General features: G+C 39.1%; 157 protein-coding genes and 1 other RNA gene (2 of these 158 running past the window's edge). 129 read left to right on the top strand and 29 right to left on the bottom strand.

The window, feature by feature from the left end; genetic code table 11:
* Positions 1-674: the 3' portion of a hypothetical protein gene (locus M0R80_02385; GenBank protein MCK9458476.1), read on the top strand. Its footprint begins 103 nt before the window's first position; 674 of the gene's 777 nt are visible here — the last part of the coding sequence; the start codon falls outside the window, past its left edge; it ends in the stop codon at positions 672-674.
* 2 nt (positions 675-676) lie between these two features.
* Entirely contained in the window at positions 677-1228 is a 552-nt protein-coding gene (locus tag M0R80_02380) for a hypothetical protein (protein MCK9458475.1), read from the top strand.
* Between the two features lie 175 nt (positions 1229-1403).
* Here the strand turns inward: M0R80_02380 and M0R80_02375 are convergent, their stop codons facing one another.
* A complete protein-coding gene (locus M0R80_02375; protein ID MCK9458474.1) occupies positions 1404-2078 on the bottom strand; it encodes a hypothetical protein in 675 nt (224 codons plus the stop codon).
* 551 nt (positions 2079-2629) lie between these two features.
* Here M0R80_02375 and M0R80_02370 point away from each other — a divergent pair.
* The 15 genes from M0R80_02370 (at position 2630) to M0R80_02300 (ending at position 15387) form a co-directional block, all read left to right on the top strand.
* Entirely contained in the window at positions 2630-4279 is a 1650-nt protein-coding gene (locus M0R80_02370) for a hypothetical protein (GenBank protein MCK9458473.1), read from the top strand.
* 33 nt (positions 4280-4312) lie between these two features.
* The gene (locus tag M0R80_02365; protein ID MCK9458472.1) at positions 4313-5611 is read left to right on the top strand and encodes a DNA polymerase; all 1299 of its coding nucleotides are present in this window, start codon (positions 4313-4315) and stop codon (positions 5609-5611) included.
* Positions 5608-5919 (top strand): hypothetical protein, encoded by a 312-nt coding sequence (locus M0R80_02360; GenBank protein ID MCK9458471.1) that lies wholly within the window; start codon positions 5608-5610, stop codon positions 5917-5919. Before M0R80_02365 ends, M0R80_02360 begins: the two co-directional genes overlap by 4 nt.
* A gap of 7 nt (positions 5920-5926) precedes the next feature.
* Complete coding sequence (locus tag M0R80_02355) at positions 5927-6358, top strand: hypothetical protein (GenBank protein ID MCK9458470.1); 432 nt, start codon at positions 5927-5929, stop codon at positions 6356-6358.
* 202 nt (positions 6359-6560) lie between these two features.
* On the top strand, positions 6561-7118 hold the full coding sequence (locus M0R80_02350; protein ID MCK9458469.1) for a hypothetical protein: 558 nt from the start codon (positions 6561-6563) through the stop codon (positions 7116-7118).
* The gene (locus M0R80_02345; protein MCK9458468.1) at positions 7118-7528 is read left to right on the top strand and encodes a hypothetical protein; all 411 of its coding nucleotides are present in this window, start codon (positions 7118-7120) and stop codon (positions 7526-7528) included. Before M0R80_02350 ends, M0R80_02345 begins: the two co-directional genes overlap by 1 nt.
* 174 nt (positions 7529-7702) lie before the next feature.
* On the top strand, positions 7703-9283 hold the full coding sequence (locus M0R80_02340; protein ID MCK9458467.1) for a hypothetical protein: 1581 nt from the start codon (positions 7703-7705) through the stop codon (positions 9281-9283).
* On the top strand, positions 9280-10161 hold the full coding sequence (locus M0R80_02335) for a hypothetical protein (GenBank protein MCK9458466.1): 882 nt from the start codon (positions 9280-9282) through the stop codon (positions 10159-10161). Before M0R80_02340 ends, M0R80_02335 begins: the two co-directional genes overlap by 4 nt.
* Before the next feature lie 2 nt (positions 10162-10163).
* A complete protein-coding gene (locus tag M0R80_02330) occupies positions 10164-10658 on the top strand; it encodes a hypothetical protein (GenBank protein ID MCK9458465.1) in 495 nt (164 codons plus the stop codon).
* Positions 10655-10858, top strand: a complete 204-nt coding sequence (locus tag M0R80_02325; GenBank protein ID MCK9458464.1) for a hypothetical protein — start codon at positions 10655-10657, stop codon at positions 10856-10858. The genes M0R80_02330 and M0R80_02325 overlap by 4 nt, the downstream gene beginning before the upstream one ends.
* Positions 10859-11174: 316 nt before the next feature.
* Complete coding sequence (locus M0R80_02320) at positions 11175-11771, top strand: hypothetical protein (protein MCK9458463.1); 597 nt, start codon at positions 11175-11177, stop codon at positions 11769-11771.
* A 1-nt stretch (position 11772) separates the two neighbouring features.
* Positions 11773-12573, top strand: coding sequence for a hypothetical protein (locus tag M0R80_02315; protein ID MCK9458462.1), 801 nt, complete (start codon positions 11773-11775; stop codon positions 12571-12573).
* The gene (locus tag M0R80_02310; GenBank protein ID MCK9458461.1) at positions 12573-13049 is read left to right on the top strand and encodes a hypothetical protein; all 477 of its coding nucleotides are present in this window, start codon (positions 12573-12575) and stop codon (positions 13047-13049) included. The genes M0R80_02315 and M0R80_02310 overlap by 1 nt, the downstream gene beginning before the upstream one ends.
* 133 nt (positions 13050-13182) lie before the next feature.
* A complete protein-coding gene (locus tag M0R80_02305; GenBank protein ID MCK9458460.1) occupies positions 13183-14091 on the top strand; it encodes a hypothetical protein in 909 nt (302 codons plus the stop codon).
* Between the two features lie 99 nt (positions 14092-14190).
* On the top strand, positions 14191-15387 hold the full coding sequence (locus tag M0R80_02300; GenBank protein MCK9458459.1) for a DNA recombination/repair protein RecA: 1197 nt from the start codon (positions 14191-14193) through the stop codon (positions 15385-15387).
* Between the two features lie 33 nt (positions 15388-15420).
* Here M0R80_02300 and M0R80_02295 read toward each other — a convergent pair whose 3' ends face one another.
* Together M0R80_02295 and M0R80_02290 are read right to left on the bottom strand one after the other, a co-directional pair.
* The gene (locus M0R80_02295) at positions 15421-15894 is read right to left on the bottom strand and encodes a hypothetical protein (GenBank protein ID MCK9458458.1); all 474 of its coding nucleotides are present in this window, start codon (positions 15892-15894) and stop codon (positions 15421-15423) included.
* A gap of 32 nt (positions 15895-15926) precedes the next feature.
* Complete coding sequence (locus M0R80_02290) at positions 15927-16703, bottom strand: hypothetical protein (GenBank protein MCK9458457.1); 777 nt, start codon at positions 16701-16703, stop codon at positions 15927-15929.
* 95 nt (positions 16704-16798) lie between these two features.
* Here M0R80_02290 and M0R80_02285 point away from each other — a divergent pair, with 95 nt between their 5' ends.
* From M0R80_02285 to M0R80_02270, 4 genes are all read left to right on the top strand, one after another.
* Positions 16799-17713 (top strand): amidoligase family protein, encoded by a 915-nt coding sequence (locus M0R80_02285; protein MCK9458456.1) that lies wholly within the window; start codon positions 16799-16801, stop codon positions 17711-17713.
* A 3-nt stretch (positions 17714-17716) separates the two neighbouring features.
* Positions 17717-18166, top strand: coding sequence for a hypothetical protein (locus tag M0R80_02280; GenBank protein ID MCK9458455.1), 450 nt, complete (start codon positions 17717-17719; stop codon positions 18164-18166).
* Between the two features lie 4 nt (positions 18167-18170).
* Positions 18171-18338 carry a hypothetical protein gene (locus M0R80_02275; GenBank protein ID MCK9458454.1) on the top strand — a complete coding sequence of 56 codons (168 nt, stop codon included), beginning with the start codon at positions 18171-18173 and terminating at the stop codon, positions 18336-18338.
* A gap of 61 nt (positions 18339-18399) precedes the next feature.
* Positions 18400-18678: a hypothetical protein gene (locus M0R80_02270; protein MCK9458453.1), complete on the top strand. Its 279-nt coding sequence runs from the start codon at positions 18400-18402 to the stop codon at positions 18676-18678.
* On the opposite strand, the gene M0R80_02265 is transcribed toward M0R80_02270, so the two are convergent.
* Positions 18657-18941 (bottom strand): hypothetical protein, encoded by a 285-nt coding sequence (locus M0R80_02265; protein MCK9458452.1) that lies wholly within the window; start codon positions 18939-18941, stop codon positions 18657-18659. The genes M0R80_02270 and M0R80_02265 overlap by 22 nt on opposite strands.
* 11 nt (positions 18942-18952) lie before the next feature.
* Here M0R80_02265 and M0R80_02260 point away from each other — a divergent pair, with 11 nt between their 5' ends.
* The 3 genes from M0R80_02260 (at position 18953) to M0R80_02250 (ending at position 20559) form a co-directional block, all read left to right on the top strand.
* Positions 18953-19210 (top strand): hypothetical protein, encoded by a 258-nt coding sequence (locus tag M0R80_02260; protein ID MCK9458451.1) that lies wholly within the window; start codon positions 18953-18955, stop codon positions 19208-19210.
* A gap of 113 nt (positions 19211-19323) precedes the next feature.
* A complete protein-coding gene (locus M0R80_02255; GenBank protein MCK9458450.1) occupies positions 19324-19491 on the top strand; it encodes a hypothetical protein in 168 nt (55 codons plus the stop codon).
* Between the two features lie 3 nt (positions 19492-19494).
* Complete coding sequence (locus tag M0R80_02250) at positions 19495-20559, top strand: AAA family ATPase (GenBank protein ID MCK9458449.1); 1065 nt, start codon at positions 19495-19497, stop codon at positions 20557-20559.
* Positions 20560-20624: 65 nt separating this feature from the next.
* On the opposite strand, the gene M0R80_02245 is transcribed toward M0R80_02250, so the two are convergent.
* On the bottom strand, positions 20625-20981 hold the full coding sequence (locus tag M0R80_02245; GenBank protein MCK9458448.1) for a DUF192 domain-containing protein: 357 nt from the start codon (positions 20979-20981) through the stop codon (positions 20625-20627).
* A 68-nt stretch (positions 20982-21049) separates the two neighbouring features.
* On the opposite strand from M0R80_02245, the gene M0R80_02240 reads away from it, so the two are divergent.
* Together M0R80_02240 and M0R80_02235 are read left to right on the top strand one after the other, a co-directional pair.
* Complete coding sequence (locus M0R80_02240; protein ID MCK9458447.1) at positions 21050-23104, top strand: DEAD/DEAH box helicase; 2055 nt, start codon at positions 21050-21052, stop codon at positions 23102-23104.
* Positions 23101-23352 (top strand): hypothetical protein, encoded by a 252-nt coding sequence (locus tag M0R80_02235; GenBank protein MCK9458446.1) that lies wholly within the window; start codon positions 23101-23103, stop codon positions 23350-23352. The genes M0R80_02240 and M0R80_02235 overlap by 4 nt, the downstream gene beginning before the upstream one ends.
* On the opposite strand, the gene M0R80_02230 is transcribed toward M0R80_02235, so the two are convergent.
* From M0R80_02230 to M0R80_02215, 4 genes are read right to left on the bottom strand one after another with little or no spacing between them, the layout of a single operon-like run.
* Positions 23318-23734, bottom strand: a complete 417-nt coding sequence (locus M0R80_02230; GenBank protein ID MCK9458445.1) for a hypothetical protein — start codon at positions 23732-23734, stop codon at positions 23318-23320. The genes M0R80_02235 and M0R80_02230 overlap by 35 nt on opposite strands.
* The gene (locus tag M0R80_02225) at positions 23731-24084 is read right to left on the bottom strand and encodes a hypothetical protein (protein ID MCK9458444.1); all 354 of its coding nucleotides are present in this window, start codon (positions 24082-24084) and stop codon (positions 23731-23733) included. The genes M0R80_02230 and M0R80_02225 overlap by 4 nt, the downstream gene beginning before the upstream one ends.
* Positions 24085-24099: 15 nt before the next feature.
* Positions 24100-24738, bottom strand: coding sequence for a hypothetical protein (locus M0R80_02220; GenBank protein MCK9458443.1), 639 nt, complete (start codon positions 24736-24738; stop codon positions 24100-24102).
* Positions 24722-25057, bottom strand: a complete 336-nt coding sequence (locus tag M0R80_02215) for a hypothetical protein (protein MCK9458442.1) — start codon at positions 25055-25057, stop codon at positions 24722-24724. Before M0R80_02215 ends, M0R80_02220 begins: the two co-directional genes overlap by 17 nt.
* A gap of 57 nt (positions 25058-25114) precedes the next feature.
* Here M0R80_02215 and M0R80_02210 point away from each other — a divergent pair, with 57 nt between their 5' ends.
* The 6 genes from M0R80_02210 (at position 25115) to M0R80_02185 (ending at position 27939) form a co-directional block, all read left to right on the top strand.
* Positions 25115-25501 carry a DUF5664 domain-containing protein gene (locus M0R80_02210; GenBank protein MCK9458441.1) on the top strand — a complete coding sequence of 129 codons (387 nt, stop codon included), beginning with the start codon at positions 25115-25117 and terminating at the stop codon, positions 25499-25501.
* Between the two features lie 61 nt (positions 25502-25562).
* On the top strand, positions 25563-26168 hold the full coding sequence (locus M0R80_02205) for an endonuclease VII domain-containing protein (GenBank protein ID MCK9458440.1): 606 nt from the start codon (positions 25563-25565) through the stop codon (positions 26166-26168).
* A 9-nt stretch (positions 26169-26177) separates the two neighbouring features.
* The gene (locus M0R80_02200) at positions 26178-26711 is read left to right on the top strand and encodes a hypothetical protein (protein MCK9458439.1); all 534 of its coding nucleotides are present in this window, start codon (positions 26178-26180) and stop codon (positions 26709-26711) included.
* A gap of 29 nt (positions 26712-26740) precedes the next feature.
* A complete protein-coding gene (locus M0R80_02195; GenBank protein ID MCK9458438.1) occupies positions 26741-27019 on the top strand; it encodes a hypothetical protein in 279 nt (92 codons plus the stop codon).
* The gene (locus tag M0R80_02190; GenBank protein ID MCK9458437.1) at positions 27016-27285 is read left to right on the top strand and encodes an HPr family phosphocarrier protein; all 270 of its coding nucleotides are present in this window, start codon (positions 27016-27018) and stop codon (positions 27283-27285) included. The genes M0R80_02195 and M0R80_02190 overlap by 4 nt, the downstream gene beginning before the upstream one ends.
* Before the next feature lie 3 nt (positions 27286-27288).
* Entirely contained in the window at positions 27289-27939 is a 651-nt protein-coding gene (locus M0R80_02185; protein MCK9458436.1) for a TIGR02452 family protein, read from the top strand.
* Here the strand turns inward: M0R80_02185 and M0R80_02180 are convergent.
* Positions 27921-28565, bottom strand: coding sequence for a hypothetical protein (locus M0R80_02180; protein MCK9458435.1), 645 nt, complete (start codon positions 28563-28565; stop codon positions 27921-27923). The two genes, M0R80_02185 and M0R80_02180, sit on opposite strands and share 19 nt — an antisense overlap.
* 31 nt (positions 28566-28596) lie before the next feature.
* On the opposite strand from M0R80_02180, the gene M0R80_02175 reads away from it, so the two are divergent.
* Together M0R80_02175 and M0R80_02170 are read left to right on the top strand one after the other, a co-directional pair.
* A complete protein-coding gene (locus M0R80_02175) occupies positions 28597-29802 on the top strand; it encodes a CCA tRNA nucleotidyltransferase (GenBank protein ID MCK9458434.1) in 1206 nt (401 codons plus the stop codon).
* A complete protein-coding gene (locus M0R80_02170; GenBank protein MCK9458433.1) occupies positions 29787-30101 on the top strand; it encodes a hypothetical protein in 315 nt (104 codons plus the stop codon). Before M0R80_02175 ends, M0R80_02170 begins: the two co-directional genes overlap by 16 nt.
* On the opposite strand, the gene M0R80_02165 is transcribed toward M0R80_02170, so the two are convergent.
* The 4 genes from M0R80_02165 to M0R80_02150 all read right to left on the bottom strand — a co-directional run bounded on the left by M0R80_02165 (position 30098) and on the right by M0R80_02150 (position 32765).
* Positions 30098-30676, bottom strand: coding sequence for a hypothetical protein (locus M0R80_02165; protein MCK9458432.1), 579 nt, complete (start codon positions 30674-30676; stop codon positions 30098-30100). The genes M0R80_02170 and M0R80_02165 overlap by 4 nt on opposite strands.
* Positions 30673-31329 (bottom strand): TnsA endonuclease N-terminal domain-containing protein, encoded by a 657-nt coding sequence (locus M0R80_02160; GenBank protein MCK9458431.1) that lies wholly within the window; start codon positions 31327-31329, stop codon positions 30673-30675. Before M0R80_02160 ends, M0R80_02165 begins: the two co-directional genes overlap by 4 nt.
* A gap of 195 nt (positions 31330-31524) precedes the next feature.
* Positions 31525-32331 (bottom strand): hypothetical protein, encoded by an 807-nt coding sequence (locus M0R80_02155; GenBank protein MCK9458430.1) that lies wholly within the window; start codon positions 32329-32331, stop codon positions 31525-31527.
* On the bottom strand, positions 32328-32765 hold the full coding sequence (locus M0R80_02150) for a hypothetical protein (protein ID MCK9458429.1): 438 nt from the start codon (positions 32763-32765) through the stop codon (positions 32328-32330). The genes M0R80_02155 and M0R80_02150 overlap by 4 nt, the downstream gene beginning before the upstream one ends.
* Positions 32766-32907: 142 nt before the next feature.
* Here M0R80_02150 and M0R80_02145 point away from each other — a divergent pair, with 142 nt between their 5' ends.
* From M0R80_02145 to M0R80_02115, 7 genes are all read left to right on the top strand, one after another.
* A complete protein-coding gene (locus tag M0R80_02145; protein MCK9458428.1) occupies positions 32908-33327 on the top strand; it encodes a hypothetical protein in 420 nt (139 codons plus the stop codon).
* A 36-nt stretch (positions 33328-33363) separates the two neighbouring features.
* Positions 33364-33657 carry a hypothetical protein gene (locus M0R80_02140; GenBank protein MCK9458427.1) on the top strand — a complete coding sequence of 98 codons (294 nt, stop codon included), beginning with the start codon at positions 33364-33366 and terminating at the stop codon, positions 33655-33657.
* 396 nt (positions 33658-34053) lie between these two features.
* Complete coding sequence (locus M0R80_02135; GenBank protein ID MCK9458426.1) at positions 34054-34242, top strand: hypothetical protein; 189 nt, start codon at positions 34054-34056, stop codon at positions 34240-34242.
* Between the two features lie 266 nt (positions 34243-34508).
* Entirely contained in the window at positions 34509-35924 is a 1416-nt protein-coding gene (locus M0R80_02130; GenBank protein ID MCK9458425.1) for a hypothetical protein, read from the top strand.
* Positions 35921-36124: a hypothetical protein gene (locus tag M0R80_02125; GenBank protein MCK9458424.1), complete on the top strand. Its 204-nt coding sequence runs from the start codon at positions 35921-35923 to the stop codon at positions 36122-36124. Before M0R80_02130 ends, M0R80_02125 begins: the two co-directional genes overlap by 4 nt.
* On the top strand, positions 36109-36483 hold the full coding sequence (locus M0R80_02120; GenBank protein MCK9458423.1) for a hydrolase: 375 nt from the start codon (positions 36109-36111) through the stop codon (positions 36481-36483). The genes M0R80_02125 and M0R80_02120 overlap by 16 nt, the downstream gene beginning before the upstream one ends.
* A gap of 10 nt (positions 36484-36493) precedes the next feature.
* Complete coding sequence (locus M0R80_02115; protein ID MCK9458422.1) at positions 36494-37252, top strand: site-specific DNA-methyltransferase; 759 nt, start codon at positions 36494-36496, stop codon at positions 37250-37252.
* Between the two features lie 534 nt (positions 37253-37786).
* Here the strand turns inward: M0R80_02115 and M0R80_02110 are convergent.
* Both M0R80_02110 and M0R80_02105 read right to left on the bottom strand, forming a co-directional pair.
* Positions 37787-38536, bottom strand: coding sequence for a hypothetical protein (locus tag M0R80_02110; protein MCK9458421.1), 750 nt, complete (start codon positions 38534-38536; stop codon positions 37787-37789).
* Position 38537: 1 nt separating this feature from the next.
* Entirely contained in the window at positions 38538-38765 is a 228-nt protein-coding gene (locus M0R80_02105; GenBank protein MCK9458420.1) for a hypothetical protein, read from the bottom strand.
* A 49-nt stretch (positions 38766-38814) separates the two neighbouring features.
* Here M0R80_02105 and M0R80_02100 point away from each other — a divergent pair, with 49 nt between their 5' ends.
* Both M0R80_02100 and thyA read left to right on the top strand, forming a co-directional pair.
* Complete coding sequence (locus M0R80_02100; GenBank protein ID MCK9458419.1) at positions 38815-39003, top strand: hypothetical protein; 189 nt, start codon at positions 38815-38817, stop codon at positions 39001-39003.
* The gene (thyA, locus tag M0R80_02095) at positions 38978-39871 is read left to right on the top strand and encodes a thymidylate synthase (protein MCK9458418.1); all 894 of its coding nucleotides are present in this window, start codon (positions 38978-38980) and stop codon (positions 39869-39871) included. Before M0R80_02100 ends, thyA begins: the two co-directional genes overlap by 26 nt.
* Here the strand turns inward: thyA and M0R80_02090 are convergent.
* The gene (locus M0R80_02090) at positions 39868-40536 is read right to left on the bottom strand and encodes a hypothetical protein (protein MCK9458417.1); all 669 of its coding nucleotides are present in this window, start codon (positions 40534-40536) and stop codon (positions 39868-39870) included. The two genes, thyA and M0R80_02090, sit on opposite strands and share 4 nt — an antisense overlap.
* 35 nt (positions 40537-40571) lie before the next feature.
* On the opposite strand from M0R80_02090, the gene M0R80_02085 reads away from it, so the two are divergent.
* Positions 40572-41111, top strand: a complete 540-nt coding sequence (locus M0R80_02085; protein ID MCK9458416.1) for a deaminase — start codon at positions 40572-40574, stop codon at positions 41109-41111.
* Here the strand turns inward: M0R80_02085 and M0R80_02080 are convergent.
* Both M0R80_02080 and M0R80_02075 read right to left on the bottom strand, forming a co-directional pair.
* Complete coding sequence (locus tag M0R80_02080; GenBank protein ID MCK9458415.1) at positions 41086-41820, bottom strand: NUMOD3 domain-containing DNA-binding protein; 735 nt, start codon at positions 41818-41820, stop codon at positions 41086-41088. The genes M0R80_02085 and M0R80_02080 overlap by 26 nt on opposite strands.
* A complete protein-coding gene (locus M0R80_02075) occupies positions 41817-41966 on the bottom strand; it encodes a hypothetical protein (GenBank protein MCK9458414.1) in 150 nt (49 codons plus the stop codon). The genes M0R80_02080 and M0R80_02075 overlap by 4 nt, the downstream gene beginning before the upstream one ends.
* Positions 41967-42347: 381 nt before the next feature.
* Between M0R80_02075 and M0R80_02070 the strand changes: the two genes are divergently transcribed.
* The 42 genes from M0R80_02070 to M0R80_01865 all read left to right on the top strand — a co-directional run bounded on the left by M0R80_02070 (position 42348) and on the right by M0R80_01865 (position 68175).
* A complete protein-coding gene (locus M0R80_02070) occupies positions 42348-43100 on the top strand; it encodes a hypothetical protein (protein ID MCK9458413.1) in 753 nt (250 codons plus the stop codon).
* Between the two features lie 2 nt (positions 43101-43102).
* Entirely contained in the window at positions 43103-44122 is a 1020-nt protein-coding gene (locus tag M0R80_02065; protein MCK9458412.1) for a DNA adenine methylase, read from the top strand.
* A 67-nt stretch (positions 44123-44189) separates the two neighbouring features.
* Positions 44190-44501, top strand: coding sequence for a hypothetical protein (locus M0R80_02060; protein ID MCK9458411.1), 312 nt, complete (start codon positions 44190-44192; stop codon positions 44499-44501).
* Between the two features lie 103 nt (positions 44502-44604).
* Positions 44605-45381, top strand: coding sequence for a site-specific DNA-methyltransferase (locus M0R80_02055; GenBank protein ID MCK9458410.1), 777 nt, complete (start codon positions 44605-44607; stop codon positions 45379-45381).
* Entirely contained in the window at positions 45378-45947 is a 570-nt protein-coding gene (locus M0R80_02050) for a dihydrofolate reductase (protein ID MCK9458409.1), read from the top strand. Before M0R80_02055 ends, M0R80_02050 begins: the two co-directional genes overlap by 4 nt.
* Positions 45926-46111 (top strand): hypothetical protein, encoded by a 186-nt coding sequence (locus tag M0R80_02045; protein ID MCK9458408.1) that lies wholly within the window; start codon positions 45926-45928, stop codon positions 46109-46111. The genes M0R80_02050 and M0R80_02045 overlap by 22 nt, the downstream gene beginning before the upstream one ends.
* Positions 46108-46761 carry a hypothetical protein gene (locus tag M0R80_02040; protein MCK9458407.1) on the top strand — a complete coding sequence of 218 codons (654 nt, stop codon included), beginning with the start codon at positions 46108-46110 and terminating at the stop codon, positions 46759-46761. The genes M0R80_02045 and M0R80_02040 overlap by 4 nt, the downstream gene beginning before the upstream one ends.
* Positions 46748-47002, top strand: coding sequence for a hypothetical protein (locus M0R80_02035; protein ID MCK9458406.1), 255 nt, complete (start codon positions 46748-46750; stop codon positions 47000-47002). The genes M0R80_02040 and M0R80_02035 overlap by 14 nt, the downstream gene beginning before the upstream one ends.
* A complete protein-coding gene (locus M0R80_02030; GenBank protein ID MCK9458405.1) occupies positions 46999-47964 on the top strand; it encodes an IMP dehydrogenase in 966 nt (321 codons plus the stop codon). The genes M0R80_02035 and M0R80_02030 overlap by 4 nt, the downstream gene beginning before the upstream one ends.
* Positions 47961-48437, top strand: coding sequence for an ATP-binding protein (locus M0R80_02025; protein MCK9458404.1), 477 nt, complete (start codon positions 47961-47963; stop codon positions 48435-48437). The genes M0R80_02030 and M0R80_02025 overlap by 4 nt, the downstream gene beginning before the upstream one ends.
* A 112-nt stretch (positions 48438-48549) precedes the next feature.
* Complete coding sequence (locus M0R80_02020) at positions 48550-48957, top strand: hypothetical protein (protein MCK9458403.1); 408 nt, start codon at positions 48550-48552, stop codon at positions 48955-48957.
* 21 nt (positions 48958-48978) lie between these two features.
* A complete protein-coding gene (locus tag M0R80_02015; protein ID MCK9458402.1) occupies positions 48979-49503 on the top strand; it encodes a hypothetical protein in 525 nt (174 codons plus the stop codon).
* 2 nt (positions 49504-49505) lie between these two features.
* Entirely contained in the window at positions 49506-49964 is a 459-nt protein-coding gene (locus tag M0R80_02010) for a nucleoside 2-deoxyribosyltransferase (GenBank protein ID MCK9458401.1), read from the top strand.
* 150 nt (positions 49965-50114) lie between these two features.
* On the top strand, positions 50115-51518 hold the full coding sequence (locus M0R80_02005; protein ID MCK9458400.1) for a PfkB family carbohydrate kinase: 1404 nt from the start codon (positions 50115-50117) through the stop codon (positions 51516-51518).
* 7 nt (positions 51519-51525) lie between these two features.
* The gene (locus M0R80_02000) at positions 51526-51768 is read left to right on the top strand and encodes a hypothetical protein (protein MCK9458399.1); all 243 of its coding nucleotides are present in this window, start codon (positions 51526-51528) and stop codon (positions 51766-51768) included.
* Entirely contained in the window at positions 51765-52073 is a 309-nt protein-coding gene (locus M0R80_01995) for a hypothetical protein (protein ID MCK9458398.1), read from the top strand. Before M0R80_02000 ends, M0R80_01995 begins: the two co-directional genes overlap by 4 nt.
* A 208-nt stretch (positions 52074-52281) precedes the next feature.
* Complete coding sequence (locus M0R80_01990; GenBank protein ID MCK9458397.1) at positions 52282-52806, top strand: hypothetical protein; 525 nt, start codon at positions 52282-52284, stop codon at positions 52804-52806.
* Positions 52803-53072, top strand: coding sequence for a hypothetical protein (locus M0R80_01985; protein ID MCK9458396.1), 270 nt, complete (start codon positions 52803-52805; stop codon positions 53070-53072). Before M0R80_01990 ends, M0R80_01985 begins: the two co-directional genes overlap by 4 nt.
* Positions 53073-53101: 29 nt before the next feature.
* Complete coding sequence (locus M0R80_01980) at positions 53102-53449, top strand: zinc ribbon domain-containing protein (GenBank protein MCK9458395.1); 348 nt, start codon at positions 53102-53104, stop codon at positions 53447-53449.
* Between the two features lie 3 nt (positions 53450-53452).
* Positions 53453-54466: a M28 family peptidase gene (locus M0R80_01975; GenBank protein MCK9458394.1), complete on the top strand. Its 1014-nt coding sequence runs from the start codon at positions 53453-53455 to the stop codon at positions 54464-54466.
* A gap of 145 nt (positions 54467-54611) precedes the next feature.
* Entirely contained in the window at positions 54612-56687 is a 2076-nt protein-coding gene (locus tag M0R80_01970) for a serine protein kinase (protein MCK9458393.1), read from the top strand.
* Entirely contained in the window at positions 56677-56916 is a 240-nt protein-coding gene (locus M0R80_01965) for a hypothetical protein (GenBank protein ID MCK9458392.1), read from the top strand. The genes M0R80_01970 and M0R80_01965 overlap by 11 nt, the downstream gene beginning before the upstream one ends.
* A complete protein-coding gene (locus M0R80_01960) occupies positions 56906-57409 on the top strand; it encodes a hypothetical protein (GenBank protein MCK9458391.1) in 504 nt (167 codons plus the stop codon). Before M0R80_01965 ends, M0R80_01960 begins: the two co-directional genes overlap by 11 nt.
* A gap of 181 nt (positions 57410-57590) precedes the next feature.
* The gene (locus M0R80_01955) at positions 57591-58307 is read left to right on the top strand and encodes a glutamate--tRNA ligase family protein (protein MCK9458390.1); all 717 of its coding nucleotides are present in this window, start codon (positions 57591-57593) and stop codon (positions 58305-58307) included.
* The gene (locus tag M0R80_01950; protein MCK9458389.1) at positions 58307-59341 is read left to right on the top strand and encodes a beta-galactosidase; all 1035 of its coding nucleotides are present in this window, start codon (positions 58307-58309) and stop codon (positions 59339-59341) included. Before M0R80_01955 ends, M0R80_01950 begins: the two co-directional genes overlap by 1 nt.
* Before the next feature lie 46 nt (positions 59342-59387).
* The gene (locus M0R80_01945) at positions 59388-60656 is read left to right on the top strand and encodes a DUF444 family protein (GenBank protein MCK9458388.1); all 1269 of its coding nucleotides are present in this window, start codon (positions 59388-59390) and stop codon (positions 60654-60656) included.
* Positions 60657-60668: 12 nt separating this feature from the next.
* Positions 60669-62267, top strand: a complete 1599-nt coding sequence (locus M0R80_01940; GenBank protein MCK9458387.1) for a SpoVR family protein — start codon at positions 60669-60671, stop codon at positions 62265-62267.
* A gap of 12 nt (positions 62268-62279) precedes the next feature.
* On the top strand, positions 62280-62702 hold the full coding sequence (locus M0R80_01935) for a hypothetical protein (GenBank protein MCK9458386.1): 423 nt from the start codon (positions 62280-62282) through the stop codon (positions 62700-62702).
* Positions 62699-62911, top strand: coding sequence for a hypothetical protein (locus M0R80_01930; GenBank protein MCK9458385.1), 213 nt, complete (start codon positions 62699-62701; stop codon positions 62909-62911). Before M0R80_01935 ends, M0R80_01930 begins: the two co-directional genes overlap by 4 nt.
* A 14-nt stretch (positions 62912-62925) precedes the next feature.
* Positions 62926-63135, top strand: a complete 210-nt coding sequence (locus tag M0R80_01925; protein MCK9458384.1) for a hypothetical protein — start codon at positions 62926-62928, stop codon at positions 63133-63135.
* Positions 63135-63332 carry a hypothetical protein gene (locus M0R80_01920; GenBank protein ID MCK9458383.1) on the top strand — a complete coding sequence of 66 codons (198 nt, stop codon included), beginning with the start codon at positions 63135-63137 and terminating at the stop codon, positions 63330-63332. Before M0R80_01925 ends, M0R80_01920 begins: the two co-directional genes overlap by 1 nt.
* A 301-nt stretch (positions 63333-63633) precedes the next feature.
* On the top strand, positions 63634-63816 hold the full coding sequence (locus M0R80_01915) for a hypothetical protein (GenBank protein ID MCK9458382.1): 183 nt from the start codon (positions 63634-63636) through the stop codon (positions 63814-63816).
* Entirely contained in the window at positions 63813-65150 is a 1338-nt protein-coding gene (locus M0R80_01910) for a PHP domain-containing protein (protein MCK9458381.1), read from the top strand. The genes M0R80_01915 and M0R80_01910 overlap by 4 nt, the downstream gene beginning before the upstream one ends.
* Positions 65151-65166: 16 nt before the next feature.
* Entirely contained in the window at positions 65167-65502 is a 336-nt protein-coding gene (locus M0R80_01905; protein ID MCK9458380.1) for a hypothetical protein, read from the top strand.
* Positions 65499-65741 (top strand): hypothetical protein, encoded by a 243-nt coding sequence (locus tag M0R80_01900; GenBank protein MCK9458379.1) that lies wholly within the window; start codon positions 65499-65501, stop codon positions 65739-65741. Before M0R80_01905 ends, M0R80_01900 begins: the two co-directional genes overlap by 4 nt.
* A gap of 49 nt (positions 65742-65790) precedes the next feature.
* Positions 65791-66087: a hypothetical protein gene (locus M0R80_01895; protein MCK9458378.1), complete on the top strand. Its 297-nt coding sequence runs from the start codon at positions 65791-65793 to the stop codon at positions 66085-66087.
* Positions 66088-66090: 3 nt separating this feature from the next.
* A complete protein-coding gene (locus M0R80_01890; protein MCK9458377.1) occupies positions 66091-66390 on the top strand; it encodes a hypothetical protein in 300 nt (99 codons plus the stop codon).
* Positions 66387-66890, top strand: coding sequence for a hypothetical protein (locus M0R80_01885; protein MCK9458376.1), 504 nt, complete (start codon positions 66387-66389; stop codon positions 66888-66890). Before M0R80_01890 ends, M0R80_01885 begins: the two co-directional genes overlap by 4 nt.
* Complete coding sequence (locus M0R80_01880; protein ID MCK9458375.1) at positions 66887-67138, top strand: hypothetical protein; 252 nt, start codon at positions 66887-66889, stop codon at positions 67136-67138. Before M0R80_01885 ends, M0R80_01880 begins: the two co-directional genes overlap by 4 nt.
* Positions 67122-67430 (top strand): hypothetical protein, encoded by a 309-nt coding sequence (locus tag M0R80_01875; protein ID MCK9458374.1) that lies wholly within the window; start codon positions 67122-67124, stop codon positions 67428-67430. Before M0R80_01880 ends, M0R80_01875 begins: the two co-directional genes overlap by 17 nt.
* Positions 67427-68011 carry a hypothetical protein gene (locus M0R80_01870; protein ID MCK9458373.1) on the top strand — a complete coding sequence of 195 codons (585 nt, stop codon included), beginning with the start codon at positions 67427-67429 and terminating at the stop codon, positions 68009-68011. Before M0R80_01875 ends, M0R80_01870 begins: the two co-directional genes overlap by 4 nt.
* Positions 68011-68175 carry a hypothetical protein gene (locus tag M0R80_01865; GenBank protein ID MCK9458372.1) on the top strand — a complete coding sequence of 55 codons (165 nt, stop codon included), beginning with the start codon at positions 68011-68013 and terminating at the stop codon, positions 68173-68175. Before M0R80_01870 ends, M0R80_01865 begins: the two co-directional genes overlap by 1 nt.
* Here the strand turns inward: M0R80_01865 and M0R80_01860 are convergent.
* From M0R80_01860 to M0R80_01850, 3 genes are read right to left on the bottom strand one after another with little or no spacing between them, the layout of a single operon-like run.
* Positions 68172-68630: a hypothetical protein gene (locus M0R80_01860; protein MCK9458371.1), complete on the bottom strand. Its 459-nt coding sequence runs from the start codon at positions 68628-68630 to the stop codon at positions 68172-68174. The two genes, M0R80_01865 and M0R80_01860, sit on opposite strands and share 4 nt — an antisense overlap.
* On the bottom strand, positions 68631-69857 hold the full coding sequence (locus M0R80_01855; protein MCK9458370.1) for a hypothetical protein: 1227 nt from the start codon (positions 69855-69857) through the stop codon (positions 68631-68633).
* A 1-nt stretch (position 69858) separates the two neighbouring features.
* On the bottom strand, positions 69859-70017 hold the full coding sequence (locus tag M0R80_01850; protein ID MCK9458369.1) for a PspC domain-containing protein: 159 nt from the start codon (positions 70015-70017) through the stop codon (positions 69859-69861).
* Positions 70018-70107: 90 nt separating this feature from the next.
* Between M0R80_01850 and M0R80_01845 the strand changes: the two genes are divergently transcribed.
* Together M0R80_01845 and M0R80_01840 are read left to right on the top strand one after the other, a co-directional pair.
* Positions 70108-70929 carry a hypothetical protein gene (locus tag M0R80_01845; GenBank protein MCK9458368.1) on the top strand — a complete coding sequence of 274 codons (822 nt, stop codon included), beginning with the start codon at positions 70108-70110 and terminating at the stop codon, positions 70927-70929.
* Between the two features lie 9 nt (positions 70930-70938).
* On the top strand, positions 70939-71142 hold the full coding sequence (locus tag M0R80_01840) for a hypothetical protein (protein MCK9458367.1): 204 nt from the start codon (positions 70939-70941) through the stop codon (positions 71140-71142).
* Here the strand turns inward: M0R80_01840 and M0R80_01835 are convergent.
* On the bottom strand, positions 71139-71402 hold the full coding sequence (locus M0R80_01835; protein MCK9458366.1) for an HNH endonuclease: 264 nt from the start codon (positions 71400-71402) through the stop codon (positions 71139-71141). The genes M0R80_01840 and M0R80_01835 overlap by 4 nt on opposite strands.
* Positions 71403-71434: 32 nt before the next feature.
* On the opposite strand from M0R80_01835, the gene M0R80_01830 reads away from it, so the two are divergent.
* From M0R80_01830 to M0R80_01805, 6 genes are all read left to right on the top strand, one after another.
* A complete protein-coding gene (locus M0R80_01830) occupies positions 71435-71818 on the top strand; it encodes a hypothetical protein (protein MCK9458365.1) in 384 nt (127 codons plus the stop codon).
* Positions 71819-71968: 150 nt separating this feature from the next.
* Positions 71969-72315, top strand: a transfer-messenger RNA (tmRNA) gene (gene ssrA / locus M0R80_01825).
* Positions 72316-72418: 103 nt separating this feature from the next.
* Positions 72419-72919 carry a hypothetical protein gene (locus M0R80_01820; GenBank protein ID MCK9458364.1) on the top strand — a complete coding sequence of 167 codons (501 nt, stop codon included), beginning with the start codon at positions 72419-72421 and terminating at the stop codon, positions 72917-72919.
* Between the two features lie 2 nt (positions 72920-72921).
* Complete coding sequence (locus M0R80_01815; GenBank protein ID MCK9458363.1) at positions 72922-73350, top strand: hypothetical protein; 429 nt, start codon at positions 72922-72924, stop codon at positions 73348-73350.
* Positions 73351-73455: 105 nt separating this feature from the next.
* Positions 73456-73695 (top strand): hypothetical protein, encoded by a 240-nt coding sequence (locus tag M0R80_01810; GenBank protein MCK9458362.1) that lies wholly within the window; start codon positions 73456-73458, stop codon positions 73693-73695.
* 47 nt (positions 73696-73742) lie between these two features.
* On the top strand, positions 73743-75035 hold the full coding sequence (locus M0R80_01805) for an SPFH domain-containing protein (protein ID MCK9458361.1): 1293 nt from the start codon (positions 73743-73745) through the stop codon (positions 75033-75035).
* A 60-nt stretch (positions 75036-75095) separates the two neighbouring features.
* Here the strand turns inward: M0R80_01805 and M0R80_01800 are convergent, their stop codons facing one another.
* Positions 75096-75455: a hypothetical protein gene (locus M0R80_01800; protein ID MCK9458360.1), complete on the bottom strand. Its 360-nt coding sequence runs from the start codon at positions 75453-75455 to the stop codon at positions 75096-75098.
* A 92-nt stretch (positions 75456-75547) separates the two neighbouring features.
* Between M0R80_01800 and M0R80_01795 the strand changes: the two genes are divergently transcribed.
* Genes M0R80_01795 through M0R80_01750 form a run of 10 tightly spaced genes read left to right on the top strand, consistent with a single transcriptional unit; the run spans position 75548 to position 83315 of the window.
* Positions 75548-76558, top strand: coding sequence for an ATP-binding protein (locus M0R80_01795; GenBank protein MCK9458359.1), 1011 nt, complete (start codon positions 75548-75550; stop codon positions 76556-76558).
* A complete protein-coding gene (locus tag M0R80_01790; protein MCK9458358.1) occupies positions 76558-77085 on the top strand; it encodes a hypothetical protein in 528 nt (175 codons plus the stop codon). Before M0R80_01795 ends, M0R80_01790 begins: the two co-directional genes overlap by 1 nt.
* Complete coding sequence (locus M0R80_01785; GenBank protein ID MCK9458357.1) at positions 77079-77552, top strand: putative molybdenum carrier protein; 474 nt, start codon at positions 77079-77081, stop codon at positions 77550-77552. The genes M0R80_01790 and M0R80_01785 overlap by 7 nt, the downstream gene beginning before the upstream one ends.
* Entirely contained in the window at positions 77549-78277 is a 729-nt protein-coding gene (locus M0R80_01780; GenBank protein MCK9458356.1) for a hypothetical protein, read from the top strand. The genes M0R80_01785 and M0R80_01780 overlap by 4 nt, the downstream gene beginning before the upstream one ends.
* Positions 78244-79314 (top strand): radical SAM protein, encoded by a 1071-nt coding sequence (locus M0R80_01775; GenBank protein ID MCK9458355.1) that lies wholly within the window; start codon positions 78244-78246, stop codon positions 79312-79314. The genes M0R80_01780 and M0R80_01775 overlap by 34 nt, the downstream gene beginning before the upstream one ends.
* Before the next feature lie 3 nt (positions 79315-79317).
* On the top strand, positions 79318-80130 hold the full coding sequence (locus M0R80_01770; protein ID MCK9458354.1) for a glycosyltransferase family 2 protein: 813 nt from the start codon (positions 79318-79320) through the stop codon (positions 80128-80130).
* A 1-nt stretch (position 80131) separates the two neighbouring features.
* Positions 80132-80926, top strand: a complete 795-nt coding sequence (locus M0R80_01765) for a hypothetical protein (GenBank protein MCK9458353.1) — start codon at positions 80132-80134, stop codon at positions 80924-80926.
* Positions 80927-80936: 10 nt separating this feature from the next.
* A complete protein-coding gene (locus M0R80_01760) occupies positions 80937-82004 on the top strand; it encodes a class I SAM-dependent methyltransferase (GenBank protein MCK9458352.1) in 1068 nt (355 codons plus the stop codon).
* Positions 81997-82665 (top strand): hypothetical protein, encoded by a 669-nt coding sequence (locus M0R80_01755; protein ID MCK9458351.1) that lies wholly within the window; start codon positions 81997-81999, stop codon positions 82663-82665. The genes M0R80_01760 and M0R80_01755 overlap by 8 nt, the downstream gene beginning before the upstream one ends.
* 2 nt (positions 82666-82667) lie before the next feature.
* Entirely contained in the window at positions 82668-83315 is a 648-nt protein-coding gene (locus M0R80_01750; protein ID MCK9458350.1) for a hypothetical protein, read from the top strand.
* Here M0R80_01750 and M0R80_01745 read toward each other — a convergent pair.
* Entirely contained in the window at positions 83302-84390 is a 1089-nt protein-coding gene (locus M0R80_01745; protein ID MCK9458349.1) for a hypothetical protein, read from the bottom strand. The two genes, M0R80_01750 and M0R80_01745, sit on opposite strands and share 14 nt — an antisense overlap.
* 182 nt (positions 84391-84572) lie before the next feature.
* Positions 84573-85715, bottom strand: coding sequence for a 4Fe-4S cluster-binding domain-containing protein (locus M0R80_01740; protein ID MCK9458348.1), 1143 nt, complete (start codon positions 85713-85715; stop codon positions 84573-84575).
* A gap of 63 nt (positions 85716-85778) precedes the next feature.
* On the opposite strand from M0R80_01740, the gene M0R80_01735 reads away from it, so the two are divergent.
* The gene (locus M0R80_01735) at positions 85779-88397 is read left to right on the top strand and encodes a hypothetical protein (protein ID MCK9458347.1); all 2619 of its coding nucleotides are present in this window, start codon (positions 85779-85781) and stop codon (positions 88395-88397) included.
* Between the two features lie 245 nt (positions 88398-88642).
* Positions 88643-89974, top strand: a complete 1332-nt coding sequence (locus M0R80_01730; protein MCK9458346.1) for a radical SAM protein — start codon at positions 88643-88645, stop codon at positions 89972-89974.
* On the opposite strand, the gene M0R80_01725 is transcribed toward M0R80_01730, so the two are convergent.
* Positions 89936-91039 carry a hypothetical protein gene (locus tag M0R80_01725; GenBank protein MCK9458345.1) on the bottom strand — a complete coding sequence of 368 codons (1104 nt, stop codon included), beginning with the start codon at positions 91037-91039 and terminating at the stop codon, positions 89936-89938. The two genes, M0R80_01730 and M0R80_01725, sit on opposite strands and share 39 nt — an antisense overlap.
* A 49-nt stretch (positions 91040-91088) precedes the next feature.
* On the opposite strand from M0R80_01725, the gene M0R80_01720 reads away from it, so the two are divergent.
* From M0R80_01720 to M0R80_01625, 20 genes are all read left to right on the top strand, one after another.
* Positions 91089-91493 carry a hypothetical protein gene (locus M0R80_01720; protein ID MCK9458344.1) on the top strand — a complete coding sequence of 135 codons (405 nt, stop codon included), beginning with the start codon at positions 91089-91091 and terminating at the stop codon, positions 91491-91493.
* 41 nt (positions 91494-91534) lie between these two features.
* Complete coding sequence (locus M0R80_01715) at positions 91535-92161, top strand: hypothetical protein (GenBank protein ID MCK9458343.1); 627 nt, start codon at positions 91535-91537, stop codon at positions 92159-92161.
* A gap of 2 nt (positions 92162-92163) precedes the next feature.
* Complete coding sequence (locus M0R80_01710) at positions 92164-93477, top strand: G8 domain-containing protein (GenBank protein ID MCK9458342.1); 1314 nt, start codon at positions 92164-92166, stop codon at positions 93475-93477.
* A gap of 236 nt (positions 93478-93713) precedes the next feature.
* The gene (locus tag M0R80_01705) at positions 93714-94859 is read left to right on the top strand and encodes a hypothetical protein (protein ID MCK9458341.1); all 1146 of its coding nucleotides are present in this window, start codon (positions 93714-93716) and stop codon (positions 94857-94859) included.
* A complete protein-coding gene (locus M0R80_01700) occupies positions 94856-96019 on the top strand; it encodes a hypothetical protein (protein ID MCK9458340.1) in 1164 nt (387 codons plus the stop codon). The genes M0R80_01705 and M0R80_01700 overlap by 4 nt, the downstream gene beginning before the upstream one ends.
* Positions 96010-96234: a 30S ribosomal protein S21 gene (rpsU, locus tag M0R80_01695; protein ID MCK9458339.1), complete on the top strand. Its 225-nt coding sequence runs from the start codon at positions 96010-96012 to the stop codon at positions 96232-96234. The genes M0R80_01700 and rpsU overlap by 10 nt, the downstream gene beginning before the upstream one ends.
* A 10-nt stretch (positions 96235-96244) precedes the next feature.
* A complete protein-coding gene (locus M0R80_01690; protein MCK9458338.1) occupies positions 96245-96505 on the top strand; it encodes a ribbon-helix-helix protein, CopG family in 261 nt (86 codons plus the stop codon).
* Entirely contained in the window at positions 96454-96987 is a 534-nt protein-coding gene (locus M0R80_01685; GenBank protein ID MCK9458337.1) for a peptide deformylase, read from the top strand. The genes M0R80_01690 and M0R80_01685 overlap by 52 nt, the downstream gene beginning before the upstream one ends.
* A gap of 10 nt (positions 96988-96997) precedes the next feature.
* The gene (locus tag M0R80_01680) at positions 96998-97276 is read left to right on the top strand and encodes a hypothetical protein (protein ID MCK9458336.1); all 279 of its coding nucleotides are present in this window, start codon (positions 96998-97000) and stop codon (positions 97274-97276) included.
* Between the two features lie 65 nt (positions 97277-97341).
* Positions 97342-97719, top strand: coding sequence for a hypothetical protein (locus M0R80_01675; GenBank protein MCK9458335.1), 378 nt, complete (start codon positions 97342-97344; stop codon positions 97717-97719).
* Between the two features lie 340 nt (positions 97720-98059).
* Complete coding sequence (locus M0R80_01670; protein ID MCK9458334.1) at positions 98060-98368, top strand: hypothetical protein; 309 nt, start codon at positions 98060-98062, stop codon at positions 98366-98368.
* Entirely contained in the window at positions 98365-98829 is a 465-nt protein-coding gene (locus M0R80_01665; protein ID MCK9458333.1) for a hypothetical protein, read from the top strand. Before M0R80_01670 ends, M0R80_01665 begins: the two co-directional genes overlap by 4 nt.
* Positions 98826-99344 (top strand): deaminase, encoded by a 519-nt coding sequence (locus M0R80_01660; protein MCK9458332.1) that lies wholly within the window; start codon positions 98826-98828, stop codon positions 99342-99344. Before M0R80_01665 ends, M0R80_01660 begins: the two co-directional genes overlap by 4 nt.
* 25 nt (positions 99345-99369) lie before the next feature.
* A complete protein-coding gene (locus M0R80_01655; GenBank protein ID MCK9458331.1) occupies positions 99370-100158 on the top strand; it encodes a hypothetical protein in 789 nt (262 codons plus the stop codon).
* Positions 100159-100168: 10 nt separating this feature from the next.
* On the top strand, positions 100169-101731 hold the full coding sequence (locus M0R80_01650; GenBank protein ID MCK9458330.1) for a thiamine pyrophosphate-binding protein: 1563 nt from the start codon (positions 100169-100171) through the stop codon (positions 101729-101731).
* A gap of 3 nt (positions 101732-101734) precedes the next feature.
* Positions 101735-102256 (top strand): translation initiation factor IF-3, encoded by a 522-nt coding sequence (gene infC, locus M0R80_01645; protein ID MCK9458329.1) that lies wholly within the window; start codon positions 101735-101737, stop codon positions 102254-102256.
* Between the two features lies 1 nt (position 102257).
* Positions 102258-103196, top strand: a complete 939-nt coding sequence (locus M0R80_01640) for a hypothetical protein (GenBank protein MCK9458328.1) — start codon at positions 102258-102260, stop codon at positions 103194-103196.
* Positions 103165-103485 (top strand): hypothetical protein, encoded by a 321-nt coding sequence (locus M0R80_01635; protein MCK9458327.1) that lies wholly within the window; start codon positions 103165-103167, stop codon positions 103483-103485. The genes M0R80_01640 and M0R80_01635 overlap by 32 nt, the downstream gene beginning before the upstream one ends.
* Positions 103486-103498: 13 nt before the next feature.
* Entirely contained in the window at positions 103499-103819 is a 321-nt protein-coding gene (locus tag M0R80_01630) for a hypothetical protein (protein ID MCK9458326.1), read from the top strand.
* A gap of 8 nt (positions 103820-103827) precedes the next feature.
* The gene (locus M0R80_01625) at positions 103828-104829 is read left to right on the top strand and encodes a DnaJ domain-containing protein (protein ID MCK9458325.1); all 1002 of its coding nucleotides are present in this window, start codon (positions 103828-103830) and stop codon (positions 104827-104829) included.
* Here the strand turns inward: M0R80_01625 and M0R80_01620 are convergent.
* Complete coding sequence (locus M0R80_01620) at positions 104804-105277, bottom strand: hypothetical protein (protein MCK9458324.1); 474 nt, start codon at positions 105275-105277, stop codon at positions 104804-104806. The genes M0R80_01625 and M0R80_01620 overlap by 26 nt on opposite strands.
* Before the next feature lie 42 nt (positions 105278-105319).
* On the opposite strand from M0R80_01620, the gene M0R80_01615 reads away from it, so the two are divergent.
* Both M0R80_01615 and dut read left to right on the top strand, forming a co-directional pair.
* The gene (locus tag M0R80_01615) at positions 105320-105802 is read left to right on the top strand and encodes a hypothetical protein (protein ID MCK9458323.1); all 483 of its coding nucleotides are present in this window, start codon (positions 105320-105322) and stop codon (positions 105800-105802) included.
* Positions 105705-106265, top strand: coding sequence for a dUTP diphosphatase (gene dut / locus M0R80_01610; GenBank protein MCK9458322.1), 561 nt, complete (start codon positions 105705-105707; stop codon positions 106263-106265). The genes M0R80_01615 and dut overlap by 98 nt, the downstream gene beginning before the upstream one ends.
* A 184-nt stretch (positions 106266-106449) precedes the next feature.
* On the opposite strand, the gene M0R80_01605 is transcribed toward dut, so the two are convergent.
* Positions 106450-106680: a hypothetical protein gene (locus M0R80_01605; GenBank protein MCK9458321.1), complete on the bottom strand. Its 231-nt coding sequence runs from the start codon at positions 106678-106680 to the stop codon at positions 106450-106452.
* A 50-nt stretch (positions 106681-106730) separates the two neighbouring features.
* Here M0R80_01605 and M0R80_01600 point away from each other — a divergent pair, with 50 nt between their 5' ends.
* Positions 106731-106954, top strand: the beginning of a protein-coding gene (locus M0R80_01600; GenBank protein MCK9458320.1) for a glycosyltransferase. Its footprint extends 514 nt past the window's final position; only the first 224 of its 738 coding nucleotides appear in the window; it begins with the start codon at positions 106731-106733; the stop codon falls past the right edge of the window.

The following is a 106954-nucleotide window of genomic DNA, read 5'->3' as shown; positions in this document are numbered from 1 at the left end:
AAGAATTTAGTCTTACTCGATTGATGACCAGTCTTGGACAATATCCTTTGGGAGTCAAAGAACCCAATATCAGATTTATCAATGAAATTCAATGGGGACAAGACCCAGGAGCCATAAGGGTAAGAATTGGAAACAAGCTTTGTGTTATGGTCGAAAGGCTCAATATAGACTTACAAGGCATGAAACGATGGGGTTGTAAAAGGTTTTATCAAATTCCTCAAGATGGCTCAGGCGGTCAAGAAGAATCAGTATCTCAAGAAATTATGGAAGTTATCAAACAAGTTGATATGGAACCACTTGATTCAGCCAATCATGACTATAAAGATTTAGAAGAATTAGCAGCCTCTATGAGTAATATGTTAAAAAAGACATCCAATTCATTGTTTATTTTCGAAGGAACTAGAAAAAATGATGAAGATGAATATATCATCCGTTTTTCAGTTCGAGGAATGGGACAAGGGTGGAGACAACAAAGACGCATAGAAGAAAATCATACAAGGCTAAATTATAACAAAGATCACGGCGTCATTAAATTAAGTAATTTTAATATTTATTCTCCGCAAAAAGGGCGTGAATGGCAACAATCACAACAGGATTTAGAGTTATATTTCTTCCCAAGCCAGCCGATGGAGGAAGTTGTTGAATGCATTTCTAACTGGATGTATTGGTATTAAAAATGAATTTCAAAGAATGGATAATTTCTGAAAGTGCTCTGTCCCGAGCAGAAGAACTATACTTAAATTTTATCGATGGCGATATAGAGTTTTCTAAATTAGGTCCAGTTGCAGTCAGAGCAATAGAAAGATGGTATGAAAAACATCAATATAGTTTTGATTATGATGAATTTAAATCTAAAGTATTAAAAAGACTTAAAAAAGCGGAAGATGACAGTATAGAAGAAGTATTGTCTCTTATTGGTGCTCAATTAGAAAGAAGCAGAATAAGAGGGGGAATTAGACTGAGTGATGAAGAGGGCTTTAAGCCAGAAAAGCCGGAAGAACCAGTCGAAGTACCAAAGCCAATAGAAAAACCAGCACCAATCGTTGTGCCACCAAAACCAATAGAAATACCACCAAAACCAATAGAAATACCACCAAAACCAATAGAAATACCACCAAAACCAATAGAAATACCAGCACCCGAGCCAATTGGAACATTAAGATTCAAGCCTTGGCAAAAAAAGTTTGCTTTATGGCCAGACGAACCGCCTCAAAGAAAATTATTCTAAAATTTCTCTGGACTGGTAAATGGTTTTAGACGACACCTTAAACCATCTACTACATTCAATGCATTTAGTGGGGCCTTTATCAACAATCTCTAAATCATATTCTTTATCACAATGTGGGCATATAGGGCGGGCAAAACCCGCCACGGTTTCTGGGAGGATTATGTTTATCATATGTCTAAAATATAGTGTAGAATAATGATTTTATTTCATCAGAAATTTTATAAATGCTCAAATCTCTTTCAAACACTTGATTGATCGACTGTCCAGATAAGCACTCAATCACCAAAGGGTGTAGCAATATGTAATAAGGCGATATTTTACTGGTGGTTATCCATTCTTGCAATTTTTTTTCTTCCAACCATTGTTGTACTTGCTCTTTTGAAGGATCGCCCAAAAATTTCTTGGTTTTTAATAAATCCCTTTGAATATTTTCTATTTGCGGAGTTAGTTTCAAATCCTCTGTATTGGTGGTTAATAGCCTCATATTTTTTTCATATTTACTTTTCCACCAAGTCCAACGTATCCATGCTTTTGGTCCAACCAAAATACAGGGCTCCAGCAGAGCGTGAACTTCGCCATTCCCCATTTTTGCCATTAATTGAAGTTGTGCCAGGATGTAAAATCGATACTCCTTGGGCTGTAAAAGACCTTGCGTTTGTCGGACCAGTGTGTAACAATATTTAAACAATAGTGACTTACGAGGATCACCTTTTATTCGCAATTTTACAAAATGTTCATTGGGAAATTCCTTTTGGGAAACTTCCTCCCATAACAATGCTACCCGAAATGCCAATGCTTCGAGTTTTGTCATCTTGTATTTTAACACAGCTTCTAGACGGGAGTTGTTCATGGCAGTATTATATACCATTCATAAAAAACATGAAATAGAAAAATCTAGTTGACTCCTGAAAAGCGATAAACTATATTATAACCAATTCACGGTCACCCCGTGAAAGAACTACAATTTAAACAGAAAAATATTTGTGGACCTAAACGTAAATCTCTACCGGGCAACGGGGCGGTATTGATCCGTCCTTGCATTCCTACAGAAATTGGGATGCATGTTAAATGGCTGGGTATTTACGTCTATACCAGAAGTGGTATACGATAGGCAGGTCAAAAGTCTGCCTATTGCCGGTCACGCTTGCCCCTAAGCTTATGAATAGGGGCGGGGAAAACGTGAAAAGCGAGAGAACCGTTAAAGGCAGCCTGAACCCATAAGGCTTTACCCCTGAAAAGGGGTGCCAAAGGTGACTCTGTTACGTTTAGCCACAAGTATAAAAACTTTTAGGGTCTAGTAAGTTACTTAAGTACTTATTTCCCCCTAAAGGGAAAGCCATAATATATAATAAAACAAATAAACAACAATAAAAATGAAAGGCTTTTTGGCTACATATGTTTGTGAACTTTTTTGATTTTAATTTATTGTTGTTGAATGAGGCTCAAAGAAAAAGACCTTGGCCTTCTTTCCTCTTGTTGAAATGGGGACAAATCCAAAACGATGAGAATGGGGATTACTACATCGATTTTCAACAAGCTGGTGGTGCGATTGATGAACTGGCCAAAATTAAAATAAAAACCCCTATCGAACGTCCAGATGGTCGATTTCAGGTGGAAAGAATAGATCAACAAAGAGGCCGGGTTTATATTGGGAAAATGGTATTAGGACAACAAATTAAAGCCCACTATGGTATTTGGCAACTTAAGTTTGGGAATGTGAAGCAAGACAACATCGAGGGTTATTATTATGATTGGGCAGATGACCCTGGTTCTATCAACAATTTAGAAGATGTCCAAATAGGCGACAAGGTAGGCGATCATGCTTTAAATATGACACCCTATTGGAAAGTTACCTACGTTGACCACGATAAATCCAGAATTTATGTAGACCCCATTAAACCCAATCCTCTCTCTTCCTATGGGGCACAGCAAGGAGGTCAAGATGATGAAGACCCTGTTATTAGTATCGGTGCTGGAGGAGCCCCAATTCGTCAAAGTGATCTAAAAGTTTTGACTGGGGAGCACGAAAAAGAGCGGGTTGATTATGTGATGGATAATTGGAAGAAGGGGCATATCTACAATCCCTCTGACGTTGCTTATTTGCTTTTAGGAACAGTCCCCACTAATTTTGGTCCCAATGGTCCACAAGGTGGTTGGTATAATATCTCTGATACAATGTCGAACCGTGGCGGGCATAAGAGCATGACCCCAGAAGAAATGATGGTGGCTGACGCTAACACCCTAAAAAACACCTTTCATTTCAAGGTTCCGAAAAAAGCACTTACAGGAGAACTTGATCCAAAGTTGTTTAATTCATTTGTGAATGGTGGGCTACAGGATTGGGAAAAAGATGGAACTGAGGTGGAGGGAGAGGATTTCAATGATTTACATGCCACAATCAACATGGTGTTGACCGCCAAGGAGCCTATTTTAAAACTTCGCAATACTGAAGTTTTGTTCGATAGATTCTACACTCGATATAGGGAATTTCGCAAAACCAGATACAACGATCCAGGTTATGAAGAAGCGGAAGCGAAATGGAAGGCAGGTGGCTATACCAATAAGGAATTAGAGCCAACTGTAAAAATGATTGCGGAGAAGTTGTCCAAAATTTTCCACCCCACAGCCAAAGGAAGTTTTGATCCTTATTACTTGGTAAAAGAAAAATTTATTTATTTGGCTGGACAGAAGGGTTGGAACGACGTACTTAAATTATATGAGGATGCTCCCGACAACGACAATCGTCGCAAAGTCTTTGATTGTTATGATGGTAATTACGGGAAAACAGAAAAACAGCCAGAAAAAATGTTGGAAATGATGTATAAAGAGCCCGCCGCCGAGAATTTACATCACTTTCTGAGTAGATGTTATAAGGCCAAACCCCAAGAGACCTTAAAATTCATAGAGGAAAAGGATTGGTTGGATTTATTAAATCAAAAGTATTATGGGGAAGAATTAAAGAGGGTTCTCGATAATATCAAACAAAGGGAAGAGTTTTTCAAAAAACATGGCGAGAAGTTTGGCACAAAGTTTGGTGATTTTGAGGATTAGCTTTTTTACCTTCCTTTTGGTATACTTTATCTTATGTCGGAATTGGCAGAAACTCTAGAGTCTCTTGTTGGTCAAACCCTTTTTGTTGCCACTTCTCCCGAAGTATTGGATTTTACCAATCCAAAGGCACCCGCTACCCTTGTAATTATGGCTCCGAATAAAAGGATGGATATTCCTTTAAGCCATAAGCCAGCGGAACTTATTAATATTATTGGCGAGCTAAAGTATTATTTAGATCAGTCCAAGGTGTTGATTGCCTGGAATGCCAAGAATTTGTTTAGTTTTATTTTAGCAATTACGGGCAAGGAATTGAGCATATCGGCATCAATCGTTGATTTAAAGCTAATTGAGGCATTCCTGGGGCATTCTGAGCCCTGTCCTGGTAGTTTTAATCAAGCCAAAGGGCGATTGGCAAGGGTTGTTGGTAATTCTAGTTGGGAGCAGACAAAAACCATATATAAAACCATATATACTCCATTGATTCGAGAGGTTCTTCCTCGGATTGAAACCTTGGGATTGGCACATACCGATCAAAAGGCTATTTTACATCCCTATTATGAGATTGAGGGGCAGAAGAATGGTCGAATGAAGTGCAGGGATGCTTTTAATAAGTCCTTCAATCCACATACCCTTGAAGAATCTGAGAAGCAATTTTTAACCACTCCTGATTTCGATAGCAAGGATTTTTTGTATTTCGACTTCAAAAATATGGAAGTTTCCGTGTTGCAATGGCTATCCAAAGACACTTTGTTAGGCAATATCTTAAATCGTAGTCGAGATGTGTATGAGTCTATTTGGGAAACCATAACCGGGCTCGAATGTTCTCCATCACGGCGAAAGGTGTGCAAAGGGTTCTTTTTGCCTGTGGCATTTGGCATGGGTGCGGCTACTTTAGCCAAGAAAAATGATGTAGCTGAGGAAACGGCAAAAACCATTATTAGTCGAATTTATAAAAAGTTTCCCATAGCTATGGGCTGGTTGAACAACAAGGACGTAAAAGATAATAGGGCAATTGATTACTATGGGCGAAATCGTTTATTTGAAGAAGAATATTATCGCACACAACTAAGAAACTTCCACATCCAGGCCCCAGCATCTGTTATTTGTTTACACAAATTGGTGAAATTACATAAAATTATTCAGGGAATTGCAAGAATTAGCTTTCATGTTCACGATGGATATTATATAATTCCAAATGTGGGGCAAGAAATAAATGTTTTAAATTTGTGTAAAGACATTTTAGAGGAAGAGGATGGGTTGTATCCTGGTTTAAGATTGCGGGTTAAAGCCTATAGAGGTAGAAATCTCAATCAGTTGAAAGTAGTGAAATGAGGAAAGTCAAGAACAAAGAGCGTTGTGCTTATCGTGGCCAAAAGGTGCGTTATTCTGTTTGGAGAGCAAAATATAATCTTTTTTGGGAACGGTTTCATGAAGAAATGGTTCGACAGATTTGTGCTGACAATGATCTTCCTGTGGAGCCGCTGCCACATGAGAAAAAACGCAGGTTGGATTGGGAGAAAACTCAGGACGAATTAGAACACAAGGGTTATCACTTACTTGGCCATTCCATCCGAGAAATCCAAACCAGGGTTGAAGTGATACTTGGATTCGATCACAAGGTTGGTCTAGCAGGGATATGAGGAAAAAATGTTAAAAAGAAAATGGCGATGGATGTTTGAGGGAAAGAATGCTGATGGAAAAATAATAATTCCAGAAATTATTATTAGGCCGGAAGAACGACCGGCGTTTCCCTATATGGCAGTTGGGGATGAAAATGGCGGCAAGATTGTTCCCATTAGTGGAACTATGCAATTTTGTGTTTTCGAAGAATTTAATCAAGATGTTGTGTCGTTCGTAACGTCAGCCGAAATAAGGCTCTATGGCGGTAATAATGAGCTTATGGAATATTGGAAATTTAATGATGTAAAGATGCCCCCGCCGATGCACGAACCAGATTCAGATTACGGTTTTGAGTATATTCCCTGGTCGTTTTCATATGAATCTTCATCGTATTGTTGTCCCATTTCTATGAAGGAAATTCTTAGCAATGACCAAGATATTATCGAAGAGAAAGCGTAAAGAGGCAGTACAACTTGCCAAAGGCAAGAATACACATTGTTGTGGTTCTTGTAACAAAATACACGTTGCAGATAGGATGATATATGGACCAAACCCATTTGCTGCCGAGATATATCCAGACAGTCCAGAGGCGAAGCGTAAGGTTTGGTTATGCAAGGAATGCTATAAAGATATATGTGATGATATTTAACAGAAAGGTTATATGAATTATATTTTTGAAAATTTTCCGGTCACAAATCAGGAGTATGAAGAGCTAGAAGATAACTTCGGCAAATTAAGCCATTATCAGGCTTGGCAATTGTATTTTAAGAATACCAAAAACAATCATACTGATGAACAAGAAGATATTGTTCAAGATTTAAAAATTTCCTTGCTAACAGCGGGAACATATTTTAAGAGGCAAACATATATTGAAAAATGTTTAAAAATATGTAAATTGCATATTACAGACAGATTTCTTATGAGTGTTCTTGACGAACTTCAGAATTTATGGAATAATAAAACTCGGCATGGTGCCAGTCGGCAAAAGTTTGGGCCACATCAAGAACAAATGTTGACGCTCTTGGTGTCTACTTATGTGCCTGATGAGAAGCAGCCATCAAAACAAGCCCCTTTAAAGATCGATGCCAAATTTAAAACATATTGTAAATCCATTTCTTGGAATCGTTTAAAGGCGATGGGGAAAAAGATTACAAAGGAAAAATCAATTAGAGCAGCATCGGTTTCATTAAGTGAGTTTGACTATCTTGGGGGAAAATAATGTCTGAATATGTTTATGCTCCTTATTTGGAATTGAATTTACTCACGAAATTCGCAATAGCGGTTGATTATGACAATACCATTTCCCTCTCCCCATCTATATTTGCGGCCCATTTGCCTAAGTTAGCTAAAGACTTGAGTTTAAAACTTATCGTAGCAACTAGCAGAACAGGCACAGCCGATGATATTAAAGTATTTGAACAAGCAGGATTGATTGGGGACAATGCTTGGGTAGACGATGTTATTTGGTGTGGTCGTCATTGGAAGATTGACGTGTGTGAGAAGGCTGGATATGTTGTGCTATTTTGGGTAGATGACCAGCCCGAAGGTTGTAAACGGGGTGGTATATTATGGGCAAGGATTGTCGGGGCATATAAATGGCTGGTAAAGAAATGGAGTAGTGTGATATGATAAGGTGCAGTGAATGCAAGAGCAGCATCCTTGATGATGATATGAGATGGAATGATTGGCTTGCTTTGATGAATTATTTTGAGCATGAGTTTGAGGAAGGCGAAATTACGCAAGCCACTTATGAGCATATGATAGATCGTTTAGTAACGCTCAAACCAGCTTTGAAAGAATAGAATGCCTGAAATTGATGTTTCCAAATATGAGGAGGGGGCGTTTGATGACCCCGATGTTCAAGCTGAAGTACAATATCAGTGGGAAGAGAATTTTCAACGCACAATTCTTTCTCTTCTTTTAAATGATGCGGTGTTTCTCACCCAAAGCTTTGGTTTAATAAAGCCTTTTTATTTTACCAATGAAGTTCACAAAGAAGTCGCCAATTGGTTGTTTAAGTATTTTGACCAATATAAAGTTCTGCCCAAGCGATTGTTTATAGAACAATTCATAGCCGACAGAATTAAGGAAAAGCCAGCCGATGTAAAAATGCATTGGCGAGCCGAAATTAACAATGTCTACGAACACTACGTTCCAGGTGTAGAAGATAGAGATTATTTAAGGGATAGAATATTAGACTTTGCTAAAGAACAAGCAATCAAGGCGGCGTTCTTTAGTTGTATGGATGAATTGAAATACAATCACCAGGATAAGTGGAGCATCATTCAAACCAAGCTACAGGATGCTTTGTCGGTAGATCGGGATTTTGACATTGGAGAGGAATATTTTCAAACATATGAACAGCGTTATGACAAGATGATTAAAAGCATTGCCGAGGGTGATATTTTCACTTCCGGCTTTGAGTCCATTGATAACGCCATGCAAGGCGGCGGAATGCAGAGAGGCGAAATAGCGTCATGGATTGGGCTCTCTGGTTCTGGCAAATCCCTTTGCTTAATCAAGGCGGCGGTTGCCAACATTCATCGTGGCAAGAAGGTTTTGTATATTTCTACCGAATTGGATGAAAGTCGTGTTGCTGAACGATTTGACGCCCAATTAGCTGATCCTGGCAATCGATACGGAATCGGTATCAAGAATTTGATTCCCAACAAGGATATCGTATTCCAATCTTTACAGAATTATACAAAGGATTATGAAGACCCACGCCGACTGGTTATCAAACACTTTCCCAGCGGTGAGATGGACGTGGCCACGATGCAGGCTTATTACAAACAACTGCAAATGCGTGGTTTTGTGCCTGATTTAGTGATAGTGGATTATATTGGCGAAATGAAAGATTTTGCCGGTATGAAAACCTATGAAAGTCGATTTTTAATTATTCGTGCATTAAAAGGGTTTGCCAGTCGAGAGAAAGTATGTTTGTTAACCGCCATGCAGGCTACGGGAGATTCTCGCAGCAAGGTAAACATGGGAGAATTGATCGATGATGATAATTTGGCTGATGCTAAAGGCCAGACACGTCCCCTAGATGCTTTGTGGAGTTTGAATCAGCGAAAGGTAGAATATGAGGCCAAGGTCGCAAGAGTATCAGTTGTAAAAACTCGTTTTGGAGAATGTCGTTTTGAGTTTTGGATAGAAATGGATAGAGATCGTACTTTAGGAATGCAAGAGATCAGCAAGGCAGAATTTGATAAGAGAATTAATGAAGTGTCGGCTAATAAGGAAGTGACTGCTCGGCATTTGGAAGAATTGCAAAAGAAAGCAACAGACAAGAGAAGTCAACTCCAACAAATTACTGATGAAAAGAAAAGATTAAAAGCCGAAAAAAAATTCAAAAGTGATCCTGGGGAACCCATAGAATGAAATTACTTGACAAAATACATTCCAAAATTGACAAGACAATTAAATATGTTTTTCAATTGGAAAGTGGTTTGATAAGTGAGGTTGCTTATATTGATAACAATACTGGCAAAGATATCATTTGTGTATCTACGCACACGTCTTGTGATCTGGGATGTAAATTCTGTCATACAACGGATTGTCAAGGCAAGGTGCATGTTAATTATTTGGATATGGGTGAAATGAATGAGCAAATAGAATTTATTCACCAAGACTTAAAACTTGGTGGACGGATGTTGTTGATTTCTTTTATGGGTTGTGGCGAACCATTAGAAAATGATAGTGTTGTGAGTGTGATGCTTTCTGCCAAAAAGAAGTATGCCCCTTGTCGATTTGCTGTTGCCACTCTTATTCCAAAACGTAATTGGTTTAAGTTTTTCAATTTGGTTGAAGGAATCATACTTTATCATTTAGATGTAAAAATCCATCTATCTTTGCACTTTACGGACAATAAATTACGTAAAGAATGGATGCCAGCGGCATTAGAAATAGAATCATCCATTGCCGCCTTGGAATTTTATCAGAAGATGATGTCGAAATTGACTAGGGGCAGCAAAGTAGAGGTTCATTACACTTTGATTGAAGGGGTGAATGATTCGCCCCAAGATGCCCGTAGATTATGTGAGTTGTTGTTTGGCCGAGATATTCCCATAAAGTTGTTGCAATACAATGAGCGTCCTACTATTGATAATAAAGCCAGCCCCCATGTGCAGGCATTTATGGAAATTATTGAGCGGTTTGGTCAAAGGGTAGAATATTATGAACCGCCTGGAAAAGGGGTGGGAGCAAGTTGTGGCGAATTTCTATTAGATTACTATTTAAAATACAATAAGAAGGAATAATTATGGCAGAAGAAAAAATTAGTGTGTGTGGTATTGAGGTTTTTTTAGATGACAAGTTGTTTGCATTTAATGAATCCAATCTCAACATCTACCTACAAAAAGCAGGTCCGCAATGTGCTTATTTGCAGGCTAAGCTAGCTGAGTTGGAATCTTTGCATGACAAAAAGTATCACTTGTTATTTATTGAATACAAGGATGAGGGCGGCACGGAGAAATATGTAGAAGCCAGATGCAGGTCTAACCCCGATGTTGTAGACCTTGCATTAGCTATTAAAAAGATAAAGGGTCATTTGAGAGCATGGGACATGAATCATGCAAATGCTATATCTTTTGGACACAACATCAGACGTGAAATGGAAAAATTGAATAGTGATATCCGGTTTAAGGCTGATCCTGGGGTTGATGAGAGAATAATGGATATATTGCGAGCCACCCACAAAGATGAGAAGGCAGAGAAGGATGAGAATTGGAGCAATGACGAACAATCTAGTTTATGAATACTGAAAATATAGCAATAGTAATTACACAAAGTCTCAATAATCAGGGAATAGAGATAACGCCAGGAGAGACGAAAAATTATTTGCCTGATGATTGGTATTTATTACCATTGGATGAAATGGAAAATTATGTGTTTATGGAGTATCTGGTAGCTGAGTCCAAGAAGGATCGAGCAGAAAATTTATCAGACAAAGCATAAATATAAGTGCCTTGAAAATGCAGTTTCAAAAGTGGCGGTTTCGGCTAACCATGTTAAATGTCGTATCGCAACACTAAAACCATTCTACATGGGTCTTAAAGACTGGATGGGGAGACTAAAAAAGTCTCAGCAAGGCAGGAGAGATAATTATGTCGTTCATTTTTATATCTCCTTTAATTTGATAGTTAGTGCGTGTCGTGCAAGAGAGCCGATCCCAAGTTCTATTTTTTCAACTGGAGCGATAGGGGTCGGCTCTTTGTTTTTAACTATTGACTTTAGGGGACGCCTTTTTTTATAAGCTAACTCTAATGATTATATGGAGAATTTGGCCAAAGAATTAGAAGCAGACATTAATAAAGCAATTACTCTGCCTACCAAAATTTTGATGAGCAGATTTTGCTTTCTCTCTGAAGGTTCTAAATTTGCTCAAATTATGTCTGATCCCAAGTATTTTCCCTTTTTCTATTATTTGGGAAAACGAATTCAGCCCAAAAGGTTTTTAGAAATAGGGTTTGGATTAGGGTTTGTTAGTGGCTGTTTTCTTCAGGGTTGTAAGACTGTCGAGGAGTTCACTGCTTATCAACACATCAAGGATGAGTTTTATAGTTTTTTAATAGGTCGTAGAAATATTTTTTCTGTATATAAAAATAAATTTACTTTTATAAATGACATTTTGGACTTGGCAGGTGAATTTGATTTCGTTATAATAAATGATGATGATTATGCTTTAGATGATTACCGTAGCGTTCTCGATACAGCTTGGAATCATTTGGCATATGATGGTCTTTTGCTAATAGATCATGCTAAGTATGGTGGAGATTGTAAGCAGGTGTTGCCTGACTTCTTCAAAATAGCTAATCGAAAACCTGTATTTGTGGACACTCGATATGGAGTGGCATTGTTGAGGAAATAATATGAGTTATGAAATTTTGTTAAAGTATCATGAAGAAACTGAAGTAAAGGGAGAATATAATCGGGAAGAAACTAAAGAGAAGATAATCAAGTGTGGCAAGCCATTTGAAGATACGCCACTTGAAGACGTTGCCGGAAAGATTATTGCTCAATTAGCTCGCCGCAATATTTTAGTGACTGACGTTGAAGTTTATGAATATTATAAAAAGAAAGTCAATTACATCGAGGCAGAGGATGGCATAAAGATTAAGGGACGGAAGTTTAGTTTTGATGGCACGGTTAAATTCAGCACAGAAGACACAGATGAATCAGATGTTGAGGATAAGTTGTTGGGATTGCTGAATACTAATCCTAATATTTTAGATTTAATAGAAAATATCACCACTAAGGACAAAACAAAATTACAACAAATATTAGGTAAAAATGGTGGTTCCAAACCCGCCCCAATAGGACCAATACGATTTGAGATTTTTGATCCTGTAGAGGGCGGCGTTCCACCCCCAGGAACTTTAGGTGGGCTTAGTAAAGGGTTTAAGTTTACAAAGGGCAGAAGATATCCAATTCTTCAAGAAAAACCAGTAGGAATAGACCCAAGGCTTGGGTTGTTGTATATGACAACAGACGATGCTGGTGTGCAAAGAGAATTAAGTGACAGATTCTTTGTGGTGCCGCCTCGTTTGGATGGAGCATTTATAGAGGACCGTGCGGCTTATGTGGGTGGTGATGGACCTGAGCCAACATTATCGTTTGGAGATCAAGTTAAAACAGATATGCCAGATTTATCAACTTTGCGGAGAAAATAATGAATAAAAAATTGCAAGAGCGAAAAAAGAAGCGTCGAGAAAAAGAAGCCAAAGGTAAGATTGTGCGTAGGCGAGAAGCAATACGCAAACAGAAGAAATATGATGAAAGCTTGGATAAAGATGTAGCAGGGTCTGTCGAAAAAATTATGCCTATCATAAATCCATATAAAGAACAATTAAGGAAACAAAAGGCTTTGGCCCATAATATGGAAATTCTTCACAAGCTAGAAGAAGAATACAAAAAAGAGCAAGAGAGGAGATCGAAAACCAATGCCGACCTAGAGGCAGATGGACATTTAACATTGGTGGATAAAATTCAAGCGATGGGAGAGAAAGCCACAAAAGCAGCGGGGGGCATGTCATTAATTGAGAAAACAAAACAAACACTTGAGGCTATGAATGGGATTCAAATAGAAGATGAATATAATCAGGTGGACATAAATATAGCCCCAAAAAAAGATGAAAATAATTTGTAAAAATTGTATTGACTTTATGAATTATTTATCGTATAACTCATATATAAGGAAGAACGATTAAAACTTTACTACGTTGTAACTTTTTACTTTCTAACTTTTTTAACTTTTTTAACTTTTTTAACGAGGTGTAACTATGGCTATGGATTTTTCAGGAATCAAGAAAGAGGCAGGGAGGCTTGCGAGTGGTGGTGGATTTGGGCAAAATCTGGTAAAAATGCCCGATGGTAAAGGGGTTCTAGTCTTGAGACTGTTGTCTAACCCCAAATTCAATGCAGTCAGCGGTGGCGTTTTCGTTCGCACACGCATTCACATGATAAACGGCAAAAACATTCATTGCCCGAGAGAATTGGGTGATGATGGTTATTGGCGTGGTCCTTGCCCAATTTGTGAGTATTACTCACTACTTTGGAAGACTTTGAAAAACAAGTCACCCGAAGAGCAAGAGCATGACAAAGCTGTTGCCCGTGCGATTAAGCCTATTGAACGCTATTACTACAACGTAATCGTTCGACAAGAGCAAGATCAAGAAACTGGTGCGATGCTCACCAATGTTGGCCCCAAGATTTTTGGTTGTGGCAAGACATTACATGAGATCATCATTGAGAAACTCTCAGAATCATGCGATGTTACAGACCCACAAAATGGCATGGATTTCCGTGTGGTCAAAAACATCAAAAAGGGACCGGACGGAGAATACCCGGATTATGTGAAGAGCAAATTCGAGGAACCATCCGTGGCAGGAACTCCTGAAGAGGTTGCAAAATGGGCTGCATCGTTGCACAATCTCTGTGATTTGCGTAAGCTATTGCCTTACGAAGAGTTGCTTTTCAATTTGAGAGTCCATTTCGGAATGGAAAAGGACAATTCGGTTGGTTTCGACGTTAGAGAATTTGCTAATGCAACCGCAACCACTACTGTAGGAACTACAGCCGTTGCCAAACCAACTGTAACGACTGAAGAGCCTGAGATGCCTGTAACTGTCGGTGGCGGCGATCAACAGCTTGCTGACGACGAATTTGCTGCTGGTTTGGAAAACCTCTAATCGGTAATCTTTATAGCTCAAGCATCAACGAATGATGCTTGAGCTATTTTTCATTATTCATATCAGCTTAGTCTGAAAATATATATAAAGGTAAAAATTATGGCAAAAAAGAAAGCAGAAGATTTTTTTAGTATGTTAGCTACCGCAACAGGTGGCGAAGTGTTCAAAGATTCCGGCAAAGTCAATTATTACATCGATACAGGCAACTTTGCATTAAATTATATTTGTTCTGGCAAATTTATTACTGGTGGTATTCCTGGCGGGAAAATCATTGAAGTCTACGGACCAGAAGCAGCGGCCAAATCTCTTGTGGGTTTTTGTTGCTTAGGTGGTGTTCAACGCTTAGGCGGAATTGGCATTTACGAAGATGCAGAGCGTGCAGGAAATGCTGAATTCGCTGAATCATGCGGACATTTAGACTCCAGTCAAATGGTTACACATTATCCGCCAACGATTGAAGAATTCGGCAGAAATGTATTAAAGACTACCAGAGTGATTCGTAAAGCACGCCCCGATGAACCAATTCTTTATGTGTGGGACTCAATCGGTGTGGCCATGACGGATCGAGAATGGAATGAAATTAATTTGCCCGATAAACCCACTAAAGAACAGGTCAAGGAAGCGGGCGGTAATGAGCGTCCTGGTGAAAGAGCCAAAGCATCAGGAAAAGTGTTGCGACAACTTTGCCCATTTATTGATGACAACAATGCAACTATGTATGTTGTCAATCAAGAGCGGTCAAAGATTGGTGTGATGTACGGTCCTTCCAAAACTCAGGCTGGTGGTGGCGAAGCATTGAAATATTATGCTAGTTGCCGATTGGCCTTAGCCGCCAGAAAGAAGATTGTGCAAAAGAAAACCAAGGTGGTGATAGGAGTTAATTTAACGGTTAGGAATGAGAAGAACCGAACTCATAGACCGTTCCTATCGACCGAAGGTATTCAAATTTACTTTGATGGTGGCATTAACCCTGTTGGCGGTTTACTGACAATTTTGATAGGTGCGGGTCGTGTTGAAATGTCTGGCAAAGGCACTTACAAAGTATGTGAGCCTTGGGCTGGTGGCAACACAGTCACCTTCAAGGCCAGTAAGGTAAGAAACGATGTTCCTATTAGCTTGCTGATGGATTGTCCAGCTTTAGTGGATGCGACAAGCACCGAAGAAGTAAAGGAATATTTGAGCCATTTTGAATCCGCTTTGCAAATCAGCAATGGAGATTCAATTGAAGAAGAGCCAACCGATCAAGAGGATATCTTGAATGCAGTGATTGGTCATAAAGACGAAGACGACGAATAGAAGGAATGTATTAAAAAATGAACACGAGTATTTTTATTCGTGTTCATTTTTTATTTTATACTTGCCGCCACCAATTTTTTCTATAACATGTCCTTCGGCCACAAGTTCTTGGCGTACTTTAGAAAAATGGTTACAGAAACATGCGGTAGTTAATTTGAATTTATGAAACTGTTGCATAATGTTTTGTAATTCTACTGTTTCGCCTCTTAGCAGAGCTTCTCGTATATGTTGTTTAATTTGAGAGGCTATTTTAATAAACCGTTGTTTGATTGCAATTTTTGGCAGTTTGTATTCAAGTATTTCAAATGGTGCGGTTGAATTATAACCAGAATCGCAAAGGGCAGGTGCCAAGGCTTCTAATGATAGAATTTCTGGGTTATCTGCCTTTGCTATGGCTATTTCTGCTCCGAATACTTTGGAAAATTCTACCAATTGATTTAAATAACGCTTTTGTGTAAATAGGTTACGATTATCACTGGTGGTAATTAATAAACAATCTTTAAACATAGTATGTCTCCTGTTTATTTAATTATATCAAATTAACACAAGAAATCAATATGCTGCTGTCTTATTGGGCAATTTAGATTTTTGGAAGGGTGTATAATACTAGTCAAGGGGGTAACATCATCTAATTCTATATTCGGTATATAACGAACTGCGTACCGTTCACAGGTGCTTCCATAACCTGATATTTTTAATGGATTTGCATAATCAGTGAGGTTGTCTACCGGACCAAAAGCACCAGCCGCTGTTGGGTAAATGATTTCTTCTACTGTAACATGTCCAAAATTTGGAAAGTTATAACCATTGTTTGTTTGATTTAATACTTCGTTAAAAAAATCAAAACTCATCAATTGTTGAACACAATTATTAGAATAAAAATTAACCGCACCCAGCATATATTCAGCTTGTAATTCTGGTTTGTTGAGAATTTTTCTCGGAAGATCGCCATCAGTTTGACAACCAGCAATACAATGACAAAATCCTAAATTGGCACAATTGGACCTTTTTATCAAATCTTCTTTAAAAAAATCATTTAAATACAAAACATCATATTCAATATAATTGTACCAATCTGCATTTGGGTATTTAGCATAAGCATAGTTCATGCCAATGGCAATGTTTTTATAAGGGGGTGCATTGAAAGCCCCTTTGATAAGATCAATGTTTTGAAATGGAAAATTTTTAAACGCATCCCAGTTTCTTTGGTCTACTACTACTACAATTTTATCTGTAACCCATTTTTTTACTGATCCAATTGTGTGTTGTACTAATTCTGGGTCTGTATGTACGTTAATAATGGTGACTATATTCATACATTATTTAGATTGATTTTTTTAGAAAATAATGGTAAAGTAAAGATATGGATACTACACATTTGTCATTCGAAAATTGCCATCGAAGATTCGGTGTGGAAATTGAGGTCAATGCTTTAGACAGCAGAGATTTTATCAATTATCCATTATCTGACGGAGAAATCCCTGAGGGTATCGATTATATAGGCGAAAGTATGTCAAGATTGTTAAAAGAGCCGGTTGCCATTAAGACATGGCATTATACTCACAATAACAATCAATGGGTTTTAAAGTCAGATAGAAGTTGTGGCATTGAGATTTGTTCGCCTGTAAGCAATGGCAGATATGGACTCAATAAAATTTGTGATGTATTAGATGTGTTAAATCACGATGATAGAATTCCCATAGATCATCGTTGTTCGTTACATGTTCATGTAAATGTCTCCGATTGCAGCCGTCGAGAGATAGCCTCTATTTTAGGATGTTGGATTAAAGCCGAGCCTGTTTTCATTGATGCTCTTCCTGCTTATCGTAAAAAGAGTCGTTATTTTCAATGCATTGGTGCCAGCAATTTGATTGGGCCGATGCTGGAATCTGGCGATGTTTTAGAACGGTTGTTAGGCACGCACAAGTATATGACCATCAATACTTATCACAAGATGAAGAATAATAGGCCAACAATTGAATTTAGAATTATGGGCAATGAGGGCTGCCGATGCACAGAGATAGGTAGAAATTGGATTATTTTAGTAATGCATTTTGTGGAGATGGCCAAGAAGAAGCAATTATTCAATAACTATGCTAATTTGTGGTCTGGTTTATTGTGGGATGATCCTCGGCAAGTAATGGAGCTTTTGGGGTTCATGGGCGACTACGAATTGTCAGAAGATTTAATCAGTGTACGAAGGTGGTTTTTAAAGAATCTAAAGCTTCGAATCGGCAAAGGTACAGGATTTTGGAATATGGAAAGCAGGGGATTTGCTGCAAAACAGGTGCAGGATATTATTTCAGAATTACGGCTGGATATATAGTGTATGAAGAAGCTAGATGACGCCATAGATACGCTGAGAATGATGGGAGATCATTTGATCCCATATAATTATCCAAAGAATGACCCTGCACTTGAGGATTATATTGGTTTATTTAAAACTATTTTAACAGAGGTCGATGGCTACACGGTCAGGGTACATTTCAATAAAATGGACTATGACACCCACTTTGTTGAGACTTGTCAAATGAGTGGTGAAAACATTCCTTTTTTACCATTCCCTGTTGTGGCAAAAATAGGCCAGAAATTTTTAGGGTCCAGCCATTTATCATTGATTGAGCAAGCCATTAGGGGAAAAATGTATTGGTGTTGGGCCATTTGTACAGATGGCACTGGTCGCCCGATGCCTTGGATGCATCCCATGAAAACGCATTCTCGGGAATATAATGGTTTTGAGTTTCAATTCGTAAAACCTGGAGAAGTGGACTTCCACTAATATCATGCACAATATAGTTTTAAAAGTTTTAGAGGCGATTGTAGGATTTATTATTGTCGGTGCTGCCGTGGCTGGCTGGCATTTTTGGGGAGTTGAGCCAATAATCGCTATAATAGTTGGTGCTGGTGGCTTAGGAATGATCGGACACGCTTTTAATTACCAAATTTTGTAATTAATAACCTTTCTTGATTGGTATTATGTGTAAATACTGTATACCAAAAGGGAGGTACAAAATGACAAAGAAAGACAAACTTCAGCACCTTTTAATCACGTATCTGTTAAAAGAGGGGCAAGTTGAATTTACCTTGCCGAGCGGAGTGAAATTAGAAGTAGGCATCACCAAAGAAAACAAACATGGCATACAAAAAACCGATGATTATTGCTACGTGGTTGCCTCCCAAGATGATAGGGTTATGTCGATGGATGACTATAACATGGAGTTACAATTTGGTAGAAATCGTGTGTTTTTTGATGATGAAAATGCAGACAATCACATTTTTGCTGTTGTCTGATGAATTAGTTCATCATTTACCAATAAAAATTCACTAATTATATTGACAGAAGCCGCATTATAATTTACAATATACTCTATCCAGATGATAATACCCTTTAATGAAAGTTCAAAACGGGTGATGCGGATAGATGTTACTTTTCCTTTTATGCTTAGTTGCTCATCAGCAAGTATTGCAAGATGAGCGAATAGTTGTCTGGGATCAATAAATGAAGACCAATTTTTTATTCCCAATTTTTCAAAATTTTGTTTATCTATTTTCATGAGGTGGTTTGATGAAATCTAATGTAGTATCAGAGTATGTGCGACGACTTTCCGATGATACTTTGTTTGAGTTGCGAAACCGTATACGACAAGATTTGGAGGGCGACAAAGCCGCAGTATGCAATATTCTGGCTCAAGACAAAGAAGTAGATCGTTGGTTGCTTAAAGCAACTAATGCTGAGGATTTTTATGAAATGATGGATCAGGTCGAAGAGGCAGTTATGAGAGAGTATGGTCGAAGAGACCAAGAAAAGCCCAGAAGAAGATAAGAGCAGGATGCTAAGAATAAATTGTGTGATACCCAACTGTAATGACCACTATTGGGTATAGATAGGGTGGGGAGGCATTTTCCTCGCCCTGTTTTTTTTGAAGGAGAAGAGGTATGCTTTGGACAATTTTGGCAATTGTGTTTGGAATATGGTTTCTGGGTTTTGCGGGGCTGTTGGTTTTTGCCGCAAGCGAGCAGCATATGACCTTTAAAGAAAAGGTATACATCGCAGCACTTTGGCCATATGTTATTTGTGTGCTGTGGCTATCAACGAAGGGGTAAAAATTGAATTTAACACAAGAACAAAAAAATATTATCGCCAATCTCATACAATTTAAGAAGCCTGTTCAAACATTGGGCGGGTATGCTGGAACTGGCAAAACGACACTTATTTCTCAATTGGTCAAAACACTGCCTCATTTTGCCGTGTGTGCTTTTACCGGCAAAGCAGCCAGTGTTTTGAGGCAAAAAGGAGTTCCAGCCAGCACAATTCACAGCCTTATTTACCATCCAATGGTAGATGATGAAGGGCATTTGATGCGTGACCATCACGGCAATCCAATCTTTGCCAGAGTGCCTTCTTTAGATGCTTCTGGTATTATTGTAGATGAAGCATCTATGATTAGTAGGGATTTATATGAAGATTTGGTAAGCTTCCATATTCCTATTATTTTTGTGGGCGACCACGGGCAATTGGAGCCAGTGGGCAAGGATATCAACCTTATGGCCAAGCCCGATTTTGTGTTAGAAACTATTCATCGTAATGCTGGTGAGATTGCTCGCTTCTGCGAATTCATCAGAAATGGTTATCGACCTGCTGCATTCCGACCATCGTTTGAAGGCAAAGTGCGGTTTCTTAGTCGTTTTCAAGCTGATGCATACCTTACAAAAGTGGATCAAATTATTTGTGCATTCAATAAAACCAGAGTGCAATTAAATAAAAAGACAAGAGGGTTAAAGGGATTTACTGGAGATTATCCACTGGTTGGTGATCGAGTAATGTGTCTTCGCAATAATCGAAAAATTGGATTATTTAACGGCATGCAGGGTGATTGTAAGTTTCTTTATACAAAGAAAAATCGGATGCATTTTAGAAGTGATGAAGGCACGCTTTTTGATGTGATTTTTGATCCTTCGAATTTCAATGTGGAAAAATATGAACTTCAAGGCAACAAAGACGATCCTGATCCATTTGATTTTTGCAATGCTGTTACAGCACACAAAGCCCAAGGCTCAGAATGGCCTTCAGTTATGGTTTTTGAACAACGGGGTGGACAGTGGGATCACGTTAGGTGGGCTTATACTGCTGCCTCTAGGGCTCAGGAAATTCTTTATTGGGTAGCAATGTAATTTAATGCCTCTATTGCTTTTGCTCTTATGCTTGGGTCAAAAAGCTGGGATAAATGTAGCATACTTTAGCTTAGTATGAAGTCATCCAATGATTTGCCAATATCTTTTTGTGAAAAAAATCCGGTAGAAACTTCCAAAGCATAAACAAACTCTTGTTTGCAGCCAATTTCTTGTGTTTGATTGGCTTGTAATTGTCGAATATCAACTAATTTTTTATTGATATCAAAGAAACCAATTTCTATGGGAAAGTTTACGTTCTTGTTCCAAAATTTTGATTTTGACGGGGCTTCATAAACAAAAAGGGCACCTTCGTTATGTTTTAATGGCTCTTGGTGCATTAGGCCCTGAGCATGCTCAGGACCAGTGGTAGCCACAAAGCGAAGATGCACACGTTTTTGAATGGATTCGAAGAATGTTCTCATTGACAAAGTTATATATCGTGGTAGAATGATTTCTTGCCACAACTACAATCAATAGATAAAGAGATTTAATGCCACCTGTAATTAAACTGAGCGATCAAAATGAATTAGTAAATCCAAAGGACTTCCTATATGGCAAGTTTCCTTTTGATAAGTTCAACCCTGTTCAATCAAGAATCTATGAGATTTACGACAAACAAGCCAACGTAGTGGTTGCATCCACAACCGCTAGTGGCAAAACTGTTTGTGCGGAAATTATTGCTTCTTATGAAATCAGAAAGCATGGTGGTAAGATTGCCTATTTGGCACCCATGAAAGCTTTGGCTAAAGAAAAGACGGACGACTGGGGAGATGCAGACCATCATTTTGCTGACTTAAAGGTAAGTATCTGTACTGGGGATTATCGACTGACCCCGCAACGAAAAAAGGAATTAGACGAAGCCGATATCATTATTTTAACACCAGAAATGATGAATAGTCGAATCCGCAATTATGCCTCTGAGCATAATGAGTGGTTGAAGTCTATTAAGGTGCTAATTCTTGACGAAGCACACCTGCTCACGGTTCCTGGCCGAGGAGATCATCTTGAAGTTGGTTTAATGAAGTTTTGCGAGATAAATCCAGATGCAAGAATAGTTGCTTTGTCTGCTACGATTCCTAATGCCATCCAAGTGGCTGAATGGATTTCATATATTCTCACTGGCAAAGAAACATATTTGATTGAATCTGATTATCGACCCATCCCTTTGGGTGTGCATTATACAACTTATGAAAAAACAAGAAGATATGAGTCAACAGAGGAGGAGAAGGTTAATGCAGCACTGGAAATTGTTGAAACTCATCCTGATGACAAATTTTTAATTTTTACACACACAAAGCGAACCGGACAGTTGATGAAAACCGCCCTAGAGAAGTCGGGATTTCCTGTTCAGTTTCATAACGCTGATTTACTTATGGAGGATAGACATAAGTTTGAGAATGAATTTAAAACAAACAAAGATTTTCAAATTCTGATTGCGACTTCAACTCTTGCTTGGGGATGTAATACACCGGCACGTCGAGTAATTATTGTTGGGGTGCATCGAGGGTTGGATGAGGTTCAGCCTTATGATATTTGGCAAATGGCAGGAAGAAGCGGAAGGCCAGGATATGATGATCGTGGGGATTGTTACATTTTGCTCCCCTCAGAACATTCTGAATGCCAATATCATATGAATCGGCTTACCAAAAATTACAAGGTGGTTTCTAGACTATTGGATTATGTAGGAACGCCTACTGATCCTCATTATAAAACCTTGGCTTTTCATTTGGTATCGGAGATTCATCACGGTGGCATTAAAACAAAGGATGATGTAACTCTTTGGTACAAGAGGAGTTTGGCCAATTTTCAGACGCATGGTTTGGATGAAAAGATTATAGAGTCTACTTTGAATTTGTTGTTGAAATTTGGAGCAATTAAAGAAGTAGATGGAGAATACAAATGCACTTCTATTGGCATGGTTTCCTCCATGTTCTATTATTCACCATTCGATGTGGCCGACCTTCGCAGTAATTTCAATACTTTATTTGCAACAAACGCAGAAGACAATGACATAGCGATGGCTGTAGCATTGGGTAATGTTGACTCTATTCGGATGGGTATTGTGAGTCGGGCTGAAAAAGATGAAATGGCAGTCTGGATGAACAAAGCAAAAATTGCTGAGAAGATATTTGGAAAGCAATTTCAAGATACGGTCTGGAAAGGGGCGTATTGCTATTTTTGTTTGATGAATGGACTGCCGCTGGGGGTGTTCACTGGAACTGCTCGTAATTTGCAGTTTGATTTCCCTCGATTGTCAACAGTGATTCAAATGATCGATCAAATGTCTGGCAAATGGGGAAAACAAGGTTGCCTAAACGCATTACAGAAAAGGATGCAATATGGTGTGGCTGCTCATTTGGTTCCATTCTGTGAGTTGAATAATGTCGGTAAGGTCAGAGCAGAGAAATTATGGCAGGCTGGATTTAGAAATTATAATGACGTTTCTCGTGATGTTGACAGGGTTCAGGCAATTTTGAAGATGAGCCGAGCCAATATTGAATCGATATGTAATCAAGCTAGATTAATGTCAATGGGGCTAAAATGAAATATGAACTAACGGTTGTTAAAGGCAATAATGCTTATTGCCCGATGTGTTATGATGAAATTAATACTCCACCTTATTCTGTCAAAAAGCATGAGAAGGGAGTAAAGGAATCTGCTTTGCCTAAGGGCACCACGGTTTTAAAGATAGAAACTGGAAGTGGTAGCCGCAGCACTTCAAATTTTTTGTGCATGAAACATGCCCGTGAAATGCGGACTACTTTGAATGACTGGAATTTATGGGTCGAATAGAGCGGATTGCTCTGTCAGTAAAAAGAACAACTTCTTTTCCGTTTTTGACGCCAGAATATCCTTTTTCAAGAGCCAACTTCATAATCATAGTATTTTTATACATTGGGCTCATCATTTTGAAGTGAGGATCAATTGGCAGCAAATCCTCATCCTTGACGCTTTCTACATCGAGTATTTGCGAGTCATCAATTTCTATGGCCAAAATTGTTTTCTTTGGCCCGCTAAAGCCATTGAAGTAAGTTGGGTTTGGTGTAAGGTAGAATCCTCTGAACATCCCGCTTTTATAGCGATCTGGGTCGATGCCATTTTTTAGGATAGATTCGGCGTTTTCGGGTGTGGTGCCGTGATAGTATATGGATTCAAGCCATTGTTTGAATTTCATGGGTTTGCTGGATTGATACCTCTCCATCCTTTTACAAAGTTTTTATTTAGGAAGACACCTGCTGATGTAGGTGCCCAATATTTGCCTGGGCCGAAGTCTTTTCTTCGTTTGCGATCTCGACTTCGATCCATTTTTGCACACCATGCACCACGAACTGTGCTTTTTTTCCAATCAGCAAACAATCTTTCCAATCCTTTGTAATCATAATCTTGAGGGGATTGATTGGCACTCCAGCGTTGGCGAAGCCAGCAATAGAAATCACTTGCTTGCCCTTCGTATTCTCCAACAAAGAAAACGTCTTGAAAAGCATCCCAAGCCGCAGCATCTTCTACAAATTGTCTAAAACTCATAGAAGTATATAGATATTACGTCCACAAATAACCAGTCAGATTGACTATTCTGTGCATCCTTGCTAATAATGCTTTGTGTTGATTGGCTTCTAATTTGTTGAGTGCCATTAAACAATCGTGATAAATTTCTTCATCTTCGGTGGTTTTAAAATTTTGCTCCCATTTATAAAGGGTTTCGCCGTAGAGTCCAGCCATTTTTTTATCATCGTCTTCTTCCCATCGGTCAATTGGCTCGTGTTTTCTGGCTTCTGCCCAAAGAATTTCTTCTACCTCTTTATATTCTTTCATATAAACATTATGCCACCAATCATAAAGTTCCTGCATTTCGTCACGAACATTGACCATTTTGCCGGGGTCCAATGGAAGGCCGCTACCGGGATCAATAGAATCGTCTTTTACCACACGAATCTTGTGATCGGAAGCTTCCCAATCCACATGCCCAGGCGAGCACTCTTGTTCAATGAATTGAGATAATATCTCAAACATCATATGGGGCAGCATTTCCATTCTGTCGCACCAAGTATAAGGTAAATAGCGAGGCTTGATAACTGTGGGGCGAGTCCAAATAAAGGACTTGAAGCGATACCACATTTGCCAAGGTCGCCAATCATACGGCACTATTTCCCAGTATTTGTATTTAATTTTTTCGAACATCTTTATCCTCGGGAGAGAAAAAGTTTTTTGGATATTGCATTTTTACAACGCCGTTTCCCTTAGTTTGTTGTCCAGTTTCTGGGTCTTCTACCCACCATCGGACTTGTTCAATTTCTGGCTTAAATTGTTCTTCAACAATTTTCCCTGCTTTTTCTTCAAGAGCAGTAAACTTATTGTTGAAAAAACACTTATCATCGGGGTCAACAGGAATGTTGATGCGTTCACCTTCGGATAAAATAACCACTCTGCATATGCTGTTGTTTCGATCAAATAAACTACAATTTTTACAAATTGGTTTTAATTTTTTCTTTTTTAACATATTGACCTCTGCATCACATTATAGTATAGTATGTAGAGATTACAAGTGAGGTTTAACATGAGCGAGACACCAACTAAATTCGACAAGGTAATGGATTCAGGGGCTAGACAAGAGTTTGGCACCGGGGCTGTTAGGGACACCCAAGATGGCAAGGGAAGGTTTGATTTGTTGCCATATTATGCGATTACCCGACTGGCACAACATTTTGAAAACGGGGCTAGGAAATATGGAGATTCAAATTGGGCAAAGGGTATTCCCCTGAGCAGGTATTTGGATTCTATGCTTCGGCACGCATTTAAATTTACAGCAGGACTACAAGACGAAGATCACCTGAGTGCGGTGATTTGGAACGCTTGCTGTTTATTAGAAACTCAAGAGATGATAAATGCGGGCATTTTGCCAAAAGAACTAGACAATCTTCCAAATATTTTGAAAAATAGATGAAAAAATATTTCTGCCAATTACTATATAATACATAAGGCAAACAATTGGCAGAAGGGAAGTTGTGTTAAAGAAAATTAAAAACAAACAGGGTGGATTGAAGCAAGATATAAAAGCCAGTAAAATGTGTTCTGTGCATAGCGATAGGCCAGTTTGGGCAAGAGGGTTGTGCAAGAGTTGTTATGACAAATGGCTTAAGCAAAATAATCCAGAGTATTTAAAGAAACAGAAGGATAATTGTGTAGAGTGGACCAAAAAAAACAAGCAACGCAAGAAGCAAGTTCAAAAAGAGTGGGTAGCCAAAAAAGACAAAGACTACAACCATATCAAAAAACTCAGACAGTATGGGTTGACTATAGATGATTATAGTTTTATGCTTGAGCAACAAGGCGGTGGGTGTGCTATTTGTGGTAAGCCGCCTAAGGAAGGCAAGCGATTACATGTAGATCACGATCATAACTGTGGAAAAATTAGAGGGCTGTTGTGCTTTAGGTGTAATTTTGGTCTTTCTTATTTCGCTGAGGATTATCAAACTCTACAAAGAGCTTCGGAATATATACGCAATAGTGCCATAATGGGTGATATTTTAGAACAAAGAATGGAAGAGCGGGAAGTCGTAAAAAACGCACAACAAGAAAAAGTGCAGTCTATAATCGCAAGTAAAACATAAGGAATAAAAATGCCATACATCAAGAACGAAAATAGATCGAAGTACGATGCAATAATTGCAAAGGTGATGGGGCTAATTCCCAGTAATGAATCACCAATGATACAAGCCACTTTGGTTGCCACTTTTTCAAGCAGTTTAGTACGTGAAATAAAAAGATTGGCTGACCCGAAGTTTCCTAATACCACTATAACTGGAATGGGAGCAAAGCTAAAAGAATATGCCACTGAATTAGCAAGAACCCTTCCAGCCAACAAAGAGGATATGGCTGGTGACTTGAATTATAGCCTATCCAGTTTGTGTTGGGGACTAACAGGTGATGCTCCAGGTAGACCCCCGGCGAGATATTGTATGCGATCTTTTATAAAGGGAGCATTGTGGCGAGCGGTGATGAGTCAGCGAGAATTTTACACCCCAGAAGAGTGCATTTTCTTTCTTGGCGTTTTTACAGATGTAATTGACGAAATGTATAGAAGAAGAACTGCACCCTATGAAGATTTGGCAATAGAAAAATCTGGGGATTTGTGGCTGGAAACACCAGCATAACAAGTATAAATAATCTGCAAGGAGGTGCCATGCAGCAAGTTTGTACTAACAAAGATTTTTTTATCCTCCAGGCTAAAATAATGCAACATGCAATTGAGGAGGATAAATGGTATTTATCTGAAGAGCAACACAAGGATGTGGGGTGGGAATTTGCCGAAGAGCATTTTCTAAAGCTATACGCATCAGGATTTAATGCTGGCTATCGGGCTTGTTATTGTGCTTTGCATTGTCCTTATAGAAGAGATTGTTTACAGGCCCAAAGGTGGATAGAAGAAGATCATTCTCAAAATAATAGGTGGACAGAGTGACAAAAACCCTTATTTTAACATATCCTTGCGGCTTACATGCTCGACCATGCACAGCGTTGGCAGCGTTAATTAAGCCATTTTCAGCTAAAGTAATACTTGTACATAATGGCGAAAGAGCACATGTTAGCTCTGTGTTGGAAATGCTTTCTATGGGCATTCAATCAGGCAGCGAAATAATTTTTGAGGCAGAAGGTAATGATGCTGAAAAGGTATTGCAGGAGATTGGAAATTTTATTCATACATTAAACACCAAAGAACATTGGTAGATTATGATTCAATTATATTCAGAGGGGTTCTCATTTGTGCCATCTCCTGTGGTGGAGCAGACACAATTCTCAGTTGTTGATAATGACACATTCACAACAGCCGCTGAGTTTGACCACGCTTGTTGTTTAAATTTTGCTTCTCATAAGCGTCCTGGTGGGGGCTACGAATCAGTTCGCAATTTGCGTATGCCGATTCGCACTCAAGAAGAAGACCTTTTTCGTCGTTCCAATTTGCCAGAATTGTTAGATATTCCTGAGATTCATAAATACTATCCTCTTCCTCGCAATGGACTAGATGCTATATATTGCTCTAATGTGGTGGTGAATAAAGACAAGCAATTAGACCCTGTTGATCCTTATTCGGTAGCTGTAATTTCCATGCCAGCGGTGGTTAATCCCGAGCCAAAAGACACTTTGCTGATTGTGAATCGTATTCGTCGCATTCTTGAAATTGCCGCTGTTCACAACCACAAACATTTAATTCTTGGAGCATGGGGATGTGGAATATTTAATAATTCTCCCGCCATGATTGCTACTACATTTAAGGTGTTTTTGAAGGGTGGTGAATTTGACAAAGTGTTTGAAAACGTAGTGTTTGCCATCCCAGGGAAAGATTCAGAGAATCACAAGATATTTCAGGACATTATTGCGTGAATTTTTCTTATCATTGACGCAGGAATAGTCTCTTCTACTCTTATTTCAAAGCGACCAAATTCTTTCTCCATAAAATCGTGAACATCTGGCTTAGATTTCAAGGTTGCCCAGTAGTCTAATGCATCTTTATATCGTTGTGCTAAATCATGATATGTATTCATCCATTTAGATGGGATTTCTACTTCTAATACTACAGGATGAGATTCTTTGTAAATGGGAGGTATAATTTCCTGCATTTTTGGCAAACCTCTTTTTTTGCTTTCAATTACATTGATAGCTCGCCAAATGTCAGCCGCCATTTCTCCCCCAAATTTATGGGTGGATTTTGCGTAGTTTTTTGCATTCTCGAATTTGGGAGTTAAATAAATTACGTTAGCTATTTTGTTGTTTGGTTCATTAGCTCTTGATGAAATTGCGTATTTGTGAATCCATTCCATTAATTGCGGGCTTGCGGCAACTCCATATGATTTGATTATTTTAATAGCATATGACTCTAAACACTCATCAGGTGGCACCAATCCATTCGTTTTAATAATTGGAAGCAAGGCACTAGAGGTGCCGTGATATAATTCCACGGTATCTTTAAATTCGTACCATTTGTGCTCTATCCAATTTCTAAAGTTCATTTTATATTATATATAAGGTATGGTTAGTTTTATGCAATTTTTAGAAAGTAAAGAAGTGCGAATGCACCTGTCAATCAATTTGCCAGAGGATATTCATGTTATTCATAGAGTATTTAAAAAATCGGGCAAACATCTATATTTGGTGGGAGGTGCAGTACGAGATGCAGTATTGGGAAAACAGCCCAAAGATTTCGATTTAGCCACGAATGCACAGCCCACAGAAGTAATGGAAATTCTTAAAGCTGGTGGCATTAACCATACCAAAGGTGCTGTAGGAAATCAATTCGGGGTGGTTATAGCCTCAATTGGTAATGAAGATTATGAAATTGCCACTTTTCGCAAGGATTCTGGCAGTCGTCAAGTAGCTGATAAATTTTCCCATATCCAAGACGATGCCGAAAGAAGAGATTTAACAATCAACGCTCTTTATTATGATTTAGACAGTCATGAAGTGGTTGATTTGGTTGGCGGATTACAAGACTTGAAAGAGCGACGTGTTAAAACTGTGGGTGATCCCGACCAACGGTTTGGCGAGGATGCTCTGAGAGTTTTAAGATATGTGCGGTTCTATTGCCGTGTAAATCATGGCGACATCAGAGGCATTGATGAAGCAACTCGTGCGGCTATTGAAAAACGAGTCAATAATGGGCTGGCAAGCGATAATGGCGTGGCTGTGGCACCCGAGCGGGTCAGAGACGAATTTATTAAGGGTTTAAAATCTGCTAAATCAGTTGTGGGTTATGTAAGTCTCTATCATCAATTAGGATTGTTGCAAAAATATGTATTTCCAGGGTTAGTGGTCAGCCATGATTATGTGGAGACCAAGAATCCTGTTATATTGGTTGCCCATCTGTTGCGGCTCAATGATGTGGAAAAGATCAGAAGAAAATTAAATCAATTAAAATACACTAATGATGAAGTGGACAATGTGGTGTATTTGGTCAATTTGCTTCATTTGCCCAATATTCAAGATAAGCTAAAAGAGCATCCTGCCTTCTTGTGGAGTCTGAGAAAAGGGCAGCGGGATATGTCACCTGAGGATTTGGAAGCATGGAGTCAGTTGCATGGTCTGGATACTCGTGCTATTCAACAGTTGCGAACACACCAATTGATGAACAGGGATGAAGTTCCAGGGGCAGCCGAATTACAAGGCAAAGAAATTGGGCAACATATTATGCAACATAACACCAAGGAAATGTTGCGTAAGATGGGATTTAGGGAATGGCTAAGATCATGAACGCTTTAACTTATGACTTTAATATAGTTGTTGACCATCCACCCGCCACTGAAGTTGAAAAAATTAATGCATTGCATTATTTCATCAAAGGGCGTTGTGGTTTCAGCACCACCAAACTCAGAACTACCAGTGATATTGCCTCTACTTTTTATTGTATGCCAAGTTTTGAGGAGCAATTAGAAACAGGATTTGGAGAACGGCGATTGGAGCTTGTGATAGATAACACAATAGAGCCAGATACAGTATATTTAGAAAGCAAAGAAGGTGTAGAGACTGTTATTTTTATTGATGGGTTTTAAGATAAGGCTGCTGGTTTGTTTCCTTGCACCCATTGTCCGTTTTCTTCTGTCCAATATCCAGTTAAAGGAAATAGTTGAGGGTTAGCATAGGCGGTTCTTAAAATGGGTATTTCATTTTCCACATCACGATCATCGATTGTTGCTTTGCCAATCATTCTAGGTTGCCAATAGGTGTTAATGCCACTGCCTTTGCTTACGTTGTGGCCCATTATTTTGTCGCCAAATTGTTTCAAATCTATTACATTTCTATGTTGGACAATTTTAGCTGATACAATTACTCTGGCTGTGTCTTCCATTCTTCCTGATGTTCCATCAGCATTGCTGTGAGCCCCGGCAGCAAATCTTTGAGCTACGGCAAAATCCAAAGTCCACGGATCGAAGGGTTTTGCATTGCTTTTAAAAGATTGTGAGAGAATTTGTCGAATGGTCATTTTTCGCAAATCTTTATGGATTCTAAACCCTCGGTAAATAGTAGTACCAACAGGAACGTGCTTAATGCAGGCATCCCAGACTTGCATTGAAAAATTCGGCTCAACTTGTGGACGATTCTGTTCCAACCAGATGCGAAAAGTCATTTCTTTCCAACCCTTTTCTTTAATTGATTGATTCCCTTCTCTGTCATTACAATAAATTCCCATCCTCTAGCTTTACACATTTCATTAGCTGCATGCCATTTATTTTTATTTTGTTGTAAAGAGGTTTGATCTGATGGTTTTATTTCCCAAACCTCTTTACGCCCATCATTAAACACCACCAGAATGTCGGGATTGTATTCGTGCTGAGTGCCTTCCCAGATGTAGGGAACTTTAAAAGGCTCTGCTTCATAAGCGGCTACTTCATTCATTTGGTCCAGACATTCGAATACAGTTTCTTCCCAACCGCTTCTAAAATAAAATTGCTTATTCATTTTTGTAGAAACATACCAACCCTCTTTAAATCTTTGTTTTTTCTTTTTTGCCGTTCCTTGGGCGGTAAAATCTTTCCATACAATAGCTTTCATTTGTCTGTTTTTGGGCAGGGGCTGAGAAGGGTGACGTGCTTTAAAATGATGAACTAAATCCCTAACGCAACATTTGCAATAGAGCAAAGGACAAAGCACATAATCTCTGCCTTCTTGGTGTTTTTCTTTGATGTGCTCTGTCATTTCGTTGAGTTCTAAGAACTGCACTCCACAGACAAAACACTGGTACTTTCTTACGTCTTTATTGTTTTCAAATGGCAATGTCATATTGATATATATATTAAAAGGAGGCCGAAATGGCATATTTTCTTTTAATTGTGTTGTTGATATGGATGTTACTTGGATTTATGCAATTTTGTAGAGTGAGTTGGCAATGTGGTGTGCCGAAGAGTTTGACAGAATGGGTTTCTTTTTTATTTTGTTTTTTACTTTGTTTGGCTTTGGGGCCGATAGCGTTTTTTGCTATTTAGCCCACTTATATTTGCCGGTGCTGTTGGGAATGTCTTTATATCCTGTCCTGTGAAGCATTTGTTGAGCTATAAAATCAGTTGGCTCTAGCCACTGTCCTGGGTTTTCCCACTTATCCGTTTGTTGATTCCAAGCTTTATAGAGTTCTATGGATTGTGGTGGTATCTCGCCTTCGTAGGCGATAGTGTTTAAGCCATGCAGACTTTTTTGCCATGTTGTAGCACGAGACTCTTCATCAGGTCTGATTTTTTGAGGATCAAGTTGTTTGGTGTTAATTTTCAACACAACAGGAACATCGCCTGTTCCTTTTTTGGAAGCGTCGTAAGCGGCCAATCTGGTAGCTGCTCCAAAAGTTGCAGATAAGTAAACATTATTAGGGTTGGTAAGTGGAGCACTCATTGGCTCTGCCCCATATTCTCCACCACTCGCAATTAGGGGTTTTAAGCCATCTTCTTTAATGTGTTCCCAGCGATGGAGGGATGTGCCGTGATACATAAATTGTGGGAGTGTATCTTTAGGGGCAATAGGTTCTGAGCTATATAAGAATTGTTGTAATGTTCCTGGTGACCAACCATCAAAATCCAAGGGCTTGTTTGCTAAATGTGGCTTTTGTCGCAGCAATATCCTTAGGGCTTTTTTCAACATCGGATGATAGGGGCTTTGGTCAATGCTGATATGTTTATTAGAAACGTATGCGGATATCATGCCCCTATCGCCAAGTTGTCGTGGAGTCCACTTGGGATAATATGTATCCCATTCTATAGCACCCTCTTCTCGCTCTAAAAATAGCCTAAAGTTCATTTTTTGTCTTTTAATTGTTGGATGCCTGGAGCCGCATCAGGAGCTTCTGGGTGCGGATTATCATCGTCAGAAAGAACGGTTTTTATCTTATCTGTATCCGAAGTTAATCTGGACAATTTATCATATGCTTCTTCTTGGTCCAATATTTTGATTTTGGTCAAATCAGTATGGGAAAATAGACTTTCTGTTTTCTCTCCCTTTAGGGCTCTATTGAGGTTTAATCCGCTGAAATTAGCTTCTTTAACCCAGTCATTATCTTCGGGGTCTGGGTTTTTCATGCGGGCAAACATAAGTCGGCTCTCTTCGGGGGCACCAAAAATTTCTTTGTTTTTTTCAAAGAAGAAAACAAAATCATTGGAGCCTAACATAGCTTTTATTTGCTCTTTGTTGTTTTGGGCTTTTTCTTCGACAAAATGTTCAAATGTTGTGTTCATAGAGGTATATATCTTTATAATGACATTATCTTTTCGACAATTTATGGAACAAGGACCACCCCCGCCACCTGGAATGGGAGGGATGCAAGGAGCACCGCCTATGGGAGGAATGCCGGGAGGAATGCCGGGTGGAGGCCAACCAATGCCCGACTGGAATAATTTAGCTTATGAATTAGGTATTGAGCCTAACGATCTAAGAGGGCAGACGTTCGTTGGATCATGGATCGGTCCCTCTGGCGGAAATCTTTCTAACTTGCGAGCTTTTACCGTAAAAGCTGTTGATAATGACGGAGAAGAAATTAAGGGAATGAAAATTGATTTCTTGCCCACTACAAAAGCGGGAACTAAAGGACTACGAGATTTAACAGGCAGGCAAGGAATGAAGTGGAAAATTGTTCCCCAAGGTGCCCGAGCCACTAAACGAATACCGCAGTATGTTGATTATGACTGGTTCAAAAAAGTCATGTTCCAAGATAAGGCAACTGGTCCTGGTGCCGGTGGTGGAATACCTGGAAGTCTACCCGGTCCAGGCGGCATCCCTCAAGCAACCCCTATACAATAGCTTGACATTTATGGCTAATTATATTACAACAACAATATGATTGGCTATAAATTATTTCGAATGCGTAAGAATGGCACTCTTGGCTCTCTTTTCATTAATAGAAAAGCCATTATTCCCATAGGTCAGTGGATAGATGCCAAAGAGTACCCAACTAAGGGGTATTCATTTCGTCCTGGTTGGCACATCGCTTGTGCCCCTTGTCCCCATCTTTCCATGAAGGGCAGGCTGTGGTATAAGGTTGAGTTCAAGGATTATTATGAATTCAAACGGCCTGCTGGACAAGGTGGAAAGTGGTATATTGCTCAAAAAATGAGGGTTTTAGGAAGATGAGATGGTTGATTAAAGATTACGCTCGCATCAATCCAGCAAGCCGCAGGTATTTGCGTGATGCAACGCCTGACGACAAAGAGGATTACATGCATGCGGCTGCCAATGAATCAGACCCCAGGAAGGGTGATTATTTAGCCATCGCTCTGTACTCTGGCAATAATCTCTTGGGTTGGGCGATGTGTGATTTCCGACTATCTAAAAACAGCAAGTGTCTTCGCACTTATGTTTATGTGAAGCGGCAGTATCGCAGAAAGGGCTATGGCAGTCGATTGATGCAGAAGGCTAGAGAGATAGCCAATCGGAGAGGCAGATATTTGCGTGTGTGTCCGTGGAACAAAACAAGTAAGAAATTTTTCCAGGCGGTAAACATAACTACTTCGGAGGTAGCCCCTGGATATGCTCTCTATAAACTTTAAAAATTGGATTGAAAAAGAAATTATAAAAGAAAATGCAACTGGCACGAGTTGCATAGCTGTTTTTGCTAGACCTTCTTTGCCAATGATACAAAGAAAATTCCCGCAGATGTTTAACACTGATGAAGATGATTTTTTCAAAAAGAAAAAGAAAAAGAAGTTGACAAAGTAATTTATATGTGATATTATATATTTAATACTAATAGGGCGAAAGCCCAATATTTATTTAACGTTTTAAAATTTATTAAATGGCCAACTTGAGCCACAAACTCAGTGGTGTTCCGAGAACCAACTGGCAAAAGCCGATGATCTTGGAAACAACGGTCTGCTATTGGGGCTAAAGGGTTCGAATCCCAGTGACCGTCTTATCCCGTCTTATCCCGTCTTATCCCGTCTTAGGGACAGCCTTGTTGAAATGTTTAACAGGGCTGTTTTATTATGGCTAATTCTTCAATAAACAAAGATATTTCAAGTAAAGAAATTCTTTTAGGTCAATTTCCAACACCTGATTCAATAGCTGATTTTTGTTTGGCTCGCACAGAAATCAAGACAGAATACATAATTGAACCGAGTTGCGGTGTAGGTGTGTTTGTTGATAAAATCAAGAAGAAATTTCCAGATGCTGATATTTTGGGCATAGAAATAGACTCAGATATTGTTAAACAATATCATGGCAAAGAATTTATAATGACAGGTAATTTCTATGATTTTATTGACCCACCTACGGATGACGGCACCAGCGTAACCTTTATTGGCAACCCGCCATTCCGTTCCCCAGCCTATTCGCTCTCTGAACGCAAGCCCTTTGTCAAGAATTTGATGAAGAAATATGGCATCACCAATATGCGGGAAGAGTCGGTAATTTTTTTAGTGCATACCGTAGACCTTATTTTGCTTACTGGGAAAAAGGGCTACATCCATTACATACTGCCCAAAGCCATATTCGACAATAATTCTAAGGCTTATCTTTCTTTCAAGAAGTTCTTGAAGCAATACGCAACGCTGATTAGTGTTTGGGATTTACCCAAGGAATTTCCTGGTGTGAATAGAGACTTGGTGTATGTTTCTTTTGAGGTAGGAACAGAGCCCGGTGAGTATTATTTTCACAATGGCAAGCTCGCAAAAGTGGCTGATTTCTACCATGAACTGGATTACATCCCTTTTCAAAAAATATTTAAAAAGACCAACCTCGGAAGCGTGCCATGTGAGTCCATTTTCCTCTCGATTAAAGATGAGCCATTAGAACATTTTCAACAGAGGCTTTGTCTTTTGTTTACAGCAAATCCAGAAACATGGAGCATGTTGGATTATTTGACCTATGAGGGACATTTGCATCTGGTGTCCCTGGGCAAGGCAGATAAGCGAAAAGTGGTGGCCAATTATGTAAAGGAAATCAAGACACTACCAGGGTTTAGTTTAGATGTCATAAGTGATATTGATAATTATAAGCCTATCCAGCATCGCAATGAAAATCGATGGTATTTCAGGCATCCATTCTTAAAAAAGGGGTCATTTGTTTATGAGTTAAACAGAGACCCCTGCCCATCATTCTACTTCCCTGGCAATCCCAACAAGGGATCAACCGACTACTTTGGGTACTGCGAGTTTGATGTAAATCGTAATTCAAGCCCTGGTGCGAATCGTACTGTGCCCATAGATGGAGTAGAAGATAATTTACAGGATGATTTTAAGGTGTGGTGGAGGGCCAATACGGACTTGGATTACAAGTATGTTTTTGAATACATCTTGCATATATCCCGTTCGGCATGGTATAAAAACTTAAAGAAAACCTGCCAAAGGTTTTATTTTGGCATTCCCAAGGAATTTGATAAGTCATTTTTGGAGGCAATATGAATCTTTGCAGTTTTGGATTTCATGATTGGGAGATTTTAGAATCGCATCTTTCTTGTGGCAAATTTCTACAAAGAAGAGTTTGTTTGCGTTGTGGTAAAAAAGTGGATGAGATTCAGGATCATTTCGATGAGTGTGATGCTAAAGATAAATTAAAAGCAGATCGACGTGCTAAAGCAACAGAATTATGGATGCAGCAATGAATGTATATCATACACTGTTTATAGATTTTGATGGCACTATTGTTGAGTTCGCATGGCCAGATATTGGCAAGCCATTGCCCGGTGCTTTTGAAACAATGCAAGATTTAAAGGCAGCGGGATATAAGCTTGTTTTATGGACTTGCAGAGAAGATGAGCCTAAGGGCAATTTTCTTACACAAGCCATAGAATTTTGTCGTAGAAATGGAATAGAATTTGATGGTATAAATGAGACCTTGCCAGAGGATGAGCCTCGTCCTTATGGCGTATTAAAAAGGAAGCCACATTGTCAATGCGTTATTGATGATCGTAATCTGGGAGGGTTCCCTGGGTGGAATGCCGTTAGAGAAGAATTGTTGTGAAGTGTAAAAAATGAAATTCATTAAGGACTACAAAGACATAGGGAAGGTAGAGCCGAATTCCTTGATTTTAGGGGATTGCTTAGAGGTTATGCGGCTCATCCCAGATAACAGTGTTCATGCTGTAATCTGCGACCTTCCTTACGGAACGACTTATTGCAAATGGGATTCGGTCATTCCCTTAGATAAATTGTGGGAACAATACAAGAGAATTATTATCGGTAATGGTGCTTTTGTCTTTACAGCTAGTCAACCTTTTACGACTATACTTATACAGAGCAACATGGATTGGTTTAAATACGAATGGATTTGGAACAAAGAAAATCCCACCAATTTTGCTAACGCCAAGCACCAGCCTTTAAAACAACATGAAAATATTGTAGTTTTCAGCAAAGGCAAATCACCATATTATCCTATTAAAATTCCGGGTAAGCCTAACCACAAACAAGGGGCATCAAAAAAGAACGTCTCGGAAACCAGATTGATTTCAGAAAGAGTGGAAGATGATTTAAGTGGGATGAAATACCCTAAAAGTATATTATATTGTCCTAAGCATTCGTCGCAATGTAAATATCATCCAACAGAGAAGCCGGTGGCATTAATGGAATATTTAATTTACACCTACACTAAGGATTTCGAGGTAGTTTTGGATAACACAGCAGGCTCTGGCAGCACATTGGTGGCTTGTGCAGATACTGGTCGTCAATTTATTGGTATAGAAAAAGAAGAAAAATATTTTAATATTGCTTGTGAGCGATTAAATGGTATATAGAGAATTAGAATTCGACACAGAATTCAAAACTGTTGTAGTTGATCCCCCGTGGACACCGACATTGAATAGTGGGTTTAAGAACGCAAAAAGCAAGGCTTATCCCACAAATTTCTATCCAACCATGAGCTTGGAAGAAATATGCTATATGAAGCCGCCGATAGCCACACAGGCCCATTTATACATTTGGTGCATTGCTCAGCATGTGGATTGGGGCTATAAGGTGGCAAAGACTTGGGGAGCCCAGCCAATAATTCTGTGGACATGGAAGAAGCCTGGGTTGGGCGTCGGTAGGTTTCGTTGCAATACAGAATATATTTTGGTTGCCAGAGTAGGATCGAGGCATGGCAATCCATTTGGGCAAGGCGGCAGACATGCTCAGGCGACGGATGGGACTTGTTTCGAATGGCCCAGGGGTAAACACAGCGAAAAGCCCGATGAGTTCTATCAGTTAGTGGAAAAGCTTTCGCCCGACCCAAGGTTAGATATGTATGCGAGGGTGTGTAGAGAGGGTTGGACTTCTTGGGGAAATGAAATTCATTCTCCATAAAATAAATAGTTAATATATTTTTCCGCCCCAGTTAGTGCTTCTCGTTCGCTGGTGAACATGCCATTTTCACCCATTTTTTGCGTCCTTAGCCATTGGCTTGTTTTTTCGTCTTGCGATCTAGTCTTCAACTCAGGAATGGCAAAGTAGTAGGCGTGCAAAGGGTGGGGATATCCAGACGCTCGATATTCTGCTTGTCTTTTTAGAACTCGGGGCTCTGGTATCACATAGACTGTATATCCCTGAATGTCGTAGACTTGGTATTGAATCTGATCCAGAGGGGATTGGTTTTTTATTTTTAGTTGTGGAAATTCAGTAATAAGTGCCCGATATTGTGGAGAGTTCCAAAATTGTATAAGTAGGTCTGGGTAAAGCACTTTCATTTCTTTTTTTATAAGGTCATCAATGGTGCGATAGAGGTTTTGGGCACCGACATAGAAATGAACTTTGTGACTTTTTGATATACTTCCGAATGCTTGAATAATTTTAACAGGAACACTTTCACCTCTTTTGTAGGTTGAGCCACCAAATTTATTGAGAGAGATGACAGTATTGCGGTCTTTCATTTTATAATATTCAGGATCAGCCTGTGGAACATCTTCAAATCGGATAACTTGAATGACGGCGAAATCTTTTAGCCCAAATTCGTCAAGGATGCCTAGTTGTCCGATATGCCATTCTTTGGGATCGCCAAAGGTATCGTATTCTTCGTCATTCTCTATCCACAATTTAAAATTCATATTACCTCAACAAGTCGGCTGCCGAAACATGCTGCCCATGTGTGTTTTTCATTCCATAGAATTCTTGCTGACATAATTCACGGTCGTTCTTGTCGTTATTGCCGTGCAACAGCCAGAATTCTCTAAATGAGGAGTTCGGGTTTTCTGCCTGGAATTTCCATAATTTCTGTACCATTTTATTGCCAGAGTTGTTGTAATTATGCTCCAGCCATTGGGCAAAGGTTTTCATAAATTTATATATTGCCTTTATTTGTGTTTTGTTATAAAATAGCTTTATTATGAACGCACGATTTACATGCTTGATTTCTAAAGATGAATTATTGGATGCTATTGAGAGTCTGGTTGACGAAGATGGCTGGACCACGGAGGATTTGGGGCGGTTGCACCAAGTTCTCGAAAAACTAAAGACGAGATTTGCAAAAGCTGCATGGGGAAATAAAGATGACATACATCCTACAGGCGTATGACGATGCTTTACGCAACATTATTAAGAATGGAGTTTGGAAGGAAAACAGGACGGGGGTAAGAACTGTTGCTGTTTTTGGCATCCAAAGCCGATACAGAATCAATGAGCATTTTCCCCTTCTAACTGGGAGAAAAGTGTGGCCCAAGGCTATCTTTGGAGAATTGTTGTGGTTTCTCTCAGGCTCTACCAACAACAATGATCTAATTGCATTAGGGTCTGGGATATGGACCCCGTGGGTAGATCATGATTTTGAAAAGAAACATGGATTCATACCGGGCAGCTTTGGTCCTGTATACGGCTTCCAGCTACGGCATTTTGGCGGCGAATATGGAGACGGAGACAAGGAATTCACCGTCACTGAATGCGATCAGGATTTTAAGGTGAAATATGGAGCGGGTGGTTTTGACCAACTTGCCAACATGGTCAAAACCTTAAAAGAAAATCCCGATGACCGACGAAATCTATTCTCGTTGTGGAATCCGTTAGATACATGGAAAATGCGGCTGCCGCCTTGCCATTATACTTTCCAGTGTTTTGTGCATGATGGTAAATTGAGTGGGATGTTGACCCAACGCAGTTGTGACTTCCCTGTGGGAATTCCAGCAAACATTCAATTTTACAGTGCTTTAATTTATATGTTGGCTCAGCAATGCGATTTGGAGCCTTATGAATTTATTCACAGCACAGCGGATTCTCATATTTACGAGGATCAAATACCAGCCGTTGAGGAATATCTGGCTAGACCGAAACCTGATTCTCCAAAGCTAATTTTGCACAAGGCTGATGATATTTATTCGTATCAGATGAGTGATTTTGAGATTGTAGATTACAACCCGCAAGCGGCCATTAAAATTCCGGTAGCGGTTTAATATGTAAATTCTGAAAGAATTGTATATTTTATATTTAGAGCATTCATGAGAAGTGTCACTTCTTTTAAGCATTCATTTTTACCACCTCCACAAAGGAATGCTCCACTGAATTGTTTTAAAATATTCAGAGGAATGGAGGGTATAAACAAAGGGTCGTGCAATGGGATGTCTTCTCCATTTGTAATAAGTTGAAGCTCTTCCTCTCCCAAGTCTCTAGAGTCATTGATGCGTTTCATTATCATATATCTAATTGTTTTAATAATAGTGGCATCACTGACTCCATGATCCATCCATGACCTAAAGAAGCCATAACCTTTATCATACCATAGGCATCGGTTATGGAACAATGAGTAGGTGTCTTCGTGATCTTGCCAGTATATTTCTTCATCGTCGTCTTCTGGATATGGCGTATTTTCTCTGGCTGATTCTGCAAGCCAATTGGAAATTTCCTCTTTGTTATCATTGGAACCAATAGAATCTCCGTTAAAAAAATATATTACTTTTCGATTTTTTAAGGTTTGTTTTAAAAATTCAGCGAAGTTTTTAATGCCAAAATTCATGTGCTGTGCATACATGGGCTGAACATCAACAATGATGGTGTTGTTAGTGTTGTATTGACCGTAACGCTCATGTAATAACCATTGTTTGAATTGCATTTTTGCCATTGAATTGTTTTACCAATTATGATATTATTTATGATATGAATGAAGAAAATATAAAAAAACATTTGGCTAGATGTTATGAATTAGCTGCCGGTAGTCCTGATCGTTCCAATCAAAATGGGGCGATAATAGTTGGCAATATAACCATTATTGGCAAAGATTATGCTGATACGCCACTCGATGATAGGTGGGAGATATTGTCAGAAGGTCGTAATGAATTTCCTTCTCAAATAACCGTGACGGAGGACATGATTACTGACCGTGAAAAGAAATTGTTTTATATTGAGCATGCGGAGCGTAATGCCCTTTTCTCTCTGGCAAGGCGAAGATCGACGGAAGGATTAACAATGATATGCCAGTGGCTGGCTTGTTCGGACTGTGCGAGAGCAATAGCATTGATGGGCATTAAGAAAGTCATTGGACACAAAGAACGAATGGATATGACGCCCGACCGCTGGAAAGCATCTGTGGATGCTGGGCTGCAATTGTTGAGAGACTGCGGCGTGGAGTTGGAGTTTTATAGTGGAAAAATTGGCTGTAATCCAATTCTCGTTAATGGAGAGTTGTGGTATCCGTAGTTTTATTCATTGCATATCTTTTTTTAAGTGATACACTTATTTTTTCTCTTGTTTCTTTGGATGGTGATTTGCCAAAATTGGGATTGCCATTCATTGCATATCTTCTTTTAAGTGATGCACTTATTTTTTCTCTGGTTTCTTGGGATGGGGGTTTGTCAAAATTTGGATTATTATCCCCTTTCTTTTGTTCGCTCATTTTGTTCTTTGCTTCTTCGGAGTGGTTGCGACCCATATTAGCTTGGCTTATTTTCTTCCTTGTTTCCAAAGAAGGCGGTTTCCCAAAATTAGGATTGCCCACCCCTTTTCTTTGCTCACTTAATTTTTGTTTTGCCGACTCTGACAATCTCATGCCAGTGTGAGATATGCTCATTTGACGGCGAGTGCTTTCAGAATGAGTATGATCCAGCGTTCCATCTCCACCCATTGTCATATTGTAGCCCTTGCCAGTAGTGCAATGTGCTTCGTTTTCTATAATAAATTTATTTTCCATTACATATTTGGTATAGGATATATCGTCGCCAGTGTAAATTACTTCTCTGTCAAAATTATCACCGCCATATTTTCTAATAGCTCGGCACAAATACGTGTCTCTTCCTGCCTTGGCGTCTCGCAAATGTTTGTTCCATCTTTCCTCCAATGACTTGCTTGAAAATCCAATATATTTTTTGTCATTTATTTTATTGGTTATTCTATAAATTATGTAATTCATTTCTCCTCCTGTGTTTTTGCATATATTTCCAATGCCTTCGCAATGATCTCGGCGGAAATGCGGTCTACTGCCCATGCGAAGACCTCTCTCTTTTCATTTAAAATTTCACAACCACAGGTGGCTACTTGGTTGATTGTGTATTTCATTTTGTTTCTCCTTGTAATAGTGAATGATTTTCACTATACTTATATAGTGTGAATAAATTGATTTTTATAGATTTTTTCACATTTTTTCTAAAATATTTGTAAAATTATATAAAAACCTACTATATAAGGATAGAACTATGGACAAACTAATTAGCCCGAGGCAGGCAGCGAAGATGTTGGGAGTTTCTGTCATGACATTAAGAAATTGGGAGAAGGACAAAAAAATAAACTGCGTGCGGACACCCGGAAATCACAGGAGGTTCCGCATTTCGGAGATAAAGAATTTAATGGAGGGAAATCATAATTAAATTGCATTTGACTATTTGTTTTCTTTTGTGTATTATGGTGTTTAATATAAATCCCATAAACCCTGAGGAAAACATGAATGTAGCACAAATAGAATTTGATTTTAATCAAGGATATAAAAGGCCGGGAAGGGGGCAAAAGAGATGCCCGAGTTGTGAGGAAATCATAGGAAGCAAATGCTCATCTTGTAAGTGTGGGCATGTGTTTTATACAAAATCATCGCAACCGAAGCAGGTAAAAAAAGAACAAAAAAAATTGGTGAATGTAGTTTTTAGGACATTTAACATACAAGAAGCAACAAATGCAACAAAGATTGCTAATGCGATTTTGGACACAGATGGCTTCCCAAAATTTATTTATAACGAAAATTTAGACACCAGAGATAATGCAAGAGTGTATTTGATTGTTGTTGATGGAAGAATTGTAAAAATAGGTGGGTCTCAATGCAAGGGTGGAATAAAGTTTACTCTCTCTTTTTATCAAAAAGCAGGCATGCAGGGCAAGCCGAGTATTAGGTCGTTTGGTGTAGCATATTTGATTAAGGAATGCTTGACAGAAGGGAAAAAAGTAGAAATTTACACAATTACTGCCGATGGCGTAATGGCACCTGTAAAAGGTCTTTATTCTGAGGAAAGCCAAGAGATACATGCCTATAAGGAAATGGAAGATAAGTGCAAATGTCAGTTTAAAGAAATAGAGGGCGACTATCCAGAATGGAATTTTCAAGAAAGACACAAAGCATGGCCTACCAATATTCGTGAAAAGTTTCATGATTTAATTACAAAGCCATTGACTGATAAAACAAAAATAAATAATGGAGAAATATAATAATGAATACAACAGAGCGTAGAATTAATTTCTTAAAAAGTATTACAAACCAAAAATACAAACGAGTGGTAAATTCGCCCATCAGATATGCAGGCGGCAAAAGTTTGGGTGTTGGACATGTGCTTGAATTAGTGCCAGAAGGAGTGGAACGAGTGGTGTCGCCTTTCTTTGGAGGCGGCTCTGTTGAAATAGCAATGAGCAAGGATGTAGGCGTAGAAGTAATTGGGTATGATATTTTTGATATATTGGTCAATTATTGGAAGTATCAAATAGAGCAGCCCGAGGCTATGTATCAAGAACTCAAAAAGTTAAAACCCGATCAAAAAACATATGATGAGGTTAAGGACAGATTAGAAGATCATTGGGACAAGACAACCAAGAATTTTGAAAGCTGGAGTAAGGCTTGTCATAGATTTAAGCGATATAAATCATTGGCAGAAGAAAATATGCAAAAAGAGTGGGATAGAAAACAAAAATTAGAGGGGATTGATTTAGCTGTTCATTATTTCTTTAATTTTAATTTATCTTACGGGCCAGGGTTTTTGGGCTGGTCAGGTAAAATTTATCTAAATGAAAAGAAATATACATCAATGCTTAAGATGGTGCAAGAATTCAGCCCAGGAAAATTGAGGGTTGAGTGTGCAGATTTTGCAGATGTATTTAAAAAGCATCCAAATGATTTCTTTTATTGTGATCCTCCATATTACATTGGAGAGGACTCCAAAATGTTTAAGGGAATTTATCCAATGCGTAATATTCCAATACATCATGAGGGATTTAAACATGACCTATTAGCCGAATGTTTAAAAAATCACAAGGGAGGCTTTGTGTTATCTTATAATGATTGTCCAAAAATAAGAGAATTATACAAAGGATATGATAGTAGCTGTCCTGTTTGGCAATACACGATGGGTCAGGGAGAAACTCGCATGGGCAAAAATAGAATAGAGAGAGGAGATGCAGATTTTGTGAAGGAGTCGCATGAAATTATTTTCTATTGCCCGCCACCAAAATCATCTTGACAATTGTTATTCAATTTGATAAGTTAAGTAAATCAATCAATTGATCCTTTTTTATTTGAGGTGTGTTATGCAAGAATACGATGTCGTAAAAGATTTGCCTGTTGCGAGGTTTTATTACAAAGGTAATCACTCGCACCCCGTCCGCAGAACAGTGTTGGTTATTGATGACACTACAGATGTTGTCAAGGGTTATGAATTACGCTCTGGCATAGATGTGCGTGATTACAAGGAAGCCCCCATCAAGTCGTTCCGCAAGGACAAGATCGCCCAGATTAAACAATGTGGTCGTCGCCTTCGCAAGCGTATGCCCGAGCATATGCTTGTTTCCACCACCTACCAAAGAGAAGACCTTTTGGATTTGGTGAAGAAAGGCGTGTAAAGAAACAAAAGCGTGGTCTTTTGTAAAAGTGGGGACTCACATTCGCAAGGGTGTGAGTCCTTTTTCTTTGCTATTGAATTATTTTACTAATTATGATATTATTATGGTTATGAAAATTATAGATCAATTTGTATTAGGTCGTTGGGAAGATATAATAAAAGAAGTGCCCTCTGATGCATTTAATTTAATGTATTTTGATCCACCCTATGGATGTAGTTATAAAAGCAATATTCCTGGGGATAAAAAATGGAACAAAGCCGGTGTTAGCAAGTCTAAGTTTGATAAACACATTCTGGGGGATGATGGCAAGGGTATTGATTGGAATGTTTTGGCCGCCGAGTGTTATCGTGTTTTAAAGCCAAATTCATTTATGTTCATACATGGGGATATGGAGCATGTTGTAATGAAGCATGCTCATTGCTTTGAAGATTGTGGGTTTACCTACAAAGGCACAATTGCTTGGCGAAAGCTATTTTCCGTTGGTGGAGATTTAAAAGGGGCAATGAAACGATCCTGGGAGCCTATCCTATATTTCTCCAAGGGCAAGGCCGCTCTCAATCCAATAGTGGTGAAAAGGAATGGCGGCGATGTCATTCGTAAGAGAATTGAGGAAATAGGGCCAGATTGGGAGTTCAAACTTAGCGACAAAGAGAAGGAAGGATTCCCCACGCAGAAACCTCTGGCTCTGGCTCGGCAGATCATTCAACTCACCACGAATGAAGGCGATTTGATTTGCGATCTATTCGCCGGAAGTGGTACGTCAGCATTGGCGGCTCGGCAAACCAATCGGCATTTCTTTGCCATAGAGGCCGACAAAGAGTATTATAAAAAATTCAAAAACAGACCACATAGATTACAACAATTACTATTATTTACATGAAAACGACATTATTAGTAGCTTGGGCAGAAGAATCAAATCGTTTAATTGGCAGCAAGAATGGGTTGCCTTGGAAAGTTCCAAGAGACCTTAAATTGTTTAAGGAAAGAACCAGTGGGCAGACAGTAATCTTTGGTTTGACCACCTATGAGAATTTGCCTTTCAAGCCACTTTTATATCGAGTCAATATTGTTGTCGCCCCTGAGGGCGAATCAGGATACACCAAATATTCTTGCTCGATTGATGGCGAACAGTGTTTGAGGCGAGTAAAGTTGGGCAAGGTGAACGAAATGTTTGGCACCCAGGTAGTGTTTATTGCTGGTGTGAAAGAAGCTGTTGATTTTGCACGTCAGAACTATCCAGAGAGAGGGATTTTTATTTGCGGTGGAGCAAGTATTTATAAACAAGCTCTGGAGCTAGATTTAGTGGACGAAATGCTGGTGAGCCAAATTCCTGGCAAATATGAAGGCGACACTTTCTTTCCAGAATTTCCACATATGTGGGACAGAGAAATTATAGAGGAATATGAAGGATTTGTGGTGGAGCGATGGACAAAGGAAACAAAGTAAAAATAATAGATGTAGGCTGGAAAAACAGGGAATGCCCGAAGTGCAAAACTGTCGGCAGGTCCATCAGGGAGGCAAAAATCTCCATACTGGACTATATGAATGGTAATAATTACCCACAATATCGTTGTAGTGTTTGTGGTTGTTTATGGGAGGAAACAGGATGAATAAAAGAATAGTGCATTTAAATGAGATATCATCGGGAGAGGCGTTTAATGCGACAAAACCTTATCAAGATATTTTATTTGGTGTGATTAATGATTTTCAATTTAATGGTAAGGCAGAGCTAGCAACACCGTTGGTGGATAGAAAAGATAAATTAGATGCTGTGTATCGAGGTGTTGTAGATCAATGGATTTCTATTCACAATAGGCAGGATGGCACAGATATACATCAGGTTCTTTCACAAGGTGTGTATAGGTTTTTGGATTTGCTTGATCTTGATAAAATTAAAAAAGGCAGAGATTTTACCCACAAGTATGATTGGCATGCTTATCAAACTGGGCCTTGGATACATTTAATTAAGTTTGAGATTATATGGTATTCCTATTGTAGGTGCTTAGAATATTTGGAAAACATACAAACTAAATTAGAATGGATTCAAAAGAAGAAAGAAAGATGGACTGTGTTTCCTGAAAATCTTCCTAAAGAATGGGGTGTTCAGATTACAAAGTTCCCAGATGATAGAGATAGATCGCCAAAGGTATCCATGTTTATACCGCCTCTTTCATCTACTTTTGGCAAGGATTTAACAACATTTAAGCTCATTGATGACAAGTGGGTGCTTTGGGATTGTGTAAAAAATGCAGCAGCTTAATCTCGGTATTATTTGGAAAGATGACAAAGTAATCAATCATCGCAGTTTGTTGAAGGTATTATTTAATCCAATTCTTAGATGTTTTGGTTGGCAAATAGGCAGTGAATTTGACAATAATCAATTTATTTGTTTGAGATTGATACCTGCCTACGCCGCATGTAGCAATTGTCGCCCGATGCAATGGGCTTTTAGATATCCTATTCAAGGTTGTGTTGTCGAAAAGAAAAGAAGAATTATATGAGAAGTTTAGGATTTGATGATATTACATTAGTGCCGAGAGTGGTATCTAATATTGAATCAAGAGATGATATAAGCACCAAGGTTCGGGCTATGTCTGTGCCTATTGTTGCTGCTCCAATGAAAGATGTTTGTGACGGGACGGTTGCTTTTAGAATGGAAAGATTAGGTGGCATGGGAATTATTCATCGTTTCATGCCAATCAATGAACAAATTGAGTGTTGGAAACACTCAAGACAATCAGATAATATGCATGGCTCTGCGTGTGCCATAGGTATTAATGGGGATTCTGTAGAAAGGTTTCATGCATTACGTGAGGTGGGTTGTAAAATATTTTGTATTGATACTGCCAATGGAGCAAATGCCAAACTAGCCAAAGTCATAGAGTCGCTTGGGCATGGAATGTCGGTTGATGAAATAGGTTTTATTGTGGGTAATGTTGCTTCCAAGGAATGCTATCAATGGCTGGATTCTTTGCCACATGTTATAGCTATTCGAGTAGGTATTGCGGGCGGGGCAGCTTGTACTACCAAAAATGCAACAGGTATTTCTTATGGAATGGTATCCAGTATTATGGAATGTGCTTCTGTCAAGAAGAATGCATTATTGATAGCTGATGGCGGCATTCAAGAGCCCCGAGATATGTGTAAGGCCATAGCGGTAGGGGCAGATATGGTAATGTTGGGCAGTTGCATTGCGGCTACTTCTGATAGCCCCGCTGAGCTTGTAAAACAAGACGGCAAGTTTGTAAAAGTTTATCATGGCTCAGCGTCTTTTGAAATTCAAAAAGAATACCGCAATAATCCGAAATATATTGAAGGCAGGGTTAGATTTTTGGAGTATGAAGGCGAGTCTTTGGAAGATTTGGTTACTCGTTTCTCTGATGGGCTGCGTAGCTCAATGAGTTATTTTAATGCCAAGAATTTAGATGAATTTAGGGCACATGCGACATGGGAGGAGAAATGATAGAAGTATTAGTGGGTACAATAGCGTCTGGTAAAAGCACATACACTAATCAACGAGCCAAGGAAGGTTGGGTTGTTGTTAGTGACGATGCTATAGTCGATGCAGTACATGGCGGCAATTATAAACTTTATGAAGAGGCTCTGAAGCCTTTGTATAAATCTGTGGAGGATCATATTCTGCACATTGCCGTTGCTATGGGCCGCAATGTGATTGTTGATCGTGGTGTCAATGTCACAATTAGAAGCAGGAAGAGATGGGTCGCCTTAGCCAGTTGTTTGGATGTTCCCATTTGGGCCATAGAGTTTCCTTTGTGGAGTCCCGAGGAACACGCCGCCCTTAGAACCAATAGCGATAATAGAGGGCATGATTACGCATATTGGTTATGGGTTGCAGAGCGACACATAAAAGATTGGCAAAAACCTACGATAGAAGAAGGTTTTGCAAAAATAAGACTTTATGAATGGAAGGATTAATATGTTAAATAGTTTAGAATATAGAATGGACGAAAGGTGGTTAGAAAAAGAACATGGACAGAAGAGGCTCGAAAGCTTGTAGAAGAAAATTTCCACACATTGTTCAAAGAAAATGAAACTTGCCCTTGATATCGGTGGTGTAATTAGCAAATACCCAGATCAATTCAAAGAACTGATAAATAACACAACATGCGAAGTCTTCATCATCACAGATATGCATGATAAGGCTTATGTGGAAGAAATGCTGCAAATGAATGATATATCGGTAGCTTCTGACCACATCTACTGTGCAGATTATGCAAAATATGGAGAGTTGTGCAAAGCTGTATTGTTAAAAGAATTAAAAATTGATATACTATTTGATGATTTTATGGGCTATACTAGTTGGAACCCTGTGTGGGGAGACGCTCCCATAAGATTATTAGTTGTGCCTGATCCGTTCAAGCCGTATTGGCATCAGGATTGGAAAGTGAAAGAAGAATCAGATTTTGGAAGGAGAGTTTATCTCCAATCTGAATAAAATTTATAGAAAGGAAAATTTATGAGTGATAATAGTAAACCGTATGCTGCTATATTAAAACAAATTTATGACAAACAAGGAAAAATGGTGGCTTTAGACTTTTTGACCAGCACAGGGCTGGCACATCCCACAATTCCACTGGAAGAACAACCGGAAAGATTTAAAGAATTTGACAATAGTTATTGTATGGAAAGTGGCAAGCTGTTAAAGGTGGAAGCCGAGGTCAAAGATGTGTGGAATGTTTCTGGGGCTTGGTTGAGTTACACGACTGTGGACGTTGGAGGAAGAAAAGCCGATACTCAGTGTGATGTTTTTATTATGTCAAATCATCACCAAGATACAATCGCTGTAATTCAGGGAGAGGATTTAAGACATGCCAAGGAAAGAAACCACACACGTCGCAAGGCTACTTTCAACAAGGTAAATGGACAACGAACCCAAAATGAATTGTTTTTAGCTCTGCCCCTGAATTATGTTAAGTTTTTTCATAAGTTTGAAGATGGATGGAAAAGAATTAAACCCGATGGACAGTTAGTGAAGGATTAAAAATGAACAGACGTAAGCTCTATTTGGCGGGGCCGATTACTGGATTGACTTATGGCGATTCTGTTGGTTGGCGGGAATATGTTTCAGATCAATTGCCTGAGTATATTGTTGCTGTTTCACCAATGCGTGGAAAACAATACCTAGAAAAGGAAAAGGTAATTGGCCTATCTTATGAGGGAATTCCATTGAGTTGCCGCAAGGGAATTACTTGCCGAGACCGTTACTCAGTAATGGCTTGTGACATGCTTTTTGTCAATCTATTGGGTGCCACAAAGGTTTCCATCGGCACTTGTATGGAAATTGCCTGGGCTGATATGTTGCGAAAACCTATTGTTCTCGTGATGGAAAAAGAGGGGAATGTTCACGAACATCCTATTATTCAAGAGTGTATTGGGTTTCATGTTCATACTTTGGATGAAGGTATTCACATTGCCGAGGCTGTTCTTTGCACTGGAATTTAATATGCAACAAAAACGTATTTTTTACATTGACATTGGTTATATGCCACCAAAGAAAGCCAAGCTTTTGATGCGGCGACTCAAGAAAATTTTGGCCGCTCGTAAAAATCGGTGTGTGCCTTAGAATTTTTTATGATGAAACTCTTTTAATGCATGGAAGCATTAAAAACACTAATTAGAAGGGTCAATAAATATCGACCAACAATTGTTGTCATAGGTGATTGTCTCCTTGACGAATACTACAACGTCGTTGCAGATAAACTCTCTCCCGAGTTTCCTATTGTAAGGATGCTGGGCACTAATGAAAGACCAGATGTAGTTGTTCCTGGTGGTGCTGGAAATCTAGCAAATCAATTTAAATATTTTAACACGGATGTTAAACTCTTTGGATTTTTGGATATAGAAAGTCGTCCACTTTATCAATCCATTGGTGTTGATATTAGTGGATGTGAGACTTTATCTTCGCCTTCTTTTATTCCACGTAAAAGAAGATTCTATCAAGATAATTTCCCCCTTAGTCGTTGGGATATCGAGGTGCCAAATTATGGATTGCAAGATATTGTGGAATATCAAAAGGATTTACTTGCAGCCTATGATGAAGTATCCGATGTTGCTGTGACAATATATGCTGATTACAACAAGGGAGTCTTATCAGGGGCTAATAAAACTCAATGGTTCAAAAAAGAACGAGACACAATTAGCATAATTGATCCGAAAAAAGGACCGCTTTGCCTTTGGAATGGTTGCACAATATTTAAGCCCAATGCTAAAGAAGCAGAAGAATTAAGTCATATTCCTTCTGTGCATTGGCAAAATCAATGCGATTTCTTTCAGCGGCAATTGGGTTGTATGGCGGTTGTTATTACTCATGGTGGTGATGGCGTTTATGGCAAAGTAATGGAAAAATATTTTGATTATCATTCTCCATATAGCTCGGACTGTGCATCTGTTATTGGGGCTGGTGATTGTTTTATTTCTGTTCTTGGATTAGCGATGGCCCATGCTTTAGATATTGTGGATGCTGTGCAAATAGCTTACGAGGCAGGAGCAGTCTATGTTGGCAAGAAATATAATGAACCCATTTGTTTACAAGAGGTATATGCACGTATTGATCCTGTAGGCAGCAAAATGATCGATATACAGTGTTTAAACAATAGGCCATACAAACTGGCGGTTACTAATGGGTGTTTTGATATTTTGCATTTTGGACATATGGAAATTCTTAAATTTGCCAAATCGAAAGGAGATAAATTGCTTGTGCTTGTGGATACGGATGAGCAAGTAAAGAGATTTAAGGGCGAAGGCAGACCTGTAAATGATTTGCAAGCCAGGATGCGAATGCTGGCAGCATTGGAATGCGTAGATTTTGTGATGCCTTTTAATAGTAATGATGAGCTACATGATATTTATGCTCAAATTAAACCCGATGTTTTGGTAAAGGACAATACTTGGCCCTATATTGTGGGATCGGATGTGGCTAAAGAAGTGGTTGTTTTTCCAAGAGTGGAAGGTTATGCAACAACAAATATAGTGGAAAAAATTAAAAAATCTACATAGATAAGATATGAAAACATATAAACAATGGTGTGAACAGACTGGAAAAGATGATTTAGCCAATGATTTGGCATTAGCTACGCAGAATGCTCTTAAGCAAGGCACAAATCCAGAGGCAGACGCAAAGAAAATATTAGCTCAAAAATCTATAGCTGCCCAATCCACAGGTGATTCTGATGCGGCGGCTAAGGTGGCAAATGCAGCTACTAAATTTAATCAAAATGCCAATGGCAAAAAGATGAAAAAGAAATGAGCTTCAGGTCTTGGTTAGAAGCTGATATGGCATTGCCACAAGGAGTAGCAGCCGATGTGGCTCAGGTAAAACAAGATGCTGGTGTCAAAGGCACTAAAAATAAAGTGCCGACAAGCCCCATGTCTCCCCGTGGTCTCGGTGTTCCATTAGAGCCCCCCAAACCCGGTTTCTCCGGTGGTGGAAAATGGAAACTTCCAGATTCTAGTCCTTTATCTTTAGGCACCAAATATAAACAGCCCGATCATAGTCCATTTTCTGCAAATAATAAATGGAAATTACGTGGTGCTGGCATAATGGGCAAATAAATACTCTCTTAGTGTATATGTTTTACGCATTATTTAACAAAGGAAACAACAGGTGTCTTATTCATCCTGTAGTGGGATTGTGGGCAACTAACGATCTACAGGAGGCGAAAGACATGTTAGAGGACTGTAAAAAATATCTAACATATCAAGGATTACAGAATATAGTTAATGATTTTGTTATTGTCGATGCGGAGACCAAAGCAGAAATATGACAGATATTACCGGGAATGATTTGTGCGTTGTAATAGAATGTGAAAATAAACCCATTTATAGCTGGATGGGTTTTGTTTCTTGGTATTCTGTTGTAAAAAATTTGCCAAATGCAGAGGTAATTGTTGTTTGCAAAAGAAGTAAAGATGAACCATCTAAAGAGTGTTTTACATGGGCAAGACGAGCAAATATTCAATTCTTTTTTTATGAAAATTCATACAATTTGAAAACTGACAAGAAGATTGTTATTAAAATCAATTCACATGTTGTAGTGTTGCGGGAATATGATCCGCAGTTACTAGGGCCAGTGGATGCAAAGAGTGATGTTTTGGCAACATTTATAGATTATTCGGGTGGTTGTGGCAAGTTTGTTATGTCGGAGTGGATAAATAGAGAAGTGGGACTAATTCAAGATGTGTCAAAATTTGCGTCCTCTGAAATGTCAATCAATGAGATGAAATTATTGAACCTTTGGGAAAAGTCCTATCAGCTATATGCAAACTTGGAAGGGGGTATCAAATGATGGATTTTGGACACGAGTTTGAAGACGAAAGAGATTTAGAAGGTTATTTTGATATGGAACAAGATCAAAGTGCTGGCGAGTATATTGGTATGGCTCATGTGGATTTGATAAACACTAATTTACATCACCAATTGCTCAATACAGCGATTACACTGGCCGCCAGAGATTTTTGGTGGCGATTCCGTTCGCAAGAATATAGATTAAAAAAAATTACCACTGTTTATCGACATTTAAACAAGCTGGTTGTAGAAGCAAAAGATGATTAAAATCATTAATTCAAAATAGAAAGAAAAAAATGCCCCTTTATGATTTTCATTGTATAGATTGTGATTGTGATTATGAGGAATTCGCTCCTTGGAATAAAAGTAACGAATATCCAGATGTAGTTTGTCCCACATGTGGTTCACATAAAAAAGAAAAATTATTCACGGGAGTGAGAGCAGAGGCTATTTTTGTGAATCCCGAAGGCACCAGGAAATGGAACGATGGTCAAATGGGACATGATTATCGTTTTAAGCACATGCAGCCTAAAGTAAAACAAGAGCGGGAAAATGCAGAGAAAATGTCGCATATGGGCAAAGATGTTTACATACATCATGATGACATTTCTTCTGGGAAAAATTTCAATCCTAATAATTGGTAAAATATGGACAGAACAATACTTAGCATTATGATTTTGATGTTGGTCTTGGCTACTGTCTATGCTTTTTATCACACTCGGCACACAACAGTTGTTCCTTTACCACCACCAGTGCCAACTACACCTGTGGATGTTGCTTTGCAAACAATCACAGTAGGTCAAATTAAAGAATATGTTGAAACATTGTCTGATTTAAACAAATTTGATGGCAGAGGTGCTGGAACACCTGGGAACGATGCAGCATGTAAGTATATTTCTGATATATTTACATCTTGGGGGTATGAGGTTGAATTGCAACAATTTACTTTTGGTGATCGTCAAACCAACAATATTATGGCATCGATCAAAGGCAAAAATGACGATGAAGTGGTAGTTGTTGGTGCCCATTACGATGGGCAAGGACCAAACCACCCCAGTGCTGATGATAACGCCTCAGGTACGTCGGTAGTTTTGGCTGTTGCCAAAGCATTCACTCTTTTAAACAGCGAATTAAATCGCACTGTTGTTTTTCAATTATATTCTGCCGAAGAGTATGGGCTAATTGGATCGAATTATTATTGCCAACATCCTCTTTTCCCCAAAGGAAATCCCGACATAAAGAAGCATGTTTTTATGTTGAATATGGATATGGTTGGTTATTGGCAAAGAATGGTGCGTTTTAATTTGCTGATGCCAAATGACCCAACTCCCGATGTAAAAACATTGATTGAGAATTTATCTAAAAAATATCCATTTGCCAGCACAATTACTCATCGAGATAATGCCCCCACTGACAATGCCTCTTTTTGCAATGCAGGGGTGCCAGTGGCATATTTGCACACAGGCATACATAAAAATTATCACCAACCTACAGATACTCCAGAGAAATTAAATTATGAGGGGTTGGAAAACATAGCAAAATATGTTGTAGAATTTCTTTTGGCAGTAGATCAAGCTGAGAAGCCAATGCAACTTAGGAGCGATTTTGTGCCTCTTGAAATTGAAAAAGATCACGGCGAAGCACCATTTTTTCAGCTTTAATGTTTTTTCTTCTTGACATATTGTTCTGAATGGTTTATGTTATCTTTATGCAAATAAAAAATATTTGCAAGCAGGGCTTGTTTTGAGTGAAGAAATACAATATACTAACATAAACAACCTATTTAAAGGGAAGTGAAAGCAAAGCATGGACACCAAATTAGAACAACTCGCCAATTTGTTTGATCGGAAGCAATTCAAAGTGCTTCATGAGGAAATTAGTTTTGCCGAATATCTGGAAAGGTGCTATAAGACCCCCAGACTTATTCGTACCGCTTATCAACGATTGTATGATATGATAATGAGCGAAGGCACAAAGACTTTCAAGCGGTACAGAAAAACTCACACTCATTATTGTTTCTTCGACAATACTGAAATTCCTATTTTCGGATTGGATGAAACTCTTGAGAGTTTGGTCAAATTCATCCGTGGTGCTGCTGGCGGATATGGTACAGAAAAGCGTGTGTTGCTTTTGCATGGTCCTGTGGGTTCTTCCAAATCCACTATTTGCCGATGCATCAAACGTGGTATGGAATATTACAGCAATACCGAAGATGGCATTTGGTATACCTTCAAATGGGTGAATTTGCCCACGGGGAAAGATGGTATTTATACGCATCCCGAAGATGATTGCCCAATGCATGAAGAGCCACTTAAGTTGCTTCCCCTAGAATTGCGAAAGCGAGTGGTGGATGATTTGAATGAAGTGTTGAAAAACAACACTCCAGAAAATGAACGCACGCAGCTTTATACACTTCGCTGCGACAATGAATTAGACCCTCGTTGCAAAAAGTTTATGAATGAGTTGTTGCAAAAATATGAGGGTGATTGGGGCAAAGTCATCAAGGAGCACATTCGTGTTGTTCGCAAGGTTTATTCTGAGCCCGACCGTATGGGCATTGCTACCTTCCAGCCCAAAGATGAAAAAAATCAAGATTCGACGGAATTGACCGGCGACATTAATTATGCCAAACTCCCGCATTTTGGTTCAGATTCTGATCCTCGGGCGTTCAATTTCGATGGCGAATTTTGCATCGGCAACAGGGGCGTAGTGGAATTCATCGAAGTTCTCAAGTTGGCCAAAGAATTCCTCTACGACCTGTTGGGTGCCTCTCAAGAACAACAAATCAAGCCCAAGAAGTTTGCTCAAATTTCTGTTGATACGGTTTTGATTGGACATACTAATAATCCTGAATTTGAAAAACTTCGATCTGATAATACGATGGAAGCGTTGAGAGATCGTACTGTTCGCATCGATGTTCCTTATTTGCTTCGATGGGGTGAAGAGTTGGCAATCTTGGAGCATTATTATGGGACGGGAAAAGTCAAGCAACACGTTGCTCCTCACACTTTGGAAATCGCTGCATTGTGGACAATTCTAACCCGCTTGCAGGATGATAAAGAGGGTAAACTATCGCTGGTTGATAAAGCAAAATTGCTTGATGGCCGCAGCTTGCCTGGATATACGGAAGATACCGTCAAGGAATTGCGGGACAAATATCCTACAGAAGGAATGTCTGGTGTGTCCTGCCGTTATACCCAAGATAAGATTTCCAACTGCCTAGCTGCCCGACACGATTATATCAACCAATTTATGGTTTTGAATGAAATCAAGGAAGGGCTAGATCAATCCTCTCTTATCACGAACAAAGAGGATGTGGCAAAATATATTAAATGTGTGGATGCCGTCAGAAAGGAATTGGATGATATCTTGAAAAATGAAGTCCAAAAAGCCCTTGTTGGCGACGAAGATGCCATTATCCGTCTTTGCACAAATTATATTGATAATGTGCGAGCTTATATCAATAAGGTCAAAGTTATCAATCAAATTACCGGCGAAGATATGGAGCCCAACGAACGGCTCATGAGAAGCATCGAAGAAAAGATTGACATTCCCGAAGCGGGAGTGGATGAATTCCGCCGTGGTATTGCTGCTTTCATCGGCAGTCTTTCCATTGAAGGAAAAGTTTTCCGATGGGACTCTAATGCCAAGCTGAAAAAGGCGTTGGAAATGAAGCTCTTTGAAGACACCAAGGACCATATTAAATTGAGTGCCTTGGACATTCGGGGCAGTTCGGTAGTAGACCCCGACATTCAACAAAAAATTGACGCTATCAAACAGCGTCTTATCAAACAGTATGGATATAATGAACAATCTGCAACGGATGTTCTGGCTCACGTCGGCAGCATCTTCAGTCGTGGAGATGTGAGCGATGACGAGTAAAAAGCTAACCATCAATCAGGATAGATGGTTGAAGGCAGAGTTTTCCACTTTGGTGAAATATGTGGCGTGGAAAACTGGCATATTACAACAAGTTTTGATAAAATATGTTGTTGCTGCTGGCCAGTATTACAAAGATAAATATGGTTTTTACAAAGATAAAATTGTTGTTTTTGTAAAGAGAGTTTTGTGGAATATTTTTAAAAAAAGACTACAAAATAATGGACAATGAAAATATAGAAGTTAAACGCCCCTCCGAGTTTGCTTTGGAAATAGCGGCTACTGCGTGGTGTAAGCCCGCAACTGAAATGAAAGCGATGGACCCTACTCTGGCAACAGCTTTTGCGGAGATTGTTGATGAAATAATATCTGTGGAACGGTGTGTGTCGAAAGATACTGTGAAACATCAAAAGCGTTTGATTTTGATGTTGGAAGACAAAGTAAAAACCCTTCGGCAGCAGACATGGATAGATGAAGCCACGATATGTGGTTTGCTCCAAGAACTTGCCGATGAACGTGCCCAGAATCAAATGGAGTATATAGTGAATAAGATTGATGAGTATTTGGATGAATATAGGGAAATTTACGGCAAGTCTATCAGTGGCAAAGAAGTGATGAATCATGTGGCACACGAGATAGTTGGTTTTGAATATTTGCACCGGCTCACGTCGCTAATGAGTATGGATGAAATGCCGCATTTTTCATATACAACGGAAGACGAATAATGCTGTTTATATTGCTTATGATGTTTTTTGTGTGGTGTTGGTGGCTATGGGTGCCTTCTACAATTTTGTTTATTGTTTTGGCCGCTGTTAGCAAACATGCAGAGTGGTTGTGGGGCATACCTGTTGCCATTATTATTGAGGAAATTTGGTGGATTGCATACTTTAGTGAACACGTAAAATAATGACAACAAGATTTAGTCCAACCCCCAGTGGTAGACTTCACTTGGGGCATTTATATTTAGCATTGATAAACTATCATACCGCTGCCAGAGAGGGCGGCAGATTCATAGTTAGGTTTGATGATCTGGATTTTCCAGAGTTGCAATCCTTGGGCAGAGATAAAGTCAATGAATTTTGTGAGACCATAAAGGAAGAGTTTTCTTGGATGGGTATGAAAGTTGATTTGTATTCTCATACTGCTAAAGAGCATGAAACAAATCTGCAATATTTGTCTGGTGTTCCTGGGTTGGAAAAGGATGATGGAATTAAATGGTCTCGCCCCTTTGTCAGAAATGAGGATAGGCCCTACCCATTTATTCCCCTAATCACAGCCATCAAGGTTGTGCAAGATCATCGTGAGGGATGTAATATAATTATTCGTGGAGAGGACTTAGTATCGGAATCCAGTCTTTATTATTACTTCTGTCGATTGTTGGGGTTTGTTCCTCCAAAGCTATGTTATATACCTAAATTAATTCAACGAGATGGTCAAGACCTTTCCGATATGTCGAAGACCAGGGGCAATTTCAAGATTAAGGATTATCGTGAAAGAGGCTATGCCCCCCAGGATGTTTTGAATTTATTGGCTGAGGCTTGTTTGGAGAAGTCTGACGGGGGTTGGTATGTGGAAAACACAAAGAAAAACCCTGTCTTAGACAAGCCTTACTGGGAACAATAATGAGCGTCATAGTTTTAGGATACAATAGCACAGATTATGGCAAGGATGATTTTGCAAGGTTTGCCGAATGTGAAATCGAAGCAGTGTGGTATTATAATTATTGGTGGGAAACAGAGCCATTTCCTGGCAAATATAATTTTGACAGATTGTTAGAAGCAGAAGACTTAGCCAGGGCTAATGGTGTTAAAATGTATGTCCACACTCCGGTGGGCACACCTCTATGGGCAGACCCTTCTTGGTATTTGCTCAATCAATATGGACAGGGCAATGATTTCTCGAAAGCGTTGGCAAGTTATAACCCTGCATTAAAAGATTTAAATGAGCAATTTTTCCCTTGGGGGAATGAATTGGGGCTGAGATTAGTCAATAGGTTTTTTAGTTATTGGCATGCCCAGGCTGAGAGCTATACGCAAAATTATATTGGGGTAGTAAAGAATACTTTTAAACATGCTATTACTGTTGGCAGCTTGGGTTGTTGGGGGGAATATTTTTTTCCATCGCCTTATTTTTATCAATTTATGGGCATAAAAGATTCCCCTTGGTGGTATGATATAAATGCCACATATAATTGGGTAACATCAGGATTGACCAGAGAAGATTGGTGCCGAAAAGAATTGTTGCGAGTATTAAAAGAACGCATGTTGTTAGGTGGTGAGAATTGGGTTCTTTTAGTTCCATATTGGAAGGATTGGGACAATTTTCAATTTGGCAATGATGGGTTTCAAGATATATACAAGGACAAGTCTCTCAACTTGAAATCTATTCTTTTGAGTGTGTTTCCCAATTATGTGAATTTGGTTTCTCCTCACGCAAAATTAAGTCCTACATATGGTGGTGCGGGCGGTGCAGAAGGAGTTGCAGTCAACGCTCTTGCCGCACAAAAACTTGGTTTGGCAGGACTGTTTTGTGGATTGCTGGGAGGATCGTCAACTGGTAGTGGTTCTGGTTTAATCAAGAAAACAGAGCCCTGGATGTTTGAAAATGTCAAAAAGGCCGTGTGGATTTTTAAGCATTTAAAAATTTTGATGTATTGATTAGGTGCAGGGATTTTGATACAATAGCATCATCAAGGAACTAATTATGTTAGATGATTTGTTGACTACAAGACGCATTGATGAAGATTATCAAGATTTTATTGATGTATATTCAGGTAAAATTCGCAAAGAATTGAGCAAATACATCAAAAATAGAAATGTTTGGCGATTGCGTGGAAAAAATGGTCGTCTTCGCATTACTGTGCCTCGCATTGATATACCACATATTGTTCGTGGTCAAGAAGAGGAAGGCATCGGCAGAGGTCCAGGTAAAAAGGGTGATGTTATTGGCAAAGACCCAGAGCCAGGGCAAGGCAATGATGCTGGGCAGGAAGAATCAGAAGGCGTCACCGTCGAGATATCGATGGAAGAAGTTTTGAAGCTTATGAAAGATGAGTTGGCTCTTCCAAATATGAAGCCCAAGCCGCAGGAAATTTATGAAGAAAAGAAAATAAAATATAATGACATAGCTCTTCAAGGTCCAGAATCTTTGCGACATAATCGCCGCACTTGGTTACAGGCACTGAAGAGAATGTGTGCTTCTGGAGAGATTTTTAATCTACACGAAGTGCCGGGTTGTCCTGATCCCATACAACTGATTACGCCCATTAACAGTGATAAGCGATATCGGCAGTACAAGGAATTTAATGTTCCTTCTTCTAATGCCGTAATCTTTTTTGCCCGTGACGGTTCTGGCAGCATGGATCAATATAAATGTGATATTGTATCCGATATGGCTTGGTGGATTGATGTTTGGATTCGACATTTCTACAAACGTACTGAGCGTGTTTATATTTGGCATGATACTATTGCTCAAGAAGTAGATGAGCATAAATTTTATCGTTATCGTTATGGTGGCGGAACAACTTGTTCATCAGCTTTAAAACTAATTTCCAAGCAGTTTGAGGCTCGTTATCCTCCTGAGAAATGGAATATTTATGTGTTTTATTTCACGGATGGCGAAAACTGGGGCGAGGATAATCAGGTTTTTTGTGATACTATTAAAAATGAATTTCCAGGGCACATCGTTAATTTAATTGGTATTACTCAAATTTTGCCTTGGAGTAGTCAAAATAGCCTAAAGGAATATGTTGATACCAATCTTCCTGATTGTCCTAATTTAAAAACTACGGGAATTGGTATGAACGAAGCCTCTGCCAGAACGAAAATATCTGCTGGTTATTATAGTACGCCTCAATTGACGGAAGAAGAAAGAAATAATCAAATTACCAAAGCTATTTTGGATTTGTTGGGTGCTGCCAAAACAAAAGATGGCTATCCAGCAGATGATACGATGACAATGCACCAACATTAAAGGAAATAAATAGTGGCAAGCAAAATGATGCGTGGTTCTCCGATCTTGATGGGTGATAGCACAATCCCTGGCGTAGTGTTGCCTAAGGAATTGCAAAATGTCATTCCCAATATTATGAAAGCAGCAACCGACTTTGGATTGGTGTATTATCCAACAGTCGTGCAGATGCTGACTTATGATGAAATTAGCGAAGTAGCATCCTATGGTGGATTCCCTGTTCGTTATCCGCATTGGCGTTGGGGAATGGAATACAATGAATTGCAACAAGGTTATGAACATGGGCTGCATCGCATTTACGAAATGGTTGTAAATAGCAATCCTTGTTATATTTACTGTCTCGATTCCAATACGTTGGTGGATAATGTTACGGTTGTTGCTCATGCTTTAGGACATAATGACTTTTTCAAAAATAATGTTTACTTTTCGCCAACTAGTCAAAATATGATGAATGAATTGGCGAATCATGGTACTCGAATTCGCAAATACATGCAACGATGGGGCAAAGAAAAAGTCACAGAATTTTTAGATCATGTGCTAAGAATTACCACGTTGGTCGATCCAGCTAGTGCTTGGGAGCAGAGAAAATTTAAAGACCCGATCAAACAGGACGTGAGGCATTATCATCATCCAAAACATTTGCCGGTTCAAGAGGGGCATGATTATATGGAACCTTGGCTCAATCCAGAAGAATGGATGAAGGAGCAAAGGAAGAGGTTGGAAAAAAGGGAGGTGGCCGAAGAATTAAACATTTTCAAAGAGCCAACAAAAGACATTTTGCGGTACATTCGAGATTATGCACCTTTGCAGCCTTGGCAGTCTGATATTGTTGCTATGATTTATGAGGAAGAAATATATTTCAGTCCTCAACGACCGACCAAAATGCTCAACGAAGGCTGGGCTAGTTTTGTTGATTTTAACTTAATGGCAGTACAGGGTTTCGTTAGTCTGGGCCAGTCAGAACACGATAATGGCATTGTTGAGTATGCTATTCACAAAATGGGGGTATTGGGCGGCAAGTATTCGATGAATCCCTATAAATTAGGATTCTGTATTTTTCAAGATATTGAAGAACGTTGGAATAAGGGCCAGTTTGGACCCCTGTATGATGAGTGCCGAGATATCAAGCAGCGGGAAGATTGGGATGAAAAATTGGGCTTGGGGCACGATAAAGTATTAGAGGTTAGAAAATTCTATAATGATTTCACCGCTATTTCAGAATTCTTCACAGAAGATTTTTGCAATAAATATGAATTCTTTGAGTGGGAACATCGACCTAATGGAGAGTATGTAATCAAGAGTCGTGACTATAAGAAAATTAAAAAGAAATTAATTGGCGATTATTTGAACGGCGGATTGCCAGATGTTCGGCTGGCTGATCCCAACCATTTAAATAGAGGGCACATGTTGTTACAGCATCAGTGGGATGGATATCCGCTATATCCTTCCTATGCAAAGGATACCATCCTTTCTCTGCGAAGATTGTGGGGGTTGAACAGAGAAGTCATATTGGCTACCAGGGACAAAGATGGCGAGGAATTGATCTATGTCACCAGATCACCAGATACTGTTGTTGCGGTCAACAGACAGGAATATGACAAAATCATTGGATAAAGGAATCTGCTAATGAAAACTTCAGACTTGTATTACATGTTGGGCGACCATGACGAAGAGGGTGGGATTTGGCTGGTGGAAAAGGATTTTTGGAAAAAAAATCTACACATTAATGATGTGAGCTTTGGCAAGGAAATTTGGAAAATCTTGCCAGAATGGGACGGTGAAAACGATGGGTTTTCACAGGATATGGAATCTCATTTTGAATATCGTGAGGGCAAAAGACAAAAAACCCGTAAGGGGATAGAATTTTTGCAATCCCTTGGTATTCAACAAGTTGTATGGGGGCAAAAGCAGCCATTGGAAGCCCCCGAAGCGTTACGGGACACTGCCGAAGAATTGTTGGGCGAATGTTTGGAGTCACTTTATAGTGGGATGCCCAATCAGCCTTTGATAGACAGAATTGAAAAATATTTAGAAGAAAATTGTTTATGAAAGCTTGGGTTAAAAATAGTTATTTAGATGGCGGAACCGTGTTGGTTTTAGCAGAGAATAACGAAGTGTATTATATTGACCATCGCATTGGTTCAACCACGGATGGATTGGTTTTCGACCACTATCCTGACGATGGCGTTGAGCCACTTGATATAACACTGGAAGTTGTTGGAAAGTGGGAAATGGACTACCCTGTGCGGGTTACATAGAAAGGTTAAAAAAAATGGAAAATGTAGAATTATTATTGAGTGATGAATTTGTGAAGTTTTCTGCAAAAATTGCAGAACTACATGCAGAAAAAAAGGAAAAGACAGCATCGTTCAAATCTGTTCATGAAGCGTGGAAGAACGAAATGGCTGAGTTGGACAAAGAAGCCAAGGAAGCTCAAGATGAATGGGAAGAATGGAAACAATCCCACGGAGCAAAGAAATAATGGAGCCTTACTGGCCTAAAATAAATGAGCTAAGGGAAAAGATAGCAAGAAATATTAGGCATGTAAGAAATGAAGAGTTGTCACCAAGGGCCGCCATAGAGCACATTCTTGAAGCAATAGAGCTTGTGCAGGAAGAAATAGGCATGTTGGAAAGCGAATGGCCAAGTGAACATGAATTTAATTATGATGATGGATAGGAACGATTATGCTTAAATGTCAAGATTGCGACTTACGGTATGAAGTGATTTGGGACAATGATGGACAAGAGTCGCCCTGTGAATATTGCCCTCGTTGTGGATCACAAGAATTAATAGCAGAGGATGAAGATGGGCTATGTCAATAAACGAACATGTTGGTGTGATAAGTGCCAACTGCCCACACTGCATAAGCAATCAGAAGGATTAGACGATGGGGAGTTGTATGCAATACTCCACTGCTCTAAATGCAACAATCGTAAAATGAATGCATTAGAGCACGAAGATGATGATGGAGGTGAATATGAATAGACGTGATTTAATTTTGGTAAATGTTAGTGACTTAATTGCCAATTTCCTGTATTATGACAGGAAGGGTGATGAAGAGTTGGTTTTGGGCGATATTGAGAAAGCCATAGAAGCTGGCGAGGTTTCTGTTGATGAAATCATTGCTCGTTTTACTGAAGAGTTGAAAAAACACATATGAATGACATAGTTGGTTTCGAGCATTTGCATCGCCATTCTCATTATTCTTTGTTGGATGGATACGGCACAGTTGAAGAGTATGCGATTTATTCCAAAGAAATAAATCAACAATATCTTTGCATTACCGATCACGGCATGATGAGTGCTGTTCCTAACCAAATCGCTTGCTGCGATAAACACGGTTTGCAGCCAATTTTTGGCGTAGAAATCTATTATCAACCAAAACAGCCCTGTGTGCAAAAGGGCGAGACTATGCAGCAGTATCTTAAAGAGATGCCACCAGAAGCCCGCAAGGCGATGCAGAAGTCATATCACATGACCTTGTGGGCCAAAAACGAGACAGGATATAAAAATCTTGTTCGTTTAACTTCTTTTGGATGGCTACACGGCTTCTACTATAAGCCTCGCATTAATTGGGATCAATTAGTGCAGCATAAAGAGGGGTTGATGGTTGGCAGCGGTTGTTTTAATAGTCCAGTGGGACAAGCATTTAAAAACTTCGGTCCCGAAATGGCTATAGAGACCATCAAGAAATATCACAACTTGTTTGGTGAAAATTATTATTTGGAAATCATGTTGTTGGATTTTGTTAAACAAAAGCCCTACAACCAATTCATTGTTCAAGCACATGCAAAATTAGGCATTCCGTTAGTGCTCACACAAGACTGTCATTATTGCAAAAAAGAAGACAGCAAAATGCAACGGTTAATGCTTATGACTGGCTCTAAGAGAACGGTAGCCGATATGGAGCAAGCCGTTGCCGAAGGTAAAGCTGAAGAATATTTTGAGTTGCAAGACACTAATCTCTGGATGAAATCCGAAGAGGAGATCAATGAGAAATGGGCATCTGACCCTTATCTCGATAAGGATTTGTTTAATGCTGCCAAGGCAAATACTGTGCGTATATGCGAACAATGCAAGGGAGTGCAACTGGATCGCTCGGTAAAATTGCCAAAAATTCCCAATGATGATGAAGTGTTGAAAAAACTTATCCAAGAGGGTGCGACTAAAAGAGGCATACCAAAGACTAGAGAATACTTGTCCAGAATGCAGGAAGAATACACCTTGGTGAAAGAGAAGGAGTTTTCTTCGTATTTTATTATTCAAAAAATGATGGTTGACGCTGCCCGTCAGAAATGCATCGAGTTATACGGCGGCACGGGAAGCACGGCAAGAGGGCCGGGCAGAGGCTCTGGTGCCGGGTTTATGATAAATTATCTTTTGGGAATAACTGATGTTGACCCGGTGAAGTATGATCTGTTATCATCAAGGTTCCTGAGCCCTGCTCGTGGTGGCAAGCAAATGAAAATCAGGTTTGATGACAAGCCATTATGATAAAGAGCGTGTTTGAGTGAAAAAAAAGCAACCTAAACCACCTGCCGAACCTTTTAAGTATAGCCCTAAGGTCACGCTACATCCAGGGGATGTATTTCGTTGCTCTGGTGGTCCATATTATGTTACTCAAACTGGGGAAAAGCTGGCGATGGGGCAGCGGGGCTTGTTTTCTTATGTCAATATAGCACAAGATGGTATCTTGGCTGTGCCATATAAGCCAAGACCATCAGCGGTGCTAACAGGATCAGCCATAGTTTTTATTTATATGGGGGAAGAAAAAGTATCGGAAACAACGGGTACTAATTTTTGTCCGCATAAGATTAGGAAAGTTCGCAAAAAGGCATCAAAATGAACGAAGAAAAGCCAGCCAAAGGTGTGCGTGGATTTTTGTTGTATAGCCCTTTTGTGAAGAAATATTTTTTTAGGATTTATAACGAAGATAAAACATTCGAAGATTACGACTTATGTGCAGCAGACATAGAAGTTGAAATTATTGATAATTCAATTGCTTTGTATTCTGGAAGTCGTAATAAAGTCGATTATACTAGTAAAGTTTTAGGCATAAAGGATAAAAATGACAAGCAGATATGAGTACGAGACTTCTCTTCCAAATTATGAACATCCAGTAGAGGAGAGAATAATGAATGTGTATGAAATTGACGATGGAGAACAATGGTGGTTCGCTGCCGAATCTAAAGATGAGGCTTTGCGATTATATTTAGAACCATTGGTTCCAGAAGGCACTGACTTAAGTGATTTATCTAAAGTGTTGGTAGATCATTTACTTGATTGTCCTGTGGACGAAATAGAAGTCAACGAAGTTCCTCTTGAAACAGAATTGTCTGTGACACAAGATGATGGGGTTACAGTAATTAAAAAGACTGCCTTTGAGTGGGCGGCAGACGGTGCAGGTCTAATAGCAGCAACAGTTTGGTGATTTATGAAGTTTCCAAAAAGAATCTCTTACACAACTGTCCCAGAGACAAAAAGCAACACTCCGATAGAAATATTGGATGAATATCTCCATAAAATCCTATTGTTAAATGTGTCACAAAAAAGTAAAATAGTGGCAAGTAGAGCTATACATGAACTGGGCGGATATAAACCATCCAAACAATTGTTTAGTAATGCCAGTAAAATAATTTGGGATTATGAAAATTCTGGTGAAATAGCTGATAATGTTCCATGCGAGTTATGGGACTTAATTTACAACATAATGAACGAAAGGAATAAAAAATGACAACAACTTACAAAGACGCTCCAGAAGTTAAAAAAATTGCTGATGAGTTGATTCCCAAATATCATCAACACATTGTGGATTTCAATGTGCGGGTGGATTATTTATTCATAGATAAGGTTCCTATGAAGGGCGATTCGGAAGTTTGGGGCACATGTCGAAAAATAACCAATCTCAATGCCTACTTGGCTGCTGACAAACAAAGTGGTGGTGATCCATTCTTTGTTATTACAATTTCTGAGCCAATTTGGGATGTTCTTCCAGAAGATAAGCGTATTGCTTTGGTTGACCACGAATTGTGTCATACGGCGGCAGAATATCAAGAAAAGGATGATGAAGAGCCGGTGCTCAAATTATCTTGTAAGCCGCACGATATGGAAGAGTTTGCTTGTATCGTCAAACGACATGGCATGTGGAGAGACAGCATTCAAGATTTTGTAGACAATGCAAGGAAAGACAAAGAAGATACCACCGAGGAAATTGAAGAAGAAGATTTAGAATGATAGTTTATGAGCATAGAGAATGGTTAATACAGGTGCCCGATGGATTGCAGGAATTAGATGTTGTTGGTAAGTTAAAACAACTCGGCTGGGAATGGTGTGATGCCTACGATAGCGATAATCATCATCCATTTCGATATGGTCATTATCATACGTTCGACCATAGTGTAGTCGAAGCTACCGAGAAAGAATTTGGCAATAAAACAACCACAGATATAGTAGGGTGGATAAGAGATGAAGTGTTCGATTGAATTAGAGCCTGATGATATTGTTGATATCCATGACATGATTGCGGATTGTTTGAGCATTGATCTTACAGAGAGTGAAATCCGTGGTTTGATGGATGGTGAGTGGGATATATTGATGGATATGGCAAAATATGGTGCAGACGATACTCCTACCAGAGAGAAATTGATGGCAGATATAGGACGGCGATTGACTTGTAAGCCATATCCATCGCATTGTTCGCAAGAAATTAAAGACGCTTACCATAAAGAAGTATTGGTAAAAGCCAAAGAATGGGGCTATAAGGTAATTGAATGAGATACAGAATAGAAAGCCGACTACAGGATGAAGGATGGAAATACGATGGACAGGAATTTGATTATTTAAATCAAGCTGTCCAGTTTTGCAAAAATGAGGATGGCTTCTTTTGGGGTATGATGCGGGTTATTGATATGGTAGAAAAGACAGTTGTGGTGGAGTTTCCCGCTGTTAGTGCCAAAGAGAAGCAGGCAATGCAAATTACTACTAACATGCCAAAAAATGAACAGAAGTTAGATTACACCAAGAAAGGTGACAGCATGGTGCGAAAAGAATTTGTTTTTGCAATGCTCGGTGCTCCAATTGTTTCATTGGAAATTACAGACGAGCAATACACAGAGATTGCCAATAGAATTAAAAGGGTGATGGATGTGTATAAATCGAAAATGCCAGAGGAGATGTTATCAATTCTGGAAGAGGAAGGCGTATTAGCACACGTCAAGTATGCCATTGGTAGAATCAGGGCAAAATATACTGTTATGCCCGGCCAAGATAACCATTTAGCTCTGGACGGCAGAGATTTAGCTGCCGAGGGACTTGAAAGCATCAGATGGTGGTACGAAATGTTGGAGAGCTACTAATGGACAAGGCGATGGATGAGGCATTCTTCAAAAAGCTCAAAGAGACAGTGTTTACATGCGAGCCCACAAGGGATTTTCCAGGGGATTACGCAAGTTTCAGAAATTTGGGCTATGATGATGATACAATCGAATGGTTGTATCATCATCTAGATAAGGATGATTAGAAGGATGTGAATTTACGCACAGTAGCAGGTTTTTTACGGTGGTAGATTCCTTCTATGTGTTTTCTGGCTAATGTCCTCAGTAGATGTTTTTCTTCTGGGGTGGCGACACCTTTTTCTAATTTGTTTCTTAGCCTGTAATATTCTGCCCCAAGGTATTGTTTAGCATTTTGTAGCTCTTCTTTATCAGGGTCTACTATGTGCATTCCACGGGGAAGTCGAGAATCTTTTCCCAAGGCTCTTCCTTGAGTGGTTCCCAAATCACTTACTGGTGTTCGAACTCCAGTTAATGCGTGCCCTCTTCGCATTCGTCGCTCTTCATCCTCCCAGTCCTCATCGTCGCCCCAATCTTCCCAGGGATCGTCGTCTTCATCTGTGTCTTTAGGAACGGGAGTGTTTGGGCCTATGATATCCCACTTTTCATGAAGTTTCAGCCATTCATTGAATGATGTGTTCATTTAATCTCTTTTCATATATTGATTTAATGCATGAATAAGATGGTCCATTGCAAACTTTCCTCGATGCATTCCCATATGTTTGCCCATCATGCCCATTATGTGTTTCCCCATTCCAGGCATTTCGCCGCCTAATTCATCTTCACCACCTAGTTCATCGCCTAACTCATCTTCGTCACCTAGCTCATCCTCATCGCCTAATTCATCTTCGTCACCTAGTTCATCCTCATCGCCTAATTCATCTTCGTCACCTAGTTCATCCTCATCTTCAAAATCATCATCATCCTCTGGATAATCTTCGTCATCGTCTTCAAAATCTTCTGGTTCGCCATCATCACCAATGCGACGGGTGACTTCTTCATCGTCTCCTATATTGTCTATTCCAATAGGAGGACCAACGATTTCATTCATGGCTCGTACTAATGCATTGCAACGCATAGAGCCTTTTTGTTCTTCTCCCAAAAGATTAGTAAGGGATCGATAAGACTCAGGATATTCCATCAACATTTCCATCAGGCTGCCGATTAATTTTTTTTGTCTCAACGCCACAACCAAATCTCGCAAAATGTTTTCATTGTTGGCTACTGAAGCAATGTATTTAATAGCTTGTGGCACTTCTGCTTGATGAACGCCCTCAACAGATCGCTCTTCTTTAATCATGTATTGGGTGAATTCGCTCAGGGGCATGCCTTTTGTTTTCTTTAAGAAGGTCTCTGTTTTTGTAGTGTAATCCCCAACACTTTTTCCGCCCGGTATATGTGGTGAATCGCCTGCCTTGAGTTTAATTTCTTCTCGGGGAATACTCCCTAAGTTACCCAGTCCTTCATCACTATTTTTGGGCTTAGCATCTGTGCCTTGCTTATAGGCAGCGGGTTTGCTGGCTTTGGGAGCCTTAGTATCCCAATTTTTTCCCTTGGTCTTGGCTTCGGGAGGAGCAACGGGTGGCTTGAAGGGATAGTCAGCAATAATTTCCGTGGCTGGTTTTTCTACCACAGAGCTTGCCTGCTTTTTTTCCAAAAACTTAGCCCATAATCCTTCTTTGACCTGAGGTTGCTCATCGGCTACTTTTTTTATATTTTTGTGTGTCTTGGCTTCTTTGGGTGGCTTATTGGGTTCGCCGCAAAGATCATCGGCTCCAGTTAGCTTGTCGCCTGTTTTGATAATTTTGGGTTTGCGAACCAACTCTGGGTCTTTTCTTTCGAGAAACTTGTTGAATTTGGGATATTTCATATTATTTTCCTTGTGTATTTAACGCCATTAGAAGCCAAAGGATGAGGTAAAGGAGTATTCCGCTACCGCCAGCTAAAAAGAATATTATAAATAATATCCTGATAATAAATGGGTCACAGCTAAAATCCTTGGCAAGTCCACTGCATACGCCTGCAATCATCGCATTCTCTTTGTCTAATTGAAAGGCCATAATTTTACCTCTTGTCTGTATTTAGTGTAGAAACTATAATTTTCTACAATAGATATGTTAATGGAATTCAAAAATTGGTTAGAAATGAGCAGCTTACGGGATATTTTGAAAAATGTGCCACAGTCCGCACAATGGCACCCAGAGGGGTCTGTGTTTTTACACACAAGGCTTGTTAGAAAAGCTCTGCCTGTAGCTGTGAAAATGTTTGAGAAAGCTAGGGGAGAAGAGGCTTTTTCAAACTTGCCATCGGTCAGCGATGGGGATATAATGCTTTTGAGGATACTTGCTTGGCTGCATGATGTGGGCAAAGCCTCCACCGCAGGCTACAAATATCCCGATAATACCATCAAACCGTTGTCTGATTTTCCTGGGCACACTGTAAAACAGATGATGTCACCTGACTTCGGACCAGGGAAATGGACAGCCCATGCTCACGAAGACCCAGAGCATTATGAGCCGCAAATAAAAAAATTAGGCAATAAGTGGCAGTCTATTCTGGACAACCTATCACCAGAAGATAAGGAAATTGTGTGGTTTGTAGTTCCAAAACATATGGAGTTTAGTGAGAAGGGACTTAGTAGACACATTAAGGCATCAATTGGAATTGATGGCAAATTCGCCCCAGATCGCAAGATTAAAATATGGATTGTTTTCAAATTGATGGACCTAATGGGTCGAGGATCGGGGTTGGATATAGAATCAGGGAAGAGTTTTTTGGAGATTCTTATGAACGTGGCAGAAGAGAAGATGCGTAAAAGTTTACGTACTAAACCAGTAGAGCCAAACACCCCAGAGGAGTTTGCAAAGTATTTGCTGGCTAAGGGGGTGAAACCCGATGTGGTTCAGGCAGCAGTTCGAGGGAAATTTGCAGCATATATTTAAGGAGGCTACATGTTCTGGGTTTATGTTTTAATCGGATTTTTTTTGGCCCTTGTGGGTGGTGTTGGAATGTTGTTTGCCCTGATTATGGGAGCCAAACCAGACCCGAGTATTTGGAAAATGATTGCAGTTTTTCTACTTCCTGCTTTGGGGTATTGGATGGGATTGATTGGTGCATTTCTCTACGGCTTGGGGGAAGCCTTTAAGGGTGGCTAGATTTCTCTAAACTGTTCTTTTGCACCCTCTATAAAATGTACCAAGTATCGACCATTTGTGCAGAATCTTTTTCCTAATATGGAAATTTCTTTTGCATGAATTCTTCTATGACACTTGCAGCAGCAAGTGATGGTGTTAGATTCTGTGTATTTTCCACCATCGCTGCCGGGGAGGATGCGGTGGACATCTAATGTAGAATAATCAGTTTCCCCACAGAAACAGCATTTTTTATCCAGGTGTTTTTTACTCTTTTTATTCATGATGTTCGTATAGCAATATAGGAGTAAATAACATGTGGTTTGATAAACAATCTGGTTGTGCTCGAATGACTGTTCAAGAAGCATTTGATTTGGGGCTCATTCCATATTCTAAATGTGTTTATGGCCCTGCCTCCCCTCAAAAGGGTGCGAGGGATGCCATGCTTACTTGTTCAGCCGAATTTTTGCACGATAGTTCTTTGATAAAAAAAACCTTGTATGCGGTGCGTGGTGGTCCAATCTCTCCAGAGGATGCCAGAGAGTGGAAAAAGTGGTGGGAGATATTGAAGAATTTGGACTTTGACGCCGTTGTTCGTAAATACAATGTGAAATTCGAAAAAACAGAGCATGATTTGATGTGGGAGCCAAAGCCTTATTATGATCCCCCCGGATGGAGTGAAGAGAATGGTTGGAGCTAATGGGGTTTACAAACTAAGTTTCTGAAGTATAATGGCGTTACCTGACCGAAGCGAAAGCTTAGCGTACAGGCCCCATTCATGCGTTTGAAAGACAGTGAGGGAGTTTTCGGCTTCTTCGTAAACTGTGTGTGGATGGCAAAAAGCCGAAACGGGGGTGAATAGAATCGAACGACGGTTTTAGCCCTTGAGTTGCATGTCATGGCTGACCAACAGGCCATGTAAAAAAGTTGGTCAAAAATTTAGTTGCTAACGATTACGTTGCACTGGCTGCGTGAGTGGCCACGGGTTGAGGAAGCTCGCCAAGGCGTCCAAAAACCCGTCAAAAATTTGGCTGCGTTCAATGTAGATGGCGTAAATTGAACTAAGATAACGCCGATAGGTCGTATGAGCCTTTGCTTGCTGTGGCTTATACAGACGACATAAACGGCAAGATACACATGTAGAAACTCATTGGCGTGCCGTGCGTGACCTGGGTGCGATTCCCAGCACCTCCACTAATATTCAATTTGTGTCATTGATGGCACAATATGCGAAAAACGGATGGTCTGGCGAAGATGTGTTTAAGTTTTGCCAAGCTGTTGTAGAACACAGGAAATAAAAATGCCAAGATTTTTTGCCCCTATTGAAGCTGTTGAATTGGCTGGGAAAATCGGTGCATCCCAACGTAATGTGTATGATTACAATTTTGTGCGAAGTGATTTCAAGGTCGAATTCGATTTTGAAAATGTAACCACAGATACCAGCAATTGTTGTTATGAATTAGAGGGATTGCTTGGTTACAACACATTAGACAACGGCATGACTTTTTTTGGTGTCAGTGCTGGCGGCGATTGGGAAATACCAGTCTTCTTTGTGGTCTACTGGGATGGCAAAAAATTACGAGCCTATATTCCTACAGATGGCAATCCGTGGAATACAGACACAAAGCAAGCATACGGCAATGCAGATCAAGATTGGGATAATCCAGATGCCGAAGATGATGACGTAAAGAACCTGAATAAATTATACGGTCCAGGTCACACATCCCACGAAGATGCCCCTGATTATGACAAAGAAAAAATCATCGCAGACATCAAGGCAAGAATTTTGCCGAAAGTTTAACCATGTTTGATGAAAAATGCGTTTGGGAATATTTTGACGGCGGTATGCCTGGAGTAAAAAAAAGAATCTGCGAAGGTGTTGCAGAGTCTTTTCGCAAGCGAGCCAAAGAAGATGTTGAATTGGCGACACTAGAAGAACATATTGGGTTGCCAAAAGGAATTCTATCCAAAATAATTCATCAAGTTGAATTTGAGGATGGGGAATTTAACTCAAGGCTTTTGCAAACTCTGTGTGCATGTTGCAGACTTGATATGCATGATGTTTTTTGCGTGAGAAAACTATCAGAAGAGGAAAAAGCAGATATTATTGCCGCTGCAACTGCCGAGCAATTTGTTTGCGTATGTGGTGCGGGCGATGCTGGTTGGTCTCAGGATGACAGAATAGATTTGTTCCTTCTTACTACAGCATTGCGTTCTTTAGATGAAAAATAACGGCGTCTCCTTTCGAGCCCGGTTGCACGCAAGTGCAGCCGGGTTTTTATCTTGCAAAGAAATCCTAAATTGGTTATAATCTTTGGAATCAATGGAGGGTAATATATGGTCTTTTTAGAAGCTGTCCAGTTTATTATTGTGGTGTTGATAGTTGGGTTTACCATAACCCAAGTAATCGCTCCTATTCTTTTGGGCCGACCAACTTTTCCTATTTTTAAGCGGAAAAACAAAACAGTTGATGCCGCATTAGCATCAGCCAAAGAGGAGGTGGATTTGGCAAAAAAGAAAAGACAATTGAAAGCATTGCAAGCAGAAATAGAAATTGAAGAAAGGCAAATGAAATGAAGCGTAGTAGTGTTTATTCTGAACCCTCGTATCAAGGAGAGAACTCAATGGACCCGAGAAAAGTGTTGTTGTTGTTGGTTTCTGTGATTTTGTGTGTTGTTGTGTGTTTTAGTTTGTTTGGATTTTTTGAGAACTTGGACGCCAAACAACTTATGGTAATTCAGAGCCCGGTCAAAGGCCAACTAGATTGGTACACATCACAGGGCGTGAAGTATCAAGGATTCGGCAAAGTAACTTGCTATGATAGACGGTCACAGTTTTGGTTCTCTGCCAAGAATGACCAAGGGGCTGCTGCCGCAGACAACTCTATCAAAATCCGATTCAATGACGGTGGGCATGCCCAACTGTCAGGCGGTATTAGTTGGGAGATGCCATTGGATGAAGAGCATCTAACACGTATTCATCAGCAATATGGAAGCCATTTGGCGGTCGAACAGCAATTGATTCGCACAATCATCGAGAAGTCAATTTATATGACTGGCCCGACCATGAGTTCAAAGGAATCTTATGCCGAACGCCGGAATGAATTGCTTAATTTGATTGAGGATCAAATCCAGAATGGTGTTTATCTTACCAAGACTACTCAAGAGCAGGCAACTGACCCTCTTACAGGTGCTATTAAGACAATTGCCAAAGTTGAGTTAGTTACTGATAAGGACGGAAAGCCAAAGAGAGCAGAAGAAAGTCCTTTGAAGCAATTTGGGATTAAGGTTTTTAATCTTAGTATCAATGAAGTTGCATACGATCCGCAGGTTGAAGAACAAATTAGCCAGCAGCAAAAACTGACTATGCAAGTTCAGATCGCTATGGCTACTGCGAAACAAGCCGAGCAGGAATGTATTACAACCAAGAAGCAAGGTGAAGCTAATGCTGCCAAGGCTGAGTGGGAGCAAAAGACAGTTGCCGCTAAGGAAGTTGCCAAGGCTGACCAGGACAAGACTGTGGCTGAAACTAAGGCGAAGCAGGAAAAGTCCGTGGCCGAAACCAAGGCTGCCCAGGAATTGAAGGTGGCCGAGTTGGCAGCACAAGCAGCCGAAATGACAAAGAAAGAGCAAATTGCCTTGGGTGAAGGTGAAGCCAAACGTCGCACATTGGTGATGGAGGCTGACGGTGCTTTGGAAAAGAAATTGGCCGCTTGGGTTGAAATCAACAAGGCTTATGCCGAAGCTATTGCGAAGCATGAGGGAAGTTGGGTGCCGTCGATTGTTATGGGAAATGGAGCAACTGGCACCGCAGGAGCACAAAATGGAGCTTCTGATTTGATCGCCCTGTTGACAGCGAAGACCGCTAAGGATTTGTCGTTGGACCCGAATATGGTTCAGCCTACTAAAAAGAAATAGCGTCTGGGTCGGTGCCGAAGGCAAGCCCCGCTCATTTTCGGATGAGCGGGGCTTTTTTTATTAACTAATGTATGCAACGACTTCATATCGGCCTGATGGCATTTTACACCAGGATAGGTAGAGGGCATTGTTCATTGGGGTATTATCTTCTTTGCGAACAATGTCAATGTTGGCCACTTGGCTTCTAGATTGTTCGCTGCCGCACTCTCCCCCGCCGACCAGCATTCCCGACCACGGGGTGCCATCTTCTTGCACGGCTTGGTAGCCCAGTTTTTCCAGAACGGCAAAGATTGGCGAGAGGGGTATTTTATCATGAAACCCTTTGGCAATTGCATTGATCTCTCGATTCATTTGCGACTTGATAGCTGGTTTTATGGCTGCCACTCTAGCCATTTCCATAAATTGTTGAAAAGTTTTCATTTTTAAATACCTCAGATTTTATATATGGACATTATCAATCATTTCTTTTATAATAACTCTGTAGAATTTTAACTTCAACAAGGAGATAAAGGATGTCAGTTGAGAGTCAGCGAATATTAAATGATATTTTGGAAAAAAAAGGTAGCACCATCAATTTGGGGGCTATTATGACCAAGATGCCCAGAAATTCTCAAAACCCCTATGCTATAATGGATGAAGAAGAAGAAAAATTTGGACGTATGACACAATGGACCACATCTGATGGTACTCGTTTCTTTCCTGCTGGAAAGACATTTCCTTTGCTATGTCCAGGTGTTTATGAAATTAAATTTTCTAACACCAAGGGATATTATTTTGAGAAGGTGCAGGTAAAAACAGAAGGGTTATTACGGTTTCCTGATAGCGAATCCGCAAAGGTTGTGGCAGAGATTCAGAACTTCTGGACAAAAGAGCAAACCTATGCCGATTTTGGGCTCACCTATCGCCGTGGATTGATTCTGTGGGGTCCAGCGGGTTCTGGCAAGAGTTGTACCATTCAGATCGTTATGGCCGATGTAATTGAACGTGGCGGCGTTGTGTTCAAGTTTAATTCTGTGCCTCATATGTTTTTGGAGGGGGTGCGATTATTCAGAGAAGTGCAGCCTGACACAAAGATTGTGGTATTGATGGAAGACATTGATTCCTTGTTGGAAGAGTACGGAGAGTCGGAGGTGCTCAATATTTTGGATGGTGTTGAGAAAATTGAACGGGTGGTTTTTTTAGCAACCACGAACTATCCAGAGAAATTGGGGGATCGAATTATCAATCGTCCTTCCAGATTTGACAGAAGATTTATGATGCCCAATCCCAATAAGAAATGCAGACAATTGTATTTCGAGCATTTAGCGAAACAAAACCCCACCATTAAAATTGATATTGCCAAATGGACAAAGGATACGAGTGGTTTTTCTATTGCACATTTGAAAGAGTTGTTTATTGGGGTGTGCATTTTAGGAGAAGAATACAAGGATGCCGTGGAAACATTGAGAATTATGATTGAAGAGCGTCCCAAATCTGACGAGAGTGATGGATTTGGGTTTATTCCCAAGAAAAATGAGGACTGATGATGGAAATCATAGCCAAGCCAGGATATTTTGGCAAGGATCGGACAAAGTGGGAGAAAATGTTTGATGCTTATTGTGGCGAGGGAAACTGGCAAGAATGTTGGGAGTTTTATGATGAAATTCTTACATTTAATGAGGCTGTTCTTTTGTATGATGTTTCTTATTTGCTGTATATAAAGGAAGATAAATATAGTATTTTTCATGGCATGGCCAGCCAATACAGAGACTGTTATGACAATGATCCATCGAATGTAGTTTCTGGATGCAATCATGACACAAAGGCTGTGCCGAGGCATATTCAGGACGTATCTGTACGCCGGGCATTTCGGGCACTGGGGATGCACTTCAATCCCAATGCTGAAAAATTATTGGAAATTAGAGGGCTTACCAGTTCTGGTTATGAGTTAAGTCCCATGAAGGTGCCATTTGTGTATCCAAATGCTATTACAGGTGGCCCAGCGAGGGAATGGGCTGGAAAGGGCACAGTAGAAGAGTTTTGGCAAAGGAATAAGGTAATTGTATGTTAAAAATGGTTTGTAGTGGTGCCCAGACGGGGGCGGATTTAGGTGGGCTTATAGCCGCCGAGAAATTTGGGATAAAGACTGGTGGTTGGTGTCCCAAAGGGTGTAAAACAGAAGCTGGGACAAAACCAGAGTTGATTGAACGTTTTGGGCTTTGGGAAACCAATACGGATAGTTATGTGCCCAGAACTCACGCCAATGCCAAGATGGGCGATGGCACAATACGATTCGCATTTGATTTTGACTCGGCGGGTGAAATATTGACTTCTCAATCTTGCAGCAGGTTTGAAAAACCAATCATTGATGTGGATGTGGAGAATCCACGACCTGTGCAAGAGGTTGTGGATTGGATAAAGGAACACAACATAGAAACACTAAATATAGCCGGGAACAGAGAGAGTAAATATCCAGGGATGGAGAAGTTTGTTGTGAATTACCTTGGACAGGTTTTCACAACATTGGGTCATACATGAAGATAATAATAGTAATTCGCCAGGATCAAGTATGGTCTCGTCAATATTTTCCATCTAGTTTTTACACAAAAGTATTTAGAGCAGAATTAGTCATTGACACATGGAATTCTTTGTTCAATATACCATATCACGAATTTAGAATTGCACTACACGAAATACAGAAAGTTAATTTAGCGGACATTCAGGCCGATCTTGTCGTTTATGAAAATGATCCAAAAATGCAGGGTTTATTGAGAGATGAAAATAATCTAATCTTACCGATTGATGATGATGATTGGTTTGATCCAAATATTTGTTGTGTTTTAAAATCTGCACAATTTGGAAGATTTATTAGGTGGCATTATTTGCGTTATTTTTACGGCAATTCCGTGCAATTGGCTAAACATCCATTTCCGACTTATCTTTTTGACTATCAAAGCAATAATTACGCATTCAGAACTCCTGCTAATTGGGATATGTATGGGCATGATGGCTCGGCAAATGACAATATCCCACGAGCAGAAGAGACATATCTTGAGCAAATATTATCAGTGCATAATTTCAACCCATCCTCTTTGTCTGGTTATTTTAATCAACCAGATGTAAGAGATGTTATGGTTAAATCATATCGTTATTTTGATTGTGAACAATCGGAGCAAATGCAGCAAATGCCCAGTTGTTTTCATAAATATTCATTATTAATGTTTGATTTGTGGAAGCGATTAAAATTATTGAAAATGTTATAATGCTTAAAATTGAACAAAGTAAATTCACAAAAAGAGCCGTTTTATACATTGGGTTTAAATGTAATTTAAGATGTAGATTTTGCTACTATGCAGATAATGTAACCGTGCCTAAAGAGTGGTATTCTTTAGATTGTTGCAAAAGGGATGCTCATACTTTTAGGTCTGTATACAAAAATAAATTTGTAGACATTACTGGTGGAGAGCCAACCATCTATCCAGACATTTTGCAATTGGTATCATATTGTAGAGAGATTGGACTAAGGCCAACCATTATAACAAACATGCAAGCTCTTGCCGATCTGGATGTTGCCAAACAATTTAAGGATGCTGGAATAGAGGATTTTTTGTGTTCTGTTCATAATTTGGGGGTTGCTTATGATGATGTCGTTGGTGTGAATGGCAGTTTTTCCAGGGTTGAGAAGGCGTTAGATAATTTGGTTCATTTGAGCATACCATTTCGCACAAATGTCACTATCAATAAAACTAATTTTAAAGCTTTAAAAAACATAGCAGAATTTGTATACACAAAGGGGTGTCGCACAATCAATTATATTTCCTGTAATTTATTCAGAGATCATGATGAAACATTTGATTTAATAGCTCGTTTTTCTGAAATGAAAGATTGTTTACATGAGGCATTAAATTATTGCGATATACACAGCATGCATACTGCCGTAAGGTATATGCCATTTTGTTTTCTATATGGGCATGAAAACAAATGTTATAATTATCGACAATTACCATATGACAACTACGAGTGGGATTATAAATCTTGGTCGGATGTAAACTCTTCCGCACCTGCACCAAAGGTGTCAAGAGGTTTGTATAATTTCATGGAAGACTCAGGTGCGTATGAACATTTGGCCAAAGTTTTTACGGGAGAAAGCTACACATATTCCCCCAAGTGCATGGATTGTAGATTGTCTTTAATTTGTGACGGATTAAACAAGAATTATGCAAGAAAATTCGGAACAGAAGAGGTTTGTCCATGTCCTGGCGACAAAATAACAAAACCTGATGAATTTCTTGCTAAATAAAGTATGCTCAGTATTGTTGTTTTATACTCTACAGATCGTCACAGACAGCTTATTAATACGATTGATTGTCTGAATGATATGGATTATGTTGCCACATGTGAAAAAATTTTATGTGTGGATGGACAAACAGACATACATCCAGAGGGGTGGAGAGTTTTAGAGATAGAGAGAAGAGGAAAGTTTTATCGGCTTGGCGAAGCCCTTAATGCAGCCATTGAGGCCAGTAGTGGCAATCACATATGGTACTTGGACAGCGATAGAATTCTTCCTACAAACTTTTTAAACAATGCATCATTGATAGAAGATGGATTGTTTATCTTTCCCAAATATCTGTTTTCTTTTAAAGAAGATGTAGATATTTCTTCTATACGAATGGTGAGAGATAATCCATATAAGCATGAGTCTTTATTGGTGCCGGATCATAGGGTAGAAAATGTAGATATTGTGGGGCATAAAAACCCGTTTGCTGGATGCGTATTGTTTGCAAAAAAAACTTATTGGGAATATGGGGGATTTAGTGCTGATTTTGAGGCATGGGGGTATAAGGACTATGATTTTTGGAGAAAAGCTATTGTTTGTGGCGGAAGATTTTTACCTATTGATTGTGTGGAGTTGCATCAAAAACACAATCTTTCCGACCAAAGACTTTATGACTTAAGCAATGTGTGGAGTTACTATTATTATTGTAGCAAGTGGAAACTGCCCATTGATCCAAAAATCAGGGTATATGCCGGTCATTTACACCCTGAAAAACACAAAACATTGGATGATTTTTTATCTAATGTGGTAGATAAAAATGAAGTGAAATTTAACTGATATGATTTTAAAGCCGATATTTCGATGGACAATTGGAAGGCCCTCAAGGGTTGGGTTTCATATTTTTGAGGAATCGGTCATTCAAACAATAAACGCATTGGGCAGAGATAATTTTGATTGGTTTGTGTGTTACAATAATTTGACTGAAGCACAGCTTGATAGGCTTAGAGAAGTTGCCAAAATTCATTTACTCACATTATATGAGCAGAAGATTTGTGATTGCCCTCTCTCACAGGAAAATCTCGGAACGCTATGGAAACTTTGCCCAGCTAGAATAAGGATAGAGTCATATGAAATTATAATGGATAATGATGTTGTAATTTGCAAACATTTGCCAGAAATAGACGATTTTCTTGGCGGCAAAAGGTGTTTGTGTTTGGATGAGCCAACTCGATATTTTGGACGATATAGTTGTTATCTACCAAAGACAAAAAAATACAACTCTGGTTTGATTGGATTGGTTCCTGGTCATGATTTTCAAAAAGATATATGTAGAGTGTGGCGTAAGTATGGCGAGCTTGAAAATTTAAACTCTGCGGACGAGCAAGGATTATTAGCATTGGTTTTTTTGCATAAGGATCAAATTACCATATCGAAAGACAAAATTCTTGAGCTACATCCCAATGAAATACACTTAGATAGTAAGGTGTGTTGTAGTTACAAAAATTTTAACATGAATAATTTTGATGGATATCATTTTGTAGAATCTAATCGTAATCAATTTCACAGAGGGTGGAATTATTACAATTTGATAAAAAGTAACAGAATTAGTAGATATAATAAGCCGCTTTTTTAATGGTGTAATTATGATAGAAACAGTAGAGCAAGTGCTGCAATCTTTGGATGAAATCAGAACATTTTTGACAAAATGTAAAGTTTGGGATGCCCAGTTTAAAATTCTACAATTAAAAGATTTGTTACATAGTGAAAGTTGGCCTGTTGCGGTGCCCCAAGAACTAATATGCATGGAATCTGAAGATGATTTATTTGAACGTGCCGATTCAATCATTAATTTCTCTAATTGGGAGGTTGATGGCAAAAAGTTCTTAGATTTTGGTTGTGGCTTAGGACATGTTGCTGTTGTGGCTTCTCAGTTGGGATCACAAGCAGCAGGGTACGACATTGTGGAGAGTTCTTCTTTTGAGTGGGAAAAAGAGGGTAAGTATTTATTGACCACTAATTTTGATAAAATTAAAGCAATGTCGCCATTTGATTTTATCATGCTTTATGATGTTCTAGATCATTCAACTGATCCTGTAGGCATCCTAACCAAAGTAAGAGAGGTAGCAAATAAAAATACAGATATTTTTGTTCGTTGTCATCCGTTTTTATCAAGACATGGTGGACACTTATACAAACATATCAATAAGGCTTATGTGCATTTAGTCTTTACAGAAGATGAGTTGCAAGAAATGGGATATGGTTTCGAAGGAAATTTTCAGAAAACAAATCAGCCACTAGTGACTTATAGAGATTGGTTTAAACAGGCAAATTTATCGATAGTTGTGGAAGATGTTGTGCAAGATGTTTTGGAGCCATTTTTTAAAAAAGGCGTGGTTAAAGAGCGAATGCCCAAGTTTTCTTTTGATGGAGTTTGGGAACACTATGTTAATGGTCGAAAACACAGACGATTTGTGGCTTATCCAAATGGAACATTAAACACTCCACAAGGTCCAGAAACTTGGTCCATTGATGGTTTAAATCTCAGTCTTAGATGGCCAACAGACAAAGGTATTTGGCGGGACGAATTAAAATTAAATGAAGATATGACTCATTATGAGGGAACCAATCAAATAGGATATAAAATAAAAGGCGATAGAATAGAAAACATTAACAGTAGTTTTATTGATTTCACACTAAGGGCATATGATTAATTATTTGGAAGTTTTTACAGTATGTGTGAATTATGGTGATTTCTTAAACATTTGCATAAGTGCAAATAAAAAGCACTTTGACAGATGGGTTGTTGTCACAAGCTCAGAAGATGAAAACACAAAAAACATATGCAAGAAAAGTGGTGTTGAGTGTGTGGAGTCTCGAAGATTTTATAATAATGGAGATAAATTTAATAAAGGAAAAGCACTAAACGATGTTATAAATCATTTGTTTAAGAAAGATTGGGTTCTTGCCTTAGATGCTGATATTATTCTTCCTGCTGATTTTAGGGAAATGATTGGTGCTAAAAAACTGAATAATGATTTTTTATATGGAGTTCCAAGGAAAAGTTTGGATACATGCCAATGTTGGACTGATGTGACTCCTGTAATTTCGCCCTGGGGTTATTTTCAATTGTTTAATGGACATTCTGATGTTATGCAAAGGGCCAAGGTCTATCCAGAATCTTATCCCCATGCTGGAAATTATGATTTGGAATTTGTGTCTTATTGGAACGGAAGACATAGAATGTTGGAAGATGTAGTAGTCGAACATATGCCACATGGGATTGTTGCAACAAATTGGTGTGGCAGAAGATCAAAAATATTATCCAAAAACGATGTTAGCACTTTCAGCAAATCGGTAATTAAATTCGCCTAATTATGTATTTAGAAGTTTTTACATCTTGCGTGGGTTATAGTGATTTTTTGGATGTGTGTTTATATTCAAACAAAAAGCATTTTGACAGATGGGTAATCATTACTTCGACAGAAGATGTGGCAACCAAGAGTGTGTGTAAAAAGCATCAAATAGAATGTGTTGAATCAAGTCGATTTTATGAAGGCGGTGCAGCATTTAACAAAGGTAAGGGACTAAATGATGCCATAAGTTATTTGGATAAAAAAGATTGGATGCTTGCTTTAGACGCAGATATCATTCTTCCAGATAACTTTAGGGAAATAATCGAAGGATTGACTTTAGATAAAGAGTTTTTATATGGGGCGGTAAGGTATGAAATTGACAATATTTCTGGCAAACAAATGTATATTGATGGTGACAACATGCGTATACTTGGGTTTTTTCAGTTGTTTCATGCTACGAGGCTAAAATACTATCCAGAAGATTGGGACACTGCTGGATGGTATGATGATGTGTTTGCAGATTACTGGGATTCTAAAAAAACATTACAAAAGTTGGTGATACAGCATATTGAGCATGGTGTGAGAACAACCAATTGGGAGGGCAGGAAATCCAAGCCTTTGTCGAAGACGGAAATAGGATCATTAAAGAAGTTGATTATAAAATTGTGATGCCAGAATATGATTGGTAAGGAATGTTATTGGAATTGCGGTAAAAGCAAATTAGTTTTCTTCCAATTACGAGATATTTGTTTCTTACAAAATTAGTTCTACCTTCAAACAATGTGTTGATGGCATCTTTGTCATGTTGTGATATATTTCCAATATATAATATATCAATAGTTTCTTGCCCTGTTTGAACAAACTGAAGGTTTAAATAGCAAGAATCTAATTTTTCTATAAAACTTGGTTCGTATATTATTTTATTGTTTATTTTTATTGCATTGTTGACATGCGGTATAAATTTGAAGTTTAAATATGACTTTCCACAATTACACACTCTGACTTGCGGATTGATTTCAAATAAATCATCAGATTCAATTTGATTATTTGCAAGATTGATTAAGCTTGTGTTTCCAGAAAAAGTTGGAAAAAAATGCAATGTGCGAAATGGGCAGGTGTAAAAGTTAGATGTGATTGACCAATCAACCATGTTGTTATTAAGGTGGATCGAGGATGGTATTTTGCTGGATTTGAAAAAAGGCTCCCAATCTAAAGTACGGATAGCAAGTATTTTGTCTTGTTTTAAGAACTCTAAGAAACTTTTTTGTTCTAATAGAAAAAGTAGTGTATTAGAGACGGTGCTGATAGTGATTGGCTCTTTTACGCTATGAAGGAAATTTATCAAAAAAGATAGGGCATTGTTTTGGTCCCAATAAAAAATGCCAGCATAATCCATAAGAGAATTATCTTTAACACGCATAATAGCATTTTTTTTATCTCCGCAAGGAAACATTGATTGAATGTATATTGTTTTCCCTATGCTTGGCTTGATTGCAGACTCCATGCTATTGATCCAAAAATCGAAAAACGGACCAAATTTATATTCCCGAGGTATATTTGTGGAGCCATTTGTCCTTAGAGAAATTGAACTAAAATTTTTACAATCCTCACGGGCAGCTTTTACATCTGAAGCAAAATCGACATAATCGCAAAAGTTATAGGACTGAATTTCTTGCCATAAAAGTTTGGCACTTTCAAGGGTTGGGTTTTTGTAATATTGATTATAACATTGCAAAAGATTCATTAGGTTATTGAAATTGTATATACGGGGCAAGCACAAACATAGCCAGCAGTAGAATTTGAATTGGTGCCCGCATTAATTTCCATACACAAGCACTCGTCCAGCAATTGTTGTAGTTTTTCTGCATCTGGACACTCAAAAGTGATTTTTTCTGCATCTGTTAGTGTTGTCATCATTTTTTTTCCTTAGCATAGTTTGTTGTCATTGGCCATTTTTTGTATTTGGTGTTGAAGAGCTACTGGATCGCAAAAATTGCTTTTTCCCCCAACAAAATCCAACATCGCACAGCTTCCCCAGCAATACCCTGCTGCTTGACACTTCATGCATTTTGTGTCATTTAGCAAGGGCATGGTTTTTAAAATTAGGTCATTTCTTCTCTCTATGATTGTACTCAAACTATCTGATAAATTTCCTATCTTTGTATATGTATAATAATCGCTAAATATATTTTCTGTATAGTCGGTTAATAATACTTCATGTCTGTATTTACAACACCATGTAGGCGTGAATATAGGTTTTAACAATATATCAGCAAAAGATTTGGTGGTTTTCCTGCACTCGGAATGTGGTCCGATAAGCCCTATGTTTATTTGTTCAGGTTTAAATCCAAACTGAAGAGCAAAGAGATAATATTCTTTTCGTAGTTCTGGTGTATTGGATGCATCGCCAAAAGAAGCTTTCAAATTGATTTTGTGCCTCAGTCCTTTGGTTATTAATATTTTCAAATTATTGGTTGTTTTTTCAAATGGACTCCAATTACCTGTGAGTGGTATTCTTTGTGCATCGTTCAACAAATCATTACCACCATCTAAACTAATGCTTAGTTGGCTTAATTTTTCAATTAAAGATAATCTTCTTTCATTTAGATCAATCGTTAGATTAGAGACCATGCCTATGTGTAAAATGTTTGCATGAGATTTGATCTTGTCTATAACTTCATGGCATTTTTCTTCTTCCAGTAGGTTTTCTCCACCATAAAAAAATATGCAGATATCTTTGACATTAGATCGTATTATAAAATCACAAATTTTATCAACATTTAATGGTTTTTGTTGCTTTGCTTCTAAAAGATGCGAGAAGTTGCAGTGTGTGCATCGTAAGTTACATTCCAATGTTGGTGCTATGTTAAAGTTTAGAAACTTTGGGGGGTCATGAATTATCAACAATTTCAACAAGGACTCTCTTTCTTGTCCCGATAAAAACAAATTGGACTCCAACTCGTCAAAGGTCGCAGAAATGGGCAGTTGTTGCCTTGTGAGGGTGTTAAAATAGACTTTTTCCCCACTCTCATTGACAGTTTGGCAGACATAAAAAGATAGGTTTTTCATAATTTAAATTAGTGATTATCTGTTGATTTGATGCAAGCAAACTGATATAGTGATAGTAGAATTATGAGAGATTATAAAAAAGAGCTACAGTTGTTGTGCCAGCAAAAAATAGAGAGCTTAGGACTATGTTCAAACGCTCAATATGCAGATCGTCTGAAATTGGAGTTTAGACATATCGACTGGCAAGATGAGCACTATTATTTAGTGGATTTGTACGAAAGAAAATGTAAGTTTGCCAAAAATGAAAACAATATGTTGGTGGTCCATCTTTTAGGACTAGCCGATGAATTTGATATCAGCCAACCGCCAAAGTTTACGTTTATTGCCGAGTTCCCCGACATAGATTCAGATTTCTTGCCTGAAATTCAACAGTGGTTAAAAAATGTCTGGGCTCCCCAAACCTTTGGGGCGGAATATGTTTGTAATATTGGTAATTATGCCACTTATGGCATCAAATCTGCTTTACAGGATATGGCCAGAGTTTATGGCTTGAGTCATGATGAAGTCAACACGGTTACCACCCAGATTGAAGATAAAGATGATGAAAATAAACCCATTACGTGGGAAAAAGCTTTGGAGCTAAACAAGGAATTGGCTGCTTATTGCGAGCAATATCCAGAGGTATATGATGCTGCCAAGCGATTGTATGGCAGGGTAAGGGGAATGGGCAAACATGCTGGTGGTTTGATTATTTCTAGCATGCCCTTGGCTGATTTTGTTCCATTGGTTGTGGACAAGCAAGGCAATCCGCTTTCAGCATGGACTGAAGGACTGCATGCTCAAGACTTGGCCCCTGTAGGATTGGTGAAAGTCGATGTATTGGTTATTACAAACTTAGTGCAAATAGCTAAGTGCTTGAAATTGATTCGTGAGCGATACGGTATCGACAGGATGTGTAATTTAGAGGCACAGGATGATTGGTCGGACACAGAGAAGTACCAAAATGATCCTGATGCTATTGCTTTGGCAAACGAAGCAAAATTAAAGTGCATTTTCCAATTTGATTCTCCCGGCATTAGGGATTTGGCAAAAAAGGGTGGTGTGACTTCATTTGATGATCTAGTGGCATTCACTAGTTTATATCGTCCTGGTCCTATGGGCTCTCAACTCCACACCACCTATTGTAAGCGAAAAAAGGGCGAGCCATACGAGTTGCATCCATTGTTAAAGCCTATTTTGGAAAAAACATATGGGGTGATGTGTTACCAAGAACAGATCATGAAAATCTTCAATGTTATTGGGGGTTTTCCATTGCCTCAATGTTATAAAATTGTGAAGGCTATTTCCAAGAAAAAAGGCGAGGTTTTCCAAAAAGCCAAAGTTCAATTTTTGGAACAATGCCAACAAAGATTGGATTATTCTGAGCAAGAAGCTAATGAATTTTTTGAGAGTATAGCAAAGTTTTCGGGATATGCTTTCAATTTAAGTCATGCTACTTCATATTCGTTTGTTTCTGCAATGCTGTTGTATTTGAAAGCTCATTATCCTTTAGAGTTCTTTGCAGCTATTTTGAGTTGTGAAAAAAATGCTGACAAGATTAAAGAATACAGATTAGAAGCCCAAAGATTTGGGGTGCCGATCAATCGTATTGATATCAATAAGTCGAAGGTTCATTTTGAAATTATAGACAATGAAATATATTTAGGGTTTGCGGACATTAAGGGTGTTGGTGATGAGGTTGCTGAAAAAATCGTGGCAGGACAGCCCTATAGTTCTTTTGTAGATTTTATGGAACGATTTGGCACTTATGCTGATGTTTTGAAGCCACTGATTGCTTTACGGGTTTTTTCTGATGAACCGATGGTTTTGTATGAATTTGCTGAATTCTATCGTTGCAAAAGCAAATCACGCAAAGATCGAGATAAGAGATATATTACTTCTCAACAAGATCGTCTAGATGAAATTATATCCTTAGTACAATCAGAATATGAGAAAATAATAGATGGCGATTGGTGTGCTCAGTTTAAAGACCTGAAGAAAAAGGAATTTATTGAAAAGCATAGTGCTATGTGTTTGGACGGCATGGCCGAAGATGTTTTTACAGCCATCAATCAATATAACAAATCTAAAGCCAACAATGAGAAAAAGGTAGCACTCGATACCGTTATCACAATGGATAATTGGAATCCATCGGGAAAAATAGATCACGAAATGCAGGTTTTATTATCACATCACTTGTCTATTGCCGAAAACAAATATTATGGTTTTCCTTGGGATTATGTGTTGACGCAATCTCCTGATTATAAAGGAAGAACCTTTGAGGAGTTCGATATAGCAATTGCACAGGGCGATCATGCCATTAAGCCGGTGGAGGTGCAGATAATAGAGAAGCCTCGAATTATGAAGTCTAAGAAAGGATACAAGGTCAAAGTTGTGGACGGCAATGGAAGAGCAGAAACTGTTACTATTTGGAAAGATGATTTTGAAAGATTTGAGGAAGAAATTGCTTGGTGGGAGCCGACATGCGAGTGGGGCAATTTATTACAAATGAGGCTTAAAAAGCCTATGGGGGATTGGAAAGATTACACATTTGAAAGTTTCCCCAGAGAGCTTAGGAAAGAAATGGTGCCTAAGGAAAAAAGCCAAGATGGTCGTTTGAATGTTTTGCGTTGGCCGGAAAGTGCCATAGTCAAACAAGATGTAATAGATAAAATCAAGGAAGATTTTACTATTATAGACTAGCTATATATGCTTGTCCTAAAGGAGGTACAATGTTAGCAACAAGTGAAAAATCCTGCACTCAACAACGAAAATGGTATCCCAAGTTGTTTCGTATTTTGTTTAATGGATTGTTTTCCTTTGATGAGTGTGAAGTATTTGTTCGAACAGATGCTCCCCACGCTTGTCAGACTGTATTAGCAGATTTTAGTAGCGTTTGTGGTTGTAGTGGTTGTTGTAGCAATATGGTAGCTTGATAAAGGGATAAGATGTTTAAAAGGTATAAACTTTCTAAATACAACATATTGGTGCAGCATGAAGATGTTTGGTTATTGTACAACCAAGTGTCTGGCACATTGATAAAATTGAATGATCGATTAAAGGATTTTCAAAAAATAGCCGACAGCACATTATGTTTAAGTAAGTTCAAAAGAAAGCTTCGCAAACACAAATTTTTAGTGCCTGTTGATGAGGATGAGTTTGCAACTTTTCGACAAACTGATGTAGATCATCTTAACAACAATCAAGAGAAGAAATTTGTCATTGTTGTGACTAGTCGCTGCAATGCAGCTTGTTTTTATTGTTATGAAAAAGAGTGCAAAGAATATTGCATGGCTACCGACATGTCATCCGATGTACAAGATCAGCTTGTGCGATTTATTGACCATTGTATTTCTTCCACCCCTACAATAAATTTTTCTATAACTTGGTATGGCGGCGAGCCGTTGTTGTGCCCAAATATAGTATGTGATCTTGCCAAAAAAATTAAAGATGTTTGCAAAAATAGAGGGGTGAAATTCTCAAACAATATTATTACTAACGGCACATTATTAGACAACGAAATGATAGATCGATTGCTGTCAATCAATTGTCGTAGTGTTCAAATTACTATTGATGGGATGCGTGAAATACATGACGCAAGAAGACCTTTAATTGGTGCCAACCCATCTTCTTATGACATTATTATGGAGAACTTAATTGCTGGATATTCTAAGGGATTGGAAATAGATGTGCGAAGTAATCTTGATTACTCAAACTCTGAACAATACAAGCAATTTTTAGATGATATATTAAACAAAGGTCTCAATCAGAGAAATTCTGCCGGTGGTATTGTTAATCCATCGCCAGCGATGACTCGATTTCCAAATCAATTGGGCATGAAGCAAGAAGATTTTGCCATTGTGACCAATGATACTATTCAAGCATTGAAAGGAAAGACAGAAGTATATAGGTTTCTTGCTCCTACCTTACCGGGGTGCATGAAGAATATGAGATTTTATTACACAATAGCTCCAAACGGTAATGTGACCAAATGTATTGGTGGAATAAGCGACGAAGACGCCATTGGAACCATATATGACATGAAACTGGCAGAGGAAGACAGTGCTATAGCAATTAGTCCCTGTGAAGATACGGAGTGTGTTCATTGCCCCATATTACCTAGTTGTGGTGGAGGTTGTGTAGAACGACACAAGAAATACAATTGTGAAAAATGCCATTATGGTGGTTGTCAAACAATTCGATGGACTATCAATAATGCAATTGTAGGATTGTATTATTTCTTATTGCACAGAGGAGAACTCGGAGGAGATAAAGAGTAATTTATTGTCGCTGTTTCTTGGAGCATTCTCATATTGTTCTATTTGCACTGGTTGATGCAATAATCCTTTTAACACATCTTTTGTTATCAATACAGATGTCTCATTTTGCTGATCTATAAATAAGGTGATTATTCCTTTTTTGTTTTGTCGAATCATATACGGCACAGGTGTTTGATTTTTTGATTTAAGAAATGAAGATATAAATGATGTAATTGTATGTGGGTCACAAGGCGTTTTGTTATTATCCCAAAGACATTGTATAGACTTTCCTGTAAATTCTGTAAAGACCCTGCCATAAATGCCGCATTGGCAACTCTTTGTTTGTATTACGCCCAGATCATCGGTTTTACAAGAGGCGTATGGTTGGCTGTAATTGAAAAAATCTGTGCTTGTAATTTCGTTGTAGTTATTTTGTTCAACAAGACATAATTCGTCATCAATATGTTTTGTTCCGTACCTGCATTCTATAAAGCTTAGCCCCGTATCCCACGCTCTCATTTTATCTATAACAGATGTGTATATTTTGAGTGATTTATCACGAGTGTCGTCAAACAAGGTCTCACAGCTAAACATAACCACACAGTTAAGTGGTGTTTTGTTTTCTGTGGCAAAATAAGACGCCATAAAAGTAGATGGTGTCGTATAGACCAAATCTGGACATATTTGGGCAGTTATGTCATACGCTTCTTCCCACTGTTGTTTATTGGCATTGTAAGGGATTGAAATTGTATAAACATTGTTGTTTAGAGATGCAATAGTGGATGGACCATCAATGCTTAAAGACTGTGAATTGGCTGTTGACACCATCCATGCAATGCGTAGCCTGGGATTTAGGTTGTTTAGGTAACAAATTTTATTAAAATGATATTTTTCAATATTTACAAATTCAGGCACAGAATATTTGTACATTTTTGCACAACCAGTGGTTGTGCCAGAGGTATGTAAAACAACATTGTTTGTTGATGTTCCGGCCTTTTTTTTTAGGTAACGGAGAGCCACTGTTTGGTAATGTGTCAAATGTTCATAATTGCGAATATATTGCGGAGATAATGGAGCAAATATCATAATTTTTTAATTTGCTAACTTTCTTATATAGAACAAGAAAGGGTTTTTCATGACCTATCAAGATATCGATCAATCTAATTTCAACGAATATTTTTTCAACATTCGGGAGCACCAGCCCAAACCAGGGCAGGTAATGGCTTGTTTTCACGCCGTTTGTGAGCTAATAAATGGCGAAGAAAAGAAATTCCTCATTCAGACATTGCAGCGTCCCAATTCGGCTCAATCCGCTGCCAACATAATGTCTAAACTATTTTATGCTAATAAGGAGAGTTCTTGGCATACCCCTGCTGAGATAGCCCAAGACCTATTAGATGGCATGTCAGAAGACGAAGTGGCTCAGAAGCCTTATGAGTTTGTTGCCGAGTTCTATTACTACACAGATAGGGAATGTGTGCCGCCTGATGATCCACAATGGGAGGTAATAGAATTAATAAGGCCGAAAATAAATAATTAGAACATATATATCTGTGACTAATTATTCGAGAGGTCAAAAATATGGCAAATATGTATTATCAAGATAGAGAAGAGCTAGAAAAATGGGCTCAAATTATAGAAAAAGCAACAGCAGATGGTAAGTTTAAGAATGCAGCAAATGTAACTCCTTCTCCCAAAACCTCCGAGGAAAGCTTCTTTGGGCTGCAAAATACGCACCCCACCGATAAGCCAGCCGAGCAGGATGTTAAATATTGGAATCAAGTAACCAAAAAGGCAGAAAATCCTTCTGTTTTGAATGAGGCAATAGACCCCAAATTAGTCAAAGAATGGCGTCGTATGGTTGGGCTTTCTACAAAGGACATTGTAGAAAGCACCGAAGATGTTGCTAATGTGGCGAAAAGTATTGCTCAAACACCAAATCCCATAAGACAAAATACTGTGGGTATGGATCAGTCTTTGGAGCCCGGTTCTTTGGGGCTGACTTTCTCCGAAGAAGATATCAAGAATTTGGATGCATTAAAAATTCAATTGCACGAAATGGAGTGCAAATTAAATGCTTTTGAGAGTCGAGGGGAAAATGCTTCTAAATTTGAGAAACAAATTCAAGTTCTTAAAGGTAAAATAGATGCTTTAAGCACAGCTATGACGCAAAGTTTCCCCTATTCTATTAGCCCACAGGGAGATTAATTATGGCAACAAAAACATCCAATGGCACTGGTGGTGGAACATGGTCGGTTGGTGCAACATGGTCGGGTGGTGTTGCACCAACCATAGGCACAGATGATGTTGTTATAGCGTCTACTGATACTGTGACTTGTGATCTCAACAGCACAACACCAAGTAAAGGCATTGTAGTTAATGGGATTTTAAGTTTTTCTACGACTGCATCAACCAAGCTTACAATGGGTAATTATACTATTGCGATTGGTGCCACTGGGGAATTGCGAATTGGTACGGTAGGTTCTGTGTTAGATAAAGCATATACAGCCGAAATATTGTGGGATACAACTACGGATGGAGCGAACGGTATAACAATTGCCGATGGTGGAAAATTGACCTTATATGGCGATCCGTTATTGTATAGCAATATTTTATGCACAAGTATAGCGGATTTTTGTACCGTGACTGGCACATTAAGCCCCGATGTGACTGGATATTACTACCCAACCTCTGATTATCCATCTGGATGGAACGATCATACAGTTTATCAAAGAGATGGCCTTGTTGGCGGGGCTCAATATTTTATTTGGTACGATGCAGATGTGAGTCGTTGGAGATTGTCGGCTGAAGTAGGAGGTATTTTGCCATATCGATGGCTTTCAGCCAGTGCCATATTGAATTCTACGTTCAACCCTGGCGGCAATTCTACTGGAGTGGGCACTTGTATCAATGGGTGGCAACCATCATTAGGATTGACATTTACAGTAGTGGGAGATGTGACAACAACATGGGCCAATGGGCAGGAGTTGTTAATTCATAAGAACGGGACATATTCACAAAATATTTACGATAGTTTTGCCGACGCAGGATTGGGACCAGCTACAATTGTCTCATTGGTCGCTAATAGTTCAAATAGTGCAAATACTGACATTCAAATTGCGGAAGCCTACACAGGCAGGTATTATAATACTGGTCGAGTATATAATTTAGATAGAAATATTAGAGTTGGCAAATTATCAGCATCTACTGATTTTGACGCAACACCAAACAATCGACCCATTATCATTGATGATAATTCAACATCGGGCAATGTAAATGTAAGTAATGTTGTATTAACTGGGTTTTATCGACCGTTCATTAACACCGCAGGCACCAGCATATCTGCTCTATTTGCCAGAGCAATAATCAGAAATTCAGAATTGAGTGTTTGTAATGTTTCTACATCAATGGATGTGCTGGAGGTGGCTAATACTATTCAAATTGGTGCAAATAGATTAGATCAAACCGCAGTCGCCAGTTATTCTTTCCCCAACTATGGTGCGGTAGCTGGTGGCGGGGGTTAGAGATTTGTTTTCGTTTTAGGAATGCAATTTTTTTACAGCTTACTCTGCTAAAGCATGGAAAAATGCTTCAAAATGCACTGTCGTCATTGCAAGTGGACAGAGCTATCTACTGGCATATCTGCTGATTTGGCTCATCTTGCCGAAGTAAAAAAGTGTGCTAATTGTGGCGGTCCAAGAGTTTTCAAATGCCCTAAATGCAACACGCAAGTCAAGCTTATTAGAATTCGGGGAAATACATGAGGTTAATCAAGTCGCCCCCCAAAGCCAAAGAAGAAACAATGGAGGATATTAGTTTTAATGTCCATAAATTTAATGCTCGGCCTAAGCCCAAAGATATTCGCAAAATTCTAATTATTTCTACGCTTTTTGAGTTTGGGTGTGAAACATTATCTGTGCTTTATAGCATCCCAAAAGTATTACAGAATTATGGCGGTTTGTATGTAATTGTCTTAGGATGGTACGGTCGTTCTTATTTGTATCGACACTTGGCAGATGAGTTTTGGGAACTAAAAGAGGAACATCAGTGGCTTAGAGATTACTCTAATGCATTTAGCAATTCCTCAAAAAACATTGCCCTTTTGCATAAAGAAGTGGCAAAATTGGGTAATTTTTGCCCACCTGAGCATTTGGCGGCTTGTGCGATAGTCAATTCTTGTAAAAAATGCAATCATTATTGGCGTGAAGACACCGAAGAATGTCCTAATTGTAAAAACGCAACTTTTGTCAAATCTTTATTTAATGATATACATTTTTGGAAACGATTGGCAATTCCTTTGCCACCTCCTTCGCCTGATAAGATGGAGGAAGCAAAAAAATATTTAAAGCCAAAAAGTGTGGCTGTTTTCGCTAGAGGCAGAGCCACCTATGGCAGGAATTTACAGCCTGAATTTTACGTTAAATTGGTTAAATTATTGCGTGACATGGGTTATAATCCAATTTGGTTGGGCGAAAAACAGAGTACACAAGCCTGTCCTGTTGATGGAATCATAGACATGTCTCGCAAGATAGAAGCCAGAGATTTAGAACTAACATTTGCGATTGTGAAACAATGCGAATTCACAGTGCAGTTTTGGACAGCTTCTACACGTTTGGCTGGAATGATGGGAGTGCCTTATATTTTAGCAGAAAGTCCAGATCAAATTTGGGGAATAGGACAAGAAGGTTATAGAAGAAATTTATGTGATTTCGGACCAAGAAAACTTATAGTTTCTCATTTCTGGAATGCGTATAATGACAATGAGGCATTTATCGATTTGACTAAGAGGGCTATTTTAGAAATGAATATTGGAAACTATGAAGATATTTTTGGATTACTAGAGACGGAACATGTGGCACAACAATGGAAAAAAGAGAATGATAAAAGAATTGGAGCTTACACATGATAGATGTTGATGTCCCATCCATACTAACCCGAGCCGCAGATAAATGTGGTTTTACTCGCACCCGATGGGTGGAGAAGGACATCCCTGGCAATTTGTCCAATATTTGTACTGTTTTATTTTTTGGGGACATACGATCCAGTTTTATACTTTCTTCTATGTTGTTAAAGCGTTATCGTGAACAAGTAAAAACTTCTAAATATTTCATTGTCTGCACTTGGCCCGGTTATGAGCATCTTTTTCCTTATGTGAATGAAGTGTGGACGATACGTGAAGAAAGTGTTTTGAAAAAGTTTGCTTTGTCTGCCAATGGTTTTGACAACGAATCTGAGTTAAGTGTGCATTTTAGAAGGGAATTGAATTATTGGTTGGAAGATGTCGCCGGGCCAGAAGTATTTTTGTCAGTTTATGACAATGGAATCAAGAAGGAATTTTGGGATAAGTTCAAACATGTTCGCAGATATTTGATGAGCGTTCCTTCATCTGGTATTTTAGGGGCCGAATTTAATAGGCAATTGATTGCAAGTGGTGCAAAAGTTTTATTATATCCTGTAGAACAGATACGGTCCTGGCGGCAGGGGTCTTTGACTTACATAAAGAGTCCGAAGAGTTTTTGGGTAAAATTAGCAGAAAGCTTGGTTGACAGTGGTATTACTCCCATTATTTATCAAAATTTTACAACTCATGATCTTTCCACAGAACTACCCAGTTGCATGTATACAACTGAGAAGGATGTGGTAAAATTAATGGGTGTCATGAGAACAGTAGGATGTGTGTTAGATGTGTTTTCTGGTATTTCTCGTTGGTCTATGGCAGCAAGAGCCCCGTTTGTGGCATTAGATGAGCGTTTAAGGTATAATGGGCAAAAAGAGTATGAGATAGATGATTTATTGGCGGATAAAACACTTCCAAGGCGATATATATTTTCTTTTCCTAATATTGTACCAGAAAATAGCGTAGATGTATGGAAAAATAACTTTTTTGATGTTATACTATCTACTGTGGGGTCATTTTTGAAGGAATTAGATCGAGAAAAGTGGCCATCGCCAGTAGAAAGAGAAGAGATCGTACTCTATGATAATGTACGACAAATGCGAACCAATAAAATGGGTGCAAAATTTTTAAAAGTAAATAGAGACTTGAGGAGTACAACATGGCAGTGAATTGTAGAGCGATTTTGCGGGTGGAACATGGAAAGTCGCCCGAAGAAAACTTTAGGAATTTGTTGGGTAAGTTTAGAAAAAAAACAACGGATTCTGGTGTGATGACCTTGTGGAAATCAAAACAGTATTTTGAAAGCAAGGGAGAACGCCGTAGGCGAAAAGAAAAAGCGGCCCAAATGAAACGCATAAAAGCAAATAGACCAAAAACAGTATAAGGTGTAAAATATGGCACAGAATGTAATGAGTATATCGCTTCCATTAGAGATGCAAGAATTACTAGATGTATCTGCGAAAAAAATGGGATGGAACAAATCTGAATTGCTCAGAAAACTGATTACCAAGGGATTGGACCTTGTGGTAGTGGATGGAGAAGAAATTCCTGTAATCCTGAAAATTCCTAACGAACTTAGGGGACAACCCGAGGTATTACGTAAATGGCTGTATCAAAAGAGCGATGCGATAACGACCAAACTATCCCAAAAATAATTCCAGTTGACCAAATTCCCAAAGCTGGCTCTGCTGATAAATCCCCCGTGGAATTGTATAAGATATTTGCTGCATTAGAAATTTTGTGCAAATTACGCAAAGGAATTGGTCTTCATGCGGTACAGGTGGGGTTGCCTTGGAATATGTACGTTGTCAGAAAATCGGCAGAGATGCCATTTGGCTACTATTTAAACTGCAAATATACGCCCATAGAAGATGAAAAGGTATCATCTTTTGAGGGGTGCTTATCTCTCACAAATCCTGATGGATCGTCTCGTTGGTTTAAGGTAGATCGGTTTAAAAAAATCCGAGTGGAAGGCCAACAACTGTATGTGGACGGAAAAATCAGAATAGATGCGGTAGATATGGTATTGTCTGCTGAAGAGGATGGTATTTTGTGTGTCGCCCATCAGCATGAAATTTCACACGGTGAGGGAGTGCTGATATCTGACATTGGAGAAGAACAACACATTTGGATGTAAGGAAAACATTATGTTGAGTCAAAAACAGTTGCAAGATATTTGTTTAATGTTTGTGGGAGATCATCGACAATGCCGATATTTACAAGAAGACCCATTGGCATGGCAGTGGTATTGCATAAAACACAAAAAAGTCGCAAAAAAACGCATGGATGAGACGGTAAACGAATTTTTAGAAAACTGCAAAATAACAGGTATTGACCCCCATGTTCAGGGAGTAGCTTTGGGGGATAATTGCCCTGGCTATCCGATATTCAAGAATATAGAGCAAGGGTACGACAAATCCCCTTGACACATTTTTTTTATGATGTCATAATTATTTAAATAATAGACCAGTACCCTTTACAGGAGCATAAAATGTCTGTGTCTACTCTTTTTTACGAAGAAACAGAAGAGCAAGGGGTCGAGTTCGTTGATGATTATTTTTTGGAAAATGTGGAGGAATTGGCAGTAGGATACTTGCAAGATTTTTTTGCCAATAAGCAACTTCATTGTGGCGGCAGAATTAGTCCCAATATTTTCAAATCCGCTGCCTGTATTGATCGAGCATTAAACACCTCTATTGAAGAAGGCGTGCCTTTAGCCTATGAATTGATTGAAAGGGAAGGCATAAAAGGAGGTGTTCAACTGGTGTTGGGTGTGTTGAATAGATGCAGTCAGTTAGGCATTCCCAAATGTTTCAGGGCTGGTATTTTATTGGTAAACCTGGAACTGTGTTATGGGGTAGTGATATAATGATTTTATATCACTTTGCTGAAAAAATACACCTGACATCAATTCTTGTGCAGGGATTACGAATAAATACAGGACACAAAGGACTAGGAAATGTAAGGTATTATATAGAGCGTTATGGAATGCAGCCCATTTTTTTAACTGATGATCCGCAATACATAGTTGACACAATGGATATACATGTGCATTCGCATTGTATTTTGTTGAAGGTAAATTGTTCGGGGTTGGATATAGAGCCAGAATATGATTGGAATACTGTTTATTTGCACCCAAAATTTTATCCAAATGGAAAACAAAAAACATTTATTTGCAGAGATGATATCTCTTCTGATAGAATACAAATATGTTAGATTCAGATGCTGAGCTAAAATTTATTGCCAACAAAGAAGTGGCTATTCCAAAAGAAAAACTTTATTTGCTCAAGTATTTCAGAACCTCCGTTCAGCAGTGTTTTTTATCATATTATCTTCTCTATGGCGATTATTTTCGTTTTACTGAGCACACAGGGCATAAGTGCAGTGTGCGGTGGATGTTTGCAATGCGTGTTAAAATGGAAAAAATTGAAGCCGCTCACGCTGTGGCCAAGAAAAATTTTGATTTAGATGCATTAGCTGATATAGAAAATGGCAAATATAAGTGGAGAAAATTATGAACTACAGTGATTTATCAGATATTGCACATGAACAATCACTAGACAATATGACAAATGTTCCTGCTTTATTGTCGGAAAAAGACACAAGAGCCATCAAGACAAATCTGCAACTTACTCGTACTAAAGATCGTACTTTTGTAATCGTGTTGGCTTTGCATAAGGAATTGGGAAGAAATGCTTTGCAAAAAATAAGATGCGAATGTGGCTCCCCTTTGGGCGGGTATGTTTACGATAATGTAAATGATTGCTATTATGTCAGATGTGTTGATTTTCTATCACTGTCTTATGTGCCGCTCGCTTGTTTGTTGAGAATGAAAGATAATAACTTTTGGCAAATGTATGTTCCTTTGCCGGAAGCATTGTTGATACGCAATTTAAGCCCAGATGCCAGCAACAAATTAAAAGCTTTTAAAGCTGTTTACAAAGATCACATTTTTCAATATGTGCAATTAATAGAATGAAAAAAAGAACACCACCACGAGAAGTACCTACCCGAGACGAGCGTTATATGGGGCTGGCATTTTGTATTGCTCAATTGTTTTCTAAAGACCCACACACACAAGTAGCATCAGTAATTGTGGGTGATGAAAATCGTCCTAAGGGCTGGGGATACAATGGTCCACCACAAAGCATTGCAGATGACGAAGTGGATTGGAGCCGCCCAGAAAAATACGACATGATTGTGCATTCGGAAATCAATGCTATTAACCACTCTTTTGGTTCATTAAAAGAAGCAACTATTTATATTACGGCCCCTCCCTGTCCCAGATGTATGCTGGAAATTATAGCGGCTGGAATTGACAAAATAATATATTTCAATTTCAGGGCAGATGCTGGTTCTTCTGTTAATGCTGAAGCATTAGCTAAAATAGAGGAAATTGCCAAGAAAGCCGGGATTCAGCTTACAGAATTTTCTGGAAACTTAAACTGTGTGAAAGATGCGGTTGCAGACATGGATAGAATAGGAATTTTTTAATGTTTTTTGTGAACATATATAGGATATGACAGTTTGCAACACACAACTCGGCGTTCCTGGCTACAGCCAAAACAATTGCGGCACTACTTGCAGTTCTGATTTCTGCATCAAGCGTCATGATACTCGACCTGCCTTCAAAGTCTCGGTTTCTGACTGTGATGGTCCTATGGACCTTACCAGTGAGTTACTGGTGGTAGAAGCCAGCATGTGGAGTAATGTTAAATTAAAGACCAGCATTAGCGAAACAGATGAGTATTTTAGGCTGGCTGACGATGTTGGTTTTCAACAAATTATGCAGAATGATATCATAGTGGTAGATCGCACAAGATTGCCCGAACAAATGCTGGTAACGGGATTTGATGAAGCCAACAAATTAATACGTGTGCAGAGAGGTTATCATGGTACTTTGCCAGCATCGTATAAAAAAGGACAAACTTTAAAAGCGTTTCGTATTTTGAATTCACCCGGTGAAATAGAATTAGTTTACGATGACATTCTTAATGTAGATGGTAGCACAAGCACAGATCAACTTATAGATTCTTACTTGGTTTATAATTTCTCCGCACTCGACACTTGTGTTCCTGGGTGTTTTTTGTTAGAATTCAGATTATTGAAAATGGCCGAGCCGGAACCTTCAGTTCAGTTGACTTTTGCACCAGAGATAATACCCAGTTTTACTCCAAGCACCTATACACCAACAGATTTTGGTTGTGTTGCTGGCGAGGGGATAGAGTGGGAAAGACGATTTCCAACATCTTCGGAAGGCTTTGTGATAGGCATTATTGATAGTCCAACTTCAGAAATCTTGTTGTAAGGAATATTTCATGTCGAGTGTGTCAGACTTTTTAGTAGAAAGAATGGAAAATGCGGGCGTAAAACATGTGTTTGGCTTGCCTGGAGACCATATTACTAATTTTTTCAAAAAATTGTCCAAATCAGACGTTGAAGTAGTTCATACTACACAAGAAATAAATGCGGCGTTTGCCGCCGATGCTTATGCTCGTATTCGTGGTGTTGGATGTGTTTGTGTATCACAAATGTCAGCTTTGAAAATAGCAAATGCCATAGCTTGTGCAAAAGCAGAGCATTCTCCTGTTATTGTTATTTCTGGGGCTAAATCACAGGGCCAATGCCAGGAGAGCTATCACAATAAAGTGTTTCAATATTTGACCTGTGCCTCCACCACATTGAATAATGTTAGCACTGCTGGCTATCAAATAGATTCTGTGTTGGAAAAATTAAAATATCACAAACAACCAGTATTCATTGAATTGGCAGAAGATATTGCTGATAAGACTTTGGTATATGATGTTTACAAACAGGGCACACCCTCTGCTCCCGAAAGTAATAAAGAGATTTTAGAAGAAGCGTTGGCAGAAGTGGTAGACTGGTTGAATGAAGCTAAAAAGCCCGTTATTTTGGGCGGAATTCAATTAGATCGTCATGGCTTGGGTGCCCTTCTTTTGAAGTTTGCCGAGAAATATAACATTCCGGTAGTTACCACGCTTTTAAGCAAATCTCTAATTGATGAAAGTCATCCCTTGGCGATTGGGGTTTATGCAGGAGCAGGAAGCAATCCAAAAGTTCAGGAAACAATTGATACATCTGATTGTTTGTTGGTTTTAGGCGTATCTTCTTGCCAGAATTTGCCCGCTAATAAACACACAGTTACGTGTTCTTCAGAACTGTGTATTAAAAATCATTTCTATGCAGATAAGGTTGGTTTTGAAGATTTTATCCGGGCTTTATTTAAAGCCTCAATTCGCCGGGAGGGCTTAGCCACAGTCATTGCAGCCCCAATCAACAAAGAGTTCCGACCACGCAGTGGTGTTAAAATTACTGTGGCGAGGTTTTTTGAAAAAATAAATAGTATTTTGAATGCCAATTCTATTATTGTATCCGATGTGGGGGATTCATTATTCGGTGCAAGTGATTTAATTACCCATCAACATGGATTCTTTGCAACAGCATATTATCCAAGCATGGGTTTCGCTCTACCAGCCGCTCTAGGATTACAAACCGCCGTTCCCAAGATGCGTCCAATAGTTATTTTGGGAGATGCGGCTTTTCAAATGTCTTGTAGTGAACTAAGCACAATTGTTGCTCGTCGTTTGAACCCCATAGTATGTGTGTTAAACAATGGTGGTTATGCAAGCAATTCAATTACTGGTCCTTTTTATGATATTCATGAATGGGACTATGAAAAAATGGTGGATGTAATTTCTGGAGGTATGGGAGCTTTAGTAGAAGATGAACAAACGCTACACTCTGTTATGAGTGCAGCCCTTGTGAATGAGTCTGTGTGTGTTATCAATGTAAAAATTGATAGTGATGATGTGTCGCCTGTTTTACAAAGAATGAGAAAGGGTATAAAGACAAGCAAATAGTTTATGCAAAAAGATCAGCAAAAGTTCTGTCGTGTTAATCGACAAATCAGATTCTCGCCAGTAATGGTTATCTTAGGCGAAGAAAAATTGGGCACAATGCCTACTTCTCAGGCATTAGAAATTGCGGTGAGAGAAGGTTTGGACCTTGTAGAAGTGGCTCCAAATGCTCGACCACCAGTTTGCAAAATAATGGATTATGGCAAATTTCGCTATGAGCAAAGCATTAAAGAAAAGAAGAGTAAGTCGCAAACAAAGGCTCAGCAACTTAAAGAAATACGTTTGCGGCCTTCTATAGCCACTCATGATCTTGATGTGAAGATAAATTCTGCACAAAGATTCCTTGAGGCTGGAAATAGGGTTCAACTTATGGTAAGATTCAAAGGTGCAGAAAATGCTCACAAAGACCTGGGTTTTAGCCTTATGCAGAAAATGATTGATTCTTTGGTTTCTTGTGGGAAACCCCTGAGCACTCCCCGATTAGAGGGAAAAGGGGTGAGTTGTATTATTGAACCCATGAAGAAATAAAATGAATGATATTCGAGAAGAAATAGATGCTGCTCTCGCTCAGACGGGCGAAGTTCGCAAAATTTATTCTGAATTCTTTAGATTTATTGGCGATACAGACGTAGAAGATGTAAAAGCAGTTTTGGGGCGTGACCTTGGCTCTTTTTTACACGGCTTGTGCCCCGTCTTGAATCTGTTACATCCTGATCTTCAAGATGTGCTTGGCTATTGTCATGTCGCCAAAATTACACAAGCAATAGAGGCAGCCACCTTTGCTAGGAAAAGGGGCTATGTTCTTTTGCATCAAGAGCTTTTTAGGGTTCTCAAGCCGGAAATCAAGGATATAGAGGACAAAATAAGACTGATGAAGATGTGTGCCCGGCTTTTGCAAAGAGGAGAAAAAGAAGCTGCACGACTGGTGAAAAGCACGCAAGCCATTGATTTGACTAATGCCTATAGGAAATGGAGCGATAATATCCCTCTTAATTTTGACCTATATGTGAGGCACAACATGGCTTACAAGGCAGAAATAGAAAAATTTGAGAAACAGGCCGAGCATTTCAAGCGTTTGGGCTGTGAGTCCATGTGTGCAGAGATTAAAAAATCATTGGATGTTTTTCAGGAATCCTTTGGTGACACACACTATGGATTTCGCAGAATTACCATGACGCTTATTGCTTTAATTTTGGGGAAAATGCACGGGTGTTCTATATCTTCAAATTATGTGCCTGCTGCTTATCCCGCCCATCTTTTAGACTTACCAGATAGAATCAAAAATGCTATTGGCATAACAGAAAACTTCCCAGAGGCAGCCGGTAATCCTATTTTTGATTATTATATTGTCGTCTCTCCTAAGATAGATACGCCGGGAAAATTATCGGAATCCATTGCTGACAAATCTATTTGCCCAGTTTTATTGGGCGAAAGAGATGGAAAATGTTATTTTATTTCGATATTTTGAAATTTATACTATTATAGGTAAAGTTATGGTCCAGATCACAACAGAAGAATTGAAAGAGCTTTTAGAAACAGCTTTTGACAGGGGATGGATGGGTTATTGTGACTTGAAAGAAGCCGTGGTGCAAGAATTGTTGTCAAAATACAAAGAAAAAAAAGAACCATTGGCTTATACATCGCCTTCTTTATTTGTTAATGGACAAGGGTGGGTTGGTACAAGTAATTGGTCTACATTCGATATGTGGACGGCAAATGACATAAATATACCACCACCACCAGAAGACTCAAACTAAAAAGGAAAAACAAATGGTTCCGAAAATTATTGGTTGTAGACCTGTGGGTTCGCAAGTTCTTGTAGAGCATCTTACCGACAATGAAATGTTGGGCACCACCATGATTTTGCCCGGTGGCAAAACATCTGGGCATGAAGTGCAACAATCCATAGTATTAGATTATGGGCCGTCATTTGATCCCAAAACATGGGGTTATGACAAGGGTGATCGTGTAATGGTGGTGGGAAGCTATAATCCTGTTCCAAAGGTTAGTGATGACCAAGTGCGAGAAATGGGTATTATTGAACCCCATAACGTCAGGGCTGTATTGTTACAAGCTCCCGAAGAGGAATAATCGATTGTATGGATTATTATGATGTTCTTGGTGTCAATAAAGATGCTAGCGAAGAAGAGATTAACAAAGCCTTTCGAGAGAAAGCAGTAGCTTCACACCCAGATATCAACCCAAATAAGCCAGAATTGGTTGAGCAATTTAAAGAAGTTGCCAAAGCTTTTGAAACCTTGGGCGATCCTCAAAAAAGGGCTCAATATGATCGTCAAAGATCGGGTATTGGGACGCCCTTTGGTTTCAACTTTGGTGGCGACATTTTCGGCAACATGTTTCGAGGGCCAATGGGTCGCTCCCGACAACATCCTATAGTTGTCGAGGTAGTTCTTACTTTTCAGGAATCTATATTAGGTTGTAGAAAAGATATTCCTGTAAAAGTTCGTGCTAAGTGCAAAGAATGTACTGATGGCGTCAAAGAGTGGAAAACCTGTGATGTTTGTCATGGTTCTGGTGGACAAACATCACATCAAGGGCCATTTGTTATACATACAACATGCACCGCTTGTGGCGGGCAAGGCAAAGTTGCCCAAACAAAATGTGACGCTTGCTCAGGAAGCGGATACAAAGGCACAGAGGAGAATATCGTATCTGTTGATATTCCTTCGGGGATTGAAGACAGAAGTGTGTTGCAAGTACCACATGCAGGAGAAGTTGATTCAAATGGCAGAAAAGGTGATTTGCACATTAAAGTCACGGTGCAATCACATCCGTTTTATACTCGGCACGGACCCCATATTTTTTGCCATGTGCCTGTAACATATACTCAATTGGTTTTGGGTGCTGATATAGTGGTCCCTACACTTACTGGTGAAGTCAAGATGACGATCCCTCCCAGGACTGTGGCAAACAAGAAGCTTCGTCTACGTGGAATGGGAATAGCCAGACAACATGGTGATATGTACGCAGTTTTAGAACCAAAATTCCCAGATCAAACTGACAAAGAATATGATGAAATAGTGCAAAAATTAGCTAGTTGGGAAAAAGCACATATCAATATCGCATTCCCATCACAGTAGCTTGGCTTTTTTGATCGTTGGGCAATCTTAGTAATGTGATTATAGCAACATCACCTTCTTTGGGTTTTTTGCCACCATTCATTATTTGCATTGTGCGGTATTGGTCTGTGTTGATTAAAATAGTTTCTGATTTGACAACATTCACCAGTTTGCCATCAGCAGTTTTTCTTTGAATTTTTTGTTCCACTCGTATTTGAACTTGGGTTTTATATGGGTCTTGGTATTCTTTTATTTGTGCTATTTTACCAGTGAATTTAGTGTGGGGAACTACTTGAGTGGTTAACTCATAGGCTGGCAGGACGGGAGTTAAATTGCTTTGTGTTTCGCTCCCTGATTGGTCGCTTGTAATAAATGCCCCACCTGTGCCTAGATTAAATGCCCCACCAGGACCGTCGTTATGTGTTCCCGGCACGTTCTGTTCTACAAATTGTCTAAATGATATTTTCATCACTATTATATATTGATTTGTTTTAGAAAAGGAACTATAATTATGCCAGAAGCTTTTAATGCTCAGGTGGGTGCCATAGGGAGTGGAAAAGACAATAAGGGCCGAGTTAGACCACGTTTTGAAAAAAGAATTACTTTCAAGATGTTGACTGATTGGATAAATGAGCAAAATTACGACGAATACACAAAGAGAGAATTGATAAAAAAGGCGTCGGCATATCCTTACAATGCTATGAAGTATTTTGCTGACAATATCAATCAGCAAGTTATTAAAGTTCGAGAGGAAAGAGAAAAACTAAGAAAGGAAAAAGATGAACGAGAAAGAATGTCAATGTCAGTGCCAATGCAAGAATCCAACGAAGGATCAGTTGCAGCCGAGTTGCCAGGAGTCGAATGTATCGATGAAGGACCAGTGCCAGAAATTGGTAATGCAGGAAGCGAAGGAGTTCAATACCAACCCTTGCCATATCCCGAAGGAAAAGAAACGGGTGATGGCGAGCCCCTTGCCGGTCCCCTGCCCAGCTAAAGATTTCTATGAGCCACCATTGCATAAGGTGGTGACTAAAATTGTGGTAGATGATCCTATGTTCATTCCACAATACAAAACAGAGGGTGCAGCTTGCGTTGATTTGGTTGCCAATATCCCAGCGGGTGAAATTAGACTTAATCATCGAAACACCATTAAAATTGATTGTGGCTTCTCTATGGAGCTAAAACCAGGGTGGAAGGCCAATGTGAGAGCAAGAAGCGGTTTGGCAACGCAGGGCTTGATTGTTACTAATTCGCCGGGGTGTATAGATGCTGATTATAGGGGTCGTATACAAGTTATTGTAACAAATGTAGGTAATGTCAACCCAATTACCTTGAAACATGGTGATCGAATTGCTCAAATGGAAATAGAGCCTGTTTATCTCTTTGACTGGCTGGTAGTTGACGCTTTGGAAGAAACCGCACGAGGAAGTGGTGGCTTTGGTAGCACCGGAGCCTAGTCGGCTAATATAATGAGTTTTTTATCTTCTGTGCTATAAGACCAACGGTGTCCATTTGGGCATTTTAATCCGTGGCCTCGTTCTAAATCTTCTACAGTATGAGGGCCAATGCAACGACAACGTTCATTGGCCCTTTCGCTGCATACAGGGCAACAATCTTTGTCTTGCCACTCTTGATATGTCTTCATTCTTCCACCTCGATTTCAAACCCACCCGCTGTGCAGAAGCATTCTACATCACCAAATTCACTGCTGAATTTCATTGGTTTATATTTATCGCCTATTCTAAAATCAGAATTTAGCTTTTTTACAAGTTCATCAGCTTTGCTGGCTTGTTTAAAAGCTTTTTCTGTTTTGATAAAGGTCACTTCTCCCTCAATTTGTCGGGCTACTGTGATGACTGCATAAACTATCATATTTTTTTCCTTCTAAATACTATCTTATAGTAGTTAACAGAGGAAAAAATATGAATTCTCCACACAATCCTTTAGAAGGACCACCCGCTGATCTCACCCTGGACCTGCACGATGGCACAGACGAGCAAATATCCATCATAATTGTTCATAAGGACCGCCCAGCCCATTTAAACATTTGTTTGCAGTCTATTTCTATTTGCAGCAATAACAATAATTATGAAATTGTAGTTGTAGACAATGCTTCTGGCAAGGAGAGTCAGGACTTTTTGGAAGA

The organism is Pseudomonadota bacterium (genome assembly GCA_023229365.1).
GTDB lineage: Bacteria > Myxococcota_A > Polyangia > JAAYKL01 > JAAYKL01 > JALNZK01.
Note: the sequence above shows the minus strand (reverse complement) of the source record. Positions and strands in the feature narration are given on the sequence as shown.

Bases quoted from the DNA above. Each gene is read 5' to 3' on its own strand.
- M0R80_01835 (MCK9458366.1), bottom strand. From the start codon at position 71,402: ATGAATAAAAAGAGTAAAAAACACCTGGATAAAAAATGCTGTTTCTGT.
- M0R80_01760 (MCK9458352.1), top strand. From the start codon at position 80,937: ATGATAGAAACAGTAGAGCAAGTGCTGCAATCTTTGGATGAAATCAGA.
- M0R80_01990 (MCK9458397.1), top strand. From the start codon at position 52,282: ATGACAGATATTACCGGGAATGATTTGTGCGTTGTAATAGAATGTGAA.
- M0R80_01770 (MCK9458354.1), top strand. From the start codon at position 79,318: ATGCTCAGTATTGTTGTTTTATACTCTACAGATCGTCACAGACAGCTT.
- M0R80_01895 (MCK9458378.1), top strand. From the start codon at position 65,791: ATGAATGTGTATGAAATTGACGATGGAGAACAATGGTGGTTCGCTGCC.
- M0R80_02090 (MCK9458417.1), bottom strand. From the start codon at position 40,536: ATGGCAAAAATGCAATTCAAACAATGGTTATTACATGAGCGTTACGGT.
- M0R80_01865 (MCK9458372.1), top strand. From the start codon at position 68,011: ATGGACAAGGCGATGGATGAGGCATTCTTCAAAAAGCTCAAAGAGACA.
- M0R80_02220 (MCK9458443.1), bottom strand. From the start codon at position 24,738: ATGTTCGAAAAAATTAAATACAAATACTGGGAAATAGTGCCGTATGAT.
- M0R80_01625 (MCK9458325.1), top strand. From the start codon at position 103,828: ATGGATTATTATGATGTTCTTGGTGTCAATAAAGATGCTAGCGAAGAA.
- M0R80_01975 (MCK9458394.1), top strand. From the start codon at position 53,453: ATGGACAGAACAATACTTAGCATTATGATTTTGATGTTGGTCTTGGCT.
- M0R80_01740 (MCK9458348.1), bottom strand. From the start codon at position 85,715: ATGAAAAACCTATCTTTTTATGTCTGCCAAACTGTCAATGAGAGTGGG.
- M0R80_01910 (MCK9458381.1), top strand. From the start codon at position 63,813: ATGAATGACATAGTTGGTTTCGAGCATTTGCATCGCCATTCTCATTAT.
- M0R80_01615 (MCK9458323.1), top strand. From the start codon at position 105,320: ATGCCAGAAGCTTTTAATGCTCAGGTGGGTGCCATAGGGAGTGGAAAA.
- M0R80_02110 (MCK9458421.1), bottom strand. From the start codon at position 38,536: ATGAATTTTAAATTGTGGATAGAGAATGACGAAGAATACGATACCTTT.
- M0R80_01850 (MCK9458369.1), bottom strand. From the start codon at position 70,017: ATGATTGCAGGCGTATGCAGTGGACTTGCCAAGGATTTTAGCTGTGAC.
- M0R80_02015 (MCK9458402.1), top strand. From the start codon at position 48,979: ATGAGTGATAATAGTAAACCGTATGCTGCTATATTAAAACAAATTTAT.
- M0R80_02225 (MCK9458444.1), bottom strand. From the start codon at position 24,084: ATGAGTTTTAGACAATTTGTAGAAGATGCTGCGGCTTGGGATGCTTTT.
- M0R80_01995 (MCK9458398.1), top strand. From the start codon at position 51,765: ATGAGCTTCAGGTCTTGGTTAGAAGCTGATATGGCATTGCCACAAGGA.
- M0R80_02235 (MCK9458446.1), top strand. From the start codon at position 23,101: ATGAAATATGAACTAACGGTTGTTAAAGGCAATAATGCTTATTGCCCG.
- dut (MCK9458322.1), top strand. From the start codon at position 105,705: ATGCAGGAAGCGAAGGAGTTCAATACCAACCCTTGCCATATCCCGAAG.
- M0R80_02245 (MCK9458448.1), bottom strand. From the start codon at position 20,981: ATGAGAACATTCTTCGAATCCATTCAAAAACGTGTGCATCTTCGCTTT.
- M0R80_01785 (MCK9458357.1), top strand. From the start codon at position 77,079: ATGTTAAAAATGGTTTGTAGTGGTGCCCAGACGGGGGCGGATTTAGGT.
- M0R80_02080 (MCK9458415.1), bottom strand. From the start codon at position 41,820: ATGAATTACATAATTTATAGAATAACCAATAAAATAAATGACAAAAAA.
- M0R80_02255 (MCK9458450.1), top strand. From the start codon at position 19,324: ATGCTTTGGACAATTTTGGCAATTGTGTTTGGAATATGGTTTCTGGGT.
- M0R80_02085 (MCK9458416.1), top strand. From the start codon at position 40,572: ATGAATGAAGAAAATATAAAAAAACATTTGGCTAGATGTTATGAATTA.
- M0R80_02125 (MCK9458424.1), top strand. From the start codon at position 35,921: ATGAATCTTTGCAGTTTTGGATTTCATGATTGGGAGATTTTAGAATCG.
- M0R80_01630 (MCK9458326.1), top strand. From the start codon at position 103,499: ATGGTTCCGAAAATTATTGGTTGTAGACCTGTGGGTTCGCAAGTTCTT.
- M0R80_02140 (MCK9458427.1), top strand. From the start codon at position 33,364: ATGATTGGCTATAAATTATTTCGAATGCGTAAGAATGGCACTCTTGGC.
- M0R80_02170 (MCK9458433.1), top strand. From the start codon at position 29,787: ATGGCTAAGATCATGAACGCTTTAACTTATGACTTTAATATAGTTGTT.
- M0R80_01685 (MCK9458337.1), top strand. From the start codon at position 96,454: ATGGCTGTATCAAAAGAGCGATGCGATAACGACCAAACTATCCCAAAA.
- M0R80_02380 (MCK9458475.1), top strand. From the start codon at position 677: ATGAATTTCAAAGAATGGATAATTTCTGAAAGTGCTCTGTCCCGAGCA.
- M0R80_02360 (MCK9458471.1), top strand. From the start codon at position 5,608: ATGAGGAAAGTCAAGAACAAAGAGCGTTGTGCTTATCGTGGCCAAAAG.
- M0R80_01665 (MCK9458333.1), top strand. From the start codon at position 98,365: ATGAACTACAGTGATTTATCAGATATTGCACATGAACAATCACTAGAC.
- M0R80_01680 (MCK9458336.1), top strand. From the start codon at position 96,998: ATGTTGAGTCAAAAACAGTTGCAAGATATTTGTTTAATGTTTGTGGGA.
- M0R80_01890 (MCK9458377.1), top strand. From the start codon at position 66,091: ATGAAGTTTCCAAAAAGAATCTCTTACACAACTGTCCCAGAGACAAAA.
- M0R80_02070 (MCK9458413.1), top strand. From the start codon at position 42,348: ATGAATGTAGCACAAATAGAATTTGATTTTAATCAAGGATATAAAAGG.
- M0R80_02155 (MCK9458430.1), bottom strand. From the start codon at position 32,331: ATGAACTTTAGGCTATTTTTAGAGCGAGAAGAGGGTGCTATAGAATGG.
- M0R80_02305 (MCK9458460.1), top strand. From the start codon at position 13,183: ATGGCTATGGATTTTTCAGGAATCAAGAAAGAGGCAGGGAGGCTTGCG.
- M0R80_02185 (MCK9458436.1), top strand. From the start codon at position 27,289: ATGATTCAATTATATTCAGAGGGGTTCTCATTTGTGCCATCTCCTGTG.
- M0R80_01985 (MCK9458396.1), top strand. From the start codon at position 52,803: ATGATGGATTTTGGACACGAGTTTGAAGACGAAAGAGATTTAGAAGGT.
- M0R80_01955 (MCK9458390.1), top strand. From the start codon at position 57,591: ATGACAACAAGATTTAGTCCAACCCCCAGTGGTAGACTTCACTTGGGG.
- M0R80_01945 (MCK9458388.1), top strand. From the start codon at position 59,388: ATGTTAGATGATTTGTTGACTACAAGACGCATTGATGAAGATTATCAA.
- M0R80_01765 (MCK9458353.1), top strand. From the start codon at position 80,132: ATGATTTTAAAGCCGATATTTCGATGGACAATTGGAAGGCCCTCAAGG.
- M0R80_02240 (MCK9458447.1), top strand. From the start codon at position 21,050: ATGCCACCTGTAATTAAACTGAGCGATCAAAATGAATTAGTAAATCCA.
- M0R80_01730 (MCK9458346.1), top strand. From the start codon at position 88,643: ATGTTTAAAAGGTATAAACTTTCTAAATACAACATATTGGTGCAGCAT.
- M0R80_01795 (MCK9458359.1), top strand. From the start codon at position 75,548: ATGTCAGTTGAGAGTCAGCGAATATTAAATGATATTTTGGAAAAAAAA.
- M0R80_01670 (MCK9458334.1), top strand. From the start codon at position 98,060: ATGTTAGATTCAGATGCTGAGCTAAAATTTATTGCCAACAAAGAAGTG.
- M0R80_01960 (MCK9458391.1), top strand. From the start codon at position 56,906: ATGGACAATGAAAATATAGAAGTTAAACGCCCCTCCGAGTTTGCTTTG.
- M0R80_01920 (MCK9458383.1), top strand. From the start codon at position 63,135: ATGGAGCCTTACTGGCCTAAAATAAATGAGCTAAGGGAAAAGATAGCA.
- infC (MCK9458329.1), top strand. From the start codon at position 101,735: ATGCAAAAAGATCAGCAAAAGTTCTGTCGTGTTAATCGACAAATCAGA.
- M0R80_01640 (MCK9458328.1), top strand. From the start codon at position 102,258: ATGAATGATATTCGAGAAGAAATAGATGCTGCTCTCGCTCAGACGGGC.
- M0R80_01820 (MCK9458364.1), top strand. From the start codon at position 72,419: ATGCCAAGATTTTTTGCCCCTATTGAAGCTGTTGAATTGGCTGGGAAA.
- M0R80_01715 (MCK9458343.1), top strand. From the start codon at position 91,535: ATGGCAAATATGTATTATCAAGATAGAGAAGAGCTAGAAAAATGGGCT.
- M0R80_01935 (MCK9458386.1), top strand. From the start codon at position 62,280: ATGAAAACTTCAGACTTGTATTACATGTTGGGCGACCATGACGAAGAG.
- M0R80_01970 (MCK9458393.1), top strand. From the start codon at position 54,612: ATGGACACCAAATTAGAACAACTCGCCAATTTGTTTGATCGGAAGCAA.
- M0R80_01925 (MCK9458384.1), top strand. From the start codon at position 62,926: ATGGAAAATGTAGAATTATTATTGAGTGATGAATTTGTGAAGTTTTCT.
- M0R80_02300 (MCK9458459.1), top strand. From the start codon at position 14,191: ATGGCAAAAAAGAAAGCAGAAGATTTTTTTAGTATGTTAGCTACCGCA.
- M0R80_01885 (MCK9458376.1), top strand. From the start codon at position 66,387: ATGACAACAACTTACAAAGACGCTCCAGAAGTTAAAAAAATTGCTGAT.
- M0R80_02035 (MCK9458406.1), top strand. From the start codon at position 46,748: ATGCAGCAGCTTAATCTCGGTATTATTTGGAAAGATGACAAAGTAATC.
- M0R80_01660 (MCK9458332.1), top strand. From the start codon at position 98,826: ATGAAAAAAAGAACACCACCACGAGAAGTACCTACCCGAGACGAGCGT.
- M0R80_01790 (MCK9458358.1), top strand. From the start codon at position 76,558: ATGATGGAAATCATAGCCAAGCCAGGATATTTTGGCAAGGATCGGACA.
- M0R80_01870 (MCK9458373.1), top strand. From the start codon at position 67,427: ATGAGATACAGAATAGAAAGCCGACTACAGGATGAAGGATGGAAATAC.
- M0R80_01705 (MCK9458341.1), top strand. From the start codon at position 93,714: ATGAGGTTAATCAAGTCGCCCCCCAAAGCCAAAGAAGAAACAATGGAG.
- M0R80_02075 (MCK9458414.1), bottom strand. From the start codon at position 41,966: ATGAAATACACAATCAACCAAGTAGCCACCTGTGGTTGTGAAATTTTA.
- M0R80_01725 (MCK9458345.1), bottom strand. From the start codon at position 91,039: ATGATATTTGCTCCATTATCTCCGCAATATATTCGCAATTATGAACAT.
- M0R80_01915 (MCK9458382.1), top strand. From the start codon at position 63,634: ATGAATAGACGTGATTTAATTTTGGTAAATGTTAGTGACTTAATTGCC.
- M0R80_02030 (MCK9458405.1), top strand. From the start codon at position 46,999: ATGAGAAGTTTAGGATTTGATGATATTACATTAGTGCCGAGAGTGGTA.
- M0R80_01855 (MCK9458370.1), bottom strand. From the start codon at position 69,857: ATGAAATATCCCAAATTCAACAAGTTTCTCGAAAGAAAAGACCCAGAG.
- M0R80_02175 (MCK9458434.1), top strand. From the start codon at position 28,597: ATGCAATTTTTAGAAAGTAAAGAAGTGCGAATGCACCTGTCAATCAAT.
- M0R80_01950 (MCK9458389.1), top strand. From the start codon at position 58,307: ATGAGCGTCATAGTTTTAGGATACAATAGCACAGATTATGGCAAGGAT.
- M0R80_01900 (MCK9458379.1), top strand. From the start codon at position 65,499: ATGAACGAAGAAAAGCCAGCCAAAGGTGTGCGTGGATTTTTGTTGTAT.
- M0R80_02345 (MCK9458468.1), top strand. From the start codon at position 7,118: ATGTCTGAATATGTTTATGCTCCTTATTTGGAATTGAATTTACTCACG.
- M0R80_02315 (MCK9458462.1), top strand. From the start codon at position 11,773: ATGAGTTATGAAATTTTGTTAAAGTATCATGAAGAAACTGAAGTAAAG.
- M0R80_02055 (MCK9458410.1), top strand. From the start codon at position 44,605: ATGGTTATGAAAATTATAGATCAATTTGTATTAGGTCGTTGGGAAGAT.
- M0R80_02320 (MCK9458463.1), top strand. From the start codon at position 11,175: ATGGAGAATTTGGCCAAAGAATTAGAAGCAGACATTAATAAAGCAATT.
- M0R80_02010 (MCK9458401.1), top strand. From the start codon at position 49,506: ATGAACAGACGTAAGCTCTATTTGGCGGGGCCGATTACTGGATTGACT.
- M0R80_02195 (MCK9458438.1), top strand. From the start codon at position 26,741: ATGCAGCAAGTTTGTACTAACAAAGATTTTTTTATCCTCCAGGCTAAA.
- M0R80_01700 (MCK9458340.1), top strand. From the start codon at position 94,856: ATGATAGATGTTGATGTCCCATCCATACTAACCCGAGCCGCAGATAAA.
- M0R80_02150 (MCK9458429.1), bottom strand. From the start codon at position 32,765: ATGAACACAACATTTGAACATTTTGTCGAAGAAAAAGCCCAAAACAAC.
- M0R80_02230 (MCK9458445.1), bottom strand. From the start codon at position 23,734: ATGAAATTCAAACAATGGCTTGAATCCATATACTATCACGGCACCACA.
- M0R80_02180 (MCK9458435.1), bottom strand. From the start codon at position 28,565: ATGAACTTTAGAAATTGGATAGAGCACAAATGGTACGAATTTAAAGAT.
- M0R80_02120 (MCK9458423.1), top strand. From the start codon at position 36,109: ATGGATGCAGCAATGAATGTATATCATACACTGTTTATAGATTTTGAT.
- M0R80_02135 (MCK9458426.1), top strand. From the start codon at position 34,054: ATGCTCTCTATAAACTTTAAAAATTGGATTGAAAAAGAAATTATAAAA.
- M0R80_02280 (MCK9458455.1), top strand. From the start codon at position 17,717: ATGAAGAAGCTAGATGACGCCATAGATACGCTGAGAATGATGGGAGAT.
- M0R80_01745 (MCK9458349.1), bottom strand. From the start codon at position 84,390: ATGAATCTTTTGCAATGTTATAATCAATATTACAAAAACCCAACCCTT.
- M0R80_01880 (MCK9458375.1), top strand. From the start codon at position 66,887: ATGATAGTTTATGAGCATAGAGAATGGTTAATACAGGTGCCCGATGGA.
- M0R80_02340 (MCK9458467.1), top strand. From the start codon at position 7,703: ATGCCTGAAATTGATGTTTCCAAATATGAGGAGGGGGCGTTTGATGAC.
- M0R80_02265 (MCK9458452.1), bottom strand. From the start codon at position 18,941: ATGAAAATAGATAAACAAAATTTTGAAAAATTGGGAATAAAAAATTGG.
- M0R80_02200 (MCK9458439.1), top strand. From the start codon at position 26,178: ATGCCATACATCAAGAACGAAAATAGATCGAAGTACGATGCAATAATT.
- M0R80_01720 (MCK9458344.1), top strand. From the start codon at position 91,089: ATGACCTATCAAGATATCGATCAATCTAATTTCAACGAATATTTTTTC.
- M0R80_01930 (MCK9458385.1), top strand. From the start codon at position 62,699: ATGAAAGCTTGGGTTAAAAATAGTTATTTAGATGGCGGAACCGTGTTG.
- M0R80_01690 (MCK9458338.1), top strand. From the start codon at position 96,245: ATGGCACAGAATGTAATGAGTATATCGCTTCCATTAGAGATGCAAGAA.
- M0R80_01980 (MCK9458395.1), top strand. From the start codon at position 53,102: ATGCCCCTTTATGATTTTCATTGTATAGATTGTGATTGTGATTATGAG.
- M0R80_01755 (MCK9458351.1), top strand. From the start codon at position 81,997: ATGATTAATTATTTGGAAGTTTTTACAGTATGTGTGAATTATGGTGAT.
- M0R80_02130 (MCK9458425.1), top strand. From the start codon at position 34,509: ATGGCTAATTCTTCAATAAACAAAGATATTTCAAGTAAAGAAATTCTT.
- M0R80_01845 (MCK9458368.1), top strand. From the start codon at position 70,108: ATGGAATTCAAAAATTGGTTAGAAATGAGCAGCTTACGGGATATTTTG.
- M0R80_02310 (MCK9458461.1), top strand. From the start codon at position 12,573: ATGAATAAAAAATTGCAAGAGCGAAAAAAGAAGCGTCGAGAAAAAGAA.
- M0R80_01805 (MCK9458361.1), top strand. From the start codon at position 73,743: ATGGACCCGAGAAAAGTGTTGTTGTTGTTGGTTTCTGTGATTTTGTGT.
- M0R80_02335 (MCK9458466.1), top strand. From the start codon at position 9,280: ATGAAATTACTTGACAAAATACATTCCAAAATTGACAAGACAATTAAA.
- M0R80_02065 (MCK9458412.1), top strand. From the start codon at position 43,103: ATGAATACAACAGAGCGTAGAATTAATTTCTTAAAAAGTATTACAAAC.
- rpsU (MCK9458339.1), top strand. From the start codon at position 96,010: ATGGCAGTGAATTGTAGAGCGATTTTGCGGGTGGAACATGGAAAGTCG.
- M0R80_02020 (MCK9458403.1), top strand. From the start codon at position 48,550: ATGAAACTTGCCCTTGATATCGGTGGTGTAATTAGCAAATACCCAGAT.
- M0R80_02355 (MCK9458470.1), top strand. From the start codon at position 5,927: ATGTTAAAAAGAAAATGGCGATGGATGTTTGAGGGAAAGAATGCTGAT.
- M0R80_02100 (MCK9458419.1), top strand. From the start codon at position 38,815: ATGAACGCACGATTTACATGCTTGATTTCTAAAGATGAATTATTGGAT.
- M0R80_01800 (MCK9458360.1), bottom strand. From the start codon at position 75,455: ATGAAAACTTTTCAACAATTTATGGAAATGGCTAGAGTGGCAGCCATA.
- M0R80_02105 (MCK9458420.1), bottom strand. From the start codon at position 38,765: ATGAAAACCTTTGCCCAATGGCTGGAGCATAATTACAACAACTCTGGC.
- M0R80_01810 (MCK9458362.1), top strand. From the start codon at position 73,456: ATGGTCTTTTTAGAAGCTGTCCAGTTTATTATTGTGGTGTTGATAGTT.
- M0R80_02045 (MCK9458408.1), top strand. From the start codon at position 45,926: ATGGACAAAGGAAACAAAGTAAAAATAATAGATGTAGGCTGGAAAAAC.
- M0R80_02260 (MCK9458451.1), top strand. From the start codon at position 18,953: ATGAAATCTAATGTAGTATCAGAGTATGTGCGACGACTTTCCGATGAT.
- M0R80_02275 (MCK9458454.1), top strand. From the start codon at position 18,171: ATGCACAATATAGTTTTAAAAGTTTTAGAGGCGATTGTAGGATTTATT.
- M0R80_02210 (MCK9458441.1), top strand. From the start codon at position 25,115: ATGAGCGAGACACCAACTAAATTCGACAAGGTAATGGATTCAGGGGCT.
- M0R80_02160 (MCK9458431.1), bottom strand. From the start codon at position 31,329: ATGACATTGCCATTTGAAAACAATAAAGACGTAAGAAAGTACCAGTGT.
- M0R80_02350 (MCK9458469.1), top strand. From the start codon at position 6,561: ATGAATTATATTTTTGAAAATTTTCCGGTCACAAATCAGGAGTATGAA.
- M0R80_02145 (MCK9458428.1), top strand. From the start codon at position 32,908: ATGCCCGACTGGAATAATTTAGCTTATGAATTAGGTATTGAGCCTAAC.
- M0R80_01875 (MCK9458374.1), top strand. From the start codon at position 67,122: ATGAAGTGTTCGATTGAATTAGAGCCTGATGATATTGTTGATATCCAT.
- M0R80_01635 (MCK9458327.1), top strand. From the start codon at position 103,165: ATGGAAAATGTTATTTTATTTCGATATTTTGAAATTTATACTATTATA.
- M0R80_01780 (MCK9458356.1), top strand. From the start codon at position 77,549: ATGAAGATAATAATAGTAATTCGCCAGGATCAAGTATGGTCTCGTCAA.
- M0R80_01735 (MCK9458347.1), top strand. From the start codon at position 85,779: ATGAGAGATTATAAAAAAGAGCTACAGTTGTTGTGCCAGCAAAAAATA.
- M0R80_01840 (MCK9458367.1), top strand. From the start codon at position 70,939: ATGTTCTGGGTTTATGTTTTAATCGGATTTTTTTTGGCCCTTGTGGGT.
- thyA (MCK9458418.1), top strand. From the start codon at position 38,978: ATGACATACATCCTACAGGCGTATGACGATGCTTTACGCAACATTATT.
- M0R80_02365 (MCK9458472.1), top strand. From the start codon at position 4,313: ATGTCGGAATTGGCAGAAACTCTAGAGTCTCTTGTTGGTCAAACCCTT.
- M0R80_02270 (MCK9458453.1), top strand. From the start codon at position 18,400: ATGACAAAGAAAGACAAACTTCAGCACCTTTTAATCACGTATCTGTTA.
- M0R80_02025 (MCK9458404.1), top strand. From the start codon at position 47,961: ATGATAGAAGTATTAGTGGGTACAATAGCGTCTGGTAAAAGCACATAC.
- M0R80_01830 (MCK9458365.1), top strand. From the start codon at position 71,435: ATGTGGTTTGATAAACAATCTGGTTGTGCTCGAATGACTGTTCAAGAA.
- M0R80_02060 (MCK9458411.1), top strand. From the start codon at position 44,190: ATGCAAGAATACGATGTCGTAAAAGATTTGCCTGTTGCGAGGTTTTAT.
- M0R80_02165 (MCK9458432.1), bottom strand. From the start codon at position 30,676: ATGACTTTTCGCATCTGGTTGGAACAGAATCGTCCACAAGTTGAGCCG.
- M0R80_02040 (MCK9458407.1), top strand. From the start codon at position 46,108: ATGAATAAAAGAATAGTGCATTTAAATGAGATATCATCGGGAGAGGCG.
- M0R80_01710 (MCK9458342.1), top strand. From the start codon at position 92,164: ATGGCAACAAAAACATCCAATGGCACTGGTGGTGGAACATGGTCGGTT.
- M0R80_02325 (MCK9458464.1), top strand. From the start codon at position 10,655: ATGAATACTGAAAATATAGCAATAGTAATTACACAAAGTCTCAATAAT.
- M0R80_02005 (MCK9458400.1), top strand. From the start codon at position 50,115: ATGGAAGCATTAAAAACACTAATTAGAAGGGTCAATAAATATCGACCA.
- M0R80_01655 (MCK9458331.1), top strand. From the start codon at position 99,370: ATGACAGTTTGCAACACACAACTCGGCGTTCCTGGCTACAGCCAAAAC.
- M0R80_01675 (MCK9458335.1), top strand. From the start codon at position 97,342: ATGTCTGTGTCTACTCTTTTTTACGAAGAAACAGAAGAGCAAGGGGTC.
- M0R80_02290 (MCK9458457.1), bottom strand. From the start codon at position 16,703: ATGAATATAGTCACCATTATTAACGTACATACAGACCCAGAATTAGTA.
- M0R80_01815 (MCK9458363.1), top strand. From the start codon at position 72,922: ATGTTTGATGAAAAATGCGTTTGGGAATATTTTGACGGCGGTATGCCT.
- M0R80_02215 (MCK9458442.1), bottom strand. From the start codon at position 25,057: ATGTTAAAAAAGAAAAAATTAAAACCAATTTGTAAAAATTGTAGTTTA.
- M0R80_02330 (MCK9458465.1), top strand. From the start codon at position 10,164: ATGGCAGAAGAAAAAATTAGTGTGTGTGGTATTGAGGTTTTTTTAGAT.
- M0R80_02295 (MCK9458458.1), bottom strand. From the start codon at position 15,894: ATGTTTAAAGATTGTTTATTAATTACCACCAGTGATAATCGTAACCTA.
- M0R80_02000 (MCK9458399.1), top strand. From the start codon at position 51,526: ATGAAAACATATAAACAATGGTGTGAACAGACTGGAAAAGATGATTTA.
- M0R80_02375 (MCK9458474.1), bottom strand. From the start codon at position 2,078: ATGAACAACTCCCGTCTAGAAGCTGTGTTAAAATACAAGATGACAAAA.
- M0R80_01965 (MCK9458392.1), top strand. From the start codon at position 56,677: ATGACGAGTAAAAAGCTAACCATCAATCAGGATAGATGGTTGAAGGCA.
- M0R80_01650 (MCK9458330.1), top strand. From the start codon at position 100,169: ATGTCGAGTGTGTCAGACTTTTTAGTAGAAAGAATGGAAAATGCGGGC.
- M0R80_02115 (MCK9458422.1), top strand. From the start codon at position 36,494: ATGAAATTCATTAAGGACTACAAAGACATAGGGAAGGTAGAGCCGAAT.
- M0R80_01605 (MCK9458321.1), bottom strand. From the start codon at position 106,680: ATGATAGTTTATGCAGTCATCACAGTAGCCCGACAAATTGAGGGAGAA.
- M0R80_02050 (MCK9458409.1), top strand. From the start codon at position 45,378: ATGAAAACGACATTATTAGTAGCTTGGGCAGAAGAATCAAATCGTTTA.
- M0R80_01620 (MCK9458324.1), bottom strand. From the start codon at position 105,277: ATGAAAATATCATTTAGACAATTTGTAGAACAGAACGTGCCGGGAACA.
- M0R80_01860 (MCK9458371.1), bottom strand. From the start codon at position 68,630: ATGAACACATCATTCAATGAATGGCTGAAACTTCATGAAAAGTGGGAT.
- M0R80_01750 (MCK9458350.1), top strand. From the start codon at position 82,668: ATGTATTTAGAAGTTTTTACATCTTGCGTGGGTTATAGTGATTTTTTG.